The organism is Pseudomonas sp. ARP3 (assembly GCF_001029595.1).
Classification (GTDB): Bacteria; Pseudomonadota; Gammaproteobacteria; order Pseudomonadales; family Pseudomonadaceae; genus Aquipseudomonas; species Aquipseudomonas rhodesiae.
This window is the reverse complement of sequence record NZ_LEKF01000004.1, coordinates 169,003-282,270: the sequence shown is the minus strand read 5'-3', so window position 1 is coordinate 282,270 and position 113,268 is coordinate 169,003. Positions and strand designations below refer to the sequence as shown.

Sequence of the window (113,268 nt, the reverse complement as noted above, 5' to 3'; positions counted from 1 at the left end):
GCAAATGTTCTCTGCCCAGTCGGTGATGAATCTGTTGATGAGCATCGCCAAGGCATTCCTGATTGGCCTGGTGGTGTACGTGGTGGTCTGGCCCTCGCTGGGGGCTCTGATCAACCTGGCAACCAGCGATCTGCCCAGTTACGTGTTGGGGCTAATCGCCCTGTTTCGCCAGTTGCTGCATGCCTGTCTCGGGTTGTTATTGGTGCTGGCCCTGATTGACCTCGCCTTGCAGAAGTACTTCTTCGCCAAGCGTATGCGCATGACCCAGGTCGAGGTCGTCAAAGAGTACAAGGACATGGAGGGCGACCCTCATGTAAAAGGCCAGCGTCGCGCGTTGGCGCAGCAACTGGCCCAGGAGGAACCCAAGGTCAAGCTGCCCAAGCTCGAGGAGGCCGATATGCTGGTGGTCAACCCGACGCACTTTGCAGTGGCCCTGTATTACCGCCCAGGTAAGACGCCGCTGCCGCTGCTGATCAGCAAAGGTACGGACGCCGACGCCCGTCAATTGATCGCGCGAGCGAAGGCCGCCGAAGTGCCGGTGATCCAGTGCGTTTGGTTGGCCCGTACGCTCTACGAGAAAAAACTAGGTGCCAGCATTCCCCGCGAAACCTTGCAGGCCGTGGCGTTGATCTACCGGACCTTGCGTGAGCTGGATGACGAAGCCAAGCGCGAAACCCTGGAATTGCCGGAGCTTGAGCGGCGTTGATCAGCGGCTGGAGGTTGTGTTCAGGGCGCTGAGGTTGGCCAGCGACAACATCCGGCTGAGAATTTTGTCCAGTGTGTTACGCGCCGTAGGCAGCGCGTGCCAGATCACCAGTGCGTTCTGGGCGTCGAGGTAGGCAAAGCAGCCATCGTACAAGGACGCGTACTCAAAGCGTCGCTCCAGAACCCGTTGCAGTTGCCCGGGTTGCAACGATTCACGCGCAATGAGCAAGGCCATCCCTGGCTGCATGCCGGCTTGCAGTGCGCACACTTTAATTCCGGCGGCGAGTTGCAGGTGAGCGGCAGCGCCGCTCACCAGCTTGTCCAGAAATACCTGGCGTTGTACGTCGGGCATTTCCGTTGCGCTCATCGTTCCAGAGAGACCGTTTGGTAGTCTTTTCGCTCCCCGGCGGGGCCCGGTTCGACACGCATCTGCGGTGGCCACCAGATCACCATCTTGTCCTTGGTCGATTGCGGGCGAGAGCACGAGTCGCCTTTGCAAGTGGGGGTGCAGCCGGCGACGAGCAGCGCGGTACCGATCAGGGTGACGCAGAGTAGGCGGTGTTTCATGGTTTAGCCTTTTGAGCGGGAGTGATCAAGGAAGGGCGCGGCACGCTGAGGTGTTCATCCTTCACCACAGAGCGCATGGCGATAAACACCTCGGCTTCTTCACCGGGCTTGAGCCAGGCGCGCGGCCACACGCTGACGGCCAAGGTCTGGGCGTTGCTGCATTCTTTTTCGTCGATACGCACATTGCGATTGAATTGGTTGCGCAGCACAACGACTGCAACGTTGTACTCGGGGCCTGCGTACCACTGGCTGCGCTCGGTATTCAACGCCAGCAAGTCGCGGGTGCTGCACAGCGTATCCAAGGCCAGCGGCATCGGTGCGGCCTTGAAGGGCTTAGGCACTTCACCGCTGACCAAATGCGCCAGGGTGCTGATGATATCGCTGCGCTTGATCACCGGCGGGTGAGGGGCATTGCGCCGGGCCAATGGCGCAAGGGCCTTCTGCAATTCAACCTGGTCGGCCTGGGGCAAGTAGCGTGACGGGTCGGACTGATCGCCGATGACCCTTGGGGTCAGAATGAACAAGCGCTCTCGTCGGTTGTTCTGCCGTTCGGTCGAGGAGAACAGCGCCTTGCCCAACAGCGGAATATCGCCCAGCAGCGGCACCTTGTTGTGTTTGTCGGTGTTTTCGGTGACGTGGAAGCCACCGACCACTAGCGAACGTTTCTCCGCCATCACCGCCTGGGTACTGACCTTGCCTCGGCGTACATCAAGGTTGCCTGGGGTAGGGTTGGACTCGTCGAAGTTACCGTCTTCGATATCCACCGCCAGATGGATCTGATGGCCGCCACGGCTGGTGATCACACGAGGCACCACCTGGAAACTGGTTCCCACAGTGACGGGCAAGATGGTTGCATTCTCTCTGCCCGGCGTCAGGTATTGGGTGCGGTTGAAGTCGATCACCGCCGGTTGGTTTTCCAGTGTGAGCACCGAGGGATTGGAGACCATGGTCGCCAGGCCCTTGGCCTCCAGGGCACGAATGTCCGCGTAGAAGCGATCGCGGTGTTCGATCGACAACTGTGACGACGTGCCCGGTGCCAGATTGGCCCCGCCGCGGAAACGGCTGTTCTGGAACCCCCAGTTCACCCCAAACTCCCGCAATTGCGTGCGCTCGATATCGAGGATGATCGCGTCGATTTCCACCAGCTTGCGCGCCACATCGAGTTGGGTGATCAGTTCGCGGTACATGGCCTGGCGTTCTGGCAAGTCATAGATCAGCACCGCGTTATTGCGCACATCGGCTTCGACCCGAATCCGACTGTTTGAGACCGGGGCGCGCGGTGTGAGCGCAGGGCCGATGTCCAATGACGCCGGGTTAGCGTTAGTACCGAGCATTTGGCCCAACAATGGGTTGCCCAGACGGGGAGTGTTGGGGGTGAGCGGCGCGGGTTGTGAGTGGGGACGTTGGCTCAGCCCTGCAAGCGTTGAGCTGGAGCGGGGCTCCAACAGGCCGCGCAAAATACTGGCCACCCCGGGGATGGCCAGCTTTTCACCGCGATAGTCTACTTGGCGGTCCGCCGCATTCGCGAACTTGAGCGGATAACTCAGCACGCTCTGCTTTTCATCCGGTGAGCGTCGCTGGCTGCTGAAGTGCTTGATCTGCTCGATGTAGCGACGAGGCCCCGAAACAAGCACGACACCATCTTCGGGCAACTCACCCCAGCCGAAACGGCTGTCGAGCAGGCCGATGTCGGTGAGGGCCTGCTTGAGATCGGCGATGGTTTCGGAAGAGACTTCCAGGCGCGCTGATTCCTGCTGATCCAGCGTGCTGACATAGAGCGTGTTGTTGTACAGGTACCACTGGAAACGGTGTTCTACACCGAGACGATCGAGCATCGACTGCGGGGTGTTAGCGCGGATCTTGCCGTTGACGTTACCTTCCAGCAGGCCTTCGACTTGAAGTTGTGTGCCGAAGGTTTGGGCGAAGTCTTCGAGTACGTCTCGTAGGGGTTTGTGCTCGGCTTCATAGGCGTAGGCGGTGTTTCGCCATTCTGGAGGGATGGCGGCTAACGTGTTACTCGCGGGAATCAGCAGAAAGGAAAGCACCAACATGCTACGCCGCCAATGCGCTCGTTTAGATGAATCGTCGGGCGAATCAAGGCGCAAGCTACTGCGCTTGGAAGGGGGGTTATACATAGACTTTTCTCAGTTTAGAAAGGCAGTGATCGAAGCGAAGTGGGTTTGAAGTTCTGGGAGGGGCGAACAAGGCGCTTGATTGCTGCGCGCCATGTATCGCGTTGGTTGAGCAGCTGTTCTAGGCACTTGAGCACGCGGGTTTCTCCTTGCCCGTCCCGCAGACTTTGAACCAGCCATAACGCACCTGTGTCAGCTTTCTGAGCAAGTGCGCCCTGAAAGTGATTCAGACTGGCAGCGCCCAGTCGCATCCAGAGTTGGTGCGTTGCGTTATCTGAGTGTGTTGAAGTCAGTTGAACCTTGAGCAACAACGTGTCCCCCTGATGTTTCAAGGTTATTTCGCTATCGGCTTCATAGAAGATAATCTGTTCTTTGCGACTAAGTAGCCACTCGCTGATAAATTCACGCATTTATTGAAAGCTCTCAAAAGTGCTTTTGAGCAACATATGCTTGACTCGGGTATGCTCCAGGAATGCCATTTGAGCGGTGGTGGTTCTTACTGCGAGTTCGTAGAACAACGTGGAGTCCGAGGGGTCTTCCCCGGCAGCGAGAGAGTTCGCTTCGTAAAGTCGATGAGCGGTATTGCTTTTTTTTAAAAGATCATGCGACAGGTCTTTGAAAAAGTTCATATGTGTTCTCTTATTTGTGCATTGTTATATGAATTCGGTGAGGCGCGTCATGCAGAACACCAAGAGGTGTACGGTTAAATTTGCATGCGTAGTTCTTTGCCGGGGTTGAAAAAAGTATCGAGCATCGACCGCCAACTAATACGAAAGTCTCCCTCTTCTGTATGCAGAACAATAGTCTGGGTAGGGATAGTTTCATCGGGTTGAAGCTTCCAAAATGTGGCCTTGTATTTGGCAAGGCACTGTTTCATCTCCTCATATTCATCAGGGTGGCAGAGCAGTGTTGCGTCGACCTCCTGGACCTGGCTTGCAAGCAACTGTTTAATCAGGGCCGAGAGACGTTGAGGGGGAACGGCTTCGTCAAGCAGGCAACGAATCGCCTGGTTCGTCAGCGATGTCGCGTAGCGTTCTAGGCTTTCGCACATCATTTGACGCTCGTGTGCCCACTGCTTGAATTGGGCATCTGCGCGCTGCCAGACCTCCAGAGAGGCCTTCTCCAGTAGCACTTCGCACTTTTTCTCTGCTTGGCGTATCAGCTCATTGGCCTGCGCATCAGCTCGGCTCAAGAGTTGATCTGCCTGCTCCCAATTTAAAAGCTCGTCGCGGGGGATCAGAATACGCGACGCTCTAGGCGCGCCCTTAGGTAACTCAATTGTGCATCTGCATAACATCGTCGGTTTCCTCGCCGCCAGGTTCGGGATGCATCTGATTGGTTGTACGTGCCATAGCGCGCCAAGCTACGGCTTGCCATAGCATATTCAGTCGGCTGCCTGCGTTCTCAATCAGGACATTGATCCTTTCAACTTCACGCACGCGCTCGCGGGGGAATCGCAGGCGAAGGCGCTTCCAGATAGGGGGATCTACCCAGTTATGGAGTAGTTGCAACGGATCTGCGTCCGGCGTCAGCATGGCGGGAGGAAACGCCTTGGATAAACGCAGGCACCATAGATGATGACTGTCGCTCAAGAGCGTTGCGGCCTGAGGACTAAACGTGTTGTGAACTAGTGCCATCGCCAAGTTAAGTTGGTCCGCTGTGGCCAAGGCCAGGCGAAGCACGGAGGGATGAGGTGCAGGAGGCAAACAGGGTGCAACCCCCGCAAGGCTGGCCGGCACCGACTTTCCACAGTGATAGAGCCGTGTAAGCACGTGATACTTATCATCTCGCCAGTCTTCGTGAGCGCATGTCCACGGGAATGCCCACCACTGGGCCCACGCCAGCTCATCACGCATCGCATGATCAGGTCTATGCATCATGTGCGGGGCCAAGCGTGCCGCTAGCTGCGGGTGATTTTGAGTTAAGGCGTTGACGCCGATTGTGCAGGAATAGCCCGGCGCTCACGCATGACACCAGGCTGAGCAAAGAAACGATAACGGCAACTCGCCAAAATCCGAGATCGTCGCTGGGGACGAGAAATGGCCCGAAGTAGACCAGGCGTTGCTGTTCCTGATAAGTGGCGGCTGGTACGAATATAACCGTGAGCTTCTGCGGGTTATCCACTGCAGTGGTCATGCCTGGAATACTACTCGCCACCATCCTGCGTACGCGTGCGCGGATGTTATCGGGATCCAAACGAGGGTCGTGCTTGATGAATACTGAGGCGGACGCGGGTTGGACCGGCTCTCCTGGTGCGATGCGCTCTGGCAGTACTACATGAACGCGGGCAACGATGACGCCGTCGATGTTAGACAACGTCGCCTCAAGTTCCTGGGACAAGGCATAAATGTAGCGTGCCCGCTCTTCCAGTGGGGTGGAAATAACCCCTTCCTTACGGAAGGTATCGCCTAGGGTCGTCCGTGCAACACGGGGCAGGCCTGCGGCTTCTAACGTGCGTACGGCACGCCCTATGTCGGTTGCATTAACTGCGACGACAACACCATCTTTGGCTGGGACTTTTTGTGCGCGAATGTGTTTGTCAGCTAATTCTGCTATGACTTCGTTGGCCTCTTGCTCAGAGAGTTGGCGATGAAGTTCTACACGTTCGCTGCATCCGCTTAACGTGAATGTAATCACCAGAAGTAACGCGACAGACAGAAATTTAGTCATGTTCACTATTGCAGATTAGAAATTTTGTCGATGCATTGGGTAGCTTTGCCCAAGCTTTTTATGAGCAATTGCGAGGTAAGCGTCGCATTGGACAAATCCCGTGGATACTCCCTGAATTTTTCAACGTCCATAGTTTTACTTGATGATTTCAACGTGCGCCCAAGGCGACGGTTTAAGTCCTGAAGTTGGCTTGAAGTGGTAGCGAGCAGCGAAGGTGTGCCGTCTTTAGCCACCCTTGCGGTGTTCGATGCCGTTGGATCTAGCAACGACGAAAAAAAAGCAACATCTGTCGCGGGCGCTACAGTGGCTTGCTTAATTCTGGCGGTGTCCCTGCCGGTAATAAACGTTGCCGCACCAAAATCGTCTATCTGCATATAAGGCCTTTAGTGATGTTTGTCGCATGTTCACGACCTAGGGACATAAGAACCTCCCCTCCAACTGAAGAGCCGGGGGGAGGTCGCCTATTTATGAGCGGATTTCTTTAGCCGCGGCATACAGACCTGAGATCATCTTCGCTTTCAAGCTTTCCTTGAAAGTCGCCTCGGCGACCGCTGCTGCACGATCACTCGCCGAGCCAGCACTTCCACCACCTCCGATGTCCCCGGCATCTTTGTTCAGACTTTGTGACAAGTTGTTGTAAAGACTTGCTGACGAGCTGTATCCAGAACCAATTGCACTACTCATGATGAGTCTCCGGTTTCATTGACATAAAAATTGATATGGTTGCCGGCTGTCGAAGGGTACTTTGGCGCCTCTTTAAATTACTTAAGGAGGGTTCGAGCCTGGCTATGACTAGGTGGCTAGCCCGACTAAAACGTTCCAATTTGTTTAACGGCTGAATATTTCAAAGTGTGTGTCTGGGCTCTGAAAGTATTAACAAGTCAATAGGTGTTAGCGTGAAGGCCTGATGAGCGTTAAATTGGGGTTGGAATTGCCGAAAGTTTTTGAAAAGATCTGAGTGGATAGGGGCGAAAACGACGTTATGCGAGCGCTATCTCCAGTTGCTTAATTCTGTAGTACAACGTGCGCTTTGCAACCCCCAGCTCCAGTGCGACGGTATCTACACAGTGCTCATGGCGACTCAACGACTCCTCAATCAGTGCTTTTTCAATTTGCTGCAGACGTGCCTTCAGGTTCGTCTGGGTAACCGCCAAGTTGCTCATGGGAATGGAAAGCGGTGTGAGTCCCAGCACGAAGCGTTTTGCCGTCGAACGCAGCTCGCGAACATTGCCCAGCCACTGGTGGTGCAGCAATTGTTGCAGCAATCCATCAGAGGGCAGCGGGGCCGAGCAATTAAAATAGCTGGCTTCCTGCCGGATCATCTCCAAGAACAACGGGATGATGCGCTCGCGCCTGTCCCGCAACGGCGTAAGCTGGATATGGACAACATTCAGGCGAAAATACAGGTCACGACGGAACGTGCCGTGCTCGACCATTTGGTGCAGCGAGTGCTGTGCAGAGGCTATGACACGCATGTCCACCGGGATAAAGCGGGTCGATCCCAAGCGCTCGACGCCTCGCGACTCCAGCACTCGTAGCAGCTTGGCTTGAAGATTCAATGGCATGCTGTCGATCTCATCGAGGTAGAGCGTGCCTAGGTGGGCAGCCTCGACGAAACCTGCCCTGGATTGTATCGCCCCGGTATAGGCCCCGCTGTTTACACCAAACAATTGGCTTTCCGCGAGGCTTTCCGGAATGGCCGCACAGTTCACGGCGACAAAGTTGCCTCGCCGGCCCGATAGAAGATGAATTCGTTGTGCTAGCGTATCCTTGCCAGTACCGGTTTCCCCCAGCAACAAAATGTCTATGTTGAGAGTGGCTGTGTTGTTTAAAGTATTTTCAATGTCCGGGCCTTCGATGAGTGAAAGGGCCGTTTCATTTTCCATGTTGAAGGTAGCCGACATTGGAAGATATTCCCTTCTCGCTATGGCTTCATTATTAAAAAGATATTATGCCTGCGGTCACCAGTAGAGCGTAGATTAAAGAAGTTGTCATTAGTCTTTGAGCCTCTGAAGAGGAAAGTGGTGTAGGAAAGTGACTTTCTATTGGACGATAAGTTACGCGATGCTTAATGAGAGAGAGGTGTGAGCGTGATAAATAGGAAATATCTGAGAATATGTAATTTTTGCAGGTGGGGTTTTCCAATTAAAAGGTCGCCCACAAAAAAGCCGATGCAATGCATCGGCCTTTTGTTTATGAATGAATTACAAGTGACGTTTATACGTTAAAGCGGAAGTGCATCACATCACCGTCCTTAACGATGTACTCCTTGCCTTCCAACCGCCATTTACCAGCCTCCTTGGCACCGGCTTCACCCTTGTACTGGATGAAGTCGTTGTAAGCGATCACTTCAGCGCGGATAAAGCCTTTTTCGAAGTCGGTGTGGATCACACCGGCAGCCTGTGGTGCTGTGGCACCGACCTTGACGGTCCAGGCGCGGACTTCTTCAACACCGGCGGTGAAGTAGGTCTGCAGGTTGAGCATTTCGTAACCGGCACGGATTACACGGTTCAGGCCAGGCTCTTCCAGGCCCAGGGCCTCAAGGAACATGTCTTTTTCTTCGCCGTCTTCAAGTTCGGCGATTTCCGCTTCGATCTTGTTGCAGACCGGAACAACCATGGCGCCTTCTTCGTCGGCAATGGCCTTGACCACGTCGAGCAGCGGGTTGTTCTCGAAGCCGTCTTCAGCCACGTTGGCGATGTACATCACAGGCTTGGTGGTCAGCAGGTGGAAGCCTTTGATCACGGCTTTCTCGTCGGCACCCATGTTCTTCATCAGGCTGCGCGCAGGTTTGCCTTCGGTAAAGTGGGCGATCAACTGCTCCAGCAGACCTTTCTGGACCACGGCATCCTTGTCGCCGCCCTTGGCGTTACGCGCAACTTTCTGCAGTTGTTTTTCGCAGCTGTCGAGGTCGGCGAAGATCAGTTCCAGGTCGATGATCTCGATGTCGCGTTTCGGGTCGACGCTGTTGGAGACGTGAATCACGTTCTCGTCTTCAAAGCAGCGGACCACGTGGGCGATGGCGTCGGTCTCACGGATGTTGGCCAGGAACTTGTTACCCAGGCCCTCGCCTTTCGACGCGCCGGCCACCAGGCCCGCGATATCGACGAATTCCATGGTGGTCGGCAGGATGCGCTTGGGATTGACGATGGCCGCCAATGCGTCCAGGCGCGGATCGGGCATAGGCACGATGCCACTGTTGGGTTCGATGGTGCAGAAGGGGAAGTTCTCCGCCGCAATACCGGACTTGGTCAGGGCGTTGAACAGGGTGGATTTGCCGACGTTGGGCAGGCCGACGATGCCGCAATTGAATCCCATGGTGTTTCCCCTCGGTAAGAGTCAGGCCTTCTGGCTGTGCAGGTTTTTCATCGCACGGTTCCATTCACCGGCGAGGATATCCGGCAGCACGCCGAGGGCAAAATCGATGCTGGCATCGAGTTTTTCCTGTTCGGCGCGTGGCGCACGACCCAGGACGAAATTTGAAACCATACTGGCAACGCCCGGATGGCCGATGCCGAGCCGCAGGCGGTAAAAGGTATTCTGATTGCCCAACTGCGCGATGATGTCGCGCAGGCCATTGTGACCACCATGCCCGCCGCCCTGTTTGAGCTTGGCGACGCCGGGTGGCAGGTCCAGCTCGTCATGGGCCACCAGGATTTCTTCGGGTTTGATCCGGAAGAAGCCCGCAAGCGCCGCGACAGCCTGGCCGCTGCGGTTCATGTAAGTGGTGGGAATCAGCAGACGAACATCCTGACCTTGATGCGAAAAGCGTCCGGTCAGGCCGAAATATTTGCGATCGGCCACCAGGTTTACACCTTGGGCGTGGGCGATGCGCTCAACAAAAAGGGCCCCCGCGTTATGCCGGGTCTGTTCGTATTCAGCGCCTGGATTTCCCAGGCCAACGATCAGTTTAATGGCAGTCACGACAGGGGCCCTTCCTTTGGAGTTGTGGATAACATCGCCGCGACCTGCATGCGGCGAAAGTGGACGACAAAGATCATTTACTCAAGAGTAAACGCCGCGTTATCGCCCGCTTTCTCGCTACGTTTCGGTCCGCGATGTTTCCTCAAGCTCCGGCAAGACAGAGTGAATTACTCTGCAGCGCCTTCTTCAGCTTCTGGAGCAACGCGTGGAGCGTGTACGTTGGCAACTGCTTTGTCATCACCGTGAGCCAGTGCAACGAACTCAACGCCTTTTGGTGCCTTGATGTCGGACAGGTGAACGATGGCGCCGATTTCCAGAGCCGACAGATCGACTTCGATGAACTCAGGCAGGTCTTTCGGCAGGCAGGTCACTTCGATTTCGTTCAGGACGTGAGAGATCTCGCCGCCTTTCTTGACCGGAGCTTCTTCACCAACAAAGTGCACAGGCACGATAGCGGTCAGTTTCTGGCCAGCAACAACGCGAACGAAGTCGGCGTGCATGATGAACTGCTTGGAAGGGTGACGCTGCATTGCTTTAACGATGACGTTCTGCTTGGTGCCGTCGACGTTCAGCTCGATAACGTGGCTGTAGGCAGCTTCGTTTTCGAACAGCTTGGCGATTTCTTTGGCCAGGATGGTCACGGATTCAGCAGGCTTGCTACCGCCGTATACAACAGCAGGAATGTTGGCGGCGTGACGCAGGCGGCGGCTCGCACCTTTCCCCAGGTCAGTACGCGCTTGAGCGTTCAGAGTAAATTCAGTCATTTTGTATCTCCAAAATAGCCATCATCGAGCGGCGTTTGCGACCAGCGCCAGACTCGATATGGGCAAAAAAGCCCCGCCCCAACACAATGCTGGGGCGGGGCGCTTTTCGTCAGTGCTTTGTTACGAAGGGGGAACCCTTAACGGAACATCGCGCTGATCGATTCTTCGTTGCTGATACGGCGAACCGCCTCGGCAACGACCGGTGCGATATCCAATTGACGGATACGCGCACAGGCTTGAGCGGCGGCGGACAACGGGATGGTGTTGGTCACCACCAGTTCGTCCAGCACAGAATTCTCGATGTTCTCGATCGCTCGGCCCGACAGCACAGGGTGTGTGCAGTAGGCGAAGACTTTAGCCGCACCGTGCTCTTTCAAGGCTTTCGCCGCGTGGCACAGGGTGCCGGCGGTGTCGACCATGTCATCAACCAGAATACAGGTACGCCCTTCGACATCACCAATGATATGCATCACTTCAGAGTGATTGGCTTTTTCACGGCGTTTGTCGATGATCCCAAGGTCCACGCCCAGGGATTTGGCAACAGCTCGTGCACGCACGACGCCACCAATGTCCGGGGACACGATCATCAGGTTTTCAAAGCGCTGGTCTTCGATGTCATCCACCAGAACGGGGGAGCCGTAGATGTTATCTACCGGAATATCGAAGAACCCCTGGATTTGGTCAGCGTGCAGGTCAACCGTGAGAACACGGTCGATGCCTACCACGGTCAGCATGTCAGCCACGACTTTCGCGCTGATAGCCACACGTGCGGAACGCGGACGGCGATCCTGACGGGCATAACCAAAGTAAGGGATTACAGCTGTGATTCGAGTCGCTGAGGAGCGGCGGAAGGCATCAGCCATCACGACGAGTTCCATCAGGTTATCGTTGGTCGGAGCGCAGGTCGGCTGAATAATGAAGACATCTTTACCGCGGACGTTTTCATTGATCTCGGCTGTAATTTCGCCGTCGGAGAATTTACCGACAGAGATGTCACCGAGAGGGATATGCAGCTGACGTACGACACGTCGAGCCAGATCGGGGTTAGCGTTCCCCGTAAAGACCATCATCTTGGACACGCGCAGTACCTAGAGGCTGAGGGTAACCTGGATGAGTATAGGAAAATGGCAGGGGCGGCTGGATTCGAACCAACGCATGGCAGGATCAAAACCTGCTGCCTTACCGCTTGGCGACGCCCCTGTATCTGTTGCAACGAGTACCCAGTACTCGATTCCTTTTAGAGCAGACTTTGCAGCTTGCGATGCAACATCGAAACGTTGCTTCCCTTTGCTACAAACCCTGTAAGGGTCTCTGTAAGAAGGGCCGAGACTTTATCAGCTTCAGCTTTGTTTGGGAAGCCCCCAAACACACAACTTCCAGTTCCGGTTAATTTTGCTTCGGTAAATTTACCTAACAAATTCAAAGCGTTACGTACCTCTGGATAACGCCTTGCTACAACCGGTAAGCAGTCATTTCGACTGTTTCCCTTGGGAACGGGGCGCACTTTAATGGGAGGAGAGTTACGTGTCAACAGCGGATCTGAAAAAATTTCTGCTGTACTTACAGATACTTGCGGGACAAGCACGACGTACCATGGCTCTTCAGGCTCTACAGGCGTCAGTTTTTCCCCTACGCCTTCGGCAAAAGCCGCGTGCCCGCGTACGAAAACCGGGACGTCGGCCCCCAGCGTCAGACCCAGCGCAGCCAGGCGATCATGGTCCCAGCCGAGCTGCCACAAGTGGTTCAGGCCCAGCAGGGTAGTCGCGGCATTCGAGCTGCCACCGCCTATCCCTCCGCCCATGGGCAAAATTTTATCGATCCAGATGTCGATGCCCAGTGAGCTGCCGGATTGCTCTTGGAGTTTTTTCGCGGCCCGCACAATCAGATTGTTGTCGTGGGGCACGCCTTCGAATTCGGTATGCAACTGGATCACGCCGTCGTCGCGTACGGCGAAGGTCAGTTCGTCGCCGTAATCGAGAAATTGAAACAGCGTCTGCAGCTCGTGGTAGCCGTCTTCACGGCGTCCGAGAATATGCAGCATCAAATTGAGTTTGGCCGGAGAGGGCAGGGTCAGTTTTTCTGCGGTCACGTTATTGCCCCAATTTGCGCGGTTGCCAGTCCTTGATCACCAGCGTGACGTCCAGGTCCTTGCCGTGCAATTTGATGCGTTCGGGCAGCCAATAGCCGTTCTGTTGTACGTAACTGAGGTACTCAACCTGCCAGCCATCCTGTTCAAGGGTGGCCAGACGACTGTCGCCGTTAAGGCTCAGGCGACTCTTGCTGTCCGGTGCGGGCAAACCGCGCACCCACCAGACCAGATGAGACACCGGCAGTTTCCAGCCAATCTGTTCTTCCAGCAGAGCTTCCGGGGAGGTCGCTTCGTAGCGCCCCTGGTTGGCCACTTCGAGGCTCACCTGGCCCGGACGCCCGGTCAGCCGCGCCGCGCCTCGGCCCAGTGGGCCCGAGAGGCGAATATCGTAGTAGTCCTGGCGTTGCAGCCAGAACAGCGTGCCGCTGCCGGAATCTTTCGGCGCGCGTACGCCGACTTTGCCTTCGATCTGCCAGCCATCGATGCTGGCCAGTTGGCTCTTGTGCTGCTTCCATTGCGCCGGTTTGCCCTGGCCTTCAACGGATTCGCGGGCGCCAAAGCCCGCGCAACCGGCGAGCAAGGCGATAAGACTGAACACTATAACGTGGCGCAAAAACATAAATTTAAAGGGTCTCGGATCCGGTCAGGCGCTTGATGGTGCTGCGCAGGATGGGGCTTTCGGGTTGTTCCTTGAGGAACTTTTCCCAGATTTGACGGGCTTCGCGCTGTTTGCCATTGGCCCACAACACTTCGCCCAAATGGGCCGCGACTTCCTGATCGGGAAAGCGCTCCAACGCCTGGCGCAGCAAGCGTTCGGCTTCATCCAGGTTACCCAGGCGGTAATTCACCCAACCGAGGCTGTCGAGGACGGCCGGGTCTTCCGGATTGAGTTTGTGCGCTTGTTCGATCAGCGCCTTGGCCTCGTCGTAGCGGGTGGTGCGATCGGACAAGGTGTAACCCAGGGCGTTGAGGGCCATGGCGTTGTCGGGGTCGCGCTTGATGATCAGGCGCAGGTCTTTTTCCATCTGCGCCAAATCATTGCGTTTTTCCGCCTGCATGGCGCGGGTGTACAGCAGGTTCAAATCGTCGGGGAATTGCAACAAGGCTTGTTGCAGCACTTTCCAGGCGCGATCACCCTGACTATTGGCCGATAAGGTCTCAGCCTGAATCAGGTACAACTGGATGGCATAGTCCGGCTCGGCATCCCGCGCGGCGGCCAGGCGTTTTTCCGCCTCATCGGTGCGGCCGTTGCTCATCAGGATATCGGCCTGGCGCAGTTGGGCCGGCAGGTAATCGTTACCGGAGCCGACCTGAGCGTATTCGAGCAGGGCTGCCTGTGGGTCGTTGCGCTCTTCGGCAATGCGGCCCAGGTTCAGGTGCGCGGAATCCACATGGCTTTCCCGGGCGATCAGCTCTTCCAGGTACCCTTTGGCCTCGTCCCAGGCTTTGGCTTCCAGGCATACCAGGGCCAGGGAGTAGCGCAGTTCATCGTCGTCCGGATATTGCTGGACCAGATTGGCGAACTGCACTTTGGCGTCCTCCATGCGGTCCTGCTCCACCAGCATACGTGCGTAAGTCAGGCGCAGGCGCTTGTCTTCCGGGTATTTCTTGATGCTTTTTTCCAGCAAGGGAATCGCTTCCTTGCCGCGATTGAGATTCTGCAGCAAGCGTGCGCGCAGCAGGATGGGAGCGATTTCCCCCTCATCCGGCGGGTTTTGTTCCAGCAGCTTCAGCGCTGCTTCGGCTTCGTCATCCTGTTGCAGCAGCAAGGCCTTGCCGAAAATCAGCTGGCTGTTTTTAGGGTGCTTCTGTAGCAGTCGGTCGAAACTGTTCATCAGGCCATTGCGGGTGTCCTGGTCGGTGTCGGCGGCCGACAGCGCCAGGAAGTCGAAATGGGTGTCACCCTTGCCCTGCAGGACTTTCTCCATATACACCATGGAGTCGTCATAGCGCCCGGCCCGCGCCAACTGAATGGCCGCCGCCCGTTGTGCTTCCAAGTCGTCCGGGGCGTTTTTCGCCCAGATCAGCGACGTGTCCAGCGCCGCCTGATCGGCCCCCAAGTACTCGGCGATGCGAAACGCGCGCTCGGAGATCCCCGGGTCCTGCGTATTGATGGCCTGGGTCACGTAGTTATCCAGCGCAATATCGAAGCGATTGCGCTGGCCGGCCAGCTCCGCGGTCAGCAGGCTGTACACCGTTTCTTCGCTGAACGATGAGTAAACCTTGGGCTTTTCAGGGGCGGGGGTGCTGTCTTCTGTCGGCGGCGTACCGTCCGGCTGCACGGGGGCCATGGCCTGGCAGCCGCTGAGGAAGACAAAAGCAAGGAGCAACGCGGAAGATCTATTCATATAGGAAGAGGACGACTAACCTGCGGTCGGATCATCATGACACAAGCCTTCGGCCAAACATAACCGAGTCTCAGTGCGTGTCTTTTATAGGCACAAGGTATAGGGACAATAGACGACGGTGGTTGTTCTGAATCTTTCGAAGTAGGACAATCGCCGGCTTCCCGACATCATCAGCGATATTGAATGGCCTTCCTCGCACTCGGTATTAACCACAAGACTGCCTCTGTAGACGTGCGCGAGCGCGTGGCGTTTACGCCTGAGCAGTTGGTTGAAGCCTTGCAGCAGCTCTGCCGGCTCACCGACAGTCGCGAAGCTGCGATCCTTTCGACCTGCAATCGCAGTGAGCTTTATATAGAACAGGAACATCTCTCTGCGGATGTCGTCCTGCGCTGGCTGGCCGATTATCACCATTTGAGCCTCGACGAGCTGCGCGCCAGTGCTTATGTGCATGAAGAGGATGCGGCAGTTCGTCACATGATGCGTGTGGCGGCCGGTCTCGATTCGCTGGTGTTGGGCGAGCCGCAGATCCTGGGCCAGATGAAATCCGCCTACGCCGTGGCGCGCGAAGCCGGCACCGTTGGTCCGTTGCTGGGTCGGCTGTTCCAGGCCACGTTCAATTCCGCCAAGCAGGTGCGCACCGACACGGCGATCGGCGAAAACCCGGTGTCCGTGGCGTTCGCGGCCGTCAGCCTGGCCAAGCAGATTTTCAGTGACCTGCAGCGCAGCCAGGCGCTGCTGATCGGCGCCGGGGAAACCATCACCTTGGTCGCTCGTCACCTGCACGACCTGGGGGTCAAGCGTATCGTGGTGGCCAACCGTACCTTGGAGCGCGCCAGTATCCTGGCCGAACAGTTCGGCGCCCATGCGGTGCTGCTGGCGGATATCCCGGCCGAACTGGTGCGCAGCGATATCGTCATCAGCTCCACCGCCAGTCAGTTGCCGATCCTGGGCAAAGGCGCGGTTGAGAGCGCGCTGAAGCTGCGCAAGCACAAGCCGATTTTCATGGTGGATATCGCCGTTCCTCGGGATATCGAGCCCGAAGTCGGCGAGTTGGACGATGTTTATCTGTACAGCGTCGACGATCTGCACGAAGTGGTCGCCGAAAACCTCAAGACTCGTCAGGGCGCAGCCCAGGCCGCCGAGGAAATGGTCAGCACCGGCGCCGAAGATTTCATGGTGCGCTTGCGTGAACTGGCGGCGGTGGACGTGCTCAAGGCGTATCGTCAGCAGGGCGAACGCCTGCGCGACGAAGAACTGATCAAGGCCCAGCGCTTGCTGGCCAATGGCAGCAGCGCCGAAGAGGTGTTGATGCAGTTGGCGCGTGGCCTGACCAACAAATTGCTGCATGCACCCAGTGTGCAACTTAAGAAATTGACCGCCGAAGGCCGCCTCGATGCGCTGGCCATGGCCCAGGAACTTTTTGCCCTCGGAGAGGGCGCGTCAGACAGCTCTTCGGATAAAAAACCGCAATGAAAGCGTCACTGCTCAATAAACTGGACGTGCTCCAGGACCGTTTCGAAGAACTGACCGCCTTGCTCGGCGATGGCGAGGTCATCGCCGATCAAGCCAAATTCCGTGCCTATTCCAAGGAATACGCCGAAGTTGAGCCCGTGGTCGCCACTTATAAGAACCTGCTGAAAGTGCAGGCCGACCTCGAAGGCGCCCAGGCACTGCTCAAAGACAGCGACCCGGACATGCGTGAAATGGCCGTGGAAGAAGTCCGCGAGGCCAAGGAAAAACTCGCCGAGCTGGAAGGCGACCTGCAACGCATGCTGCTGCCCAAGGACCCCAACGACGGACGCAACGTGTTCCTCGAAATCCGCGCCGGCACCGGTGGCGACGAGGCGGCGATCTTCTCCGGCGACCTGTTCCGTATGTACTCGCGCTACGCTGAGCGTCGCGGCTGGCGTGTGGAGATCCTGTCAGAGAACGAAGGCGAACACGGTGGCTATAAAGAAGTCATCGCCCGTGTCGAAGGCGACAATGTCTACGGCAAGCTGAAGTTCGAGTCTGGCGCGCACCGTGTGCAACGGGTGCCGGCCACCGAGTCCCAGGGCCGCATCCACACCTCGGCCTGCACCGTCGCCGTGCTGCCCGAGCCGGATGAACAGGAAGCCATCGAGATCAACCCGGCCGACTTGCGCATCGATACCTATCGTTCGTCCGGTGCCGGCGGCCAGCACGTCAACAAGACCGACTCGGCGATCCGTATCACCCACTTGCCGTCGGGCATCGTGGTGGAATGTCAGGAAGAGCGCTCCCAGCACAAGAACCGAGCGCGTGCCATGTCCTGGCTGTCGGCCAAGCTCAATGACCAGCAGACCAGCGCCGCCGCCAATGCGATCGCCACTGAGCGCAAGCTGCTGGTGGGCTCGGGCGACCGCTCCGAGCGCATTCGCACGTACAACTTCGCCCAGGGCCGAGTGACCGATCATCGGATCAACCTCACCCTGTATTCCCTGGACGAAATCCTCGCCGGCGGCGTTGAAGCGGTGATCGAGCCGTTGCTCGCCGAATACCAGGCCGATCAACTAGCGGCCATAGGTGAATAAATGACCATCATCGCCAGCCTGTTGCGCGCCGCCGACCTGCCGGATTCGCCCACCGCGCGCCTGGACGCCGAATTGTTACTGGCTGCGGCCCTGGGTAAATCGCGCAGCTATCTGCACACCTGGCCGGAAAAAATCGTCAGTAGCGAAGACGCGCTGACGTTTGCCGGCTACCTGCAACGCCGCCGCGCGGGCGAGCCGGTGGCTTATATTCTCGGCCAGCAAGGCTTTTGGAAACTCGACCTTGAAGTGGCGCCACACACGCTGATCCCGCGTCCCGAGACCGAAATGCTGGTGGAGGCGGCGCTGGAATTATTGCCGGCCACGCCCGCCCGCGTGCTTGACCTGGGCACCGGCAGCGGCGCGATTGCTCTGGCCCTGGCCAGTGAGCGACCGGCCTGGCAAGTGACCGCGGTCGACCGTGTGCTGGAAGCGGTGGCCCTGGCCGAGCGCAATCGCCAGCGTCTGCACTTGAATAACGCCACGGTACTCAACAGCCATTGGTTCAGCGCCCTGCACGGGCACTCCTACGATCTGATCATCAGCAACCCGCCGTATATCGCCGACAACGACCCGCATCTGGTGGCCGGCGACGTGCGTTTCGAGCCCGCCAGCGCCCTGGTGGCGGGCCATGATGGTTTGGATGACCTGCGGCTGATCATCCAGGACGCGCCCGCCCACCTGAATGCGGGTGGCTGGTTGCTGTTGGAGCACGGTTACGATCAAGCCCCTGCGGTACGCGACCTGTTGCAGAGCCAAGGTTTTGAGCAAGTGCACAGCCGCGTCGACCTTGGCGGGCACGAACGTATCACCTTAGGGCGCCGGCCGTGCTGACCGATCAGGAGCTGTTGCGCTATAGCCGACAGATTCTGTTGCAGCATGTCGACATTGACGGGCAATTGCGCCTCAAAAACGGCCGTGCCCTGATAGTCGGCCTTGGCGGTCTGGGCGCGCCGGTAGCGCTGTACCTGGCCGCTGCGGGCGTTGGCCAGTTGCATTTGGCGGATTTCGACACGGTCGACTTGACTAACCTGCAACGCCAGATCATCCATGACACCGACAGCGTCGGGCAGACCAAAGTCGACTCGGCCATGCGTCGCTTGCGCGCGATCAACCCCGACATCCAACTGGTGCCCCATCGCACCGCGCTGGATGCCGATTCGCTGGCCGCTGCCGTGGCTCAAGTGGATGTGGTGCTCGATTGCAGTGACAACTTCTCTACCCGCGAGGCGGTCAATGCCGCCTGTGTCGCCGCCGCGAAGCCGTTGATCAGCGGCGCGGCGATTCGTCTGGAAGGGCAATTGTCAGTGTTTGACCCCCGTCGCGCCGACAGCCCGTGCTACCACTGTTTATATGGGCACGGCAGCGACGCCGAATTGACCTGCAGCGAAGCCGGTGTCGTCGGGCCGCTGGTGGGCTTGGTCGGCAGCCTGCAAGCCCTGGAGGCCCTGAAGCTGTTGGCCGGTTTTGGCGAGCCGTTGGTCGGGCGTTTATTGCTGATCGATGCCTTGACCACGCGTTTCCGCGAGCTGCGGGTCAAGCGCGACCCTGGCTGCAGTGTCTGCGGGACTCGCCATGGGTAAGGATGCGCCGATCGGTGTGTTCGATTCCGGTATCGGTGGCCTGTCGGTGCTGGAGGAAATCCAGCAACTACTGCCCCACGAGTCGCTGCTCTACGTCGCCGATTGCGGGCATATCCCTTATGGCGAGAAAACTCCGGCCTTTATTCGCGAGCGTTCGCGGCGGGTGGCGGCGTTTTTCCGCGAGCAGGGCGCCAAGGCGTTTGTAATTGCCTGCAACACGGCGACGGTGGCCGCCGTCGCCGACCTGCGTATGGACTACCCCGATTGGCCGCTGGTGGGCATGGAGCCCGCCGTCAAACCCGCTGCCGCCGCGACCCGCAGTGGTGTGGTCGGCGTGCTCGCCACCACCGGCACCCTGCAAAGCGCCAAGTTCGCGGCTCTGCTCGACCGTTTTGCCACCGACGTGCGCGTGATTACCCAGCCATGCCCAGGCCTGGTTGAGCTGATTGAAACCGGCGACCTGAGCAGCCCGGCCCTGCGCCAGTTGTTACAGGGTTATGTCGACCCCCTGCTCAGTGCCGGTTGCGACACCATCATCCTCGGTTGTACCCACTATCCCTTCCTTAAACCGATGCTGGCGCAAATGCTGCCGCCGAGCGTCATCCTCATTGATACTGGCGCCGCAGTGGCACGGCAGCTCAAGCGCTTATTGGGCGAGCGCAACCTGTTGGCCGACCGGAAACCTGCTCCCGCGCAGTTCTGGACCAGCGGCGATCTGTCTCACCTAAGAAATATCCTACCGACACTATGGAAACATCCCGGAATCGTGCGAAGCTTCGCCTCGTGAAAATTTCGTGAAATTTCGTGATTAGAAGCTGAACTTCTGACTCTGCGCAGGCTTCTATAGCGAGATTGCTTGTACAAAAACACCATACAAACTTGTTCGGAAGGAACGTTTAATGAAGCGCTTGTTCTGTTTGGCTGCGATTGCGGCCGCCGTTGTAGGACACTCGTTCTCGGCGCAGGCCGCCGGCCTCGAATTCGGTCTGGGGGCCACCAGCGATTCGACGTTGACATACCGCCTGGGGCTGACTTCGGATTGGGATAAGAGTTGGATGCAAAGCGATGTAGGTCGCCTGACCGGTTACTGGAGCGGTGCTTACACGTACTGGGAAGGTGATGACCGCGCAGGCGCCAGCAGTCTGTCGTTCTCACCGGTGTTTGTGTACGAATTTGCCGGGCAATCGGTCAAACCGTACATTGAGGCCGGCATCGGCGTTGCTGTTTTCTCCCGCACCAAGCTGGAAGACAACAACATCGGCCAGGCTTTTCAGTTCGAAGACCGTTTGGGTTTCGGGCTGCGCTTTACCGGTGGGCATGAAGTGGGCATTCGCGCCACCCATTATTCCAACGCCGGTATCAGCAGCAACAACGATGGGGTAGAGAGCTACGCGCTGCACTACACCATGCCGTTGTAATCACCCGCATTGCAAAACGCTGCGGGGGCGGCTTGTGCCCTCCCGCATTGCGATCAGATATACGCCGTCGCAATTCCCTGGCGTTCTTCCAGGCACTCCGGTGCGCCCATCTCGAATTCCCGACAAATCAGCGGGCGCCGCTCGTAAATCGTACACATCATCGTGTCCCGATCCAGCGCCGCACACCAGCCGTCGTCCAGGCGCAGCATCACTTCACCGCCCCAATCGTCTGTGTCGATATAGCGCTCAGGCACGCCCGTATCGGTAATCAGCATGACTTCCAGCTGGCAGCAGCACGCCGCACACGTAGAGCAGGTGACGGCGGGTTCAGCGATTTGGATGTGGGGGATGTTGGTCATAGGCGCGCAGTGTAAGGCATGGGCGAGTCTCGGGTGTGAAAGGTCTGACAGACGTCAGCGCGCCAATCGATGCAGCCCGACAAAAACCACTGCCCACAGCAGCGCCAGCCCGATCAGCGTGGGCGCCACGTCAAAGCCGAATTCCACGCCTGCCAACTGGCTGCCGGCGTAATACGACAGCGGCCCGCCCACTGCGCCTAATACGGCGGCTCGCCACCAGGGGCGTGCGCTCCATGCCAGGCAATGACGCAACGTGGTGGCCAGCAGCGCCCACAGCAGCATCAGCCAAAACGGGATCAACGGCCCCGGTTCGCTGAACTGAAACACACCCAGCGCTCGCAGTAACGTGTCCAGCAGCGTGCCCGCCACAGTCACGCCAATGATCAGCGCGCCATCCTTGGCCCAAGAACTTATCCACAGCAGATGAACGGCCAGCACCGCCACGCCAATCAGCAACCAGGGGCCGTCGCCGCCCAGCACGCAGGCAAACCAGCCGCACTGGAACAGCGCGGCGTTGGCCAGGTTTTTAAGCATTGAAACGGCCGAGCAGCGGAGGGTTGATCGCCGCCGGTTTGGCCAGCAGCAACTGGGCCGTGCCGATGGTGCGCTCCATAAAGCCACCTTCGCAGTAGCACAGGTAGAACTCCCACAGCCGCAGGAAGTACTCGTCGTAGCCCAGTTCTGTCAGGCGGCCATGGGCGCGGCGAAAATTCTCATGCCACAGGCGCAGGGTTTTTGCGTAGTGCAGACCGAAGTCTTCCATGTGCAGCAAGTTCATATCGGTGTCGCGGCTGACGATCTGCAGCATGTTCTGTACCGAGGGCAGGGCGCCGCCGGGGAAGATGTAGCGCTGGATAAAATCCACGCTGCGTTTGGCTTGCTCGAAACGCTGTTCGCGGATGGTGATGGCTTGCAGCAACATCAGGCCGTCGCGCTTGAGCAACTGTGCACATTGCTTGAAGTAGGTGGGCAGAAAGCGATGACCCACAGCCTCGATCATCTCGATGGACACCAGTTTGTCGTACTCGCCCGTGAGATCGCGATAATCCCTTAGCAGCAGGGTGACCTGATCTTGCAGGCCCAACGCCTGTATGCGTTGTTCGGTGTACGCAAATTGTTCTTTGGACAGGGTCGTGGTGGTGACCTTGCAGCCATAGTGCTGCGCGGCATACAGCGCCATGCTGCCCCAGCCGGTGCCGATCTCCAGCAAATGGTCGCTGGGTTTGAGGGCAAGCTTCTGGCAGATACGCTCCAGTTTGTTCAGTTGCGCCTGTTCCAGGGTGTCGTCGGCCGTCAGAAATTGCGCCGCCGAGTACATCATGGTCGGGTCGAGGAATTGTTCGAACAGCTCATTGCCCAGGTCGTAGTGGGCGGCGATGTTTTTTTGCGAGCCCTCGCGCGTATTACGGTTGAGCCAGTGCAGGCTCTGAGTCAGCGGGCGGGCGAGGCGGGCCAAGCCACCTTCCAGCGCGTCGAGTACGTCCAGGTTGCTGACCATCACCCGCACCACGGCGGTCAGGTCCGGGCTGGTCCAGTAGCCATGGATAAACGCTTCGCCGGCGCCGATCGAACCGTTGGCCGCCACCAGGCCCCACACGGCCGGATCGACGATCTGGATTTCCCCCAACAGGTGCGCTTCCCGTGCGCCGAACACTTGGCGTTCACCGTCCTCGATCACCACCAACTGGCCATGGCGCAATTGGCTGAGTTGACGCAGCACACCCTTGCGCAGCAGCGCGGTGGTCATGCCGTTGACGTTCAGGCGGCTGGCCTTGACCGATAAGCTAGGGGATTTCATGGCGATGTTCCTTGGTATACCCGACGGCGGTGCGAGAGGCGCCATCGGCGGCCCGGTGGGAGAAAATCGGTGTGCGTTTGAGCAACAGGCGCAGGGCCTGCCAGTAAATGGCCAGGCAGGTCTTGGCGGTCATCCACGGAAAATGTCCCAGGTAGCGGTGCAGACTGGCGCGGGTCAGCGCCTCTTTGTGCAGGCTCAGGGTGGCGTCGAAGACTTTCAGCTCGCCCTGCCAGTCGGCCATATGCACGCCAAGCCGCTCGGCGGGCGGGCTGAAGCTCATGCGGTATTCCAGGTCCCGCGGCAGGAACGGCGACACATGGAACGCCTTGGCCACGGCGAAATGCTGGTGCTCGTCCGCGCCCAGGGCCTGGGCCGGCAGCACGTAGTGGTAGCGTTCGCGCCAAGGGGTGTTGGTTACTTCACACAGGATCGCGGCCAATTGCCCATCGGCCTCGAAACAGTAGAAGAAACTCACCGGATTAAAAGCCAGGCCCCAACTGCGAGCCTGGGTCAGTAGGCAGATAACGCCCTGGGGTGTGCGCCCCAGCGCCTTGCCGACTTCCTGGCGCACGGCATCGCTCAGGCTCATGCCGTGGCCGGTCAACTCACGCAGGTAATCCTGCTGGCGAAAACCGAAGGGCGCCAGGCGGCTACGCCCGGCCAGAGGAGAGAGCCCGAGCACTTGGTCTTCTTCGCTCAAATCCAGGTACAGCAGGCCGATGCGGTAGCGAAAGGCATGAGCCTTGGGCGCAAACCGGCGGTGGGCAATCCAGCCGCTGTACAGGGCGCTGTTCACAGGGTCTCTCCGAAGGTTTGCGCCACGCGCAGGGCGCTGACCACGCCGTCTTCGTGGAACCCGTTGGCCCAATAGGCACCGCAATAATGGGTATGTCGGGCGCCGTTCAGTTCTTCCCAGCGCTGCTGGGCGGCGACGGCGGCCAGGCTGTATTGCGGGTGGGCATAGGTAAAGCGCGCGAGGATCTTCAGCGGGTTGATCACCGCCGTCTGGTTGAGGCTCACGCAAAAGGTCGTGGCGCTGTCGATGCCTTGCAGGATGTTCATGTCGTAGGTCACGGCGGCCTGGGCCTGACTGTCGCCGGTCAGCCGGTAGTTCCAACTGGCCCAGGCCAGCCTGCGGTCGGGCAGCAGGCGCGTGTCGGTGTGCAGCACTACGTCGTTGTCGGCGTAGGGCAGGGCGCCGAGGATTTCCTGCTCGGCCTGGCTCGGGTCGCCGAGCAACGCCAGGGCCTGATCGCTATGGCAGGCGAACACCACCCGATCGAACGTCTCGCTACCGGCCGCGCTGTGGATAACCACACCGTCCTCGTTGCGTTCGACTTTATGCACAGGGCAGTTCAGGCGGATCCGCTCACGAAAACCGCGCGTCAGCGGTTCGATATAAGCGCTGGAGCCGCCTTCGATCACGCACCATTGCGGGCGATTGTTCACCGACAACAAGCCGTGGTTCTTGAAGAACCGTACAAAGAACTGCAACGGAAACCCCAACATGTCCGCCAGTGACATCGACCAGATCGCTGCCCCCATCGGCACGATGTAGTGACGCACGAAGCGCTCACCGTAACCGCCGGCAGTGAGGTAGTCGCCCAGGGTCATATCGGCGCTGATCCGTTGTTCTTGCAGATCCAGCGGAGCCTGGCGGTTGAAGCGCAGGATGTCGCGCAACATGCCCCAGAAGCCTGGCGAGAGGATATTGCGGCGCTGGGCGAACAGGCTGTTGAGGTTGTTGCCGTTGTACTCGAACCGGGTGCGCTCGTCGCACACCGAAAAACTCATCTCGGTGGGTTTGAACGCCACGCCGATCTGCCCCAGTAACCGAATGAAGTTGGGGTAGGTCCAGTCGTTGAACACGATAAAACCGGTGTCCACCGCGTAGGGTTGGCCCTCCACCGTCACATTGACCGTATGGGTATGCCCGCCGATGCGGTCGCCCGCTTCGAACAGGGTGATATCGTGACGGCGGCTGAGCAGATAGGCGCTGGTCAGCCCGGCGATACCGCTGCCGATAATGGCGATCTTCACAGGTCGTCCTTCTTCGGCGGTGGGCTGCGCAACATGCGTTTGCCGATGATCAATTGCGCGCGGTTGGGCAGTTTCGACAACGGCCACAAGGTGGCGATAAACAGCGCGGGGAAGGCGATCTCCAACGGGCGCTTGCTCAGCTTGGCGAAGATATGCCGCGCGGCTTTGTCGGCGGGCCAGCTCAGAGGCATCGGGAAGTCGTTGCGTTCGGTCAGGGGCGTGTCGACAAAGCCTGGGCTGATCACGGTAACGTCGATGTTCTCCGGCGACAGGCTGATGCGCAGCGATTCGAACAAGTAGCGCAGGCCGGCCTTGGACGCACCGTACGCCTCGGCACGTGGCATTGGCAGGTAAGTCACGGCGCTGGCGACGCCCACCAGGTGCGGCGTGAGCCCGGCGCGCAGCAACGGCAGGGCGGCTTCGATGCAGTAACTGCTGGCCAGCAGGTTGGTGCGCACGACGTGCTCGATGATCGATGAGTCGAACTGGCGGGCGTCCACGTATTCGCACGTGCCGGCGTTGAGGATCACTGTGTCCAGCGCACCCCACACCTGAGCGATGTGCTCGCCGATTTCGCGCACGGTCTGGCTGTTGGTCAGGTCGCCGGCCACCACCAGCACTTGGCCAGGGTAACGCTGCGCCAACGCCTCCAGCGGCTCTTTGGTGCGCGAGCTCAACGCAACCTGGGCGCCGCTGTTGAGCAGCTCCACGGCCAGCGCGGCGCCGATGCCACTGCTGGCGCCAGTCAGCCAATAACGACGAGGCGTCACTGCGTTCATCCCACTCTCCTTTTCAGCCAGCTGATCACCTTGCCCAACACGGGCAGGTGTTCGTACAGCAGTGCCCCGGCATCGAAATAATCCCGATGGCGGTACACCGTTTCACGCCACATCAGGTGTGAGCAGCCTTCCACGCGGATGACCTTGCCACTGGCCAGGCGCGGGTGGCAGAAGCTCATTTTCCAGCGCAGGTAGCCTTCGCCCTCGGCGACCTGATCGAAACCGTGGAAATCGAAGCGTAACTGGCTGACGTTGCCGTACAGCGACTCGAAATAGCGGTGCAGCGCGGTCAAGCCGTGCACTTCGTGAAGCGGATCGGTGAAGGTGATGTCCTTGCTGTACAGACTGTCGAGCAAGTGCAGGTTGTGCTTGTCCAGGGTGGCGAAGGTCTGGGCGAAACGGCGCAGGAAATCACTCATGGGCACCTCCTACCGCTTCGCGCGACGGCAGACTGCGGAACGCCGCCAGGGCGCGCTCGCGGGATTTTTTCAAATCGACAATGGCGCGCGGGTAATCCGCCACGCCAAACAGTCCGCCAACCGCGTCGGGGTTGTGGACTTCCTTTTTATTCAGCCCGGCCAGTTCCGGCAGCCAGTGCTTGATGAACACGCCTTCGCTGTCGAATTTTTCCGATTGGCTCAGCGGGCTGAAAATCCGGAAGTACGGCGCCGAGTCGGTGCCGGTGGAAGAGCTCCACTGCCAGCCGCCATTATTGGCGGCCAAGTCGCCGTCGATCAGATGGCGCATGAAGAACCGTTCGCCTTCGCGCCAATCGATCAACAGATTCTTGGTCAGGAACATCGCCACCACCATGCGCAGGCGGTTATGCATCCAGCCGGTTTCAAGCAACTGGCGCATCGCCGCGTCGATGATCGGCAGACCGGTGCGCGCCTCTTGCCAGGCCGCCAGGTCCTTGGGCGCATCGCGCCAGGCCACGGCTTCGGTTTCGGGGCGGAAGGCGCGGTGACGGGACACCCGAGGGTAGCCCACCAGAATGTGTTTGTAGAACTCACGCCACAGCAGTTCGTTGATCCAGGTGATCGCCCCGATATCGCCGCTTTCGAACTCGCCCTGATTGGTTTGCAGCGCCGCGTGCAAGCATTGGCGCGGCGAGACCACGCCGGCGGCCAGGTAGGCAGACAACTGGCTGGTGCCGGGTTTGGCCGGGAAATCGCGCTCGTCCTTGTAACAGCTGATCTGCGCATCGGCGAAGGTTTCCAGGCGGCGTCGGGCTTCGTCTTCACCGGCAGGCCAGAGGGCGCGTAGGCGTTCGCTCGGCGGTTCGAAGCCATCGACGGTGGCTGGCACGGCGTCGCTTTTGATCGCCAGTTTTGCCTGGGCCTTGGGCGTGCTCACCAGGCGCGGCAGGGCGCTGTGCAGACGGGTGTAGCAGACTTTGCGGAACTGACTGAACACCTGGAAATACGTGCCGCTTTTGGTCAGCACACTGCCGGGTTGGAAAAACAATTGATCCAGGTAGCTGTGGAAGGTCACCCCATCGGCTTCCAGCGCCGTGGCCACCGCCGCATCTCGGCGGCTTTCATGAATGCCGTATTCCTCGTTGACGTGCACCGACGCCACGCCCAACTCGCCGCACAATTGGCGGAGCACGGCGGGTGCCTGGTCCCAGGTGGCGGCGGTGCGGATCAGCAACGGGATGTTGAGTTCGCCCAAGGACCGGCTCAAGTGCCGCAGGTTACGCAGCCAGAAATCCACTTTGCACGGCGCGTCATCGTGGGCCAGCCATTGTTCGGGCGTGATCATGTACACCGCTGCCAGCGGGCCGCGCTGGCTCGCAGCGGCCAGGGCGGTATTGTCGTGAAGGCGCAAGTCGGTGCGCAGCCAGATCAGGTGCATTTAGACGAGTCCACGCTGGAGCATAAGCTGGTGGGCCGACAACGGGTCTTCGGCAAGGGACAGATCCGCAAGGTCATGGCTCAATAACGCCAGCTCGGCCTGATGAATACTCACCGTGGGGCCGACCAGCAGTGTCGGGCAATCAACACCGCCCAGTAGTTTGGCGAAGGCCGGCAGTTGCAAGGCTTTGCTCGAATACAGCAGCACGGCGCGCGGTTTGAGGTGCTCCACCGCCAGGGCCAATTCGCCGGCCGGCAGCGGCCAGTCGAACACTTCCACCGGGCAATCGGCGCTGCTGGCCAGCCAGGCGCTGAGCCACAGATGCGGCTCCAGCGGCAAGTCGGACTGGTTGATCAGCAGCAGCGGCGCACCGTGCAATTGCCGATTGTTGTGGTAAATGCGCGCGCCAAATTTGCTACGCAGCCACGACAGGAAAAACACCCGCTCCATTTGCGCGCCGAACTGGCCCTGCCAGCGTTGCTCCAGTTCCTGGATCAGCGGTAGCAGCAGTTGCTCGCACAAGGTGCGGGGCGGGTACAGCGCCATGGCCTGGTTAAAGGCATCGTCGACCCGGCGCTCGGCCAAGTCGCTGATGGCCTGCACCAGTGTTTGGCGCAGACTCTGCCATTCGTTGGCAACGCTGTCGGGGGTGATCTGGGCGGAGTCGATCAGGTTTTTCACCTGGCTGACCGGCACGCCGCGGTTAAGCCAGGTCAGGATGGTGTGGATACGTTGCACATGCTCGGCACTGAAGAGCCGATGCCCCTTGGGCGTGCGCTGCGGCACGATCAAACCGTAACGGCGTTCCCAGGCGCGCAGGGTTACGGCGTTGACGCCGGTCTGGCGCGCCACTTCACGGATCGGCAGCCAGCCGTCTTCGAGGGCTTGGGCGATGTCTTCGCCGGGTTCGTCTTGGAGGACGGCGTTCATGACGCTTTTCATGGGTTAGATCGCATTTCGCAGGCTGAGATTTTCCGGGTGCGGCTGCAAGTACGCCTGCTGCGCAATGTAGCGGTCCGGGTGTTGACGAAAGTGGTGCTTGAGCAACGTCAGTGGCACCACCAGCGGCACGATGCCGTGGCGGTATTGGCCGATGACGGTCTGCATTTCCTGTTTGTCGTCGGCGCTGATCACCTGTTTCAGGTAGCCGCTGATGTGCTGCAGCACATTGCTGTGGGTGCCGCGGGTGGCGCATTTTTTCAGGCCGGTCATCAGCTCAGTGAAGTAAACGCTGGCCAGCTCATCCAGATCGGTACTTTTATCCATCGTGCCCAACAGGTGACCGAGGCTTTTGTAGTGCTGCGGGCTGTGAGCCATCAACAAGTACTTGTACCGAGAATGAAAGGCCAGCAAGCGATGACGGCTCAAACCTTCGGCCAGCAGTGCTTGCCAGCTGGCATAGACGAATACGCGGGTGAGGAAGTTTTCCCGCAGGACCGGGTCGTTCAAGCGACCGTCTTCTTCCACCGGCAAGTTGGGGTGGCGCGCGCAAAACGCCTGGGCATAGATGCCGCGACCGCCGCCATCCACCGGTGTGCCGTTCTCGCGATACACCTTGACCCGCTCCAGGCCACAGGACGGGGACTTCTGCATAAAGATGTAACCGCACAGGTCGGTATGCTCGCGCGCCATCTGCCGGCCGTAATCGTCCAGCGGCTGGGTCACGTTGAGGGCACGGTTCACCGTGCCGACGGCTTGCGGCTGGGCAGGGTCGCCCACCAGACGGATCGGTTCACGGGGGATGCCCAGGCCGATGGCGACTTCCGGGCACAGCGGCACAAAGTCGAAATAATCGGCGAGGGTCTGGCAACAGAGCAGGGATTGTTTATGTCCGCCATTGAAGCGCACGTTCTCGCCCAGCAGGCAGGCGCTGATGGCGATCTTCGGTTTGGTGATGCTGGACATGAGCAAACCTCTGCAAAATTCCTATACAAACAAGAGTGCCTGTACAACTAAATCTCATCATAGGTTTGATGCTGTACAAGTCAAATCATTTGTATAAGTTTTTACGCTGAGATTATTGCCAGCCGATTTTCCACGCCCCGGCGTCTTGCAGGGTTTGCCACGGCAGGCGTTCACCCCGGCGCGTCATGACCGCTTGCAGCTCGATTTCCAACACGGTGCCTTCTTCGTCACGAAACAGTTCGGTGACCAGAAAATGCTTTTCCTTGTTTTGGGGGTGTGCTGCTGTCCACTTCGACAGCAGCAATTTGGCCGGGTTGATGCGGTTCATTGCAGATGCTCGATCAGCCGTCGCGCTGCTTCTTGCCCGCTGAGCCAGGCGCCTTCCACACGGCCGGACAAGCACCAGTCACCGCATACGTACAAGCCTAGGTCGGCATCGGCGAGCACGCCGAATTCATGGGCGCTGGACGGTCGCGCGTACAGCCAGCGATGCGCCAAGCTGAACGACGGCGCGGGCATGGCGCTGTGCAGCAGTTCGGCGAACGCGCCGTGCAGGTATTCGGTGACCGCTTCTTTGGACAGGTCCAGATGAGCCTTGCTCCACGCGCTGGTGGCGTGCAGCACCCAGGTGTCGAGGGTGGTGTCGCGCCCGGGCTTGCTGCGGTTGCGCGCCAGCCAGTCGAGGGGGCTGTCCTGTACGAAGCAGCCCTCCATTGGGGTGTCCAGCGGGGTGTCGAAGGCCAGGGCCACGGCCCAGGTAGGGTCCATTTTCACACCGGCGGCGACGCCCGCCAGTTTGGGCGCGGCTGCCAGCAGGGCAGTGGCCTGGGGCGCGGGCGTGGCGATGATGACATGGCTGAACGGCCCGTGATTGCCGCCGTCGGCGTCCTGCAGGTTCCAATGATGTTTGCCTTGGAACACCTCGGTGATGCGGCAGCCGAATTGCACCGGCAAATCATCCAGCAATGCGCGGGTGATCGCACTCATACGCGGTGTACCGACCCAGCGCACCTGCTCATCGGGTGAGGGGGTGAGCTGGCCGGACTTGAATTGATAAAGCTGTGGTTGCCACTGATCGACCACGCCCTGCGTCTGCCAGCGTTGCACCTCGGTGGCGAAGCGCCGGTCGCGGGCGGTGAAGTACTGGGCGCCCATGTCGAGCGCACCGGCATCGCTGCGTTTGCTGGACATGCGTCCGCCGCTGCCGCGGCTTTTATCGAAGAGTTGTACAAGGTGCCCGGCCTCTTTTAACGCTCGGGCGGCGGAAAGTCCGGCGATGCCGGTACCGATAATCGCGATGGGTAGAGTCATGGTGGGCCTCATTTACCGTTGGGTACAGGCTACGCCGAGACCAATAGCTGTACAATATTGTTTTTTGGTATAAGTTTTGGCGTACCTGAACCGTTGACGTGGCCTATGGTTAACCCTACGCCACGCCCGACTTCGAATTGATCCCTGCTTATAAAATAGACCAGTGATCGGCGGCGAACGTTACATGAGGAGCGTCCCATGCATATTTTGCTGACCGGCGGTACCGGCTTGATCGGTCGCCAACTCTGCCAACACTGGCTGGCCCAGGGTCATCGTCTGACCGTGTGGAGCCGTCATCCTGAGGAAGTGGCGTCGCTTTGCGGCCCGCAAGTACTGGGCGTTGCGCGCCTGGAAGAGGTGATCGGCGCGGTAGATGCGGTGGTCAACCTGGCCGGCGCGCCCATCGCCGACCGCCCCTGGACTCACAAGCGCAAGGCGCTGTTGTGGAGCAGCCGCATCAGTCTTACCGAAACCTTGCTGGCCTGGCTCGAAGGCCTTGAGCAGAAACCGGCAGTGCTGGTGTCCGGTTCGGCGGTGGGTTGGTACGGCGACGGCGGCGAGCGCGAATTGACCGAAGCCAGTGGCCCGGTGCAGGACGACTTCCCCAGCCAGCTGTGCATCGCCTGGGAAGAAACCGCCCAGCGCGCCGAAGCTCTGGGCATCCGCGTGGTACTGGTGCGCACTGGTCTGGTACTGGCTGCCGAGGGCGGCTTTTTGTCGCGGTTGCTGCTGCCGTTCAAACTGGGGCTGGGCGGGCCTATCGGCAATGGCCGGCAGTGGATGCCGTGGGTGCATATCCAGGATCAAATTGCCCTGATTGATTTTCTTCTGCACAAGCAAGACGCCAACGGTCCTTATAATGCGTGCGCGCCGCACCCGGTGCGTAACCGCGAGTTCGCCAAGACCCTGGGCCAAGTGTTGCATCGCCCGGCATTCATGCCCATGCCGGCCTTCGCGTTGAAGGTGGGGCTGGGCGAGTTGTCGGGGTTGTTGTTGGGCGGCCAGAAGGCCGTACCGGAGCGTTTACTGGCGGCCGGTTTCACTTTCCAGTTCACTGAGTTGCGTGCGGCTCTGGACGACTTGTCCACCCGCCTCTAGAGATAGGATGTTGCATGACGGATCACGCGTTGTTACTGGTCAACCTGGGTTCACCGGCGTCCACTTCGGTGGCCGATGTGCGCAGCTACCTCAATCAGTTTTTGATGGACCCTTATGTGATCGACTTGCCATGGCCGGTGCGACGCCTGCTGGTATCGCTGATCCTGATCAAGCGCCCAGAGCAGTCGGCCCATGCCTACGCATCGATCTGGTGGGACGAGGGCTCGCCGTTGGTGGTGCTCAGCCGTCGCCTGCAAGCGCAAATGACCGCGCAGTGGACCCAAGGCCCGGTGGAGTTGGCGATGCGTTACGGCGAGCCCTCCCTGGAAACCACCCTGACGCGCCTGGCCGCCCAGGGCATCCGCAAAGTCACGCTGGCGCCGTTGTACCCGCAGTTTGCCGACAGCACCGTGACCACGGTGATCGAAGAGGCCCAGCGCGTGGTGCGTGATAAGAAACTGGCTGTGCAGTTTTCGATCCTGCAGCCGTTCTACGATCAGCCGGAGTACATCGACGCATTGGCGGCGAGCGCGCGCCGCTATGTGGAACAGGATTACGATCACCTGCTGCTGAGTTTCCACGGCTTGCCCGAGCGCCACCTGACCAAGCTCGACCCCACCGGCCAGCATTGCTTCAAGGATGCCGACTGCTGCAAGAATGCCTCGCCTGAGGTGCTCGCCACCTGCTATCGCGCACAGTGCTTCAGTGTCGCCCGTGATTTCGCTGCGCGGCTGGGCTTGCCCGACGGTAAGTGGTCGGTGGCGTTCCAGTCGCGACTGGGTCGCGCGAAATGGATCGAACCCTACACCGAGGCCCGCCTGGAGGCGCTGGCCCAGCAAGGTGTGAAAAAACTGCTGGTGATGTGCCCGGCGTTCGTCGCCGATTGCATTGAGACCCTGGAGGAAATCGGCGACCGCGGCCGCGAGCAATTCCGCGAAGCCGGGGGCGAGGACCTGATATTGGTGCCGTGCCTGAACGATGACCCGCAGTGGGCGGCGGCGCTCAATACCCTGTGCGAGCGCGCGCCGCAGCAACTGTAGGCGCGTTACAGATTGAGGGTCAGGCTGACCGTGAGGTTGCGCGGTTCGCCGGGGTTGACCCAGTAATTGCTGTAGGAGCGCTCGTAGTACTTTTCATCGAACAGGTTGTTGAGGTTCAGGCCCACCGTCACGTTTTGCGTTGCCTTGTAATGGGCCAGCAAATCGACGGTGTGGTAGGCGGGCAGTTCAAAGCTACCGCCGGCCTCACCCGAGCGATCCCCCACATAGGTGAACGCTGCGCCCATATCCGAGCCGCGCAAGGCGCCGTCCTGGAATTCATACACACCTAATAGACTGCCGCTGCGCTTGGCCACGCCGAGAATGCGGCTGCCCGTGGGAATTGTTTTGTCACCCTTGGTCACTTCGGCGTCGATATAGGCCAAGGCGCCGATCACGCGCACCGCGTCGGTCACTTGCCCGCTCAGCTGCAGGTCGAAACCCTGGCTGCGAGCCTTGCCCATGGCGCGGTTGGTATTGGTGGCCGGGTCCAGGGCCAGCACGTTTTCCTTTTCGATATGGAACGCGGCCAGGGTGGCGCTGAGGCGGTCGTCGTACAGTTCGCTCTTGATCCCCACTTCATAACCCACGCCTTCTTCAGGCTTGAAGGTTTTACCCGTGGCGTCCAGGCCGCTATTGGGCTTGAACGAGGTTGAAGCGTTGGCGAACACGCCGACCTCGGGCGTGAGCTGATAAAGCAGCCCGGCGCGCTGGGTGAGGGCGTCGTGGGTTTGTCGACTGGTTGGGGCGTTACGAGTGAAGTCGTCGAGGGTTTGTTCGAAGTGCTCGAAGCGCGCGCCAATCATGCCGCGCAAGCGCTCGGTGAAGATGATCTGGTCCTGCAGGTTCAACGCGTGGCTTTTAGTCTGCTCGAAGAAGTCAGTGCCGGAGCGAGCGCCATTGGGTTTGGGTTGGCCGTAGACCGGATTGTAGAGGTCTATGGGGTAGCTGCCCGCGATCGCAGTCACGCGTTCGCTCTTGCGGTAGTCCTCGTATTCGGTGCCCACCAGCAATTCGTGCTGCCAACTGCCGATGTCGAACAGGCCACGCAGTTCCAGCTGGGTAATGCTGTCATGCCAGCCCATGGAGCGTTCGCGGTAACGGCGATTGAGGGTATGACCGTCGGCATTCAGCGCCCGGTTTTCCGAAGCATCGCCCCATAGGCTGCCTTGTTTGTAGTGGCTGGCCAGGCGCAGTTTCCAGGCGTCGTTGAGGTGATGTTCGAGGGTCGCTTGCAGGCGGTTGTTGTGGTTGTCGATATCGCCGTCGTTGGGCTCGCCGAGGAACGTGCGGCGCGATACGCCGGGAGCGTCGATGGTGCCGCGGTCGAAGGTAGAGCTGTGGCGCACGAATTCACTTTCCACCAGCAGGGTGGTATCCGGGTCCAATTGCCAGCTGAACGACGGCGCGACAAACACCCGCTTGCTGCCGACGTGATCGCGGAAACTGTGGTTGTCTTCCACCGCCAGGTTGACCCTCGACAGCACGTTGCCTTCGCTGTCTAGTGGGGTGTTGACGTCCAGTGCGGTGCGATAACGATCCCAACTGCCTGCGCTGGCTTGCAGGGTGGTGAAGGCCTCGGGTTGAGGTTTTTTGGTGACGATATTCACCGTGCCGCCGGGATCGCCGCGCCCGTAGAGGCTGGCGGCAGGGCCCTTGAGCACCTCGATGCGTTCGATATTGGCGGTGTCCGGCGTGCTCGGGTAGCCACGGTTGGCGCTGAAGCCATCCTGGTAGAACTCCGAAGTGGTGAAACCGCGCACGCTGTATTCGTACAGGGTCAGGCCGCCGAAGTTGTTTTGCTTGGACACCCCTCCGGCGAATTCCAGCGCGCGTTCCACGTTGGTACTGCCCAGGTCTTTGAGCACCGTGGCGGGAATCACGCTGATGGACTGTGGGATGTCACGCAGAGCCGTGTCGGTTTTGGTCGCGCTGGCGGATCGGGTGGCGCGGTAGCCCGTGACCGGGCCGGTGGCGGATTCATAAGCGTCGGTCGTGACGCTGATAGCTTCCAGTTCCAGGCGGTTGTCTTCGGCGAAGGCAGGGTCCAGCAGCAATCCCAGGGCCAGACCGGCCATGGGAGCGATTTTTCGAGACGGCATGAGAGAGCGTTCCAATGATTTAATTGAAACAATATAACATGCCTAATGAGAATGAATCGCTATGAGATGTCAGCTGGCAAGCGCCCGCGAACGGGCACCTGGGTGCGGCCGGTTATTCCTCTTCTTTTACCGGGGCTGGCGGTGGGCGCAGGCCGATCTCGGCTGACAACTTGATCTCTTTGCCATTGCGCATGACCTGAATTGCGACTTTATCCGTCGGTTTGATTCGCGCCACTTGGTTCATCGACTTGCGTCCGTCGCCGGCCGGTTCGCCGTTGATGCTCAGAATCACGTCACCCAATTGCAGGCCGGCCTTCTGCGCCGGGCCATCGCGGAAGATCCCCGCCACCACGATGCCTGGGCGCCCAGTCAGGCCGAACGATTCGGCCAGCTCTTTGGTCAACGGTTGCACTTCGATGCCCAGCCAGCCGCGAATTACCTGGCCGTGCTCGATGATCGACTTCATCACTTCCATCGCCAGCTTCACCGGGATCGCAAATCCGATGCCTTGCGAACCACCGGACTTGGAGAAAATCGCCGTGTTAATGCCGGTCAGGTTGCCATTGGCATCCACCAGGGCGCCGCCTGAGTTGCCCGGGTTGATCGCGGCATCGGTCTGGATAAAGTCTTCGTAGCTGTTAAGACCCAGTTGGTTACGCCCGGTGGCACTGATGATGCCCATGGTCACCGTCTGGCCAACCCCGAACGGGTTGCCGATGGCCAGTGCGACATCACCCACGCGCAAGCCATCGGAACGGCCGAGGGTGATCGACGGCAGGTTCTTCAAGTCGATCTTCAGCACCGCCAGGTCCGTTTCCGGGTCACTGCCCACCACTCGGGCCAGGGTTTCGCGGCCGTCACGCAGGGCCACCACAATCTGATCGGCGCCACTGGTCACATGGTTGTTGGTGAGGATGTAGCCCTCAGGGCTCATGATCACCCCGGAACCCAGGCTGGACTCCATGCGCCGCTGCTTGGGCCCGTTGTCACCGAAATAGCGGCGGAATTGCGGGTCTTCAAACAGCGGATGCGCCGGTTTGTTGATGACTTTGGTGGTGTACAGGTTGACCACCGCCGGGGCGGCGATCACCACTGCGTCGGCGTAGGTCACCGGGCCTTGCACCACCGTGGTGGTCTGTGGGGCCTGTTGCAGGTTCACATCAAGGCTGGGTAAGCCCACCCACTGAGGGAAACGCTGAATGATCAGCATCGCGATCAGCACGCCGGCCAGCAATGGCCATCCAAAAAAACGCAGCGCCTTGAGCATCAAGTAAGTCCTGACAGGTTGCAGGGGGCGGGGGAGCGCCCATAATGTCGCGCATTATACGAGGCTGAGCGCGCCTCTGAACGGGATATTTAGGAGACTTTCATGGCCGTCCCCCTTACCACCCTCGTCGAGGAAGCCGACCGCTACCTCGGCAGTGCAAAAATTGCCGATTACTGCCCCAATGGCCTACAGGTCGAGGGTCGTCCGCAGGTGATGCGCATCGTCAGCGGCGTGACCGCCAGCCAGGCGCTGCTGGACGCCGCCGTCGAAGCCCAGGCCGACCTGGTGCTGGTGCACCACGGTTACTTCTGGAAAGGCGAAAACCCGTGCATCACCGGCATGAAGCAGCGTCGTCTGAAAACCCTGCTCAAGCACGACATTAGCCTGCTGGCCTACCACCTGCCGCTGGACCTGCACCCCGACGTCGGCAATAACGTGCAGCTGGCGCGCCAGTTGGATATCACCGTCGAAGGCCCGCTGGACCCGGACAACCTCAAGGTCGTCGGCCTGGTGGGCTCCCTCGCCGAGCCGCTATCCCCCCGCGATTTCGCTCGCCGCGTGCAGGACGTGATGGGCCGCGAGCCTTTGCTGATCGAAGGCAGCGAGATGATCCGGCGCGTCGGCTGGTGCACCGGCGGCGGCCAGGGCTATATCGACCAGGCGATTGCCGCGGGTGTCGACCTGTTCCTCAGCGGCGAAGCCTCCGAGCAGACCTTTCACAGCGCCCGCGAAAACGACATCAGTTTCATCGCCGCCGGCCATCACGCCACCGAGCGCTACGGTGTGCAGGCGCTGGGCGATTACCTGGCGCGGCGCTTTGCCCTGGAACATCTATTCATCGATTGCCCCAACCCGATCTGAACCACAACGCTGACCAGGATGGGGGAGGGGATGCCTGCTTTCACACAAACCTGACGGCATATTGATATATCGTTTCGGTCTAGCTGGCGCCCTAAATAGAAGAAGTTGCTGTGCTAGCATGCCTCGCTCGAACACGGCCCGCTGGCCGTCCATAAGATCGTTTTTCCGTGAGTAACCATGGTCGACAAACTGACGCATCTGAAACAGCTGGAGGCGGAAAGCATCCACATCATCCGCGAGGTCGCCGCCGAGTTCGACAACCCGGTGATGCTCTACTCGATCGGTAAAGACTCTGCCGTGATGCTGCACCTGGCACGCAAGGCGTTTTTTCCGGGCAAGCTGCCCTTCCCGGTGATGCACGTCGACACCCGCTGGAAATTCCAGGAGATGTACAAGTTCCGCGACAAGATGGTCGAAGAACTGGGCCTGGACCTGATCACCCACGTCAACCCGGACGGTGTGGCGCAGGGCATCAACCCATTCACCCACGGCAGCGCCAAGCACACCGACATCATGAAGACCGAGGGCCTCAAGCAGGCTCTGGACAAGCATGGTTTCGACGCAGCATTCGGCGGCGCCCGTCGCGATGAAGAGAAATCCCGCGCCAAAGAGCGTGTGTACTCGTTCCGCGACAGCAAACACCGCTGGGACCCGAAGAACCAGCGTCCGGAGCTGTGGAACGTCTACAACGGCAACGTCAACAAGGGCGAGTCGATCCGCGTGTTCCCGCTGTCCAACTGGACCGAGCTGGACATCTGGCAGTACATCTACCTGGAAGGTATCCCGATCGTGCCGTTGTACTTCGCTGCTGAACGTGAAGTGATCGAGAAGAACGGCACGTTGATCATGATCGACGACGACCGCATCCTCGAACATTTGTCCGACGAAGACAAAGCCCGCATCGTCAAAAAGAAAGTACGTTTCCGTACCCTTGGCTGCTACCCGTTGACGGGCGCGGTGGAGTCCGAAGCCGAGACGCTGACGGACATCATTCAGGAAATGCTCCTGACGCGAACTTCCGAGCGCCAGGGCCGGGTCATCGACCATGATGGCGCCGGCTCTATGGAAGATAAAAAACGTCAGGGTTATTTCTAAGGGGTTGTCATGTCGCACGCATCTGATTTGATCAGCGAGGACATCCTCGCCTACCTGGGCCAGCACGAGCGCAAGGAAATGTTGCGCTTCCTGACCTGTGGCAACGTCGACGACGGCAAGAGCACCCTGATCGGGCGCCTGCTGCACGACTCCAAGATGATCTACGAAGATCACCTGGAAGCCATTACCCGCGATTCGAAGAAGTCCGGCACCACCGGTGACGACATCGACCTGGCCTTGCTGGTCGACGGCTTGCAGGCCGAGCGTGAGCAGGGCATCACCATTGATGTGGCCTACCGCTACTTCTCCACCGCCAAGCGCAAATTCATCATCGCCGACACACCCGGCCATGAGCAGTACACCCGCAACATGGCCACCGGTGCGTCCACCTGTGACCTGGCGATCATCCTGATCGACGCACGCTACGGTGTGCAGACCCAGACCCGTCGCCACAGCTATATCGCCTCGTTGCTGGGCATCAAGCACATCGTGATTGCCGTCAACAAGATGGACATCAACGGCTTCGACCAAAGCGTGTTCGAGGCGATCAAGGCCGATTACCTGAAGTTCGCCGAAGGCATCGCGTTCAAGCCGAGCACCATGGCGTTCGTGCCGATGTCGGCGCTCAAGGGCGACAACGTGGTCAACAAGAGCGAGCGTTCGCCTTGGTACACCGGCCAGTCGTTGATGGAGATCCTCGAAACCGTCGAGATCGCCAACGACCGCAACTACACCGACCTGCGTTTCCCGGTGCAGTACGTCAACCGTCCGAACCTGAACTTCCGTGGGTTTGCCGGCACCCTGGCCAGCGGCATCGTGCACAAGGGCGACGAAGTCGTGGTGCTGCCGTCGGGCAAGAGCAGTCGCGTCAAATCCATCGTCACGTTTGAAGGTGAGCTGGAACACGCCGGCCCAGGCCAGGCTGTGACCCTGACCATGGAAGACGAAATCGATATCTCCCGTGGCGACCTGCTGGTGCATGCCGATAACGTGCCGCAAGTGGCCGACGCGTTCGACGCCATGCTGGTGTGGATGGCCGAAGAGCCGATGCTGCCGGGTAAAAAATACGACATCAAGCGCGCCACCAGCTATGTGCCCGGTTCCATCACCAGCATCGTGCACCGCGTGGACGTGAACACCCTGGCCGAAGGCCCGGCGAGTTCGTTGCAGTTGAATGAGATCGGCCGGGTCAAGGTCAGCCTCGACGCCGCCATCGCGCTGGACGGTTACGACAGCAACCGCACCACCGGCGCCTTTATCGTCATCGATCGCCTGACCAATGGCACCGTGGCGGCCGGCATGATCATCGCGCCGCCGGTCAGCCATGGCAGTGCGTCGCACCACGGCAAGTTGGCCCATGTGGCAACCGAAGAGCGCGCCATACGCTTCGGCCAGCAACCGGCTACCGTGTTGTTCAGCGGTTTGTCGGGCGCCGGTAAGAGCACCCTGGCCTATGCGGTCGAGCGCAAGCTGTTCGATATGGGCCGCGCGGTGTTCGTGCTGGATGGCCAAAACCTGCGTCACGACCTCAACAAAGGGCTGCCGCAGGATCGCGCCGGGCGTACTGAAAACTGGCGGCGCGCGGCTCACGTTGCGCGTCAGTTCAACGAAGCCGGCCTGCTGACCCTTGCCGCGTTCGTCGCACCGGATGCCGAAGGTCGCGAACAAGCCAAGGCGCTGATCGGCAGCGATCGCCTGTTGACGGTCTACGTGCAAGCATCGCCGCTGGTGTGCGCCGAGCGTGACCCGCAAGGTCTGTACGCCGCCGGTGGGGATAACATCCCGGGCGAATCCTTCCCGTACGACGTGCCGTTGAACGCCGATCTGGTAATCGACACCCAGGCCCTATCGCTGGAAGAGAGCGTCAAGCAAGTGCTGGAGCTGTTGCGCCAGCGCGGCGCGATCTAAACTTCGCGCAATCAAATGTGGGAGGGGGCTTGCCCCCGATAGCGATGCACCAGTGACAGATGTACTGACTGACGCACTGCTATCGAGGGCAAGCCCTCTCCCACCTTTTGATTATCGTTTGCCTGGGAAGTCTTTATGTAGCTTGTCCAGTAACGCATCCTTCTCTTCCCACAGCTGATTGATCCACCCCTGGAACGCCAGCCGATACTCTCCATCCTGCTCATAATTCCTGCCGATAAACTCGACCGGGATCTGCACCTCGTCAAACTGCACCACCACGTCATTCACCTTCCCGCATAGCAAGTCCCAGTACCCAGGGCGCCCGGCGGGGTAGTGGATGGTTACGTTCACCAGTGACTTCAATTGCTCGCCCATGGCATCCAGTACAAATGCGATACCGCCGGCCTTGGGTTTGAGCAGGTAGCGAAACGGCGAGTTCTGCTGTGCGTGTTTGGCTGGCGTAAACCGCGTGCCCTCGGCGAAGTTGAAGATGCCCACCGGGTTGTCGCGAAATTTCTCACAGGTCTTGCGAGTGGTTTCCAGATCCTTGCCTTTCTTCTCCGGGTGTTTTTCCAAGTAGGCCTTGGTGTAACGCTTCATGAATGGAAAGCCCAGGGCCCACCACGCCAGTCCAATCACCGGCACCCAGATCAGTTCCTGTTTGAGGAAGAACTTCAGTGGGCGAATCCGACGATTGAGCACGTATTGCAGCACCATGATGTCGACCCAGCTCTGGTGGTTGCTGGTCACCAGATAGGAATGCTGATAATCCAGGCCTTCAAGGCCCTTCACATGCCAGCGCGTGCGCTGAACCAGGTTCATCCAGCCCTTGTTGTTGGTCACCCAGGCCTCATGGGTATGGTTCATCAGCCACTCGCTGAACCCCTTGGCGAAGGGCAGGGCCTTGAACAGCGCCACGACAAACAGGAACGAACACAACAGGATAGTGTTCAGCGCCAGCAACAGCGAGGCGATCACCCCGCGTACGGCGGCAGGTAGAAAATCCAGCATTTAGATATCCATAGGTCGATTGGCGGCTTGGATCGCGGTCAGCGCGATGGTGTACACGATGTCGTCGACCTGGGCGCCGCGCGGCAGGTCGTTGACCGGTTTGCGCAGGCCCTGAAGCATTGGCCCCAGGCTGACGCAGTCGGCGCTGCGCTGCACCGCTTTGTGGGTGGTGTTGCCGGTGTTCAGGTCCGGGAATACAAACACCGTAGCCTTGCCAGCGACCGGGCTGTTGGGCGCCAGTTGGCGGGCCACGGTTTCGTTGGCGGCGGCGTCGTATTGCAGCGGGCCGTCGATCAGCAGTGAACTCTGTTGCTCGTGGGCGAGCAGCGTGGCTTCGCGGACTTTCTCGACTTCTTCGCCGCTGGCCGAATCGCCGCTGGAGTAACTGATCATCGCCACCCGTGGCGTGATGCCGAACGCCTGCGCCGAGTCGGCGCTCTGCAGGGCGATTTCCGCCAGTTCGGCGGCGCTCGGGTGCGGGTTCATCACACAGTCGCCGTACACCAACACCTGCTCGGGAAACAGCATGAAGAACACCGACGACACCAGCGTGCAACCTGGTGCGGTTTTAATCAGTTGCAAGGCCGGGCGGATGGTATTGGCGGTGGAGTGGATGACGCCGGACACCAGCCCGTCGACTTCATCCAGGGCCAGCATCATGGTGGCGATCACCACGGTGTCTTCCAATTGCTGCTCGGCCATTGGCGCATTGAGGCTCTTGCTCTTGCGCAGCGCCACCATGGGTTCGACATACCGCTCGCGGATCAGGTCCGGGTCGAGAATCTCCAGCCCTTCGGGCAGCTCGATGCCTTGGGCGCGGGCCACGGCTTCGACGTCCGCCGGTTTGGCCAACAGCACGCAGCGCGCAATGCCTCGGGCCTGGCAGATAGCGGCGGCCTGTACGGTCAGCGGCTCGCTGCCTTCGGGCAAAACGATGCGCTTGTTGGCGGCCTGGGCGCGCTGGATCAATTGGTAGCGGAACACCGCCGGCGACAGGCGCATCTCCCGCGGCGTGCCGCAGCGTTGGTGCAGCCAACGCGCATCGAGATGGCTGGCGACGAAATCGGTAATGATCTCGGCGCGCTCGCGGTCATCGATGGGGATTTCCTTGTTCAGGTTGTTGAGCAGGTTGGCGGTTTCGTAGGAGCCGGTACTCACCGACAGCACCGGCAGCCCGGCCTGGAAGGCGCCGCGGCACAGGTCCATGATGCGCGGGTCGGGCAGGGTGTCGCTGGTCAGCAGCAACCCGGCCAGGGGTACGCCATTGATGGCGGCCAGGCTGACGGCCAGGATAATGTCGTCGCGGTCGCCGGGGGTCACCACCAACACGCCGGGCTTGAGCAGTTCCACGGTGTTACGCATGGTGCGGGCGCAGATGATGATGCGAGTCATGCGCCGGGTTTCGTAATCGCCGGCGTTGAGGATCTGCGCACCCATCAGGTCGGCGACGTCGCGGGTACGTGGCGCGTTAAGTTCTGGCTGATAGGGAATGCAGCCCAGCAGACGGAAATCACCGCTGCGCAACAGCGGCGAATGCTCTTTCAGGCGCGCCGAGAAGGCCTCCATGCTTTCCTCGGTGCGTACTTTGTTGAGGATCACCCCCAGCACTTTCGGGTCTTTCGGCCCGCCGAACAGTTGCGCCTGCAACTCCACGCGGCCGGACAGCTCGGTGAGCACTTCGTTTTCCGGGGCGGACACCAGGATCACTTCCGCGTCGAGGCTCTTGGCCAAGTGCAGGTTGACCCGTGCGGCATAGCTGGCGCTGCGGGTCGGCACCATGCCTTCGACGATGAGCACGTCTTTGCCCACGGCAGCCTGCTGGTACAAAGTGATGATTTCTTCCAGCAGCTCATCGAGCTGGCCGTCGCCGAGCATCCGCTCTACGTGGGCCAGGCCCAACGGCTGTGGCGGCTTGAGGCCGTGGGTACGCGCGACCAGTTCGGTGGAGCGTTCGGGGCCGGTGTCGCCGGGGTGGGGTTGGGCAATTGGCTTGAAGAAGCCGACTTTCAGCCCGGCTCGTTCGAGGGTGCGCACCAGCCCGAGGCTGATGGAGGTCAGACCCACACCAAAATCGGTGGGCGCGATAAAAAAAGTCTGCATGCGAATTCTCTGGAGGTGCATGGCTTCGGTGGCGCTCTATGACTGAGGGCCTGCCGGGAATCAGGTGCCAAGGTTATCGCTATTCGTGGGCTTGCGCACACCAGCCGCAGGCAAAGCGCTGGCCTATTTTTTCACTGCGTTGCTGCGGGTCCAGTACCCAGGCGCGGGATTGCCAAGGCGGCTGGTGGCGCAGGTGCTGGGTGTGGCCGCAGGACAGCTCGGCCACCCAGTGCGCGCTGTCGTCCTGATGGAACGCGACGATGTAGGATGCCGTTGATCGGCCCCGTCCGTCCGGGTTCTGTTCGCTTTCGGGCAAATCCTTGTTTAGACTTGTCCGTTCTTCATTCTTATGCAAAAGGTCTCGCCCCATGACGATCGCCGCTAACAAGGCTGTCTCCATCGACTATACCCTCACCAACGACGCTGGTGAGGTCATCGACAGCTCAGCCGGCGGCGCGCCGCTGGTCTACCTGCATGGCGCAGGCAACATCATTCCTGGCCTGGAAAAGGCCCTGGAAGGCAAAGTAGTTGGTGATGAGCTGACCGTTGCCGTGGAACCTGAAGATGCCTACGGCGAATATTCCGCCGAACTGGTCAGCACCCTGAGCCGCAGCATGTTCGAAGGTGTTGATGAGTTGGAAGTGGGCATGCAGTTCCACGCTTCGGCGCCGGACGGCCAAATGCAGATCGTCACTATCCGTGACCTGGACGGCGACGACGTTACCGTCGACGGCAACCATCCCCTGGCTGGCCAGCGCCTGAACTTTCAAGTGAAGATCGTTGCCATCCGCGACGCTTCCCAGGAAGAAGTGGCCCACGGCCACGTCCACGGTGAAGGCGGTCATCACCATTGATCGTGGTTTGATCAATAGGTAGCAAAACGCCCCGACTGGTTCGGGGCGTTTTTTTGCCTGCATTTTTTGGTTGACCGGTTTCCAGTGGTGAGCGGGCTTTTTGTGGTGAGCGGGCTTGCCCCGCGCCGGGGCGCGAAGCGGCCCTAAAACCTGAGATTGGGTTCTGTCTGGAGGAACGCGTTGAATGTATTGGGGCTGCTGCGCAGCCCAGCGCGGGGCAAGCCCGCTCACCACAAAAAAGCCGCACATCCCGCAGGGGGGGATTTTCAGGCCCCAACAAAAATGCCCCGGACCTTTCGGTACGGGGCATTTCTTAACTGTTACGCAACCTGGGTTGCGTTGCAGTCGTTACCACTTAGGCTGCTGCAGCAACGCTCAGAGCCTTGATGTGGCCATTCAGGCGGCTCTTATGACGAGCGGCCTTGTTCTTGTGGATGATGCCTTTATCGGCCATACGGTCGATAACTGGCACAGCCAGAACGTAAGCAGCTTGAGCTTTTTCAGCGTCTTTGGTGTCGATGGCTTTAACTACATTCTTGATGTAGGTACGAACCATGGAACGCAGGCTGGCGTTGTGGCTGCGACGCTTCTCAGCCTGTTTTGCACGTTTTTTGGCGGAAGGTGTGTTGGCCACCGTCGAGCTCCTCGAAAGACTTTTTAGGAAATAGCAAACAAAATAGGCCGCGAATCATGCCGATGACTTGATGGGTTGTCAAGGGCGGCTGATGCGAACTGCTGAGCGGTCGATCTGAAGAGGCGGGTGATTTATTTCCGGCGCTTGACCTGTAAACTCGCGAGCTTTGGCTCTGTGCTGTTGCAGGCGCGCAGTATCGCATAAGTAGGCGCACAGTTCGCCTGCTCTTTATCTATAGGCGCAAACTCTTTCGATGAATCTGCTCAAATCGCTGGCCGCCGTCAGCTCTATCACGATGATTTCCCGGGTTCTGGGGTTTGTGCGTGACACCCTGCTAGCGCGCATCTTTGGCGCCAGTATGGCCACGGATGCCTTCTTTATCGCCTTCAAATTGCCCAACCTGCTGCGGCGTATCTTCGCCGAGGGCGCCTTTTCACAGGCGTTCGTGCCGATTCTGGCGGAGTACAAGACCCAGCAGGGCGAAGAAGCGACGCGTACTTTTATCGCCTATGTTTCCGGGCTGCTCACCCTGGTACTGATGCTGGTGACTGCCCTGGGCATGCTGGCCGCTCCCTGGGTGATCTGGGCCACGGCGCCCGGCTTTGCCAATACCCCGGAAAAATTTGCGCTGACCACCGACCTGTTGCGCGTGACCTTTCCTTATATATTGCTGATCTCCCTGTCGTCCCTGGCCGGGGCGATCCTCAATACCTGGAACCGTTTCTCGGTGCCGGCCTTCGTGCCGACCCTGCTGAACGTGAGCATGATCATCTTTGCGCTGTTCCTCACGCCGTACTTCGATCCGCCGGTGATGGCGCTGGGCTGGGCGGTGCTGGCCGGCGGCCTGGCGCAATTGCTTTACCAACTGCCGCATTTGAAGAAGATCGGCATGCTGGTACTGCCGCGCCTGAACCTCAAGGACACCGGTGTTTGGCGTGTCATGCGCAATATGTTGCCGGCGATCCTTGGTGTATCGGTCAGTCAGATCTCGCTGATCATCAATACTGCGTTCGCCTCCCTGCTGGTGTCCGGCTCGGTGTCGTGGATGTACTACGCCGACCGCCTGATGGAATTGCCTTCCGGGGTGCTGGGGGTGGCGCTCGGCACGATCTTGCTGCCGACCCTGGCGCGCACCTACGCCAGTAAGGATCGCCAGGAGTATTCGCGCATTCTCGATTGGGGCTTGCGCCTGTGCTTTGTGCTGGTGCTGCCCTGTTCACTGGCGCTGGGGATTCTGGCCGAGCCGTTGACGGTCTCGTTGTTCCAATATGGTCAGTTCGACGCCCATGACGCCCAGATGACCCAACACGCGCTGATCGCCTACTCCGTCGGCCTGCTCGGCATCATCGTGATCAAAGTGCTGGCGCCGGGCTTCTATGCTCAGCAGAACATCCGCACGCCGGTGAAAATCGCAATCTTCACCCTGATCGTCACGCAACTGCTCAACTTGCTGTTTATCGGCCCGCTGGCCCATGCCGGCTTGGCCTTGGCAATCAGTGCCGGCGCCTGCATCAATGCCGGCCTGCTGTTCTATCAACTGCGCAAGCAGCAGATGTTTCAGCCGCAGCCGGGCTGGGGGATATTCGCGATCAAATTGCTGGTGGCGGTAGGGGCGATGTCCGCCGTGCTGCTTGGCTTGATGCACATAATGCCCGCCTGGGATCAGGGCCATATGCTGGAGCGCTTTATGCGACTGGGTGTACTGGTGATCGCTGGTGTGGTGGTGTACTTCGGAATGTTGCTGCTGCAAGGTTTCCGGCTGCGGGATTTCAATCGCAAGTCACTGAATTAGAGAGTTTGCCGCGATAAAACCGGTGTTTTATCGATTCGACCCATTTGGCCTGCGCTGTTGCCTGTCGTCCGGGGCAGTGTGTGGTTATAATCGACCACTTTATGAGCAAGAAGCGCGTTATGCAGCTGGTTCGAGGTCTCCACAACCTGCGCCCCCAGCATCGGGGCTGCGTCGCCACTATTGGCAACTTTGACGGTGTTCACCGTGGCCACCAGGCTATCCTGGCCAGGCTGCGCGAGCGTGCGGTCGAGTTGGGCGTGCCCAGCTGCGTGGTGATTTTTGAGCCCCAGCCGCGGGAGTTTTTCTCCCCTGAGACCGCGCCAGCTCGCCTGGCACGCCTGCGCGATAAACTGCAATTGCTGGCCGAAGAAGGTGTGGACCGCGTCCTCTGCCTGGCCTTCAACCAGCGTTTGCAAAGCCTCAGTGCCGCCGAGTTCGTCGACCGCATCCTGGTCGATGGCCTGGGTGTACAGCACCTGGAGGTCGGTGACGACTTCCGTTTCGGCTGCGATCGCGTCGGCGATTTCGAGTTTCTGCAACAGGCCGGCGTCAGCCAGGGGTTTACCGTCGAAGCTGCGCAAACCGTCGAACTGGATGGCCTGCGCGTGAGCAGTACCCAGGTGCGTAATGCCTTGGCCGCTGCCGACTTCGCGTTGGCCGAGCGTTTGCTCGGTCGCCCGTTCCGCATCGCCGGGCGGGTACTGCACGGCCAGAAGCTGGCGCGCCAATTGGGCACGCCGACTGCCAACGTGCAACTTAAGCGCCGCCGTGTGCCGCTGACCGGGGTTTATCTGGTCAGCGTCGACATCGACGGTCAATCGTGGTCCGGAGTCGCCAACATAGGCGTCAGGCCCACGGTTGCAGGTGATGGCAAGGCCCACCTGGAAGTTCATCTTTTGGATTTTGCCGGTGATCTGTATGACCGGCGTTTGACGGTGGTTTTCCACCAGAAGCTGCGTGAAGAGCAGCGTTTCGCCTCGCTTGAGGCGTTGAAAACGGCGATCAATGCGGATGTCGCCGCCGCCCGTGCACTAGCCGCACCTAGCGCCCATCGCTAACCGAAGAGCCTTAAATGACCGACTATAAAGCCACGCTAAACCTTCCGGACACCGCCTTCCCAATGAAGGCCGGCCTGCCACAGCGCGAACCGCAGATCCTGCAGCGCTGGGACAGTATTGGCCTGTACGGAAAGTTGCGCGAAATTGGCAAGGATCGTCCGAAATTCGTCCTGCACGACGGCCCTCCTTATGCCAATGGCACGATTCATATCGGTCATGCGCTGAACAAGATCCTCAAGGACATGATCATCCGTTCGAAAACCCTTTCGGGTTTCGACGCACCTTATGTTCCAGGTTGGGACTGCCACGGCCTGCCGATCGAACACAAAGTCGAAGTGACCCACGGCAAGAACCTGGGTGCCGACAAGACGCGCGAATTGTGCCGTGCGTACGCTACCGAGCAGATCGAAGGGCAGAAGTCCGAGTTTATCCGCCTGGGCGTGTTGGGCGACTGGGCCAACCCGTACAAAACCATGAACTTCAAGAACGAGGCCGGTGAAATCCGCGCCTTGGCCGAAATCGTCAAGGGCGGTTTCGTGTTCAAGGGCCTCAAGCCCGTGAACTGGTGCTTCGACTGCGGCTCGGCCTTGGCGGAAGCGGAAGTCGAGTACGAGGACAAGAAGTCCTCGACCATCGACGTAGCCTTCCCGATCGCCGACGAGGCCAAGCTGGCCGATGCGTTCGGCCTGGCCAGCCTGGCCAAGCCGGCGGCCATTGTGATCTGGACCACCACCCCGTGGACGATCCCCGCCAACCAGGCGTTGAACGTGCACCCGGAATTCACCTACGCCCTGGTGGACGTCGGTGATCGCCTGCTGGTACTGGCCGAGGAAATGGTCGAGGCCTGCCTGGCGCGCTACGAGTTGCAAGGTTCGGTGATCGCCACCACCACAGGTTCGGCGCTGGAATTGATCAACTTCCGTCATCCGTTCTATGACCGTCTGTCGCCGGTGTACCTGGCCGATTACGTCGAGCTGGGCTCGGGTACGGGCGTGGTTCACTGCTCGCCCGCCTACGGCGTCGACGACTTTGTGATCTGCAAGAAGTACGGCCTGGTCAACGATGACATCATCAATCCAGTGCAAAGCAACGGCGTCTATGTACCGTCGCTGGAGTTCTTCGGTGGCCAATTCATCTTTAAAGCTGACAAGGCCATCATCGACAAGCTGCGCGAAGTTGGCGCGCTTATGCAGACCGCGACTATCCAGCACAGCTACATGCACTGCTGGCGCCACAAGACCCCGCTGATCTACCGCGCCACCGCGCAGTGGTTTATCGGCATGGACAAACAACCGGTTGCCGGCGACACCCTGCGCAATCGTGCTCTCAAGGCCATCGAAGACACCGGCTTTATCCCGGCCTGGGGCCAGGCGCGCCTGCACTCGATGATCGCCAACCGTCCGGACTGGTGCATCTCCCGTCAGCGCAACTGGGGCGTGCCGATCCCGTTCTTCCTCAACAAGGAAAGCGGCGAGCTGCACCCGCGTACCGTCGAACTGATGGAAGAAGTGGCCCGGCGCGTTGAACAGGAAGGCATCGAAGCCTGGTTCAAACTGGACGCCGCCGAGCTGCTGGGCGACGAAGCGCCGCTGTACGACAAGATCAGCGACACACTCGATGTCTGGTTCGACTCGGGCACCACGCACTGGCACGTATTGCGCGGCTCGCATCCGATGGGCCACCAGAGCGGCCCGCGCGCCGACCTGTACCTGGAAGGCTCAGACCAACACCGTGGCTGGTTCCACTCGTCGCTGCTCACCGGTTGCGCCATCGACGACCACGCGCCTTACCGCGAACTGCTGACCCATGGTTTCACCGTCGACGAAAACGGCCGCAAGATGTCCAAGTCCCTGGGCAACGTGATCGCGCCGCAGAAAGTCAACGACACCCTGGGTGCCGACATCATGCGTCTGTGGGTGGCTTCTACCGACTATTCCGGCGAAATGGCCGTGTCGGAGCAGATCCTGCAGCGCAGCGCCGATGCCTACCGCCGTATCCGTAATACCGCACGCTTCCTGCTGTCGAACCTGAGCGGTTTCAACCCGGCCACCGACATCCTGCCGGCCGAAGACATGCTCGCCCTGGACCGTTGGGCCGTGGACCGTACCCTGTTGCTGCAACGCGAGTTGCAGGAACACTACGGCGAATACCGTTTCTGGAACGTCTACTCGAAGATCCACAACTTCTGTGTGCAGGAGTTGGGCGGTTTCTATCTCGACATCATCAAGGACCGCCAGTACACCACCGGCGCCAACAGCAAGGCGCGCCGTTCGGCGCAGACCGCGCTGTACCACATCTCCGAGGCGCTGGTGCGCTGGATCGCACCGATCCTGGCCTTCACCGCCGACGAACTGTGGGAGTACCTGCCAGGCGAGCGTAACGAGTCCGTAATGCTCAACACCTGGTACGAAGGCCTGACCGAATTGCCGGCCGACTTCGAGCTGGGCCGCGAGTATTGGGAAGGTGTGATGGCCGTCAAGGCTGCGGTGAACAAGGAGTTGGAGGTTCAGCGCGCGGCCAAGGCAGTTGGTGGCAACCTGCAAGCCGAAGTTACCCTGTTTGCCGAGGAAGGTCTGACCGCCGACCTGGCCAAACTGAGCAACGAGCTGCGCTTCGTGTTGATCACATCCACCGCGACCCTGGCGCCTTTCGCCCAGGCACCGGCGGATGCCGTGGCGACCGAAGTGCCGGGCCTGAAGCTCAAAGTGGTTAAGTCGGCGTTCGCCAAGTGCGCCCGTTGCTGGCACTGCCGTGAAGATGTCGGTGTGAACCCTCAGCATCCTGAAATCTGCGGTCGCTGCGTCGACAACATCAGCGGTGCCGGTGAGGTTCGCCACTATGCCTAACGCCGGCCGTTTCGGACGTCTGGGCTGGCTTGTCTTGAGTTTGCTGGTCCTGATCATCGACCAGGTCAGCAAGGCTCACTTCGAAAGCTCCCTGGAAATGTTCCAGCAGATCGTGGTGATCCCGGACTACTTCAGCTGGACACTGGCTTACAACACCGGTGCGGCGTTCAGCTTCCTTGCCGACAGTGGCGGTTGGCAGCGTTGGCTGTTTGCCCTGATCGCGGTAGTGGTCAGCGCGGTGCTGGTGGTCTGGCTCAAGCGCCTGGGTCGCGATGACACCTGGCTGGCTGTGGCCTTGGCCCTGGTGTTGGGCGGCGCGTTGGGTAACCTGTACGACCGCATTGCCCTGGGCCATGTGATCGACTTCATCCTGGTGCACTGGCAGAACCGTCATTACTTCCCAGCATTCAACTTTGCCGACAGCGCGATCACCGTCGGTGCAATCATGTTGGCGCTGGATATGTTTAAAAGTAAGAAAACCGGAGAGACCGTCAATGACTGATCAGGTATTGGCTGAGCAACGCATCGGCCAGAACACGGAAGTCACTTTGCATTTCGCACTGCGCCTGGAAAACGGCGACACGGTCGACAGCACGTTCGATAAGGCCCCGGCCACCTTCAAAGTCGGCGACGGCAACCTGCTGCCGGGTTTCGAGGCCGCCTTGTTCGGTTTCAAGGCTGGCGACAAGCGCACCCTGCAGATCCAGCCGGAAAATGCGTTTGGCCAGCCCAATCCGCAGAATGTGCAGATCATCCCGCGTTCGCAGTTCCAGGACATGGAGCTGTCTGAAGGCCTGCTGGTGATTTTCAACGATGCGGCCAATACAGAACTGCCAGGGGTGGTCAAGGCGTTCGATGACGCGCAAGTGACCATCGACTTCAATCACCCGTTGGCCGGTAAAACCTTGACGTTTGATGTGGAAATCATCGACGTTAAAGCTCTTTGATCAACGCCCCGATCTAGAATGTGTGAGGGAGCAATCTCCCTCCCACCTCTGACCTCAATTGTCAGTTCAGCAGCATCAACTCTGACCCAAACGCCAGGCACGAGGCACAGCATGCAAATCAAACTCGCCAACCCCCGTGGCTTCTGTGCCGGTGTGGATCGGGCGATCGAAATCGTCAACCGCGCTCTCGAAGTCTTCGGGCCACCGATCTACGTGCGCCATGAAGTGGTGCATAACAAGTTCGTAGTCGAAGACCTGCGCGCGCGCGGTGCCATCTTTGTCGAGGAACTCGACCAAGTGCCGGACGACGTTATCGTTATTTTCAGTGCTCACGGGGTTTCCCAGGCCGTGCGTAGCGAAGCGGCAGGTCGTGGACTGAAAGTCTTCGATGCAACGTGCCCATTGGTCACCAAAGTCCATATTGAGGTTGCGCGCTATAGCCGCGACGGCCGCGAGTGCATCCTGATCGGTCATGCCGGCCACCCGGAAGTCGAAGGCACCATGGGCCAGTACGACGCCAGCAACGGCGGCGCCATCTACCTGGTTGAGGACGAAAAAGACGTCGCCAATCTGCAAGTGCGCAACCCGGAACGCTTGGCATTCGTGACCCAGACCACTTTATCCATGGACGACACCAGTCGTGTCATCGATGCCTTGCGCACGCGCTTTCCAGCGATCGGCGGGCCGCGTAAGGATGACATCTGCTACGCCACGCAAAATCGCCAGGATGCGGTCAAGCAACTGGCCGATGAATGCGACGTGGTCTTGGTGGTCGGCAGCCCGAACAGCTCCAACTCCAATCGTCTGCGCGAGTTGGCCGAGCGCATGGCGACGCCCGCGTACCTGATCGATGGTGCCGAAGACATGCAGCGCAGTTGGTTCGATGGCGTCGAGCGTATCGGTATCACCGCAGGCGCCTCGGCGCCGGAAGTGCTGGTGCGCGGCGTCATCCAGCAGTTGCACGAATGGGGCGCGACCGGCGCCGATGAGTTGGCTGGGCGCGAGGAGAACATCACTTTTTCCATGCCCAAGGAGCTGCGGGTACGTTCGCTGCTCTGAGTGCCAGGGTGCCGGAATAACTCCGGCACAACGCCTGCTCGACGCTGTCGCTGCGCAGGCTGATACGGCCGCTGGGGGCCAGCACCACTTGGTGTAGGCTCTGTGTCTGGTCCGTGCCACATACATGTAATGTCCCTGCGCGGAACCCTCCGCCGGAAAATACCGGCTCGCCCATCCCGCTGAACCGTACCTGGCTCTTCACCGGCCCGTTACCGACGATGGCTACCCGTCCGGAGTCCTGTCGCTCCAGCAGCACCGGATTGTCCTCATCCAGAGGGCCACGCCCGCTGACATCCACAATCACGCGCCAGCCGTGACTCCAATCATTGTTCAACGCATGAACGACCACCGCCCGGTTTCGCGCGATGGCCTCGGTGCGTGCGAAACGCAGCCCACTCGCCAGGGATTGCGCGGCGCTTTGTTGCTGTTGTGACTCCAGCAACGTCTTGAGTCCGGGCGCTGTGAGATGGGCCAGGATGCCGCTGACGATCAGCCCCAGCAGCAGTTCGATCAGGGTGAAACCTCGTTGTTGCATAGGTTGTCCCTCCGTGGACGCGGTAGATATTTCAGGTGCAGCCAAAGGTATAGCGGCTGGATCTTGGCCTCGGATGATGGCCTTTATGTCCAAAGTATTTCCCTTTGTTCCGGGGACAGCGCGGGCAAAAAACCGACGCTAGTCTTGGGTCGCACAGCAGCTTTTGTCTGCTCTTTTCGGCCCTCGACACGGATGACGACGGTGATGCTTGCTCGCCCGAACATTTTTTTTGCACCTGCTTTATCTCGACGACAAACCGGCACGACCCTTATCGAAGTGTTGGTGGCGGTACTGATTCTCGCCGTGGGCTTGCTGGGCGCGGCGGTGATCCAACTCAACGCGCTTAAGTCCACGGACAGTTCGAGGATGAGCAGTCAGGCCAGCTTTATCGCTTACGACATGCTTGACCGAATCCGCGCCAATGCCGGCGCCGATTACGCATGGAGCCGCTCCGAGCGCGCTCCGGCCAGCACCGCGGGTGCCAGCGTGCGCGACCTGGACCTGCATGATTTTGAGGCCAATATTCTGAGCTTCGCCGGGGAGAGCGCCAAAGGCTCGGTGGCGATCAGTGCCAATGAGGTCACCGTGAGTATCAGTTGGGATGACAGCCGCGGTGCCGGCGCGGTTGGTGCGCGCGAAACGGTCACCCTGACCACTCGCATCGACAGCGATCTGGAGGGTGCACAATGAACCGAAGGTCGCGAGGTTTTACCCTGGTGGAGTTGCTGGTGGCCCTGACCTTGGGGCTGATGCTGGTGCTCGGGGTCAGTCAGGTGGCGATCAGTTCCCGAACGACCCACGCGAGCCAGCAGGCCGCCATGCTGTTGCAGGACGACGCGCGGTTCGCGCTTGGCAAGATGATCCAGGATATTCGTCAAGCCGGCATGTTCGGCTGCCTGGCTACCGCTCATATCGAACAGGCACCGCCGGCATTCGAACGGCCGATCAGTTGGAGCGCCGGCACTGATTCGAAGTCACTGACATTAGTTACCGCCAGCATCGGCGAAGGGAGTGGCAGGCCCGATTGGACAGTATTGTCTGACTGCACAGGTGCCGCCCAGGCCTACACCGGCCTCTCGCCTGCGCCCGGCCCTGGGCAGATTCGATTTGCGATTCGCCAACTCACTTACACCTTCGAGAACGGCCAGTTGAAGATCAGCACGCCGGCCGCACCGGCAAAAGCGGTACTGGTGGATAACGTTCAGGCGTTCGATATCAGTTTCGGCGTTGCCGCCAATGCCTTATCGGCACAGGTGGTGCGCTACGACGCAAGCCCTGCCGACGTGGCGTTGATTCGCAGCGTGCGCGTCCTCATGACGCTGCAAGACCCCTCCGGCCGGGTCAAGGCGCAAACCTACAGCGTCGTGGCGGCGCTACGAAACCGTCTGGGGTAGGGCTGTTATGCAGGGCGTATGGATGACTTATCGGCGGCAGTCAGGCATGGCGCTGCTATTGAGTCTGGTGTTTTTGCTGCTGTTATCGCTGATTGGCCTGTCCTCGATGCAAGGGGTGGTGGCCCAGCAAAAGATGGCCGCCAGTTTTTGGCATCGCAATCAGTCGCTGCAAAGTGCCGAGAGCGGTTTGAGACTCGGAGAGTGGAGCGTGCGGCGTAGTGGTGGGACGTTGCCGCAGTGCCAGTCAATCACCACCTGTGCGCCACCGGATGAGGCGTTTTCGGTGATCGCCGCAGGCACCCACCCGGTTTCAGCGGTGTCCTGGGTTGCCCTCAAAGGTGGGCTTTACGGCGTTCAGTTTCTAGGCATGGGGCGCGGGATCGCGCACTTGCCGCCGAATACAACGGCCGCGCTGTATCGAGTGACGGCAGTCGGCTGGAGCGGTCAGGCGCGCACGGTGCTGGAGAGCGTATATGCCCGGGTAGACGGGGAGGGAGGCCCGCGATTTCGGCGAGTGTCATGGCGACAACTTCTATAGGAGCAATGAGATGGGCATGGACACCCGAGGTTTTACCCTGTTGGAATTACTGATCGGCGTGGTGATCATCGCTCTTCTGGCTGGGATCGTTTACCCCGGTTATACGGCGCAGGTGAAAAAGGCCTACCGCGTACAAATCGTCGGCGTATTGACTGAGCAGGCGCAGCACCTGGAGCGGTTCTATGCGAAGAACGGTACTTTTATTGACGCAAGCGGCGTCAGTGCCGGCGATGATCGCTATAGAATCTCCGTCGCATTGAACCCTCAGGATTTCCGTTTGCTGGCTACGCCTGTGGCTGGCTCGATCATGGACGGCGACGCCTGTGGCGAGTTCAGCCTGACCAGTACCGGCGCACGCAGCAATCCAGGCGCGGCGCCGGAGATGTCACGCCAGGCGTGCTGGGGGCAATGATGCGAATGCTGGATCACTGGGCGTCGGTGGCGCTTGTTCCTTTTTATCGATTGGATCGAATGATGGCTAAGCAAGAGCAAGTGGTGATTGTCGGTGGCGGAGTCATCGGCTTGTTGACGGCGTTCAACCTGGCGACCCAAGGGCAGGCGGTAGTGCTGCTGGAGCGCGCCGGGGTTGGGCAGGAGTCGTCCTGGGCTGGCGGGGGTATCGTTTCGCCGCTGTATCCGTGGCGCTATAGTCCAGCGGTCACCGCGTTGGCGCATTGGTCCCAAGATTTTTACCCGCAATTGGCCGAGCACCTGTTTGTCACCACCGGTGTCGACCCGCAGGTGCATACCACTGGTTTGTACTGGTTGGATCTGGACGATGAGCCCGAAGCGCTGGCCTGGGCTGTCCGCGAGGGACGCCCCTTGAGCAAAGTGGATATATCAGTCGCCCATGATGCTGTTCCGGTGTTGGGGGGTGGGTACTCGCAAGCGATCTTTATGGCCAACGTGGCCAATGTGCGTAACCCGCGCCTGGTCAAATCCCTCAAGGCTGCGCTGTTGGCATTGCCTGGTGTGACGATTCGCGAGCAGTGTGTGGTGACGGGGTTTGCGGTAGAGAACGGCCGTGTGGTGGGGGTGAATACGGCTGAAGGACCGATCCTGGGTAATCAGGTGGTGCTGGCGGCAGGGGCGTGGAGCGGTGATCTGCTCGGTACGCTCGGCTTATCGCTGCCGGTGGAACCGGTCAAAGGTCAGATGATTCTCTACAAGTGTGATTCGAACTTTCTGTCGAGCATGGTCCTCGCCAAGGGCCGTTATGCGATTCCGCGACGGGACGGGCATATTCTGATCGGCAGCACTCTGGAACACGAAGGCTTCGATAAAACGCCCACCGAGACCGCATTGGAAAGCCTGAAGGCTTCTGCTGTCGAGCTGATTCCTGCCCTGGCCCATGCTGAAGTGGTGGGGCACTGGGCCGGTTTGCGGCCGGGGTCGCCGGAAGGTATTCCCTATATAGGCCCGGTGCCTGGGTTCAAAGGTTTATGGCTCAACTGCGGGCATTACCGCAACGGTCTGGTCTTGGCGCCAGCGTCCTGTCAGCTGTTCGCCGACCTGCTGCTAGGCAATAAGCCGATTATTGACCCGGCGCCTTATGCGCCAGAAGGTCGAATCAACGCTGGATAGACTTTGGCCCCTGCTCCAAATGCGCCTGGGTGCAATACCACTCCTGGCGCAGCCGCAAGGCGCGATCCTGCGGCAGGTGCACGCCGCAGTGAGCGCAGCGCACCATCAGCGCGGCATCGGGCTCGTTGGCGCGCTGCTGCTTGGTGGCCGGGCTTTTGAACTTGCGCCAGAACCATACCGCGGCGGCAATAACGGCTATCCAGAACAAAAGACGTAGCATGATGGGCAGTTTCTCGACAAGGAATGGGCCAGTTTAGCCAAGGACGTGGCAGGCGCACAGAGCAATAATGCTGCCCATGAAAAAGGGAGCCTGTGGAGGCTCCCTTTTAGGTGTTACATGGACTGATCAGTCGAATATGCCAAAAGTCATGTAGCTGAACCACGAGCGGTCCTGATTATTGCCCAGGGCTTGCGGTTCTTCCTCTTCGATCACGTCGCCGTTTTCGTCGTGCGGCTTGAGGTCGGAAGGAATAGCGTCCTTGGCGTCCTGGAATTGCTTGATCACGTCCTGGTTGGCGCGGGTTTCGCCCGGCGGCAGCGGTGGACGGGATTCGATCAGGCCCAAGGTGTACTTGCTCAGCCAGGAGCGGTTGTCCGCTTCGGCAACCTGAGGCACGAACTGGCCGTCTTTTAGGCTTGGATGATCGGGATAGTTGAGTTTGAGGGTTTCCAGGCTAGTAGTAGCCAGTTCGTCCAAGTGCAGGCGCTGATAAGCCTCGGTCATTACGGCCAGGCCATCACCCACGGATGGGGTTTCCTGGAAGTTCTCCACCACGTAGCGGCCACGGTTGGCGGCGGCGACGTAGGCCTGACGGGTCAGGTAGTAGTGCGCGACGTGGATCTCGTAGGAAGCCAGCAGGTTGCGCAGGTAGATCATGCGCTGCTTGGCGTCCGGCGCGTAGCGGCTGTTGGGATAGCGGCTGGTGAGCTGGGCGAACTCGTTATAGGAGTCGCGGGCCGCACCCGGGTCGCGCTTGGTCATGTCCAGCGGCAGGAAGCGCGCCAGCAGGCCAACGTCCTGGTCGAACGAGGTCAGGCCCTTCATATAGTAGGCGTAGTCCACGTTCGGGTGCTGCGGGTGCAGGCGGATGAAACGCTCGGCGGCGGACTTGGCGGCTTCCGGCTCGGCGTTCTTGTAGTTGGCGTAGATCAGCTCGAGTTGGGCCTGGTCAGCGTAGCGACCAAACGGATAGCGTGACTCCAGTGCCTTCAGCTTGGCTGTGGCGCTGGTGTAGCTATTATTGTCCAAGTCTTTCTGAGCCTGTTGGTACAGCTCGACTTCGCTCAGGTTTTCGTCGACGACTTCCTTTGTTGACGAGCAAGCAGCAGTCATGGCGAGGATGGCGATCAGCAGCAGGTGTTTCACTTGCATGGCGGCTTGCGTCCCTATGACGGCCGCTGTCTTGGGCGGGGCCGTCCTGTTATGATGAGCGCCCCGTTGAAAGCCTCGGGGCAAAAGACGCCGTATTTAACCACAAGCGCGCAGCCGAAACCAAAGGCTGTGCCACGCCTAGTCTGAGCATGTCCGATAAAATTGAACTTCGCGCAGAGGTGCCGTCCGAATTGGGCGGCCAACGCCTCGATCAAGTCGCCGCACAATTATTCGCTGAGCACTCGCGCTCGCGCCTTTCCGCCTGGATCAAAGACGGCCGCCTGACTGTGGATGGAGCGGTTATCCGCCCGCGAGACATAGTCCATGGCGGTGCGATTCTTGAGCTGACTGCCGAGCAGGAAGCCCAGGGAGAGTGGGTCGCCCAGGACATCGAGCTGGATATCGTCTATGAAGACGACGACATCCTGGTCATCAACAAACCTGCAGGCCTGGTGGTGCACCCGGCTGCCGGGCACGCTGATGGCACTTTGCTCAACGCCCTGTTGCACCACGTACCGGACATCATCAATGTGCCGCGTTGCGGCATCGTGCACCGACTGGACAAGGACACCACCGGTCTGATGGTGGTCGCCAAGACCATTCAGGCCCAGACCCAACTGGTCACCCAGTTGCAAAGCCGCAGCGTCAGCCGGATCTACGAGTGCATCGTGATCGGCGTGGTGGTGGCCGGTGGCAAGATCAACGCCCCTATCGGTCGCCACGGCCAGCAGCGCCAGCGTATGGCGGTGATGGAAGGCGGCAAGCAGGCCGTGAGCCACTATCGAGTTCTGGAGCGTTTCCGGTCCCACACCCATGTGCGGGTCAAGCTGGAAACCGGTCGTACCCACCAGATCCGCGTGCACATGGCCCATATCAACTTCCCGTTGGTCGGCGATCCGGCCTACGGCGGTCGCTTCCGCATTCCGCCGGCCGCCAGTGCGACCATGGTGGAATCGCTGAAATCCTTTCCGCGTCAGGCCCTGCACGCGCGCTTCCTTGAGTTGGATCATCCGACGAGCGGTAAGCGCATGAGCTGGGAATCGCCGCTGCCGGACGACCTGGTGTGGTTGCTGTCGTTGCTCAAACAGGACCGCGAGGCGTTTATCGGATGAATGACTGGCTGATTCCTGACTGGCCCGCGCCGGCTCAGGTCAAGGCCTGCGTCACCACCCGTGCGGGCGGCGTCAGTCTGGCGCCGTTCGACAGCCTCAACCTGGGCGATCATGTCGAGGACAGCCTTGAGGCAGTCCTGGAAAATCGCCATCGACTTTCCCAAACCTTCGATATCCAGCCAACCTGGCTACGGCAGGTCCATGGCGTGAACGTCGTCAAGGCCGACCCCGGTCGCACCCTCGAAGCCGATGGCTGCTGGACCGACACGCCGGGTATCGCCTGCACATCCATGACTGCCGATTGTCTGCCGGCGCTGTTCTGCAACCGCGCCGGCACCCGCGTGGCAGCCGCCCACGCCGGTTGGCGGGGGTTGGCGGCCGGCGTACTGGAGGCGACGGTCGATAGCCTGGCCGCCGAGCCTGACGACGTATTGGTCTGGCTGGGCCCGGCGATTGGCCCCCAAGCCTTTGAAGTCGGTCCGGAAGTGCGTGAAGTGTTCATGCAGCAACTGCCGGCGACTGCCCAGGCGTTCGTGCCGAGCCGTAATCCTGGCAAGTTCATGGCCGACATCTATCAACTCGCGCGCCTGCGCCTCGCTGCGCGCGGCATCACGGCGGTCTATGGTGGTGGTTTGTGCACCGTGACCGATCCGCGTTTCTTTTCTTATCGTCGCAGTCCTCGCACCGGACGATTCGCCTCCCTTATCTGGCTTGAGCGCTAGACTCTTCTGATCTGCGTCAACTGTTTGTTGCTTGAATCTCCCAGAATCGACCACATCTATAAGGGTATCTGGCAGGTTTCTTCATTCAGGATGTGTTTATAGATCCGGCCTGCTCAAAAGGAAGGTGACTAATGCGTATTGATCGTTTAACCAGCAAATTGCAGTTGGCCTTATCGGACTCTCAATCCTTGGCGGTGGGCCTCGACCACCCGGCCATTGAGCCTGCGCACTTGATGCAGGCGCTCCTGGAGCAGCAAGGTGGTTCCATCAAACCCTTGTTGATGCAGGTGGGCTTTGACGTCAACAGCCTGCGCAAGGAGTTGAGCAAAGAGCTCGACCAACTGCCGAAAATCCAAAACCCCACTGGCGACGTAAATATGTCCCAGGATCTGGCGCGCTTGTTGAACCAGGCCGATCGTCTGGCTCAACAAAAAGGTGACCAGTTCATCTCCAGCGAACTGGTGCTGCTCGCCGCCATGGACGAGAACAGCAAACTGGGCAAGTTGTTGCTGGGGCAGGGCGTCAGTAAGAAAGCCCTGGAAAATGCCATCAACAACCTGCGCGGTGGCGATGCGGTGAACGACCCTAATCATGAGGAGTCGCGCCAAGCCCTGGACAAATACACCGTCGACCTGACCAAGCGCGCCGAAGACGGCAAGCTCGACCCAGTGATCGGTCGTGACGATGAAATTCGTCGCACCATCCAGGTGCTGCAGCGTCGCACCAAAAACAACCCGGTGCTGATCGGTGAGCCTGGCGTAGGTAAAACCGCGATCGCCGAGGGGCTGGCCCAGCGCATCATTAATGGTGAAGTGCCGGATGGCCTCAAAGGCAAGCGTCTGTTGTCTCTGGACATGGGGGCGCTGATCGCCGGTGCCAAGTTCCGTGGTGAGTTCGAAGAACGCCTCAAAGCTCTGCTGAACGAGCTGTCCAAGCAGGAAGGACAGATCATTCTGTTTATCGACGAACTGCACACCATGGTCGGCGCCGGTAAAGGCGAAGGCTCCATGGATGCGGGCAACATGCTCAAGCCGGCGCTGGCTCGCGGTGAGCTGCATTGCGTGGGCGCCACGACGCTTAACGAATACCGTCAGTACATCGAAAAGGACGCGGCGCTTGAGCGGCGCTTCCAAAAAGTGCTGGTGGAAGAACCGAGCGAAGAGGACACCATCGCAATCCTGCGTGGCCTCAAAGAGCGTTATGAGGTTCACCACAAGGTGGCGATTACTGATGGGGCGATCATTGCGGCGGCCAAATTGAGCCATCGCTATATCACCGACCGCCAGTTACCCGACAAGGCGATTGACCTGATCGACGAAGCGGCGAGCCGTATCCGTATGGAAATCGACTCCAAGCCGGAAGTACTCGATCGTTTGGATCGGCGCTTGATCCAACTGAAGGTGGAATCCCAGGCCCTCAAGAAAGAAGAGGACGACGCGGCGAAGAAACGCTTGGAAAAACTCCAAGAGGAAATTCAGCGCCTGGAGCGTGAGTACTCCGACCTCGAAGAAATCTGGACCTCGGAGAAAGCCGAAGTGCAGGGTTCTGCTCAGATCCAGCAAAAAATCGAGCAGTCTCGTCAGGAGCTGGAGGCCGCACGTCGTAAAGGTGACCTGAACCGTATGGCCGAGTTGCAGTACGGGGTGATTCCCGATCTGGAGCGCAGTCTGCAGATGGTCGACCAGCATGGCCATAGCGAGAACCAGTTGCTACGCAGCAAGGTGACCGAGGAAGAAATTGCCGAGGTTGTCTCCAAGTGGACCGGCATTCCTGTATCGAAGATGCTGGAAGGCGAACGCGACAAGCTGATGAAAATGGAAAGTCTGTTGCATCAGCGCGTTATTGGTCAGGAAGAGGCCGTCGTGGCGGTATCCAACGCGGTGCGGCGTTCCCGTGCAGGGTTGTCCGACCCGAACCGTCCAAGTGGATCGTTCATGTTCCTCGGCCCGACCGGTGTGGGTAAGACCGAACTGTGCAAGGCCCTGGCTGAGTTCCTCTTCGATACTGAAGAGGCCATGGTGCGGATCGATATGTCCGAATTCATGGAGAAACACTCGGTCGCTCGCTTGATCGGTGCGCCACCAGGCTATGTGGGCTACGAGGAGGGCGGCTACCTGACCGAAGCTGTGCGGCGCAAACCTTACTCGGTCATCCTGCTGGATGAAGTCGAGAAGGCCCACCCGGATGTGTTCAACATCCTGCTGCAAGTGCTGGAGGATGGCCGTCTGACCGACAGTCACGGGCGTACGGTGGACTTCCGCAACACGGTCATCGTGATGACCTCCAACCTTGGCTCGACGCAGATCCAAGAGTTGGTAGGGGATCGTGAGGCCCAGCGCGCAGCGGTGATGGACGCGTTGACTTCGCACTTCCGCCCGGAATTTATCAACCGGGTCGATGAAGTGGTGATCTTCGAGCCATTGGCGCGGGATCAGATCGCCGGCATCACCGAGATCCAGTTGGGCCGCCTGCGTGGTCGTCTGGCCGAACGCGAGCTGTCGCTGGAACTGAGCAGCGAAGCGTTGGACAAGCTGATCGCGGTAGGTTACGACCCGGTGTATGGCGCACGACCTCTGAAACGTGCGATCCAGCGCTGGATCGAAAACCCGCTGGCGCAGTTGATCCTCTCGGGCAGTTTTATGCCGGGAACCAGCGTCACAGCCAGCGTGGAAAACGACGAAATCGTCTTCCACTGAGGCCTGACCGCCGGTTGATAAGAGAAGGCCCCGCATTGCGGGGCCTTTTTTTTCGCTAGGGCGTTGAACTGTAAGGCAAAGGCTTGTAAAGTGCGCCCCGCAGCAACGTCAACCCACGGGTTTCTTCTCCCCAAGAAGAAATCAGAAACAAGCGCAAATCATTGTCTTAAAAGCAATTTAAAGGGTTGACAGGGGTTTTTAAGATTGTAGAATAGCGCGCCTCAGAGACACGAACGTAGCGATACGTAAACGTCGAAGAGGAAGTAAAAAGCAGTAAGTTGTACGTTTGAAATGCTAAGTTCCGTGATAGCTCAGTCGGTAGAGCAAATGACTGTTAATCATTGGGTCCCAGGTTCGAGTCCTGGTCACGGAGCCAATTTCAAATCGGGGTATAGCGCAGTCCGGTAGCGCGCCTGCTTTGGGAGCAGGATGTCGGGAGTTCGAATCCCCCTACCCCGACCATATTTGGGTCGTTAGCTCAGTTGGTAGAGCAGTTGGCTTTTAACCAATTGGTCGTAGGTTCGAATCCCACACGACCCACCATTTTTGAAACCAGTTAACGCTGGGATCAGATCTTAAGATCAGAGGCCAAAAGCACTGATCGAATAAGGCGACTGAAAGGTCGCCTTTTTATTACCGGGGTATAGCGCAGTCCGGTAGCGCGCCTGCTTTGGGAGCAGGATGTCGGGAGTTCGAATCCCCCTACCCCGACCATATTAAAAATCCTCGTATCGAAAGATACGGGGATTTTTTTTGTGCGCGCAAAAACTCAAAAGTTTGGCTGGTCACATGTGAAGAGGGGGCTTGCTCTCATATCGAGCAAGCCCCCTCTGGCCTTACTGTCAGTGCAACTTGAGCCTCGGCTCCGTCCCACGTCCGATCCTGCTGCCCAACATCAGCATTGCCGTGCGGAACACGCCGTACAGCGCCATCTGGTGCATACGGTAGAGCGATACATAGAACATCCGCGCCAGCCAACCCTCCAGCATCACACTGCCAGTCAGGTTACCCATCAGGTTACCCACCGCCGAGAATCGCGACAGCGAGATCAGCGAGCCGTAGTCGGTGTACTTGTACGTCGGCAATTGTTTGCCTTCGATCCGAAGCTTGAGGGATTTGGCCAACAGCGACGCTTGCTGATGCGCGGCCTGGGCCCGTGGCGGGACGTTACGGTCAGTGCCCGGCTGCGGGCAGGCCGCGCAATCGCCAAAAGCGAAAATGTTTTCGTCGCGGGTGGTTTGCAGCGTCGGCAGCACTTGGAGTTGATTGATGCGATTGGTTTCCAGGCCGTCGATGTCCTTGAGGAAGCCCGGCGCGCGAATCCCGGCAGCCCACACCTTCAGGCTGGCCGGAATCACCTGGCCGCTGCTGGTGATCAGCGCATCAGCCGTTACTTCGCTGACCGCCGAATTCGTGAGCACCGTCACTCCCAGTTTTTCCAGGGTTTTATGTACCGGGCCGCCAATGCGCTCCGGCAGGGCGGGCAGTACTCGTGGACCGGCTTCGATCAACGTGATGTGCATGTTCTCTGGCTTGATCCGGTCCAGGCCATAGGCCGCCAGTTCATGGGCGGCGTTATGCAGTTCTGCGGCCAGCTCAACACCGGTCGCACCGGCGCCGACGATGGCGACGCTGATTTTTTCCACTACATCGGTCTGCCCGGCATGAGCGCGCAGGTAGTGGTTGAGCAATTGTTGGTGAAAGCGCTCGGCCTGTTTGCGGGTATCGAGGAACAGGCAGTGTTGCGCCGCGCCTTCGGTGCCGAAATCGTTGGTGGTGCTGCCGACGGCGATCACCAGGCTGTCATAGCCCAATACGCGCGCAGGGACCAATTCGCGGCCTTCTTCGTCGAGGGTGGCGGCCAGTTGGATTTTCTGCTGCTCACGGTCGAGCCCGCTCATGCGCCCCAGCTGGAACTCGAAGTGGTTCCATTTCGCCTGGGCGACATAATTGAGTTCATCTTCCGAAGAGTTCAGAGAACCGGCAGCCACTTCATGCAGCAGGGGTTTCCAGATATGGGTCAGGTTGGTATCGACCAACGTGATGTTGGCGGTACCGCGCTTGCCCAGAGTCTTACCCAGGCGGGTAGCCAACTCCAGGCCGCCGGCGCCGCCGCCGACGATAATAATACGATGGGTCATGGGGATATCTCGCAAGGCTAAAAGAAATCGGTGCGGTTACCCCCGCGAGCGCCAGGCAGCTCATAGCGTCAGGTAACTCAAAAGACGGCTCAGCAGCCCGAGCCCGATCACTGCGACCAGCACCACACAGAGGAGCAGCCAGGGCCTGAAAGGCTTGCGCTCGACTCTGTGCTGGGAGAGTTGCAGGTATTCTTCGACACGTTGTTGGTCTTCGGGTTTCAGGCGGCTGGTCATAAAGGCCTCGTCAGGTAGACGTTGCAAAGGGGCGCCACGTTACAGGGCGGGGATCAGAGGCTGATGCCCACGTCGAACACTATGCTGCGGCCCAGATTGTTGCGCAAGAAATCCGGCGCATCGGGGTGCGCGAACAGCACTCGGGCAAAGGTCGGCCCCACCAGCGACAGCGAGCGCCAGCCTTGGCGCAGGTATTCGGTCGGCGGAGGGAAGTGACTGTTAAGGTCGAGCACTTCGCGCTTGAGACTGGCGAAGGCGACGATATCCAATTCGCCCAAATCCATCCCGCGCTCTTTGTAGTTATGCGCCTTTTTGCGCAGCGTCGGCGCCAGGCGCAGCAGGAACTCATGGGCGGGGATGCGCCGTGGCTTGGCTTCGCGGCGCACCAGTTGGCTCAGGGAAAACGCGCTGCGTCGACGCAGTAACTCATCGCGCCATTCGTCGTTCAGGCGCCGCCCCTCGTCCAGTACGAAAAACACTTCGAAGCTTGCATCGCGAAACAGCACGTCCGGCGGCTCTTGGCCGGCGGCGTGGAACTCTTCGGCGCGATAGGGCACATTCAGGCCTTGCAACAGGCGCTGGCACACCCAACGCTCACGCTCCCATTTGCGGGCATTGGACAGGAAAGCATTGGCTTGTTCGGCCGCTACGGTGAGCAGGCGCAAGTAATCTGAGTCATCCATGCTTGCAGCTTAGCGTTCAAATGATGACCACAGGAAGTCCCGATGCGAAAGGTCGGTGTAGACTGGCGGCTCTATCGATCAAGCGAGCATGAGGAGTGCGCAGTGAAGTTATTCGTAGTGCTGTTCCTGGGTCTTTTGCCGTTATGGGCCCAGGCCGTCGAAGTCGGCGAGCGCCTCGCGCCCTGGACACTGCTGGATCAGTTCGATCAGGCCTATACCCTGGATGACCAGGCGCAAATCTTGTTGGTGGCCCGCAGCATGGACGCCGCCAAAATCGTCGACGGCGCGCTGCAAGGTCAGCCCAAGGGCTATCTGGAGGCCCGTCACGGGGTATTTGTCGCCGACATTCAGCGCATGCCGCGATTGGTCGCCAGACTGTTCGCGGTACCTGCCATGCAGTCGTACAGCTACCGGGTCATGCTGGACCGGGATGCGCGCATCGCGCCGCGCTACCCGGGAGCTGTGGACAAAGTGCTGTGGCTGCAATTGGAGAGCGGCAAGTTGATTGCGCAGCATGAATACGGCTCCGCGGCTGAACTGCGCCAGGCCCTGGAGCAGGTGAAACCGTGATCAGCGCCGGCGTGCTGACAGCGCCCACCCTCGGCATCGGCTGGCTGCTGTATGCGCCGGTGCTGGCGTGGGCGGTGCTGCGTTCGCCGTGGGTTGAGTTGTTTGCCGACCGACGGCGCCAGCATTTGCTGTTCGGCACCGTGTTTGCGCTGTTTATGCTGTGGTTGGTCCGGCGCGATTTCGATACCGGCGTTTCCTATCACTTCATTGGCATGACAGCCGTAACCCTGCTGCTGGACTGGCCGCTGGCGATTGTCGGTGGTTTTGTCGCACAACTGGGTCTGATGATGCTGGGCCGTCAAGACCTGGCCGCCATCGGCATCAATGGTCTTTTGTTGATTGTGCTGCCGGTACTGATCACGGAAGGCGTCGCACTGCGGGTAGAGCGCGCGCAGCCGCGCAATCCGTTTGTGTATATCTTCTGTTCAGGGTTTCTGGCAGCAGCGCTGGCGGCATTGGCGTGCCTACTACTGGGGCTGGGACTGTTGTGGTTCGACGGTCTTTTCGCCATGCCGGAATGGTTGGAAGACTTCATCGGTTACCTGTGGCTGATCATCTTCCCCGAAGCCTTTATCAATGGCACGGTGATCAGCGCTCTGGTGGTGTTTTGTCCGGAATGGCTGGAAACCTTCAATCGCACACGCTACCTCTCGGCGCCCTGGAAGGACGACGATTCGCTGCGTTGATCCAAATCAAACACCCTGTGTCACGGCAGGCCCATGCTCTGGGAAATTTTCCAGGAGTGCGGATCATGAGTGTGTATGAGTGGGCACGGCAGGAACTTCGCAGAAGCCAGGACGCGGCACAGGAGATCGGTTTCGATCCGGGCCTGACCCTGCGCGCCATGCTGAGCGCCGTCGTGCAGCAAAGCAAGGGCGTGCGCAGTTTCGAAGACCTGGCCGACGAGCTGCAGTACCTGGCAGAAAACCTCGACGACCAGCAGGAATACGCCTTTATGCGCCCTTAGTGGCGGGGTGGGAGGTCTTCGGAGAACAGTTCGTCTTCGGCATCCGGGGCCACGGGGATCTTGTGTTCTTCGGCGGCCCAGGCCCCCAGGTCGATCAATTTGCAACGGTCCGAGCAGAATGGCCGGTTGGGGTTGGTCGCTTTCCATTCCACGGGTGCGCCGCAGGTTGGGCAGTCGACGGTCAAGGGTTGGCTCATGATCGGCCTCCACGCAAAGTAAGGTAAAAGTGGTGCAGTCGCTCGACTTCGCTGTGCAGCCAGGCGAGGTCTCTGTCATTGACCAGTACGTCGTCGGCATGGTTCAGGCGGTCTTCGCGGCTGGATTGGGCCTTGAGAATGGCCTGCACCTGCTGCTCGCTGATGCCGTCGCGCTGCAGGGTACGCTCAATCTGCAGCGATTGCGGCACGTCGATCACCAGAATGCGTTGGGTCATGCTGTACTGACCAGACTCGATCAGCAGCGGTGACACCAGAATCGCGTAAGGCGAGCGCGCCCGTGCCAGGTGGCTGCGAATTTCTTCGGCAATCAAAGGATGCAACAGCGCTTCAAGCCAGCGGCGTTCCTCGGGCACTTCAAAGATCAGTTTGCGCAGTGCGCTACGGTCCAATTGGCCGTCGGGCAACAGCACGCGATCGCCAAAGTGTTCGGCGATGCGCGCCAGCGCGGGACGGCCTGGCTCGACCACCCAGCGTGCGGCGTGGTCGGCGTCCACCGCATCGATTCCGAGATCGATAAAGTGTTGGGCTGCCGCGCTTTTGCCACTGCCGATGCCGCCGGTCAGGCCGAGTATCCACGGGGTTGGAACAGAAGAAGTGCTCATTGGAAACCGACAGACTGCAAATAGAAGTCGGTTATTTGACCACCCCAGAGCAATGCAATCCAGCCGGCAATCGCCAGATAGGGCCCAAATGGCATTGGCGTGGACACCTGGGCCTTGCGCACGCGCATCAGTATCAACCCGGCAAATACCCCAACCAGTGACGCCATCAAGAGGGTCATCGGCACGATCTGCCAACCGCCCCAGGCCCCGAGCAGGGCCAGGAGTTTGAAGTCGCCGTAGCCCATGCCGTCCTTGCCAGTGACCAACTTGAACAGCCAGAACACCGACCATAGGCTCATGTATCCGGCCACCGCTCCCCATACGGCGTCGGGCAACGGCACCAGCAGTGCAAAGCTGTTGACGATCAGACCCAGCCACATAAGCGGCAGTACCAGCACATCCGGCAGTAACTGGTGGTCGGCGTCGATCAGGCTCATCGCCAGCAAGCCCCAAGTCAGCAGCAATACTGCCCCGGCTTGCCAACCAACGCCGAAGTGCCAGGCCACGATCGCCGACAACAATCCGCAGGCAAGTTCGGTGAATGGGTAGCGCAGGCTGATCCTTGCCTTGCAGTGAGCGCAGCGGCCCTTGAGGACCAGATAGCTGAGCAGCGGAATATTTTCCCAGGGGCGGATCCCATGATCGCACTGAGGGCAGCAGGAATTTGGGCGCATCAGGTTGTAGGTCGGCCCGACGGGTTCGGCCGGTAAGCCAAGTACTTCATGGGCCTGGGCACGCCACTCCCGTGCAAGCATCTTCGGCAGGCGCCACACCAGCACATTGAGGAAACTGCCCACGATCAGCCCCAGCACCGAAGCCAGGGCGACAAAGGCCCATGGGGATTCATTCAGCAGTAGGATCAAAATGCGCTCCCCAGTTGGAAGATGGGTAAGTACATGGCAATGACCAACGACCCGACGATGCCTCCCAGCACGACCATGATCAGCGGCTCCATCAGGCTGGTGAGGTGATCGACCTGGTTATCCACTTCGGTTTCGTAGTGGCTGGCGACTTTTTCCAGCATGAAGTCCAGCGTGCCGGATTCTTCGCCGATTGCCGTCATCTGAATCGCCATCCCTGGAAACAGACCACTGGTGGCCATGGCGTGATTCAACGGCATACCTGTGGATACATCGCGACGCATATGCTCGATTGCCTGTTTGTAGGGGGCGGAGCCCGCGGCGCCTGCCACTGAATCCAGGGCCTGCACCAGCGGCACCCCGGCCGCGAAGGTGGTAGAAAGCGTACGGGCGTAGCGGGCCACGGCTGATTTTTGCAGCAGTTTGCCTGCCAGCGGTGCTTTCAACAAACCGGCGTCCAGCCAATGGCGAAAGATTGGCGATTTTCGACAGGCCTGACGCAGGCCAATAACCCCCACACCAAGCCCCAGCGCGACGATCCACCAGGCATGTTGCATGAACTCCGACAGAGCGATAACTGCGAGGGTGAAGCCCGGCAGCTTACCGTTCACTCCAGCGAACAGGCTCTGGAACTGCGGCACCACATGCACCAGCAGCACGCCAGTGACAAGCCCGGCCACGATCACGACCGCGATGGGGTAGGTCATGGCTTTTTTGATCCTGGCTTTGAGTTGTTCGCTCTTTTCGCGATGAACCGCTAGGCGCTCCAGCAGCGTCTCAAGCGCGCCGGCCTGTTCGCCGGCCGCTACCAAATGGCAGTACAGCTCATCGAAATAACGCGGTTGACTGCGTAACGCTTCAGTCAGGGTGGTGCCGGCGGCGACCTGTTGTCTCAGGCTTTGCAGCAGTTCACCCACAGGCGGCTTCTCGACACCTTCGCTGATCAGATCGAAGGCTTGCAGCAGGGGAATGCCGGCCTTCAGCAACGTGGCCAACTGGCGGGTGAACAAGGTTATGTCGGCGGCTTTGATCGGCGCGGCAAGGCCTGGCAGCCGTGGAATTGACTTGCGCACACGGCCGGGGCGGATGCCTTGTTGGCGCAGTTGCGCCTTGACCACGGCAGGGCTGCGTCCGGTGCTTTGGCCGGACACCTTGCGGCCTTTGCGGTTGATGCCTTCCCAGGTGTAGAGCGTTACAGCGTTGTTCATGTCACGGTTCCGCGCGCAGGTCGTTGAAGTTTTTCAAAGCTTAGTCACGGGCTGAAGGCGGGCAGGCTGTGGTGGTGGATAAAATGTCAGAATGTGCGTCATGCAGGCGATTGACCACCGGCGGATGAGTACACTGGCGCCGCTGCACAACGCGGGGCGCAGGAAGCGCCTTGTCATGAGTTCTATTCTGGAGAGTGAGAGTGATGCGTCAGAAAGGTTTTACCTTGATCGAGTTGTTGATAGTCGTGGCAATCATCGGCATTTTGGCCACCATTGGCCTGCCCATGTACACCACCCATCAAGCCAAGGCCAAGTTCACCGCCGGCCTGGCTGAAATCAGCGCATTGAAGGCCGGGTACGAAGACACCCTCAATCAGGGCACCGTACCTACCCTGGCATTGATCGGCGGCACCAGCCCTACCGCCAATTGCAAAATCGAGGTGACAGGGGACGTTAAAACGGGCGCGGGCGATATCCGTTGCGAGATCCTCGATGCACCGGCGCCCGTACTGGGCAAGAGCATTGTGCTGACACGCAACGCCACCAGCGGCTGGACCTGCACCACCACGGCCGAGGCCAAATACGCCGGCAAGGGCTGCGGAGCCGGCGGCGCTTAGCGGTGCCTGTACCCACAAGGACGTTGAGGTAACCGATGGTGTTATCCGTACAGCAGCGCGGCAGTATTTTCCTGGTGGTGACGGTGTGCCTGTTGGTGGTGGGGATTTGTGCACCGTTCAGTGGGCACGATCTACAGCGGGTCATGCAGATTGCCATCGGGTTTTGTGCGGTGCTGTACGGAAGCTCGATTACCCCGACCGAGCCCTGGGTGGATCGCCAGACGGCATGGGGGCTGGCGCTCATCGTGGGATTGGGCCTGGCGTCTTCGCTGCTGGCCCATCAGCCGCTTTGGGCGCTGACCGAGATGGCGCTGTTCGTCAGCTGCGCGGCAATCGCGTTAGCTTTTGCATCGCTGCGCCGTCACGGCGGCGAGCCTTTGGATCGTGTGCTGCTGCTGATCGTGGTGTTGCTGTGCCTGATCAAAACCCTCCAGTACCTGTACGCCGGCGTGCTTGCGTTCGCCAGCGGCGGGCACACGATGAACCCTGATCTGCTGTTATCCAGCTTTTCCAACAAGCGCTTTTATGGCCAGTTCCAGACATTCACGCTGCCGCTGTTGGCATTGCCTTTGCTGTTACCCACAGTCTCTCGCTCATTGCGGGGGATGGCATTTGCGTTGCTATGCGCCTGGTGGTTGATCGCGATCAGCGGCGGTACACGCGGCACCTGGCTCGGCATGGCAGTGGCGGGCATGGTCGTGGCACTGATCGGGCCATGGGGGCGGCGTTGGTTGGGTTGGCAATTGGCGGGGATGCTGAGCGGCTTGTGGATCTACTGGCTGGTGTTTACGGTGCTGGCGACCTACCTGGGAATCGACACCTCCAATGACGCCAGCGAGCGCCTCACCACTTCGCTGTCGGGGCGCGGCCCGATCTGGTGGCAGGGTTGGCACATGCTGACTGAGCGGCCGTGGTTAGGCTTCGGACCGATGCACTTTGCCGATATTGCCAACAAAGTTGCCGCCCATCCGCATCAGGCTGTTTTGCAGTGGGCCAGCGAATGGGGCGTGCCGTCGACATTGTGCGTGGCGTTTTTGGCGGCGCGCAGTGGCTGGGCCACGATTGTCGTGCTGCGTGAGCGCGCGCAGTTCAGCGAGCGTGCGGATCTACTGCGCTTATGTCTGTTCGCTGCGTTGGTCGGTGCGCTGACGCAGTCCATGGTCGACGGTGTGCTGGTGATGCCCACGTCCCAGGTTTGGCTTGCGCTGGTAGTGGGCTGGCTGATGGCGCTGCACCCTTGGCGCACACCTGTAACGGCGTCATGGCCGTTGGCCTGGCGCGCATGGAAGCTGTTGAGCGCGTTGGCCATTGCATTGCTGGTATCTGTCGCGCTGCGCGATGTGCCCCATATCAAGCAGGCCCAGCGACAGTACCTCGACACCCTGGGCAGCTACTTGCAACCGCGTTTCTGGGCGCAGGGTGTTATCGCCCGCTGAAGGCCGCGAGTTGCCGGACGCCGGATGCGGTGCTAGCTTTAGTCCACCGCCCGTGTAGCTCAGCCGGTAGAGCAGCGCACTCGTAACGCGAAGGTCGCAGGTTCGATTCCTGTCTCGGGCACAAAGGCAACACTGTTTCAAAGGCAATGTTTTCAGCTGATCCCAGAATGGTTCTGAAGGCCAGACGAGCCGGCATTCGTGCCTGTTCTTTTGTATCTGCGCAACCTGATGTCCCAGATGCATCCCCATTCCTCGATCTAAGAGAACACCATGACCACGACTGAAATGACCCAGGAAGCCCGGCACGAAGCAGCTCTTGAGCACTACCTCAAGGAATCGCCGCAGCTTAAAGAAGAGATCAAGGACCTGAGCGCCGATGATCAGCGCGACCAGATTCAGTGGGCATTCGAGGACGAGGCCGAAAGCCAGGGCCTCCAACCTTGGGAACTGACCCTCAAGTACACCTCGACACCGGAAGAGTTCGAAGCGCAACGGCTGGTCCTGCATAAGGAAGCGGCCGAGGTGCTGGGTGTGGATTGGGATGAGTATTGCGAGATGAATAACCTGGTGGTTTAGAACAGAGCGGCAAGCTGCAAGGGGCCACTCGGCTTCCTTGCAGCGTCACGCTGACCGCTTGCCGCTTTTCAGAGGCTGAGCCTCATCGACAGGTCCACCGCCTTCACGTCCTTGGTCATCGCGCCGATGGAGATGTAGTCCACCCCGGTCTCGGCAATGGGCAGCAGGGTGGTTTCATTGATGCCGCCGCTGGCTTCCAGCTTCGCCTTGCCGCCGTTCAGGCGCACGGCTTCGCGCATGTCGTCGAGGCTCAACTCATCGAGCATGATGATGTCGGCGCCCGCCGCTAATGCTTCGCGCAGTTCCTCCAAGCTCTCTACTTCGATTTCCACGGGCTTGCCGGGAGCGATCTTGTGCGCCGCCGTGATGGCCTGTGCAATGCCGCCGCAGGCAGCGATGTGGTTTTCCTTGATCAGAAACGCGTCGTACAGACCGATGCGATGGTTGTGACAGCCGCCGCACGTCACCGCGTACTTCTGTGCCAGGCGCAGGCCCGGCAGAGTTTTGCGGGTGTCCAGCAATTTGACTTGAGTGCCGGCAACGAAGTCCGCCAGGTACTTCGCGCGTGTGGCGACGCCGGACAGCATCTGCAAAAAATTCAGCGCACTGCGCTCGCCGCTGAGCAGCGAGCGCGCCGGGCCTTCGAGGTGAAAAAGCGCTTGATTGGGGCTGACGCGTTCGCCATCGGCCACCTGCCAGTGCACGGCGACCCGAGGGTCCAACTGCCGGAACACCGCGTCCACCCACGCCGTGCCGGCGATGACGGCGTCATCGCGGGTAATGATGGTGGCCTTGGCCAGTCGTTCGGCCGGGATCAATTGCGCGGTAATGTCGCCGCTGCCGATGTCCTCCAGCAGTGCGCGGCGCACATTGGCTTCGATTTCGGCGGTGAGGTCGGCAAGACGGAGATTCGGCATAACAGGCTCCACAAACAAAGTGCGTCGATTATAGGGGCTGTGTGACTGGGAACCCAGCCACCCGCTCATTTGTGCGCAAATCACAGAGGGCGCTGGCGCTTGCCCCCCGGTTTGCAAGATAATCTCGCGCCTTGCAATTGGCGTCATAGCTTTGACGTCTGCTGGCGTGCAGTTATCCACAGGGTCGATACGGCCTGTCGATGATTGTCGCCCAACTCAATACCGCCGTTTCAGGAGGCCAGGATGCACAACGACGGAAAGGTGGTGCCGATTAATAAAGCGCATGCCACGCCATCGCCGCTGGCCCGCCTGCCGGTTGTGTTGCTGCAAGTCCGCGACAAGGCGGCGCAGCAGCTGCAGCAAGGCTTGCAGGAACTCTTCGATAACGCCGACGACACGCTGTTTGAAATGGCCGACAAGGCCCGCAGCACCGTCGATCACCATATTTTCTTTGAAGCCATGCGCGACCTGCGCCTCAAGCGCAAGAACTTCGAGCGTGTATTCATGGAGCGCCTGTTTGCCGCTTTTGCCGGCTTGGGCGACACCGGGCGCAGGGAGCTGCAGTTGGTGCCAGTGGTTTCCTACGATGCGGCACCCGGTTCGTCCCATGACGCACTGGAAAAAACCGTGGCGCTCGAAGCCATGCTGGGCCGCGTCCGGCATCGCGATGGACTGGCACTGTCGCAGCTCACTGCGCGGCTGAGTGCGGTACTGGGCAATGCCCTGGATGAGCGTGAGAACCCCCTGGGCCCGGCGCTGCTGTGCGAATTTTTCTTGCAGGCGGGGCGCAGCCTGGGCGTGGAGATTCGCGTCAAACTGATCATGCTCAAGCTATTCGAGAAGTATGTCCTCAGCGATGCCGATCAACTCTACGCCGAAGCCAATCAATTGTTGGTCGCCACGGGGGTGTTGCCGGAGCTCAAGACCGTGCCTTCGCGCCGCGCCGGTGGGCGGGCCGCCCGTGAACGCTCGCGCGAAGACGCATCGCCGAGCACCGATCAACCCCTCGACGAAAACGGCCAGCAAGCTTTTGCGGCGCTGCAAGCCTTGCTCAAACCCGTGCGCGGCAGCGTGGCGCCGACCCTCGAAGCCAGCGCCGAACCCCAGCCTATCGCCACGCGGGACCTGCTGCGCCTGTTGTCCCATTTGCAGCAGTACGTGCCGACGCCGGACGCCGAGGACGATTTCGACCTGTGCAACCAGCTGGAGCAATTGCTCACCCGCGTCAGTGTCAAGAGCGGCAAGTCACGGGTGGTGGAGGAGGCCGATGAAGACGTCATCAATCTGATCGCCCTGCTGTTCGAATTTATCCTCAACGACCCTACCGTCCCGGACGCTTTCAAAGCGCTGATCGCGCGCCTGCAAATCCCAATGCTCAAAGTGGCGGTGCTGGACAAGAGTCTTTTCAGCCATGCCGGCCACCCGGCGCGGCGCCTGCTGAACGAAATCGCTGCGATGGCCTTGGGCTGCAACCTGTGCGATGACTACCCGCGTGACCCTTTGTACCTGCGCATCGAGCAGGTGGTGCAGCGTTTGCTCAATGAGTTTGTCGAAGATCCGGCGATTTTTGCCCAATTGCTCGCTGAGTTCAGCGCGTTCGCCGCTGATGAGTGTCGCCGCAGCGAGTTGCTCGAACAGCACACCCGCGATGCCGAAGAAGGCCGGGTGCGCACCGAGGCGGCCCGTCAGCGGGTGGCCGAGGTGCTCAACAGGCGGCTGCTGGGCAAAGTGTTGCCCCTCGCCGTGGTGCAGTTTCTGCAACAGGCCTGGAGCCAGGTGCTGTTGTTGGTCAGCCTCAAGCACGGTGAAGAGTCGGTGCAATGGCAATCGGCTCTGCGCACCATGGACGAACTGATCTGGAGCGTCGGCCTGCAGGAAGACACCGAGGCCGGGCGGCGCTTGCTCGAGCATTTGCCCGGCTTGCTCAAGGCGCTGCGCGACGGTTTGACCAGCGCGGCGTTCGACCCTCTCAGCACCCGAGAATTTTTCGTCCGCCTCCAGGCTATGCATGTGCAGCCGGCGGACGGTGTCGACGAGCTGATCGAAGTACGCGAGCCTTTGGTATTCAGCGAGCTGCCGCCGGACCCCGCGCTCGACCTGGCGCCCAACGATCCCGACCTGCTCAAGGTTCATCAATTGCGGGTCGGCGCTTGGGTCATGTTCCAGCAGGATGGCGCCTTTACCCAGCGCTGCAAGCTCGCGGCGATCATGGCCCCGGCCAACACGTATGTGTTCGTCAGCCGCACGGGGCTCAAGGTGCTGGAAAAAAGCGTCGGCCAGCTGGCGCTGGCGTTTAAGCAGGGCGTCTTGCAGGTTCTGGACGACAGCCCGCTGTTCGAGCGTGCATTGGCTGCCGTAGTGAGTAAGCTGCGGCAACTCAATCACGGCAAGTGATCGCAACCTCGGGGTCGAACGCGGCATACTGGTCACCTGTTGCCCCATTCAAGGAACCTGTATGCAGTTGGACCCCGCCAGCGGTTGGTGCCAGGGCATTCGTCATTGCCCTTCGCCCAACTTCAATCAGCGCCCCGCAGGCGAAATCTCACTGCTGGTGGTGCACAACATCAGCTTGCCACCGGCGCAGTTCGCCACTGGCAAAGTGCAGGCGTTTTTCCAGAATCGCCTGGATGTCACGGAACATCCTTACTTTGAAGGGATTGCCGACCTACGGGTATCTGCGCATTTTCTGATTGAGCGCGACGGGACGGTGACGCAGTTTGTGTCCTGCCTCGACCGGGCCTGGCATGCCGGTGTTTCGCAGTTCGAGGGGCGGGAAACCTGCAACGATTTTTCCCTGGGCATTGAACTGGAAGGCACGGACGAGCTGCCGTTCACCGATGCCCAGTACCGTGCACTGATCGACCTGACCCGCCAATTGCAGGCGGCTTACCCTGATATCACCCCGCAACGCATTTGTGGCCACAGCGATATCGCGCCGGGACGCAAGACCGACCCCGGCCCCGCTTTTGATTGGAAGCGCTTTCGCAGCGCCCTGCAGGATGGAGGACACACCTGATGAGTTTCCTGGTACTGGTGTTGGCGGTCTGGATCGAGAAGTTTTCGGCCCTGCGTCATCGGTTGCAGCGCGATGGCGGCTGGCTGCGCGAGCTGGCCAAACTGGAATCGAGCCCACGTATGGCGCAGCGGCCTTGGTTGATTCTGACCTTGTTGGTGTTACTGCCGGTGGCATTGCTGGCGCTGTTGCTGCTGGTACTGGAACCGGTGGCCTATGGCTTACTGGCGCTGCCGGTGCACCTGCTGGTGGTGATCTACAGCCTGGGCCGTGGCGATCTGCTGGCTGATCTGGGCCCGTTCCGCGATGCCTGGCGACGCGGCGACTTGCAGGCCGCCGAGCACGTCGCCGAGCGCGACCTCAAGCTGGGCGCCGACAGCGGCGAGCAACTGCTCGATCGGGTACAGGGCCACCTGTTATGGCAGGCCTACCAGAGCTTTTTTGCGGTGATTTTCTGGTATTTCCTGCTGGGCCCGGTCGCTGCCCTGGCTTATCGCCTGTTGGCGTTGGCCAGCGAACACAGCCAGAACCCGCTGGTCGCCGAGCGCGCCGGGCAAATGCGCCACGCCTTCGACTGGTTGCCGGTACGCCTACTGGCCGCCAGTTTTGCCTTGGTGGGCAACTTTGTCGCGGTCAGCCGGGTCATGCTGCACGAGCTACTGAGCTGGGACATCAGCGCGGCCCAACTGGTGGATAAAGTCGGTCTGGCCGCCGCCGAGATACCGGCGCCGGCAGTGGGGGCCGACGGTATCAACAGCCTTGACCGCCTATGGGAACTGCTGCTGCGCGCGGCTGTGCTGTGGTATGCCGGGTTCGCCATCTGGACGGTGTTGCCGTAAAGCGCAGACCGCGTTACGTGGGAGCCCCTTCGGCTCCCACTGGCTGTTAACCTTAAGTTACAAAACTCCCTTTCAAATTGAGCTATACAGACAGAGCGCCAAATAGTGGCTTTCTGCCGCCGCCCTGCGCCCTCAATAAAAATAAAACAAAAAGGGAGTTCACCTGTGAAGAGCTTGCTCTATCCCGCCGTCGCGCTGATGAACCGCCTGAGCTTCGGCCTGAAGTTCAGCCTGATCAGTGTGTTGTTCCTGTTGCCGATGCTGGTCACCAACTATTTCCTGGTGCGCGATTCGTGGCGCGAATTCCAGGGCACCCGCGTCGAACTGCAAAGCCTCGACGTGCTCGGCAGCAGCCTGGCCCTGCGCCGTGACCTGGAAACCCTGAATAATCAGGTACAAATCAACGCCACTCTGGGCCAGTCGGGTAAGGCGGGCGACCTGGAAGGCAAGATCAGCGCCTTGGAGCAGAGCGTACTGAGCCGCTTGCAGGGCTTTACCGCGATGGCCACCGACCCCGAGCAAATCGCGGTGTTCGAGGCCAAGCGCGACGAATTGATCGGCGCGTTCAAGGCCCAGCAACAGGAAACTTCGCTGCTGAGTAAAAGCGCATTGATCGGCAAGCTGCTGAACAAGGCGCAGATGCTCGGCCAGATCGTCGCCAGTCAATCGGGCTTGAGCCGCGACCCCCAAAGCGATCTGCGCCAGCTGACTGAGTTGATCACCAGCGTCACGCCGCAGGTGACCCAAACACTGGGAGAGGGGCGGGCTATGGGCGCCTATTCGCTGGGGCAGGGGTTTCTCAATTCATCTTCCAGCACGCGCTTTGACGAACTGCTGCAGCAACTGGAAAAACTCCACGGCGAATATGGCTTGAAACTGCAGGATGCGCTGGGCTCCAGCAGTGCCGCGCACACGGCGCTCGACGGTCTGGCCAAGGCCAGTAACGCCAGCCTCAAGCAAGGCAGTGAGCTGTTCGAAGAGCAGGTGGTTATGGCCGAGACCCTCGATGCGCCCTGGCAGACGTTCTACGATGCGGTCAGCCAGTTGATGGCCCAGACCTATCAACTCGATGAGGCCACCCTGGGGTTTCTTGAGCAACAGTTGCAGCATCGCCTGACGCAGAACCGCCTGCACATGGTGGTGCTTGTGTCGGCGCTGACCGCCGTGTTTTTGCTGATCTTCTACCTCTACGCCGGTTTCTATGCCTCCACGCGCACCACATTGCGACATCTGGGCACGATGATGGACAAAGTGGCGGCCGGTGATATGACCGTCTCCTTCGTGGCGCGCAGCCGCGATGAACTGGGTGACCTGGGTCAGGTGTTCAACGGCACCGTGGCGAAAATCCACGATCTGATCGAGCGCGTCGGGCACACCGTCAACCAGGTCGAGCAGCAGGCCGGTCAGGTGGAAACGGTCTCGGCGCAGAGTAACCAGGCCGTCTGCGGCCAGCGTACACAGATCGAACAGGTGGCGACGGCCATGAACCAGATGTCGTCCACCGCCCAGGAGGTGGCCCGCAACGCCGCTGCAGCCGTGAGCAGCGCCCACAGCGTCAACCAGGAGACCGTCAGCGGTCGCGGCCTGGTGCAATCCCAACAGGGCAGCATCGCGCGGTTGGCGTCGGAGATCGACCAGTCGGTACGGGTGATCAACCAATTGGCCACCGACAGCCAGGCCATCAGCACGGTGTTAGAAGTGATCAAAAGCATCGCTGAGCAAACCAACCTGCTGGCGCTCAATGCCGCGATCGAGGCGGCGCGGGCCGGTGAGCAGGGGCGCGGTTTTGCGGTAGTAGCGGATGAGGTACGTACCCTCGCGCGGCGCACGCAGCAGTCCACCGAAGAGATCGAGCAGATGATCAGTCGCTTGCACAGCGGTGTGGACGCGGCGGTCAAGGCCATGGGCAGCAGCCATGAAATGGCCAATGGCACGGTCGGGCAGTCGGAACAGGTCCAGCAGGCGTTGGAGAATATCCTCGGTGCCGTCGGCATGATCGTGGATCAGAACCAACAGATTGCGGCAGCCGTGGAACAGCAGACCGCCGTGGCCCACGATATCGACCAGAACATCGTCGAAATCAATCGCGCCGGCGAGCATGCCGCCGACGGTGCGCAGCAGACCGCTGCGGCCAGTCAACGCTTGTCATTGCAGGTGGTGGAGTTGAAACAGCTGATCGGCGCCTTCCGCGTGTAAGGCGTAGGCGTAGGACTAAAGCGTTAACGGGTGTGGTGTGCGTCTGAATTTTCCGGGGTGTCTTTTCTGGCCGCGTAGATGAGTGAGAATTTATTTCATTCAAACCGGGAGCCGGGGAGGCACCACGATGACCGCTGCACTCGGCATCAAAGGGCAATGCGCCCATTGCGATATCACCTTTGAACTCAAGCCTTGGCAATTGAATGCCATCGCCATCGAAGAGCCCTTCGACTGCCCGTATTGCCACCGGGAGCTTGAACTCAAATGCCCTCGCCAACTGCGCCATTTCAAGTCCCTGGAATATTGGGCGTTGGTGCGTCCAAGCATGGTGACGTTCACTTGCGTGGTGCTGATCGTGGCGCTGGTGGCAGAGTGGGTGGGGCTGATCAGTGTGATTGGGCAGTTCAATATTTCGCTGGTGGTGTTGCTGGTGCATTTCATGGTGTTGCGCTATGCCCGTCATCGCCAGCGCATCACCCTCAACCTGCACGCCGTCGAACCGACGCTACCAATTGAACAACTCACGCGCATTGCGTGTGCTCGCCTCGGCCAACGATAGCGGGTCGATACCCATATGCTCGGCCAGGGCCTGGCAAATGTCCGGCAAGTGCTCGGGGCTGTTGCGCTGGCCGGGGTACATGGCGGGCGGCATGTCGGGCGAATCGGTTTCCAGCACCACCGCGTCCAGCGGCAGCTGTGCCAGCACCTTGTGCATGCGCAACGCCTGGGGCCAGGTGGCGGCGCCGCCCAGGCCGAGCTTGAAGCCCAGCTTGATGTATTCGCGGGCTTCTTCGCGGCTGCCGGCAAACGCGTGAATGATGCCGCCGCGTGGCACGCGGATGCGCTTGAGCGTGGCAATCACCGCCGCATGGCTGCGACGTACGTGCAGCAGGGCAGGCAACTGAAAATCCGCCGCCAGTTGCAGTTGCGCTTCAAACAGCTGTTGCTGACGTGCGCGGTCCAGGTGTTCGAGGAAGTAATCCAGACCGATCTCGCCCACCGCGCAGAGTTGCCGATGGCCTTGCAGGCGGGTCAGCCAGTCACCTAATGCCCTCAGATCGGCGGGGCGGTGATCGTCCAGATACACCGGATGCAGGCCGAACGCAGCGAACAGGCCTTCATCCGTCTGCACCAAATCCCACAACCGCTGCCAATTCTGCTGATACACCCCCAGCACCACCATGCGCTGCACGCCCAGCTCGCGGCTGTGGGCGAGGACTTCCCGGCGGTCGCTGTCGAATTCCGGGAAATCAAGGTGCGTGTGGGTGTCGATCAGCGTCACGTTCACGCCTCGTGAATACGCTGCTTGAAGGTGCGGCCGATGGCGTGTACGCCCGGTTGGTACTGCTCTTCTTCGATGGCGGCCAGGGCCAGGCGCAGCGCGGTGTCGGCGATCAACTGATGCTGCTGGGCCATGGCGTTGACCGGCAGCGGCAGGAAGTCCAGCAGTTGGGTGTCGCCAAACGTGCCCAGGCGCAGGGGCCGTGATTTGAGCGGGTAGTCGTGCAGTGCGTCGAACACCCCTTGGAGCAGCACGTAGGACGTCGTCACCAGCGCGTCAGGCAAATGGCCCAGCCGCTGCAGCAATTGCTCCATCAGCTGTCGGCCACAATCGCGGCTGAAGGCTTCGCCGTGTTCGATGAGCATCTCGCCGGTAAAGCCTTTCAACGCTTGCTGAAAACCGGCGGCGCGTTCCTGGCTGATACTCAGCTCGGGCCGCGCGCCGATCAGCACAATCTGTTTAGGCAATGGTTGCAGCAGGCTGCTGGTCAGTTGCTGGCAGGCCTGGCGGTCGTCGCTGACCACCGAACAGAACTGCGCCGGCTCCATCACCCGGTCGATGGCGATTACCGGCAGGCCTTTGGCTTGCAGCTCGCGGTAGCTGTCGTCGCTGGTGGGCAGGCAACTGGCCACGAACAGCGCATCGCACCGCCGGGCGCGGAACAGTTGCAGCAATTGGCGTTCGCTGTCGGCATCGTCGTCGGAGCTGGCGATCAACAATTGATAGCCGCGCGCGCGCGCCTTGCTCCAGCAATTTGGCGATACGCGCGTAACTGGGGTTTTCCAGGTCGGGCAGAATAAAGCCCAACGTGCGCGTGTGCCGGCTGCGCAGCCCGGCGGCCTGGGGATTGGGGGTAAAGCCGTGGGCCTCCACCACCGCACGCACTCGTTCGACGGTGGCGTGGCTGATGCGTTGCTGGGCGGCTTTGCCGTTGATGACATAACTGGCGGTGGTAACGGACACACCGGCCAGACGTGCGATATCACTGAGTTTCAAACCGGGATTTCCTTGTTTTTTGGAGCTTGCCCCGACATTTTGTCCAATCGTAACCGATTACGGCACACGACCAATGTCCCAGCTCAATCGCCGAGTGGTCCTTCAAGGATGCACAATTAACGCGTAATCTGCCTTAAATTCTAGATTAAACGTTTCAGCCAGCGTATTTTTACGACGTTCGCGACCGAGCGGCTCCTGCCAACTGACCGCTCAGTCAGTAGTTTTCAAACACCCCTACACTGTTTTATTCAAAACAATACCTAGTGCGCCCAGCGCACTAACTAGGAGAACGGCATGCTTGAGCTCACTGTAGAGCAGATATCCATGGGCCAGGTGGCTGTGGATAAATCTGCTGCCTTGCACCTGCTCGCTGACACACTGGTGGCCGACGGTCTGGTCGCCGAGGGCTATCTGAGTGGCTTGCAAGCCCGTGAAGCCCAGGGCTCGACGTTTCTCGGCCAAGGTATTGCGATCCCCCACGGCACGCCAGAAACCCGCGACCAGGTGTTTGCCACCGGCGTGCGTCTGCTGCAGTTCCCCGAAGGGGTGGACTGGGGCGACGGCCAGATCGTGTATTTGGCCATTGGCATTGCCGCTCAATCCGACGAACACCTTCGCCTGCTGCAATTGCTGACCCGCGCCCTCGGCGAGACCGACCTGGGTGAGGCGCTGCGTCGCGCCGCCTCCGCAGAAGCTCTGCTGAAATTGCTGCAGGGTGCACCGCAGGAGCTGGCGCTGGATGCACAGATGATCAGCCTGGGCGTGTCCGCCGACGATTTTGAAGAGCTGGTATGGCGTGGCGCCCGCCTGCTGCGCCAGGCCGATTGCGTCAGCAACGGCTTCGCCGCCGTATTGCAACAGGTCGATGCGCTGCCCCTGGGCGACGGCCTGTGGTGGCTGCACAGCGAGCAGACCGTCAAACGCCCGGGCCTGGCGTTCGTCACCCCGGACAAACCCATGCGTTACCTGGGCCAACCGCTCACGGGCCTGTTTTGCCTGGCCAGCCTGGGCGAAGCGCACCAGGCCTTGCTTGAGCGTTTGTGCGCGTTGCTGATCGAAGGCCGTGGCCAGGAACTGGGCCGCGCCACCAGCAGCCGCGCAGTGCTTGAAGTATTGGGCGGCGAACTGCCGCCGGACTGGCCGAGCGCGCGCATCACCCTGGCCAACGCCCATGGCCTGCACGCGCGGCCGGCGAAGATCCTGGCGCAGTTAGCCAAGAGTTTTGACGGCGATATCCGTGTGCGCATCATCGATGGTCCGGCCACCGCGGTGTCGGTCAAAAGCTTGAGCAAGCTGCTCAGCCTCGGCGCCCGCCGTGGCCAGGTGCTGGAGTTCGTTGCCGAACCCGGCATTGCCGGTGATGCGCTGCCGGCACTGCTGGCCGCGGTGGAGGAGGGGCTCGGTGAAGAGGTCGAGCCGCTGCCGACCGTCAGCGCGCCCCCCGAAACCCTGGACCTCGAACCGCTGCTCAGCGCACCGGCCTCCGGTAGCCAGATCCAGGCTATCGCTGCGGCGCCGGGGATTGCCATTGGCCCCGCTCATGTCCAGACCCAGCAGGTGTTCGACTACCCACTGCGCGGCGAGTCACCGGTGATCGAGCGTCAGCGTCTGCATGCCGCCCTGACCGACGTGCGCCGCGATATTCAGGGGCTGATCGAGCGCAGCCCATCCAAAGCGATCCGCGAGATTTTCATCACCCACCAGGAAATGCTCGACGACCCGGAACTGACCGACGACGTCGACACTCGCCTTAAGCAAGGCGAAAGCGCCGAAGCCGCGTGGATGAGCGTGATCGAAGCCGCCGCCAAACAGCAGGAGTCGTTGCAGGACGCCTTGCTCGCCGAGCGTGCCGCCGACCTGCGGGATATCGGCCGTCGCGTGCTGGCGCAACTGTGCGGCGTCGAAACCGCCCAAGAGCCGAATGAGCCGTACATCCTGGTGATGGACGAGGTCGGCCCGTCCGATGTGGCGCGCCTGGACCCGGCGCGCGTCGCCGGTATCCTCACCGCTCGCGGTGGCGCCACGGCCCACAGCGCCATCGTCGCGCGTGCCCTCGGTATCCCCGCGCTGGTCGGTGCTGGCGCCGCCGTCTTGCTGGTCGCCGCCGGCACGCCGCTGTTGCTCGATGGCCAGCGCGGCCGCCTGCATGTGGACCCCGATGCCGCTACCCTGCAACGGGCTACCGTCGAGCGCGACACCCGTGAACAACGCCTGCAAGCGGCCTCCGCCCAGCGCCATGAAACAGCTCTGACACGCGACGGGCATGCTGTGGAAGTGTTTGCCAATATCGGCGAAAGCGCCGGTGTCGCCGCAGCGGTGGAGCAGGGCGCCGAAGGCATCGGTTTGTTGCGCACCGAACTGATTTTTATGGCTCACCCACAAGCGCCGGATGAAGCCACCCAAGAAGCCGAGTACCGCCGCGTTCTCGACGGCCTCGGCGGGCGCCCGTTGGTGGTGCGCACCCTCGACGTGGGCGGCGACAAACCGTTGCCTTACTGGCCGATTGCCGAGGAAGAAAACCCTTTCCTGGGCGTGCGTGGCATTCGCCTGACCTTGCAACGCCCGCAGATCATGGAAGCGCAGCTGCGCGCGCTGTTGCGTTCGGCGGATAACCGCCCGCTGCGCATTATGTTTCCCATGGTCGGCAGCGTCGATGAGTGGCGCGCCGCCCGTGACATGACCGAGCGCCTGCGCCTGGAAATCCCGGTGGCCGACCTGCAACTGGGGATCATGATCGAAGTACCGTCGGCCGCCTTGCTGGCGCCGGTGCTGGCCAAGGAAGTGGACTTCTTCAGTGTCGGCACCAACGACCTGACCCAATACACCCTGGCCATCGACCGTGGCCACCCAACCTTATCTGCCCAGGCCGATGGCTTGCACCCGGCGGTGTTGCAGTTGATCGATATCACCGTGCGCGCCGCCCATGCCCACGGCAAATGGGTCGGCGTGTGCGGCGAACTGGCGGCGGACCCGCTGGCAGTGCCGGTGCTGGTGGGCTTGGGAGTGGACGAACTGAGCGTGTCGGCGCGCAGCATTCCCGAAGTGAAGGCGCGTGTGCGCGAATTCAGTCTGAGCCAGGCCCGGAGCCTGGCACAACAAGCGCTGGCGGTGGGTTCCCCCGCCGATGTGCGAGCCCTCGTGGAGGCGGTGTAAATGGCAAGGATTCTGACCCTGACGCTGAACCCGGCGTTGGATCTCACGGTGCGCTTGGCCCGCCTGGAACCGGGTGAAGTCAACCGCAGCGAAACCCTGCTGACCCATGCCGCCGGCAAGGGCGTGAATGTGGCGCAGGTGCTGGCCGATCTGGGGCATCAATTGACCGTGGGCGGTTTTCTCGGTGCGGACAACCCGCAAGCCTTTGACGCGCTGATCGCTCGTCGCGGTTTTGCCGACGCGTTTATCCGCGTGCCGGGGGAAACCCGCAGCAATATCAAAATCGCCGAGCAGGACGGTCGTGTCACCGATATCAACGCGCCGGGCCCGCAGGTGAGCGAGCAGGCGCAACAGGCCTTGCTCAACCAGCTCACTCTGATCGCCCCCGGTCACGATGCGGTGGTGGTCGCCGGCAGCTTACCGCGCGGCGTCAGTGCGCAGTGGCTGCACGATGTGTTGGTGCAGTTGAAAGGCCTCGGTTTGAAGGTTGCCCTGGACACCAGTGGCGAGGCGCTGCGTGCCGGTCTGCGAGCCGGCCCGTGGTTGGTCAAGCCGAACACCGAAGAACTGGCCGATGCCCTCGATTGCCCCACCGACTCCCTCGAACAGCAGCGCCAAGCCGCGCAGCGCCTGCACGCCCAGGGGGTGGAACATGTGGTGGTATCCCATGGCGCCGACGGTGTGAACTGGTTCAGCCCGACGCTGGCGCTGCATGCCACGCCGCCCAAGGTCAGCGTGGCCAGCACCGTGGGTGCCGGGGATTCGTTGCTGGCCGGCATGTTGCACGGTCTGCTCAGTGGCGAGGGCCCCGAACAGACCCTGCGCCGTGCCACGGCGATTGCCGCGATGGCGGTGACGCAGATCGGTTTCGGCATCAGCGATGACGCGCAGTTGGCGCATCTGCAAAGCGGCGTCGATGTACGCCCGCTCACAGAACAATAAGAGGGTTAGTCATGAAGTTAGCCATTGTTACTGCCTGCCCCAACGGCATGGTCACCAGTGTGCTGTGCGCCCGCTTGCTGGACGCCGCCGCGCAGCGCCAAGGCTGGAGCACCAGTGTCGAAGTGGTGGATGTGCAGCACCCCGAGCGCGCGCTATCCGACGCGACCCTGGCCGCCGCCGAGTGGGTGTTGCTGGTCAGCAGCACGCCGGTGGATATGCAGCGCTTCATCGGCAAGCGCGTGTTCCAAAGTACGCCGGCCCAGGCGTTGGCGGATGTGGAAGCGGTGTTGCGTCGCGGTGCTGAAGAGGCTCAGGTGTATGTCGCCAGCGAGGCGCCGGTCGCGGCAAAGAATGCCCCACGCATCGTCGCCGTCACCGCGTGCCCGACCGGCGTGGCCCATACCTTTATGGCTGCCGAAGCCTTGCAGCAGACGGCCAAGCGCCTGGGTTACGACTTGCAGGTCGAGACCCAAGGTTCGGTGGGCGCACGTACGCCGCTGAGCGCCGAAGCTATCGCTAATGCCGATGTGGTGCTGTTGGCGGCTGATATCGAAGTGGCTACCGAACGCTTCGCCGGCAAGAAGATTTACCGTTGCGGCACCGGCATTGCTCTCAAGCAATCCGAAGCGACCCTGAACAAAGCCCTGGCCGAAGGCGCTGTGGAAAGCGCCGCCGGTGCGCCGGTAGCCAAGTCGGAAAAGACCGGCGTCTACAAGCACTTGCTCACCGGTGTGTCGTTCATGTTGCCGATGGTGGTGGCGGGCGGCTTGCTGATCGCTCTGTCGTTTGCGTTCGGCATTCATGCGTTCGAACAGGAAGGCACCTTGGCGGCGGCGTTGAAAACCGTCGGCAACAGCGCGTTTACCTTGATGGTGCCGCTGCTGGCCGGTTATATCGCCTATTCGATCGCCGACCGTCCGGGGATCGCGCCGGGCATGATTGGCGGCCTGCTGGCCGGCACCTTGGGCGCGGGTTTTATCGGCGGCATTTTTGCCGGTTTCCTGGCCGGTTACTGCGTCAAAGGCGTCACGCGCGTGGTGCGTCTGCCGCAAAGCATGGAAGCTCTCAAACCGATCCTGATCATCCCGTTGCTGGCGAGCCTATTCACCGGCCTGGCGATGATCTACCTGGTGGGCCCGCCGGTGGCGCGCATGCTCAGCGGCTTGACTGAATTCCTCAGCACCATGGGCACCACCAACGCGGTGCTGCTGGGCATTCTGCTGGGCGGCATGATGTGCGTGGACCTGGGCGGGCCGATCAACAAAGCGGCGTATGCGTTTTCCGTCGGCTTGCTGGCCGCCCACAGCGGCGCGCCGATGGCCGCGACCATGGCCGCCGGCATGGTGCCGCCCATCGGCATGGGCATCGCCACGTTCCTGGCGCGGCGCAAATTCGCCCAGACCGAACGCGAAGCCGGCAAAGCCGCGATGATCCTCGGGATGTGCTTTATCTCTGAAGGCGCGATCCCCTTCGCCGCCAAAGACCCGCTACGTGTAATCCCGGCAAGCATCGCCGGCGGTGCGTTGACCGGCGCGCTGTCGATGTACTTCGGCTGCGTACTGGCCGCGCCCCACGGTGGTTTGTTCGTGCTGGTGATTCCGAATGCCATCAATCATGCGTTGCTGTATCTGCTGGCGATCGTTGCGGGCAGCCTGCTGACCGGGGTGGTGTATGCGCTGATCAAACGGGCGGAAGTGGTGGAGCTGAGCGTCGCGCCGGCCAACGCCTGACACGGTCTGGCAGGGCCCGAAATTGTGGGGAGGCAAGCCTCTCCCACAGAGTGTCACACCCGCTTCATCCCCGCGTGGTTAAGTGCCTCTTTTGAGACTCAAGAGGGCACCTGCATGAGCCACTTCGATCTGGGCCGTCGCCGCGTGATGCAAGCCGTCGGCGCCGGTCTGTTATTGCCGGGCCTGGCGCCGGCGGTGATCGCGTCGGTCAAGGACCGGCCGCAACTTACCGATGGGGTGCAGTCCGGCGATCTACTGGGCGACCGCGCGATGATCTGGAGCCGCAGCGACCGGCCCGCGCGGATGGTGGTGGAATGGGACACCCGCAGCGTGTTCAGCAGCCCGCGCCGTTTTGTTTCGCCGCTGGCCGACAACCGCACGGACTTCACCGCCCGCGTTGAACTGACCGGGTTGCCTGCCGACCAGGCGGTTTTCTATCGCGTGCATTTCGAAGACGCCCAGAGCGGCGTGGCCAGCGAGCCCTGGTTCGGCCACCTGCGCAGCGTGCCGCAACAGCGCCGCGACATTCGCTTTGTATGGAGCGGCGACACCGTCGGCCAAGGCTTCGGCATCAACCCGGACATCGGTGGCATGCGCATCTACGAAGCCATGCGCTTGCGTCTGCCGGACTTCTTTATCCACAGCGGCGACACCATCTACGCCGACGGCCCGGTGCCGGCGCAACTGGCCACTGAAGGCGGGCGTATCTGGCGCAATATCACCACCGAGGCCAAGAGCAAAGTCGCCGAGACCCTGGACGAATACCGTGGCAACTACCGCTACAACCTCATGGATGAAAACGTGCGCCGCTTCAACGCCGAAGTACCGCAGATCTGGCAGTGGGACGACCACGAAGTGATCAACAACTGGTCGCCGAGCAAGCAATTGGACGAGCGCTACCAGACCCGCGACATCAACACGCTGGTGGGCCGCGCGCGCCAGGCCTGGCTGGAATATTCGCCGATGCGCCGCCAAAGCGCCGACGGCGGCGGGCGCATCTATCGCAAGCTCAGTTATGGCCCGCTGCTGGATGTATTTGTGCTCGATATGCGCAGCTACCGTGGTCCTAACGATGACAACCTGGGGGCGGCCAAGCCGTTTCTGGGGCGTGAACAATTGGACTGGCTCAAGAGCGAACTCAAGGGCTCCAAGGCGCAATGGAAAGTCATCGCCGCCGACATGCCCATCGGCCTGGGCGTGCCCGACGGTGAAGTCAGCCCCGGCGTGCCGCGTTGGGAGGCCATCGCCAACGGCGAGCCTGGCCCGGCCCAAGGCCGCGAGCTGGAAATCGCCGAACTGCTGGCGTTCCTGCGTGCGCAGCAGGTACGCAACCATGTGTGGCTGACGGCAGACGTGCACTACTGCGCGGCGCATCACTACCACCCGGATCGCGCGGCGTTCCAGGATTTCGAGCCGTTCTGGGAGTTTGTCGCCGGGCCGTTGAACGCTGGCAGCTTCGGGCCCAATCCGCTGGATAAAACCTTTGGGCCTGAAGTGGTGTTCGAAAAAGCGCCACCGGCACAGAACACTTCGCCGTTTGCCGGGTTTCAGTTTTTTGGCGAGGTGAATATTGATGGCCAGACGGGAGAGTTGACGGTGATCCTGCGCGACTTGGATGGAGTCTCAGTATTCGAACAGAAGTTGCAACCCACCTGACTTGAAATGCAGTCCCACTGTGGGAGGAGGCTTGCCCCCGATGGCGGTGTGACAGTTAATTATCAGACGACTGATCCACCGCTATCGGGGGCAAGCCCCCTCCCACAGTGGATCGCGCGGCGTTCCAGGATTTCGAGCCGTTCCGGGAGTTTGTTGCCGGACCTGAAGTGGTGTTCGAAAAAGCGCCACCGGCACAGAACACTGACTTGAAATGCAATCCCAATGTGGGAGGGGGCTTGCCCCCGATGACGGTGTGACAGTTATTTATCAGACGACTGACCCACCGCTATCGGGGGCAAGCCCCCTCCCACAGTGGATCGCGCGGCGGCAGCTTTGGGCCCAATCTGCTGGCTAAAACCTTTGGGCCTGAAGTGGTGTTCGAAAAAGCGCCACCGGCACAGAACACTGACTTGAAATGCAATCCCAATGTGGGAGGGGGCTTGCCCCCGATGACGGTGTGACAGTTAATTATCAGACGACTGATCCACCGCTATCGGGGGCAAGCCCCCTCCCACAGTGGATCGCGCGGCGGCAGCTTTGGGCCTAATCCGCTGGATACAACTTTTGGGCCTGAAGTAGTGTTCGAAAAAGCGCCACCGGCATAGAACACTGACTTGCAATGCAATCCCAATGTGGGAGGGGGCTTGCCCCCTCCCACAGTGGATCGCGCGGCGGCAGCTTTGGGCCCAATCTGCTGGATAAGACCTTTGGGCCTGAAGTGGTGTTCGAAAAAGCGCCACCGGCACAGAACACTGACTTGAAATGCAATCCCAATGTGGGAGGGGGCTTGCCCCCGATGACGGTGTGACAGTCATTTTTCAGACGACTGATCCACCGCCATCGGGGGCAAGCCCCCTTCCACAGTGAGTGACCTCAGTACACGTCGCGGCGATAGCGGCCTTGTTCGATCAAGCGCTCCACCGCCTCGCGGCCGAGGATATCCAGCAGCGCCTGGTCCACCCCGGCAGCCATGCCCTGTAAGCTCCCGCACACATAGATCGCCGCGCCATCGGCCAGCCATCTACGTAGCACGTCGGCCGATTCGCGCAGGCGATCCTGCACGTAGATCTTCTCCGCCTGATCGCGGGAGAACGCCAGGTCCAACAGCGCTAGATCGCCGCTGGCGAGCCAGCCTTGCAGCTCGTCCTGGCACAGGTAGTCGTGGGCGATATTGCGTTCGCCGAACAGCAACCAGTTACGTTGCTGGCCTTCGGCAATGCGCGCTTTCAGCAAGCTGCGCAAGCCGGCCAGGCCGGTGCCGTTGCCCAGCAGGATCAGCGGCACCGGCGCGTCCGGCAGGTGGAAGCCGCTGTTGCGCCGCAGACGCAGGCTGATCGCGCCGCCGAGAGCCGCGTGTTCGGTGAGCCAACCCGAGCCCAGGCCCAGGCGGCCGTCGGCGTGGCGTTCCTGGCGCACGATCAGTTGCAGCACGCCGTCGCTGGCAATCGAGGCGATGGAGTATTCGCGCATGCTCAGCGGCACCAGAGCATCCACCAGCGCTTGGGCGTGCAGGCCGACCAGATGCGCGCGGTTGTCCGGCAATTGGCGAGTGGTCAGGGCCTGATCGAGCGTCTGTGCCAGCCCTTCGATGAGTACGCCGTCGCTGCCTTGCAGGCCCAGGCCCGCCAGAAAGTGCTCGACTGCCGACGCGGGATTACGCGGCAGGATTTCCACCAGGTCGCCAGCGTCCCAGTGCTGCGGCGACGTCGATGTGAGGCCCAGCAGGTACACGCCTTCGCCTGCGCTGCCGGGGTTGAGCAGGGTGCGCTGGCTCAGTGTCCAGTGCTCGTACTGGGCGCTGGGCCAGGCGGCGGCGGGGGCGTGGCCGGTCAGTTCGCCCAATTGTTGCTGCCAGTGCAGTAGGGCTTGGGTATCGCCGCTGTCCACTTCCACCGGCGCGAACAGCGCCGTGCCGCCCTGGTTGGTCAGCCAGAAATGCAGGCGTCGGGCGAAGCCGCAAAAGTGCTGGTACTGACGATCCCCTAGGGCAAGCACCGCGTAGTTCAAATCGTTGAGCGACAGAGCCTGGCCAAGCACGCCGCGCTCGAAACCACGGGCGCTGTCGGGGGCTTCGCCGTCGCCGAAGGTGCTGACCACGAACAGCGCGTTGTGCGCTTGGCGCAGGTCGTCCGCATTGACGCTGCCCAGTGCCTGCACCTTCACCGGCAGGCCAGCCGCCTGCAATTGCCCGGCGGTCTGCCAGGCCAGTTGCTCGGCGAAACCGCTCTGGCTGGCAAAGCCGATCAGCCACGCCGGTGCGTCGCTGAGGTTGGCGCTGAGGCGCTGGCGGGCGTCGCGCACTTGGCGTTTTTTGCGACGGCGATCCAGGTACAGCAACCAGCCGGTGATAAAGAACAACGGCATCAACAGCGAACTGACGGTCAACACGATCCGCCCGATCAAGCCAAAGTAGCTGCCGGTGTGCAGGGCATAAATGCTGGTCAGTAACTGAGCCTTGAGGCTCTTGTCGGCGTAGCGATCGTGGGATTTGACCTCGCCGGAGGCCGGGTCCAGGTTGATCTGGTTGAGCGCGCGGTCATGGGGCGAGTCGCTCAGCAGGTAATACACGGTGGCCGGTTGCCCGGCAGCGCCTGGCATGCGGATGTTGTAGGCGCTCAGGTCCGGGCCGGCGTTGCTGTAGAGGCTGCTCCAGATCGCGTCGTAGTTGGCCACCGGTGCAGGGCCTGTCGGCGCTGGGCCGCGCGTGCGTACCCGTTCGTTCTGCGGGGCATCGGACAGCAGTTGGGTCAGCCCTCGGCTGTACCAATCGTAGGACCAGGACAACCCGGTGAGTGCCGCCAGCAGGTAAAACAGCAGGCACCAGGTGCCGAACACCGAATGCAGGTCCCAGTTGAAGCTGCGGCCCTTTTTGCGCCAGTCCAGGGTCAGCCAGGCGCGCCAACTCGCCACTTGGCGCGGCCAGCGCAGGTACAGGCCGGAGAGGCAGAAAAACACCAGGATCAGGGTGCAGGCGCCGGTGATCTGCCGGCCGGTTTCGCCTATGGCGAGGAAGCGGTGCAGTTGCAGGACAAAACCGAACACATCCTGGCCCACGGCGTCGCCCAGGTACTCGCCGGTGTACGGATCGAAGTAGCGCATCTGGCCACGTCGCTCACCCGGTGGCGGGGTAAAGGCCACGCGCGCGGCATTGCCGCTGTCACGTTCCACCCACAGCATCGCCACGGTTTTGCCTTCGGCGGCTTCGAGCTTGCGCACCAGTTCGGCCGGTGGCAGCACCCCGGCTTCGCGTTTTTCCACATGCAGGACGCTGGGGTTGAGGGCCCGCAGTATTTCATCTTGGAACGACACCGCCGCACCGGTGATCCCCATCAAGGCCAGCACCAGCCCGGCAGTAATGCCGAAAAACCAGTGCAACTGAAACAGGGTTTTCTTCAACACGTCGGACCGCCTCGCTCATCGGGATATAAATGCCACGGCGCGCATTATGCCGTGGGTTGTCGAGAAACTTTGTTGTTTAACACGCAAAAGCCCCACGCATTCGATGCGTGGGGCTTATGGGCCAGCGTTTAGAAGTGGAAGCTGGTGGTCAGCAGCGCCGTGCGACCGGCCGCCTGGTTGGCGAAGTGGGTCGAGAAGGCTTTGTCGTAGTAGACCTTATCGGTCAGGTTCTGCACGTTCAGTTGCAGGTCGACGTTCTTGGTCAGCTTGTAGCTGGCCATGGCGTCGTAGCGGGTGTAGGACGGCACATACACGGTGTTGCCCACGTCGCCGTAAACCTGGTCGACATAGAACGCGCCGCCGCCAATGGTGAACTTGGGTGTAAGGGCATAGGTGGTCCACAGACTGAAGGTGTTCTTCGGCGTGTTGGGCATCTGGTTGCCTTCGTTGGAACCGGCGCTGATCACCCCGTTGCGACCGTTACGGCCAGCCTTGACCAGTTCGCTGTCCAGGTAGCTGTAGCCGGCGAACACTTGCCATTGCTCTGTGATTTTGCCGCTGGCGGACAATTCCAGACCATCGACCCGAGACTCGCCGGCGTTCTGGTAGGTGAGGGCATCCACCAGAATGCGCGTGTTTTTCTTCTCGGTGCGGAACACGGCGGCGGTCAGCGAGAGGCGGTCGTGGAACAGGTCCCACTTGGTGCCCAGCTCATAGTTGACGGTTTCTTCCGGTTGCAGATCGCTGGTGGCGGCGCCGGCGGACAGTGGGTTGCCGTCCGAACCTTCGCCGACCAGGCCGCCTGGCGGGGTGGCTGAGGTGGCATAGGAGGCATAGATGCTGCCGTTTTCCAGAGGCTTCCAGACCAGGCCGGCCTGCCAGTTGAAGAACTGGCTGTCGTCCTTAATTTTGCTGCGTGCCTTGACCGTCGCACTAGGCACCGCATTGGTGTTGGCTTCGGTGTCGAAAGTGTCGTAGCGCAGGCCGACGTTAAGCAGCCATTTCGGGTCCAGTTCGATGGTGTCGAACACGTACGCGGCGCGGCTGGTGGCTTTGGTGTTGGTGCCGTTGTAGTTGCGGGCGACGGAACCGGTCCAGGCATCGTCCGGGTTCGGGTTGCTCAGCGACGTGCATTGGCCGCCCAGGCCGCCTTTGGCCGGCGTGCACACCGGATTCGCGTTCGGGCTCACGGTGTAGCTGCTGACGCGGGTTTCTTCACCGGTGAATTCCAGGCCGGTGGAGTAGGTGTTTTTGAAGCCCAGGGCCTGGAAGCTGCCGAACAGGTCGGTCTGGTTGGTGGTCGTGGTGGTGGTGGATACACGCGAATTGGCCCGGCGCCACACGGTGCCGAACTTGTTCACGTTGAGTTTGCTGTCGTCGGGCTGGGTCAGTACGTAGTCCTGGCCAGTACTGCCGTGGCGCAGGGTGTTTTTCAGGGTCATGTTGTCGTTCAGATCGTGCTCGATGGAGAACGTACTGATGTCGGCGCGGGTCTTGCGGAAATCGCGGCCTTTGAGGCCGTAGAAGTTATCGCTGTCGCCGCCGTCGTTGGGTTTGTCGTGGACGTGGGCGGTGGCGGTGGCCGAACCGTAGCCGTAGGGAATCCCCGAGTCTGGCAGGTCGTCGCTTTCCAGATGGTAGTAGCTGAGGTTGACGCGGGTGGGGGTGCCCAGGCCGAAGGTCAGCGAAGGCGCAACGCCCCAGCGGTCGTAGTTCACGGCATCGCGCCCGGCCACGTTCTGCTCGTGGCTCATCAAGTTCAGGCGGAATGCGGCGCTGTCGTCGAGGAACTGGCGGTTCACGTCGAGCACGTAGCGGCGGGTCTGGTCGGAACCGTAGGTGAAGCCGCCGTTGGTGAAGTCCCGTGCCTGTGGGGTCTTGCTCACCAGGTTGAGGCTGCCACCGGCCGAGCCGCGTCCGCCGAAGGAGGAGTTCGGGCCTTTGCTGACTTCGATGGATTCGATGTCGAAAATCTCACGGCTCTGGCCGCCGGTGTCGCGCACGCCGTCCAGGTAGGTGTCGCCTTGGGCATCGAAACCGCGGATAAACGGACGGTCACCCTGAGGGTTACCTCCTTCACCGGCACCGAAGGTGATACCCGGTACGGTGCGCAGCGCATCCTGCAACGAGGTAGCGGCGGTGTCCTTGAGTACTTGTTGCGGCACCACAGTGACCGAGCGCGGTGTGTCCACCAGCGGTGCGGTGTATTTCTGCGAGGCAGCTTTTTCCACTTGGTAAGAGGTGTCGTCCTGTTCCTGGCCGGTAATGCTGGTGGCGCCCAGAGAGATGCTATTGCGCTCGCCTTTTTGTTCGGTGTCTTCAGCCGCTTGCGCCAAGTGGGCGGCAGAGCTGGCGCTCAGAGCGACGCCTATGGCCGAGGCCAGCATGCGTGGTGAACCGGCAGAGGTTTTTGTTGAAGTGCGCGACATGACGTGTCCTTTCCCCAAGGATGTGAGGCGGCGGAATATAGGGTGAACACGACTTTCTATCAATTGCGATACATTGCTAATTGCACTGAATTTACATTCTTTACACTTTTTGCTTACGGTTTTTACGATCTCATCCGTCCTTGGGTTTTACAGCGTGGATAAGAATCAATACCATTGGCGTCCCTCCGCACCCAGGTACTGCCCCATGCTGCTGCACATTCCCGGCCTGTTCTCCCGCGAGGAGGTGCAGCGCATCCGCCAGGCCTTGGAAAACGCCGATTGGGCCGACGGTAAAATTACCGCCGGGCACCAATCGGCCAAAGCCAAACACAACCTGCAATTGCCCGAAGGCCACCCCTTGGCCAAGGAAATCGGCACGGCGATGCTCGAACGCCTGTGGCAAAACCCGCTGTTCATGTCGGCGGCGTTACCGCACAAAGTGTTTCCGCCGCTGCTTAACTGCTACACCGCCGGCGGCAGTTTCGACTTTCATATCGATAACGCCGTGCGCCAACCCAAGGGCAGCCCTGAGCGGGTGCGCACCGATTTGTCGTCCACATTGTTTTTCAGCGACCCCGAGGACTACGACGGCGGCGAACTGGAGATCCAGGACACTTTCGGTGTGCAGCGGGTCAAGTTGCCGGCCGGCGATATGGTGCTGTACCCCGGGTCCAGCCTGCACAAAGTCAACCCGGTGACCCGGGGCGCGCGTTACGCCTCATTCTTCTGGACCCAGAGCCTGGTGCGCGAAGACAGCCAGCGCACATTGCTGTTCGAGATGGACGGCGCGATCCAGCAGTTGACCCGGGATGTGCCCGATCACCCGGCGTTGATCCAGCTCACCGGCACTTATCACAACCTGCTACGTCGCTGGGTTGAGGTTTGATATGAGCTTTTTGTTGCGTCGCCAAGAGGTGCTCACGGTCGAGCAATTGCAGAGCATGCTTGATGACTCCCCGGTGCGCGCCGCCCAGGCGATCCTGGTCGCGGCGAAGGAAGGGGTGGTGGATGCCCAGGCGTTGCTGGGGCAGATTCTGCTGGACGGGCGCGGTATCGAACGCGATCAAGCGCTGGCGCTGCGGTGGTTTCGCATTGCGGCACAAGGCGGGCAGTTGATGGCGCGCAATATGCTCGGGCGTTGCCTGGAACACGGCTGGGGCTGCGCCGTCGACGAAGCGGCGGCCGCGCGGGAATATCGCCTGGCGGCCGAGGCGGGGTTGGACTGGGGGTTGTACAACTACGCCAACCTGCTGGCCACCGGGCGTGGTGTTGCACAGGATCAAGCCCAGGCATTGGCGTGCTATCGCCAAGCGGCCGAGCGGGGTCATGCCAAGTCGATGAACTTGCTCGGGCGGTATCTGGAGGAAGGACAATTCTGCCCACGGGATCTGGAAGCCGCGCAGCAGTGGTATCGCCGTTCAGCCGAGGGCGGGGATTTTCGCGGGCAATTCAGTCATGCGGCGGTGCTGGCGGATAATGGCCAGATCGAAGCGGCGTTGGCATGGCTGCGCAAAGCGCTGGCGGGCGGGAATCTGAAGTTTCTGCGGGTGGCCCACACGGCGCTGGCGGCTACGGATGACCCGAGGATCCGGGCGATGGCGCAAGCTTATCAACAACGAGCCCGACAGTTGGAAAACCTATAGGAGCGAACCGCTCGCTCCTATAGGAAGCACGGCTTAGACGTAGTAGGACTTCAATGGCGGAAACCCATTGAACTCAACGGCGCTGTAGCTGGTGGTGTACGCACCGGTGGACAACCAGTACAAACGATCACCGATCGCCAGGTTCAGCGGCAGGCCATACTTGTAGTTTTCGTACATGATGTCGGCGCTGTCGCAGGTCGGTCCAGCGATAACCACTTCTTCCATCTCACCTTTCTTCTCGGTCCAGATCGGAAACTTGATGGACTCGTCCATGGTTTCGATCAGGCCGGAGAATTTGCCCACATCCGTGTACACCCAACGCTCGACGGCGGTGCGGGATTTACGCGCCACCAACACCACTTCGCTGACCAGAATGCCAGCGTTGGCGATCAACGAACGGCCGGGCTCCAGAATGATTTCCGGCAGATCGTCGCCGAAGTCTTCCTTGAGGAAGCGGATGATTTCCTCGGCATAGGTTTCCAGGCTGTTGGTGCGGGTGATGTAGTTGGCCGGGAAGCCGCCGCCCATGTTGATCAGCTTGAGGTGGATGCCGTCTTCTTCTTTCAAACGCTCGAAGATCACTTTGACCTTGGCGATAGCCGCGTCCCACACGCTGATATCGCGCTGTTGCGAGCCGACGTGGAACGAGATGCCGTACGGCACCAGGCCCAGGTCACGGGCTAGGATCAGCAGGTCCATGGCCATGTCGGTCTGGCAGCCGAATTTACGCGACAGCGGCCAGTCGGCTGTGGTGGAACCTTCGGTGAGAATGCGCACATACACTTTCGAGCCCGGCGCGGCCTTGGCGATATTGCGCAGGTCGGCTTCGGAGTCGGTGGAGAACAGACGCACGCCCTTCTCGTAGAAGTAGCGGATGTCCTTGGATTTCTTGATGGTGTTGCCGTAGCTGATGCGGTCGGCGCTGACGCCACGGTCCATGACCTTGTCCAGCTCGTAGATCGAGGCGATGTCGAAGCTCGAACCTTTGTCTTTCAACAGGTCGATGATCTCGACGGCCGGGTTGGCCTTGACCGCGTAATAAACCTTGGCGAATTCGAAACCGGCGCGCAGGTCATCGTAGGCCTGGCTGATCATCGCGGTGTCGATCACCACGAATGGGGTTTCTTGCTTGTCGGCGAACGCCTTCATTTTGTCAAAAGTGGCGCGCGCGAAATAATCTTCGACGTTGATCGACATGCTGGGAACTCCTAAGGGCAAACTGTATTGATCAATGGGTACAACTGAACGTCCTCCGTATCCCCACTTTGGTTCGCCTACTTCCCAAGGCATGTCGCCGAAAGCAAAAAGGCCATGGGATAAGCTGCCCTTGGCCTTGCTGTCTCGTCGTCAGTACTTGAGCCGGATGGATCGTTTCCAGCATGGACGTTCGGCGCGAACTTTAGGGCGTGAGGGGCCATAGATCAACTAAAAATGTCGCGTTTCTGCACGCGTTCGTCGCGCTGCGTTGTGCAGCTACTTATGTAACCGACCGGTGTGACGGAATGATGTTCCCCGCATGGGGGTAATTGAAGGTATTTCCCTGACAGATCACGGACCCAATATGGGAGGGAGCAAGCCCCCTCCCGCACAAGATCAGGCCAGGGCGGTCTCGGCAGGGGAGACGATGCTGGTCTTGCCCCCACGGGACTTACCGGAGCTCAGGTACTCGGCAATCGACTCTTGCGTTACTTCCCCCAGGAACACCCGCTCGGCATCCATCACTGGCAACCACGAGCGATTGAACTCGTACATGCGCGACAACAGGATGCGCAAGTGCTCGTCATACGCCGCCGTGGCATTGAACTCACGCAGGTACTGGCCGCAAGTGCCGGTCTGACGGTGCAGGTCGCGACGGCGCACATAGCCCAGCGCCTTGTTCTCGGCGCAGGTCACCACCACGTAGCGACGGTCGTGCTCGTCCATCAGTTCCAGCGCATCGGCCACCGGGGTTTCCGGGCTCACCGACGGGGCGTTGTCCGCCGCGTCTTCGGCCTTGACCAGCAGCAGGCGCTTGAGGGTGCTGTCCTGGCCCACAAAGTTGCTGACGAATTCGTCTGCCGGGTGTGCCAGCAATGTGTCCGGGTGGTCGATCTGCAACAGTTTGCCGGCGCGGAAAATCGCGATCTTGTCGCCCAGCTTGATGGCTTCGTCGATGTCGTGGCTGACCATAATCACCGTCTTGTTCAGCGCCCGCTGCATCTCGAAAAACTCGTTCTGGATCATCTCCCGGTTGATCGGGTCGACCGCGCCGAACGGCTCGTCCATCAGCAGCAACGGCGCATCCGCCGCCAAGGCGCGGATCACGCCAATCCGCTGTTGTTGGCCACCGGACAATTCACGCGGATAGCGATGTAGGTACTGCTTGGGCTCCAGCTTGATCATGCTCATCAACTCGCGGGCGCGGTCGTGGCATTTCTGTTTGTCCCAGCCGAGCAGTTTCGGCACGACCACGATGTTCTCTTCGATGGTCATATTGGGAAACAGGCCGATCTGCTGGATCACATAGCCGATGTTACGGCGCAGGGTCACTTCGTCGAGGTCGGTGGTGTCTTCGCCGTTGATCAGGATCTTGCCCGAGGTGGGTTTGATCAGGCGGTTGATCATCTTCAGCGTGGTGCTTTTGCCGCAGCCCGATGGCCCGAGGAATACACAGATCTCGCCTTCATTGACGGTCAGGCTGACATCGTTGACGGCGGTGACGGTTTTGCCGTTGCTTTGGAACGTCTTGGACAGGTTTTGAAGTTCGATCATTTGAGCAATCCTTTTGGAGTCAGCGAGCGTTGCAGCCATTGCAGAAGCAGGTCGGCGAAGATGGCCAGCAGGCTGACCAGCACGGCACCGACGATCAGCATCGACATATCGCTGCGGCTGATGGAGGCCAGAATCAGTACACCCAAGCCACCGGCGCCGATGGTGGCGGCGATGGTCATCACACCGATGTTCATCACCACGGCAGTGCGCACGCCAGCGAGGATCACTGGCACCGCGATGGGCAACTCGACCATGCGCAAGCGCTGGCCGAAGGTCATACCGATGCCTTTGGCGGCTTCGCGAATGCCCGGCTCCACGCCGGTGAGGGCCAGGTAGGTGTTACGCATGATCGGCAGCAGGGAGTAGAGGAACACGGCGGTAATGGCCGGCATCGGCCCCAGGCCCTGACCGAATTTGGAGTAGAACGGCAACAGCAGGCCGAACAGGGCGATGGAAGGCACCGTCAGCAACACGGTGGCGCTGGCTTGCAGCGGGCCGGCCAGCGTCGGGAAGCGCGTCATCAGGATGCCCAGGGGCACACCGATAAAGATCGCCAGGATCACCGCGATACCGACCAGGGTGATGTGCTGCCAGGTCAGGTGCAGGACTTGGGCCCAATCAAGATGGGAAAAGGCGTTCAGGAATTCCATGTCTTCTCCTCGTTAGTTGATCGGATGCTGGCGCAGAAAATCAGCGGCCACGACGGACGGGCTTTCGTGATCGACATCGACTCGCGCGTTGAGTTGGCGCATGGTTTCGTCGTCGAACAGCGCGGCCAGCGGCTTGAGGTCGGCGGCCAGTTGCGGGTGCGCGTCCAGGTAGGCCTGGCGCACTACCGGCGCGGCGGTGTAGTCCGGGAAGTAATGCTTGTCGTCCGCCAGCAGTTTTAATTTGAAGGCGTTCAAGCGACCGTCGGTGGTGTAGACCAGGCCGGCGAACACTTGGCTATTGCGCAGCGCGGTGTAGACCAGGCCAGCGTCCATTTGCCGGGTGTTTGCGCGGGTCAGGTTCATCTCATACAGCTTGACCATGCCGGCAAGACCGTCGGAGCGATTGGCGAACTCGGTGTCCAGCGCGACCAGGCGATGTTCCCGGGTGTTTTCCGCCATCGCCTTGGTGAGGTCGCTGATGCTGTTGATCTCGGGATGTTCCTGCGCGACCTTCTGTGGCAACGCCAGGGCATAGGTGTTGCTGAAGCGCGACGGCGCCAGCCAGATCAGGCCCTTTTTCGCGTCGAGTTCTTTGACCCGAGCGTAGGACTGTTCGCTGTCGAGTTTCTCGTCGATGTGGTTGTAGGCCACCAGCGACACACCGGTGTATTCCCATAACAGGTCCAGTTGCCCGCTTTCCTGGGCACTGCGCGCCAGGTTGCTGCCAAGGCCGCCGGTCACTTGAGGGGCATAGCCCTTGGTGCGCAAGTATTGGGAGGTGATCTCGGCGAGCAGGGTCTGTTCGGTGAACACCCGGGCGCCGATGCGGATTACCGGTTTTTCTGCGGCTTGTGCAAACCCTGCGCACAGCAGGACGCAGCTCAATATCAGTGTCAGCTTTTTCATGTGAATTCCTTTGCCAAGCCTTAAGACGGACGCAACCCGCGTTCCAGCCAGAGGCGGCTGGCCATGGTCACCAGACCGTCCAGCAACAAGGCCAGCAGTGCCGTGCATGCGGCGCCGAGCAACAGTTGCGGCTGATTGTTCAGGGCGATGCCGGGGAAGATCAGACTGCCCAGGCTGTTGGCGCCGATCAGAAACGCCAGGGGCGCGGTGCCCACATTGATCGCCAGCGCCACGCGCACGCCGCCGATGATGATCGGCACGGCATTGGGCAACTCCACGCGAAACAGCACCTGGCGCGGGGTCATGCCGATGCCGGTGGCGGCTTCTTTGAGCGAGCCTTGAACGTTTTTCAGGCCTTCGTAGGTGTTGCGCACGATAGGGAGGAGGGAGGCGAGGAACAGCGCGAAGATGGCCGGGCCGCTACCGATGCCGAGGACGCCGAGGGCAATGGCCAGTACGGCCAGGGGAGGGACGGTATTACCGATGTTGAAAATCTGCATGAAGCGTTCTGCGCGCCCGACCATGTGCGGTCGACTGAGCAGGATACCGGCGGGGATGCCCACAACGAGGGCCGCCAGCATGGAGACTAGAACGAGAACTAAGTGAGCTTGCAGGTAAAACAACAAATCGTCGCGGTACAACTCGATCGTGTTGATGCCGATCCAGTGGATCAGCAGGGCCAGGAGCGCGACGACAACCGCGCCCCCTATCAGCCCTTTGCCATAGCGAATAGCCACAGGCGGACTCCTTTTTTCTTCTGTCGACGAACACATTCCTGCGTGGCATGCCATGGCTGGCTGTCAGCGAAAAGTGAACGCGAAATGCAGCTCGCCAATGCCGTCAAAAGCGGCATGAGTTCGAGCCATAAGCGCAGCCTCGTCAGGCTAACTTGCTGATTTTTCAGCCCCTGTTACGAGTGCGATAGCAGGGGAGTGGACGTCTCTACCTTTTAAAAGGTTCCACACTTGGCACCATTTAGCCACCCCTGATCGGGTGAACGGTGGTCCGTCACCTTGGGTTTGCGCTATACTCGCCGCCCTTTTTTGACTCACCTGCCAGGCGATTTCCCATGACCCACCAGGCCGCCGAAGTCGCGAAACGCCGCACTTTCGCCATTATTTCCCACCCCGATGCCGGTAAAACCACCATCACCGAGAAGCTCTTGCTGATGGGCAAGGCAATCGCAGTGGCCGGCACGGTGAAATCCCGCAAATCCGACCGCCATGCCACCTCCGACTGGATGGAAATGGAAAAACAACGGGGTATCTCCATTACCACGTCGGTCATGCAGTTCCCGTATCGCGATCACATGGTCAACCTGCTCGACACCCCGGGCCACGAAGACTTCTCCGAAGACACTTACCGCACCCTGACCGCGGTGGACTCGGCGTTGATGGTGCTGGACGGCGGTAAGGGCGTCGAGCCGCGCACCATCGCGCTGATGGACGTGTGCCGTCTGCGCGATACGCCCATCGTCAGCTTTATCAACAAACTCGACCGCGATATCCGCGACCCGATCGAGCTGCTCGACGAAATCGAAGCCGTATTGAAGATCAAGGCCGCGCCGATCACCTGGCCGATTGGTTGCTACCGCGACTTCAAAGGCGTGTACCACCTGGCCGACGATTACATCATCGTCTACACCGCCGGCCACGGGCATGAACGCACCGAAACCAAGATCATCGAAAAACTCGACTCCGACGAAGCCCGCGCCCACCTGGGTGACGAGTACGACCGCTTCGTCGATCAGTTGGAGCTGGTGCAGGGCGCCTGCCATGAATTCAACCAACAGGAATTCCTCGACGGCCAGCTGACCCCAGTGTTCTTCGGGACCGCCCTGGGCAACTTCGGCGTCGACCATGTGCTCGACGCCGTGGTGGACTGGGCCCCGCGCCCGCTGCCACGGGTGGCCAACGAACGTACCGTGGAACCGGTGGAAGAGAAATTCACCGGCTTCGTGTTCAAGATCCAGGCAAACATGGACCCCAAGCACCGCGACCGTATCGCGTTCATGCGCATCTGCTCCGGCAAATACGAAAAAGGCATGAAGATGCGCCACGTGCGCACCGGCAAGGACGTGCGCATCGGCGACGCCCTGACGTTCTTCTCCTCCGAGCGTGAACAGCTCGAAGAAGCCTACGCCGGCGACATCATCGGTTTGCATAACCACGGCACCATCCAGATCGGCGACACCTTCACCGAAGGCGAAGCGCTGGGCTTTACCGGTATCCCGCACTTCGCCCCGGAACTGTTCCGCCGCGTGCGCCTGCGCGATCCGCTCAAATCCAAGCAATTGCGCCAAGGCTTGCAGCAACTGGCGGAAGAGGGCGCCACCCAGGTGTTCTTCCCCGAGCGCAGCAACGACATCATCCTCGGCGCCGTGGGTGTGCTGCAGTTCGATGTGGTCGCCAGCCGCTTGAAAGAGGAATACAAGGTCGAATGCTCCTACGAGCCGATCACCGTGTACTCCGCACGCTGGATCGAATGCGCCGATAAGAAAAAGCTGGAAGAGTTCTCCAACAAAGCCGTGGAAAACCTCGCGCTCGACGGCGGCGGGCACCTGACCTACCTGGCCCCGACCCGCGTCAACCTGGCGCTGATGGAAGAGCGCTGGCCGGACGTGAAATTCCGCGCGACCCGCGAGCACCACTAAACAACATGTGGGAGGGGGCTTGCCCCCGATAGCAGTGTGTCAGCCCTGAATGTACTGGCTGACACACAGCTATCGGGGGCAAGCCCCCTCCCACTTTTTTTACCGCGTTGTGTCTAACTGGAACTTGGATAGGCGGAAATTGGCTGTTGGCGGGCCAAATTGTGGCGAATTTGCCAGCACATCTTGGCCCAGATGTGGGAGGGGGCTTGCCCCCGATAGCAGTGTGTCAGCCCTGAATGTACTGGCTGACGCACTGCCATCGGGGGCAAGCCCCCTCCCACTTTTTTTACCGCGTTGTGTCTGCCCCGGAACTTGGATAGGCGGAAATTGGCGGTTAGCGGGCCAAGTTGTGGCGAATTTGCCAGCACATCTTGGCCCAGATGTGGGAGAGGGCTTGCCCCCGATAGCAGTGTGTCAGCCCTGAATGTGCTAGCTGACACACAGCCATCGGGGGCAAGCCCCCTCCCACATTTTTTTCCACCAGGCGTTAGATTGGCGAGAACCCGGCATCCGGTCTAGCGTTTAACCACCGACTGCAAAGGAGACCACCGTGCGAAAGGCTCAACGCGCCATATCCCTGCTGTTGCTGGCCTGCCTGTGGCTGACGACCCTCCCGGCACTGGCTGACGCAGGCACGCCTCAGTGGAAAGACACCGGCCCGGTCACCAAGAAAAAGCAGAAAGAGGTCAATTCCGGCAGCTGGCAACCCCAGGCCCAACCGGCTCCCAAAGAGGACGCAGAAAACCCCTACAACGAAGGGGAAGACAGCGAAACCTATGACGATGGCGACCAATAGCCGCAAAAAGAAAGCCCCTCCCGCCAGGCTGATGCGCAACCTGATGGGAAGGGCTGTGAAACTCTGCTACTGATCGGTCCGGCGCGCTCAGGCGACGAATTGTTCCGCGTAGTGGCAAGCCACCTGACGGTTATCCAACGCTCGCAATTGCGGCTCCTCGGTGCTGCAACGCTCGGTGGCGTACGGGCAGCGCTTGTGGAACGCGCAACCCGGCGGCGGGTTCAAGGGGTTGGGCAACTCGCCGACGATTTTGATCTTCGGTTTGTTCGGATCCGGATGAATGGTCGGCGTGGCCGACAGCAGCGCCTGGGTGTAGGGGTGCAGCGGGCGCGCGTAAATGTCTTCCTTCGGGCCGACTTCCACCGGGCGACCGAGGTACATCACCATCACATCGTCGGCAACGTGTTGCACCACCGCCAGGTTGTGGGAAATGAACACGTAGGCCGTGTTGAATTCCTGCTGCAGATCCATGAACAGATTGAGCACCTGGGCCTGGATCGACACGTCGAGCGCCGAGGTCGGTTCATCCGCCACCAGCACTTTGGGTTGCAGCATCATCGCCCGAGCCAGTGCAATCCGCTGGCGCTGGCCGCCGGAGAACATGTGCGGGTAGCGCTGATAATGCTCGGGGCGCAGGCCCACTTGCTTCATCATTGCCTGCACTTTCTCGCGGCGTTCGGCGGCGGACAGGTTGGTGTTGATCAGCAGCGGTTCGCCCAATTGGTCGCCGACTTTCTGCCGTGGGTTCAACGAGGCATAAGGGCTTTGGAACACCATCTGCACGTCTTTGCGCAATTGCTTGCGCTGGGCCTTGTCGGCACCGGCGACTTCCTGGCCGGCGATTTTCAGCGAGCCCGAAGACGGTTCTTCAATCAGCGTGAGTGCGCGGGCGAGGGTGGACTTGCCGCAACCCGACTCGCCGACCACGGCGAGGGTCTTGCCGGCTTCCAGCTCGAACGACACACCATTGAGGGCCCGCACGGTGGCGTGGCCCTTGAACAGGCCACGGGACACTTCGTAGTGACGGGTCAGGTCGCGGGCGGTAAGAACGACGGCCATTACGCCACCTCCTGGTTCAAGGGGTAGAAGCAGCGCGCGAGGCTGTTGGTTTTGGGATCGAGGCCCGGGCGCTGGGCACGGCAGGATTCCTGCACATACGGGCAGCGCGGCGACAGCAGGCAACCCTGCGGGCGGTCGTAGCGGCCGGGCACGATGCCAGGCAACGTGGCCAGGCGGGTGGCGCCCAGGCTGTGCTCGGGGATCGCCTTGAGCAGCGCTTCGCTATAAGGGTGCGCGGGAATATCAAACAGTTGCGGCACCTGGCCAACTTCCACGGCTTGGCCGGCATACATCACGCATACGCGCTGGGCGGTTTCGGCCACCACGGCGAGGTCGTGGGTGATCAGCACCAGGCCCATGTTCTGCTCTTTTTGCAGGGCCAGCAGCAGGTCCATGATCTGCGCCTGGATGGTCACGTCCAACGCGGTGGTCGGTTCGTCGGCGATCAGCAGTTTCGGCTCGCCGGCAATTGCCATGGCGATGGCTACGCGCTGGCTCATACCGCCGGACAGTTGGTGCGGATAGGCGTCCATACGGCTGGCGGCGCCTGGGATCTCAACTTTTTCCAACAATTCGATCGCGCGTTTGCGTGCCTGTTTGCCGGACATTTTCAGGTGCAGGCGCAGCACTTCTTCAATCTGGAAACCCACGGTGTAGCTGGGGTTCAGCGCGGTCATCGGGTCCTGGAACACCATCGCCAGGTCTTTGCCGACGATCTGGCGACGTTGACGGCTGCTCAGCTTGAGCATGTCCTTGCCGTCGAAGGTCAGCGCATCGGCGGTGACGATGCCGGGATGCTCGATCAGGCCCATCAGCGCCATCATGGTCACGGATTTCCCCGAACCCGACTCGCCCACGATGGCCAGTACTTCGCCCTTGTCCACGGACAGGTCGAGGCCGTCGACCACCGGCACGGCGGTTGCGTCGCCGAAGCGTACGTTGAGATTCTTGATTTCTAACAGTGACATGGGAATCTCCTCAGGCGGCGTTCTTGAGTTTCGGGTCCAGCGCATCGCGCAGGCCGTCACCCATCAAGTTGATTGCCAGCACGCTGAGCAAAATGGTCAAACCAGGCAGGCTCACCACCCACCAGGCGCGTTCGATGTAGTCACGGGCCGAAGCCAGCATGGTGCCCCACTCCGGGGTCGGCGGTTGTACGCCAAGGCCGAGGAAGCCCAGCGCCGCGGCATCGAGGATCGCCGAGGAGAAACTCAAGGTGGCCTGCACGATCAGCGGCGCCATGCAGTTGGGCAGCACAGTGATGAACATCAGGCGCGGCAGACCGGCACCGGCCAGGCGCGCGGCAGTCACGTAGTCACGGTTCAACTCGCCCATCACCGCAGCACGGGTCAGACGCACGTAGGACGGCAGCGACACGATGGCGATAGCGATCACGGTGTTGATCAGGCCAGGGCCGAGGATGGCAACGATGGCCACGGCCAGCAGCAGCGACGGCAGGGCCAGCATGATGTCCATCAGACGCATGATGGTCGGGCCCAGCAGACGCGGGAAGAACCCGGCGAACAGACCCAGCAGGATGCCCGGGATCAGCGACATCACCACCGACGACAAACCGATCAGCAGCGACAGGCGCGAACCCTGGATCAGACGCGAGAGCAGGTCACGGCCCAGTTCGTCGGTGCCCAACAGAAACTGCATCTGCCCACCCTCCAGCCACGCCGGCGGGGTGAGCAGGAAGTCGCGGTATTGCTCGCTGGGGTTATGGGGCGCGACCCACGGGGCGAAGATCGCGCAGAACACGATCAGCAACATAAACAGCAGGCCGGCAACCGCGCCTTTGTTCTTGGAAAAGGCTTGCCAGAATTCTTTGTACGGGGACGGGTACAGCAGGCTTTGATCGACTGCTGACACTGGAGTAGGTGTGGTCATGGTCATGATCTCAGCGCTGGTGACGGATGCGTGGGTTGGCGAAGCCGTAGAGGATATCCACCACGAAGTTCACCAGGATCACCAGGCAGGCGATCAGCAGGATGCCGTTCTGCACCACCGGGTAGTCCCGCGCGCCAATGGCTTCGATCAGCCATTTGCCGATGCCGGGCCAGGAGAAGATGGTTTCGGTCAGCACAGCGCCGGCCAGCAGGGTGCCGACTTGCAGGCCCACTACGGTCAATACCGGGATCAGCGCGTTGCGCAGGCCGTGTACGAACACCACGCGTGTCGGCGACAGGCCCTTGGCCTTGGCGGTGCGGATGTAGTCTTCGCGCAGCACTTCGAGCATCGACGAACGGGTCATCCGCGCGATCACCGCCAGCGGAATGGTGCCGAGCACGATGGCCGGCAGGATCAGGTGGTGCAGGGCGTCGAAGAACGCGTCCGGCTCGTCAGCCAGCAGCGTGTCGATCAGCATGAAGCCGGTGCGCGGCTCGATGTCGTAGAGCAGGTCGATGCGCCCGGAAACCGGGGTCCAGCCCAGGCTCACCGAGAAGAACATGATCAGGATCAGGCCCCACCAGAAGATCGGCATCGAATAGCCCGCCAGGGAGATGCCCATCACCCCGTGGTCGAACAGGGATCCTCGCTTGAGTGCCGCGATTACCCCGGCCAACAGGCCCAGGACGCCGGCGAACAACAGGGCGGCCATGGACAGTTCCAGGGTCGCGGGGAAGAGGGCGGTGAACTCGGTCCACACGCTGGTACGGGTGCGCAGGGACTCACCAAGATCGCCCTGGGCGAGCTTGCCGACATAGTCCAGGTATTGCGCATACAGCGGCTTGTTAAGGCCAAGGCGTTCCATTGCCTGTGCGTGCATCTCGGGGTCGACGCGGCGTTCGCCCATCATGACTTCTACGGGGTCGCCGGGAATCATGCGTATCAACGCAAACGTCAGCAACGTGATGCCGAAGAACGTGGGGATCAATAACCCCAGTCGGCGGGCAATAAAACTAAACATCTTGTGGTGTACCTCAATCAGCCGGTTAGGCAGGTTCGGCACCGCCCATGTCGACGGTGCCGAGCGTTTTTCTTATTTACTTCACCTGGGTGGTGGCGAAGTTATTAGTCGTCAGAGGGCTTTGGGTAAAGCCTTCGACGTTCTTGCGCATGGCGGTAAACATTTTCGGGTAGGCCATGGGAATCCACGGTTGGTCTTTCTCGAAAACATCCAGGGCTTGTTCATAGAGTGCAGCGCGCTCAGCGGGTTCAGCGTCAGCGCGGGCCTTGTCGATCAAAGCCTGAAACTCTTTGTTACACCAGCGGGCGTAGTTTTCGCCGTTTTTCGCAGCATCGCAACTCAGGTTCGGCGTGAGGAAGTTATCCGGGTCGCCGTTATCGCCGGCCCAGCCCGCGGACACCATGTCATGCTCGCCAGCTTTGGCACGCTTGAGCATCTCGCCCCATTCCATGACTTTGATGTTCACTTTCAGGCCGATCTGCGCCAGGTCTGCCTGCATGCGCTGGGCGCCGAGCATCGGGTTGGGGTTCGTCGGGCCGCCGCCGTTACGGGTGAACAGGGTGAACTCGGTGCCTTCCGGTACGCCAGCTTCCTTGAGCAGGGCGCGGGCCTTGTCCAGGTCGCGCTCAGGGTTCTTCAACTTATTGTTGAAGCCCAGCAGGGTTGGTGGATACGGGCCGGTGGCGTCGATGGCGTTGCCTTTGCCATAGAGGGATTCGTTGTAGCCTTTCTTGTCGAACGCGATATTGATCGCGTGGCGCACCCGCGCGTCGCTCATGTACTTGTGGGTGGTGTTCAGGGCGGTGTACGCGGTGGTCATCGCCGCCAATTCCGCCACTTTCAGGTTTGGGTCGGCCTTCACGCTCGGCACGTCGTCGGGCTTGGGATACAGCGCGATCTGACATTCGTTGGCCTTGAGCTTTTGCAGGCGCACGTTGTTGTCGGTGGTGATCGCCAGGATCAGCGGATCGGCCGGCGGCTTGCCACGGAAGTACTCCGGGTTGGCCTTGAAGCGCACCTGGGCGTCCTTGGCGTAGCGGGTGAAGATGAACGGGCCGGTGCCGATCGGCTTGCTGTTCAGCTCATCGGTCTTGCCGGACTTGAGCAACTGGTCGGCGTATTCGGCGGAGTGAATCGAGGAGAACGCCATGGCCAGGTCGGCCAGGAATGGTGCTTCAGGACGGGTCAGGGTAAAGACGACGGTGTGATCGTCGGTTTTCTCTACGCTCTTGAGCAGTTCTTTGAAGCCCATGCTCTCGAAGTACGGGTAGCCCACGGTGGACTTGTTATGCCACGGGTGATTCGGGTCCAGCTGGCGCTTGAAGCTCCAGAGCACGTCGTCGGCATTCAGGTTGCGCGTGGGTTTGAAGTAATCGGTGGTGTGGAACTTGATGTCTTCACGCAGGTGAAAGGTGTAGGTCAGGCCATCGGCGCTGATTTCCGGCAGGTCCTTGGCCAGCGCGGGAACCACTTCGGTAGTACCGGGCTTGAAATCCACCAGACGGTTGAACACGGTTTCGGCCGCGGCGTCCGCGGTGACGGCGGTGGTGTACAGGACCGGGTCAAAACCCTCCGGGCTGGCTTCGGTGCAGACCACCAGGGGTTTGGCCGATACGCCGATAGCTGCGCTCAATAGCGCGGCGGCAACGGCAGCTTGTAGCGGGAGCATTTTCATTCAGAGCCCTCTGCAATCGATGGGACCAGACAAGCGTAGACGGCAGGCTCTTCCTGAGCCTGCCGTCTGCCTGGTGCTAATTAAAGAATGTTGAATGGGATGGTGGTGACCAGACGGAACTCTTTGATGCTGCCGTCCGCCTGGAACTCGCTGCCACGGTGCTCCACATAAGTCGCGCGCACGGTCGTGGCTTTGAGTGGGCCGCTTTGCAGGGCGTAAGAGGCGCCTACACCGTATTCCTGATGCTTCTCGCCGTCTTGGGACTGGATGCCGTCGTAGGCGAACTTGGCCCGGCCGTTGTTACCGGTGTAGTGAGTACCGTCGATACCCCAGCCGCGAGCCGAGTAGGCGTTGAATTTCAAGCCTGGTACACCGTACTCCGCCATGTTGATGGCGTAGGCGACCTGGAAAGACTTCTCGTTCGGGCCGTTGAAGTCCGAGGTCAGGGAGTTGGCCAGGTAGATGCCGTTGGTTTCGTGCAGGTAGTCGAAGTACTCGTTACCGTTCACTTGCTGGTAAGCGAAGGTCAGGCTGTGTGCCTGGTGAGTCAGGCCCAAGGACAGGGAGAAGGTATCGTTGTCGATTTCCCCCATCTCTTTTTTGCCTTCGTCGACAGTCTTGTAGTAGTTGAAGCCGGTGGTCAGCCCCAGTTGCTGAGCGTCGCCCAATTCGTGGGTAGCGCCGAAGTAGTACTGGTTCCAGAAGTCTTTTACGTTGGCGGCGAAGAAGCTGGTTTTCAGGCTTTTCAGCGGCTGGTAGTTCACGCCCAGGGTCGATACTTTGTCGGTTTCCTGGGTGCCGTTGCCGTATTCGCTACGGAATTTCGACAGGCTTTGTTCGGTACGTGGCGAAACGCGATCGAAGATACCGCCCTGGAACGACAGGTTGCTGAACTCTTCGCTATTGAAGCTCACACCTTCGAAGCTCGATGGCAAAGCACGGTTGCCGATGGTGTCGACGATGCCGCTGCTGAAGTTCTGGCGACCTGCGGTCAAAGTGGTGTTGGACACGCGGAACTGCACGTTGGCCAGGCCCAGTTTGCTCCACTGATCTACGGCGTTGCCGTCGGAGTCGGCCAGGGTACGGTTGGAGCCGCCCTTGATGTCACGCTTGCTGCGATCCAAGACCAGCGCGTTGTAAACCGCTACTTCTGTCTTGACACCGACAGTGCCCTGGGTGAACCCCGAGCTTGCGTTAAGGATAGTGCCCTGCACCCAGTTGGTACGGTTGCGGTCGGTGCGAGTTTCGCCGTGTTTCTCGTAGGAGAAGGTGCCGCCACGGTATTTGCTTTCATGGGAGTACCAGTTACGCGTGGTGCCGCCCAGGCTGAAATCTTCGATAAAACCCTTGCTTCGCTTTGCGCGCTGGTGCCGGCCAATGTCGTCGGAACGAAGTCCTGGCTGGCCGGTTCTGCGTAGGCGGTGGCCGTGATGCTGCTGATGGCCATAGCCAGAAGCACTTTGCTGCTCAGTTTCATGGGTGGAGCTCCTTTGGTTCTCTTTTTTATGCCGGTCTTTTTAGGTGAACCGGCTATTGGTGTGTAACTCGTTCAAGCTGTTGCAAACGTTTGCCGTAGGAAAAATCCCAATAAAAGGCTGCACGTTTGCAGCAGGGCAGCTTTCGCCCTGCGCAATCCGGTTATTTTCTTATGGGGTAATACTGACGCCCGAGAACACGTTGCGGCCGAAGGGGCTGACTTTGAACCCTTCGACTTTGACGCTTAACGGCTGGTTGACCGTCGAGTGGGCGACGGGCGTGATCGGCACCTGCTGCTTGAGCAGTTGCTGCGCCTGTTTGTATAGAACAGTCCTTTGTTCACGGTCGGTTACGACCTTGGCTTGCTTGGTCAGCTTGTCGTACGCCGGGTCACACCACATCGAGTAGTTGTTCCCACCGATGGCGTCGCAGCTGTAGAGGGTGCCCAGCCAGTTGTCCGGGTCACCGTTGTCGCCGGTCCAGCCAATCAGGCTGACATCGTGCTCACCGTTCTTGGTGCGCTTGATGTATTCGCCCCACTCGTAGCTGACGATCTTGACCTTGAGGCCGATCTTGGCCCAGTCGCTTTGCAGCATCTCGGCCATCAGCTTGGCGTTGGGGTTGTACGGCCGTTGCACCGGCATCGCCCACAGGGTGATCTCGGTGCCTTCCTTCACGCCGGCGGCCTTGAGCAGTTCCTTGGCTTTTTCCGGGTTGTAGGCGGCGTCTTTGATGGTGTCGTCGTAGGACCATTGGGTCGGCGGCATTGCGTTGACCGCCAGTTGCCCGGCGCCCTGGTACACGGCATTGAGGATGCTTTGCTTGTTCACCGCCATGTCCAGCGCCTGGCGCACTTCAAGTTGGTCGAAGGGCTTGTGACGCACGTTGTAGGCGATGTAACCGAGGTTGAAACCCGGTTTGGTCAGCAATTGAAGGTTCGGGTCGGCCTTGAGCGCATCGACGTCCGCCGGACGCGGGTGCAGGGTTACTTGGCATTCGCCGGCCTTGAGTTTTTGCACGCGCACCGAGGCATCGGTGTTGATGGCGAAAATCAACTGGTCGAGCTTCACGCGGCTCGGGTCCCAGTATTGTTTGTTGGCCACGTAACGGATCTGCGAGTCTTTCTGGTAACGCTGGAATACGAACGGCCCGGTGCCGATCGGCTTCTGGTTGATGTCGCTGGGCTTGCCTTCTTTGAGCAATTGCTCGGCGTATTCGGCCGACAGAATCGAGGCGAAGCTCATGGCGATGTTTTGCACGAACGCAGCGTCCACCGTGTTCAGGGTCATCACTACGGTATACGGGTCGGTTTTCTCGACCTTGGCGATGTTCTTGTTCAGGCTCATCCCGTTGAAGTACGGAAACTCGGTGGGGTAGGCCTTGCGGAACGGATGATCCGGGTCAAGCATGCGGTTGAAGGTGAACAGCACGTCGTCGGCATTGAAGTCCCGCGTCGGCTTGAACTCCTTGTTGCTGTGAAATTTCACCCCTTCACGCAGATGGAAGGTGTAGGTCAGGCCATCTTCTGAAATATCCCACTTGGTCGCCAACCCAGGTACTACGTTGGTGGCGCCTTTCTCGAACTCGACCAAGCGGTTGTACAGCGGCTCGGCCGCGTCGTTGTCGGTGGCGGTGGTGTACTGCGCTGTATCGAACCCTGCGGG

Annotated in this window: 107 protein-coding genes, 6 tRNA genes and 3 pseudogenes (2 of these 116 cut by a window edge); 52 read left to right on the top strand and 64 right to left on the bottom strand. The window is 60.4% G+C overall.

Going from position 1 to position 113,268, the window contains the following annotated elements; all coding sequences use genetic code 11:
• Positions 1-706, top strand: the 3' portion of a protein-coding gene (gene sctU, locus ABX75_RS07430; protein ID WP_047881691.1) for a type III secretion system export apparatus subunit SctU. It extends 392 nt beyond the left edge of the window; only the last 706 of its 1,098 coding nucleotides appear in the window; the start codon falls outside the window, past its left edge; its stop codon occupies positions 704-706.
• On the opposite strand, the gene ABX75_RS07425 is transcribed toward sctU, so the two are convergent.
• The 19 genes from ABX75_RS07425 to ABX75_RS07350 form a co-directional block, all read right to left on the bottom strand.
• Entirely contained in the window at positions 707-1,057 is a 351-nt protein-coding gene (locus tag ABX75_RS07425) for a hypothetical protein (RefSeq protein WP_047881690.1), read from the bottom strand.
• A gap of 11 nt (positions 1,058-1,068) precedes the next feature.
• A complete protein-coding gene (gene hrpT / locus ABX75_RS07420) occupies positions 1,069-1,272 on the bottom strand; it encodes an HrpT family type III secretion system protein (protein WP_034095772.1) in 204 nt (67 codons plus the stop codon).
• A complete protein-coding gene (sctC, locus tag ABX75_RS07415; protein WP_047881689.1) occupies positions 1,269-3,407 on the bottom strand; it encodes a type III secretion system outer membrane ring subunit SctC in 2,139 nt (712 codons plus the stop codon). Before sctC ends, hrpT begins: the two co-directional genes overlap by 4 nt.
• A gap of 14 nt (positions 3,408-3,421) precedes the next feature.
• Positions 3,422-3,814, bottom strand: a complete 393-nt coding sequence (locus ABX75_RS07410; RefSeq protein WP_034095774.1) for a hypothetical protein — start codon at positions 3,812-3,814, stop codon at positions 3,422-3,424.
• Positions 3,815-4,033 carry a hypothetical protein gene (locus tag ABX75_RS07405; RefSeq protein WP_034095775.1) on the bottom strand — a complete coding sequence of 73 codons (219 nt, stop codon included), beginning with the start codon at positions 4,031-4,033 and terminating at the stop codon, positions 3,815-3,817.
• Between the two features lie 74 nt (positions 4,034-4,107).
• Complete coding sequence (sctL, locus tag ABX75_RS07400) at positions 4,108-4,701, bottom strand: type III secretion system stator protein SctL (RefSeq protein ID WP_047881688.1); 594 nt, start codon at positions 4,699-4,701, stop codon at positions 4,108-4,110.
• Positions 4,679-4,996 carry a type III secretion protein gene (locus tag ABX75_RS29620; RefSeq protein WP_236238622.1) on the bottom strand — a complete coding sequence of 106 codons (318 nt, stop codon included), beginning with the start codon at positions 4,994-4,996 and terminating at the stop codon, positions 4,679-4,681. Before ABX75_RS29620 ends, sctL begins: the two co-directional genes overlap by 23 nt.
• A gap of 277 nt (positions 4,997-5,273) precedes the next feature.
• The gene (gene sctJ / locus ABX75_RS07395; protein ID WP_047881687.1) at positions 5,274-6,074 is read right to left on the bottom strand and encodes a type III secretion system inner membrane ring lipoprotein SctJ; all 801 of its coding nucleotides are present in this window, start codon (positions 6,072-6,074) and stop codon (positions 5,274-5,276) included.
• Positions 6,075-6,079: 5 nt separating this feature from the next.
• Entirely contained in the window at positions 6,080-6,448 is a 369-nt protein-coding gene (locus tag ABX75_RS28300; protein ID WP_082136133.1) for an EscI/YscI/HrpB family type III secretion system inner rod protein, read from the bottom strand.
• A gap of 91 nt (positions 6,449-6,539) precedes the next feature.
• On the bottom strand, positions 6,540-6,758 hold the full coding sequence (locus ABX75_RS28990) for a hypothetical protein (protein ID WP_143506543.1): 219 nt from the start codon (positions 6,756-6,758) through the stop codon (positions 6,540-6,542).
• A 296-nt stretch (positions 6,759-7,054) separates the two neighbouring features.
• The gene (locus tag ABX75_RS07390) at positions 7,055-7,978 is read right to left on the bottom strand and encodes a sigma-54-dependent Fis family transcriptional regulator (protein WP_034095778.1); all 924 of its coding nucleotides are present in this window, start codon (positions 7,976-7,978) and stop codon (positions 7,055-7,057) included.
• Between the two features lie 313 nt (positions 7,979-8,291).
• A complete protein-coding gene (ychF, locus tag ABX75_RS07385) occupies positions 8,292-9,392 on the bottom strand; it encodes a redox-regulated ATPase YchF (RefSeq protein ID WP_034095779.1) in 1,101 nt (366 codons plus the stop codon).
• A 21-nt stretch (positions 9,393-9,413) separates the two neighbouring features.
• Positions 9,414-9,998, bottom strand: a complete 585-nt coding sequence (gene pth, locus ABX75_RS07380) for an aminoacyl-tRNA hydrolase (RefSeq protein ID WP_034095780.1) — start codon at positions 9,996-9,998, stop codon at positions 9,414-9,416.
• A 167-nt stretch (positions 9,999-10,165) separates the two neighbouring features.
• The gene (locus ABX75_RS07375; protein ID WP_034095781.1) at positions 10,166-10,762 is read right to left on the bottom strand and encodes a 50S ribosomal protein L25/general stress protein Ctc; all 597 of its coding nucleotides are present in this window, start codon (positions 10,760-10,762) and stop codon (positions 10,166-10,168) included.
• Positions 10,763-10,899: 137 nt separating this feature from the next.
• Positions 10,900-11,841 (bottom strand): ribose-phosphate pyrophosphokinase, encoded by a 942-nt coding sequence (locus ABX75_RS07370; protein ID WP_003171603.1) that lies wholly within the window; start codon positions 11,839-11,841, stop codon positions 10,900-10,902.
• Positions 11,842-11,887: 46 nt separating this feature from the next.
• A tRNA-Gln gene (locus tag ABX75_RS07365) sits at positions 11,888-11,962 on the bottom strand.
• A gap of 37 nt (positions 11,963-11,999) precedes the next feature.
• Complete coding sequence (ispE, locus tag ABX75_RS07360) at positions 12,000-12,803, bottom strand: 4-(cytidine 5'-diphospho)-2-C-methyl-D-erythritol kinase (RefSeq protein ID WP_219730105.1); 804 nt, start codon at positions 12,801-12,803, stop codon at positions 12,000-12,002.
• Positions 12,804-12,852: 49 nt separating this feature from the next.
• Positions 12,853-13,470 carry a lipoprotein insertase outer membrane protein LolB gene (gene lolB, locus ABX75_RS07355; RefSeq protein ID WP_047881685.1) on the bottom strand — a complete coding sequence of 206 codons (618 nt, stop codon included), beginning with the start codon at positions 13,468-13,470 and terminating at the stop codon, positions 12,853-12,855.
• 4 nt (positions 13,471-13,474) lie between these two features.
• A complete protein-coding gene (locus tag ABX75_RS07350; protein WP_034095784.1) occupies positions 13,475-15,199 on the bottom strand; it encodes a tetratricopeptide repeat protein in 1,725 nt (574 codons plus the stop codon).
• A 183-nt stretch (positions 15,200-15,382) separates the two neighbouring features.
• Here ABX75_RS07350 and hemA point away from each other — a divergent pair, with 183 nt between their 5' ends.
• From hemA to ABX75_RS07320, 6 genes are all read left to right on the top strand, one after another.
• Complete coding sequence (gene hemA, locus ABX75_RS07345) at positions 15,383-16,672, top strand: glutamyl-tRNA reductase (RefSeq protein ID WP_034095785.1); 1,290 nt, start codon at positions 15,383-15,385, stop codon at positions 16,670-16,672.
• Positions 16,669-17,751: a peptide chain release factor 1 gene (gene prfA, locus ABX75_RS07340; protein ID WP_034136799.1), complete on the top strand. Its 1,083-nt coding sequence runs from the start codon at positions 16,669-16,671 to the stop codon at positions 17,749-17,751. The genes hemA and prfA overlap by 4 nt, the downstream gene beginning before the upstream one ends.
• Complete coding sequence (gene prmC / locus ABX75_RS07335; RefSeq protein WP_034095787.1) at positions 17,752-18,582, top strand: peptide chain release factor N(5)-glutamine methyltransferase; 831 nt, start codon at positions 17,752-17,754, stop codon at positions 18,580-18,582.
• A complete protein-coding gene (locus ABX75_RS07330) occupies positions 18,576-19,331 on the top strand; it encodes a molybdopterin-synthase adenylyltransferase MoeB (RefSeq protein ID WP_034095788.1) in 756 nt (251 codons plus the stop codon). Before prmC ends, ABX75_RS07330 begins: the two co-directional genes overlap by 7 nt.
• A complete protein-coding gene (murI, locus tag ABX75_RS07325) occupies positions 19,324-20,118 on the top strand; it encodes a glutamate racemase (protein ID WP_047881684.1) in 795 nt (264 codons plus the stop codon). Before ABX75_RS07330 ends, murI begins: the two co-directional genes overlap by 8 nt.
• A gap of 112 nt (positions 20,119-20,230) precedes the next feature.
• A complete protein-coding gene (locus tag ABX75_RS07320; RefSeq protein ID WP_034111690.1) occupies positions 20,231-20,749 on the top strand; it encodes an acyloxyacyl hydrolase in 519 nt (172 codons plus the stop codon).
• A 53-nt stretch (positions 20,750-20,802) separates the two neighbouring features.
• On the opposite strand, the gene ABX75_RS07315 is transcribed toward ABX75_RS07320, so the two are convergent.
• The 12 genes from ABX75_RS07315 to ABX75_RS07260 all read right to left on the bottom strand — a co-directional run bounded on the left by ABX75_RS07315 (position 20,803) and on the right by ABX75_RS07260 (position 30,798).
• The gene (locus ABX75_RS07315; RefSeq protein WP_034111692.1) at positions 20,803-21,108 is read right to left on the bottom strand and encodes a YkgJ family cysteine cluster protein; all 306 of its coding nucleotides are present in this window, start codon (positions 21,106-21,108) and stop codon (positions 20,803-20,805) included.
• 54 nt (positions 21,109-21,162) lie between these two features.
• Positions 21,163-21,642: a DUF2878 domain-containing protein gene (locus tag ABX75_RS07310; protein ID WP_034095791.1), complete on the bottom strand. Its 480-nt coding sequence runs from the start codon at positions 21,640-21,642 to the stop codon at positions 21,163-21,165.
• A complete protein-coding gene (locus tag ABX75_RS07305; protein ID WP_034136804.1) occupies positions 21,635-22,906 on the bottom strand; it encodes a cyclopropane-fatty-acyl-phospholipid synthase family protein in 1,272 nt (423 codons plus the stop codon). The genes ABX75_RS07310 and ABX75_RS07305 overlap by 8 nt, the downstream gene beginning before the upstream one ends.
• Positions 22,893-23,702 (bottom strand): DUF1365 domain-containing protein, encoded by an 810-nt coding sequence (locus ABX75_RS07300; protein WP_047881683.1) that lies wholly within the window; start codon positions 23,700-23,702, stop codon positions 22,893-22,895. Before ABX75_RS07300 ends, ABX75_RS07305 begins: the two co-directional genes overlap by 14 nt.
• Entirely contained in the window at positions 23,699-24,946 is a 1,248-nt protein-coding gene (locus ABX75_RS07295) for an NAD(P)/FAD-dependent oxidoreductase (protein WP_047881682.1), read from the bottom strand. Before ABX75_RS07295 ends, ABX75_RS07300 begins: the two co-directional genes overlap by 4 nt.
• Positions 24,943-25,725 (bottom strand): SDR family oxidoreductase, encoded by a 783-nt coding sequence (locus ABX75_RS07290; RefSeq protein ID WP_034095795.1) that lies wholly within the window; start codon positions 25,723-25,725, stop codon positions 24,943-24,945. Before ABX75_RS07290 ends, ABX75_RS07295 begins: the two co-directional genes overlap by 4 nt.
• On the bottom strand, positions 25,722-26,144 hold the full coding sequence (locus ABX75_RS07285; RefSeq protein ID WP_034095796.1) for a nuclear transport factor 2 family protein: 423 nt from the start codon (positions 26,142-26,144) through the stop codon (positions 25,722-25,724). The genes ABX75_RS07290 and ABX75_RS07285 overlap by 4 nt, the downstream gene beginning before the upstream one ends.
• Positions 26,137-27,582: a deoxyribodipyrimidine photo-lyase gene (phrB, locus tag ABX75_RS07280; protein WP_047881681.1), complete on the bottom strand. Its 1,446-nt coding sequence runs from the start codon at positions 27,580-27,582 to the stop codon at positions 26,137-26,139. The genes ABX75_RS07285 and phrB overlap by 8 nt, the downstream gene beginning before the upstream one ends.
• The gene (locus ABX75_RS07275; RefSeq protein ID WP_034111698.1) at positions 27,583-28,512 is read right to left on the bottom strand and encodes a MerR family transcriptional regulator; all 930 of its coding nucleotides are present in this window, start codon (positions 28,510-28,512) and stop codon (positions 27,583-27,585) included.
• Positions 28,513-28,527: 15 nt separating this feature from the next.
• Positions 28,528-29,487: a DUF523 and DUF1722 domain-containing protein gene (locus ABX75_RS07270; RefSeq protein WP_047881680.1), complete on the bottom strand. Its 960-nt coding sequence runs from the start codon at positions 29,485-29,487 to the stop codon at positions 28,528-28,530.
• 112 nt (positions 29,488-29,599) lie between these two features.
• Positions 29,600-29,815, bottom strand: a complete 216-nt coding sequence (locus ABX75_RS07265; protein WP_047881679.1) for a TIGR02450 family Trp-rich protein — start codon at positions 29,813-29,815, stop codon at positions 29,600-29,602.
• Entirely contained in the window at positions 29,812-30,798 is a 987-nt protein-coding gene (locus ABX75_RS07260) for an NAD(P)/FAD-dependent oxidoreductase (protein ID WP_034095801.1), read from the bottom strand. Before ABX75_RS07260 ends, ABX75_RS07265 begins: the two co-directional genes overlap by 4 nt.
• 198 nt (positions 30,799-30,996) lie before the next feature.
• Between ABX75_RS07260 and ABX75_RS07255 the strand changes: the two genes are divergently transcribed.
• Together ABX75_RS07255 and hemH are read left to right on the top strand one after the other, a co-directional pair.
• Positions 30,997-31,896 carry a TIGR01777 family oxidoreductase gene (locus tag ABX75_RS07255; RefSeq protein ID WP_040267210.1) on the top strand — a complete coding sequence of 300 codons (900 nt, stop codon included), beginning with the start codon at positions 30,997-30,999 and terminating at the stop codon, positions 31,894-31,896.
• A gap of 14 nt (positions 31,897-31,910) precedes the next feature.
• The gene (gene hemH, locus ABX75_RS07250) at positions 31,911-32,936 is read left to right on the top strand and encodes a ferrochelatase (protein ID WP_034095803.1); all 1,026 of its coding nucleotides are present in this window, start codon (positions 31,911-31,913) and stop codon (positions 32,934-32,936) included.
• A 5-nt stretch (positions 32,937-32,941) separates the two neighbouring features.
• Here the strand turns inward: hemH and ABX75_RS07245 are convergent, their stop codons facing one another.
• Together ABX75_RS07245 and algW are read right to left on the bottom strand one after the other, a co-directional pair.
• Positions 32,942-35,035, bottom strand: coding sequence for a TonB-dependent siderophore receptor (locus ABX75_RS07245; protein ID WP_047881678.1), 2,094 nt, complete (start codon positions 35,033-35,035; stop codon positions 32,942-32,944).
• Between the two features lie 112 nt (positions 35,036-35,147).
• Positions 35,148-36,302, bottom strand: coding sequence for a Do family serine endopeptidase AlgW (gene algW, locus ABX75_RS07240; protein WP_034095805.1), 1,155 nt, complete (start codon positions 36,300-36,302; stop codon positions 35,148-35,150).
• Positions 36,303-36,404: 102 nt separating this feature from the next.
• Between algW and ABX75_RS07235 the strand changes: the two genes are divergently transcribed.
• The 3 genes from ABX75_RS07235 (at position 36,405) to cysN (ending at position 40,166) form a co-directional block, all read left to right on the top strand.
• The gene (locus tag ABX75_RS07235) at positions 36,405-37,163 is read left to right on the top strand and encodes a Nif3-like dinuclear metal center hexameric protein (protein WP_034095806.1); all 759 of its coding nucleotides are present in this window, start codon (positions 36,405-36,407) and stop codon (positions 37,161-37,163) included.
• A gap of 177 nt (positions 37,164-37,340) precedes the next feature.
• Positions 37,341-38,258, top strand: coding sequence for a sulfate adenylyltransferase subunit CysD (cysD, locus tag ABX75_RS07230; protein ID WP_005784641.1), 918 nt, complete (start codon positions 37,341-37,343; stop codon positions 38,256-38,258).
• A gap of 9 nt (positions 38,259-38,267) precedes the next feature.
• On the top strand, positions 38,268-40,166 hold the full coding sequence (gene cysN, locus ABX75_RS07225; protein WP_034095807.1) for a sulfate adenylyltransferase subunit CysN: 1,899 nt from the start codon (positions 38,268-38,270) through the stop codon (positions 40,164-40,166).
• Between the two features lie 111 nt (positions 40,167-40,277).
• Here the strand turns inward: cysN and ABX75_RS07220 are convergent, their stop codons facing one another.
• The 3 genes from ABX75_RS07220 to ABX75_RS07210 form a co-directional block, all read right to left on the bottom strand.
• Complete coding sequence (locus ABX75_RS07220) at positions 40,278-41,177, bottom strand: acyltransferase (RefSeq protein ID WP_047881677.1); 900 nt, start codon at positions 41,175-41,177, stop codon at positions 40,278-40,280.
• Entirely contained in the window at positions 41,178-43,277 is a 2,100-nt protein-coding gene (pta, locus tag ABX75_RS07215) for a phosphate acetyltransferase (RefSeq protein WP_047881676.1), read from the bottom strand.
• A 79-nt stretch (positions 43,278-43,356) separates the two neighbouring features.
• Entirely contained in the window at positions 43,357-43,647 is a 291-nt protein-coding gene (locus tag ABX75_RS07210) for a DUF3565 domain-containing protein (RefSeq protein ID WP_099313219.1), read from the bottom strand.
• On the opposite strand from ABX75_RS07210, the gene ABX75_RS07205 reads away from it, so the two are divergent.
• A complete protein-coding gene (locus ABX75_RS07205; protein WP_040267216.1) occupies positions 43,646-44,131 on the top strand; it encodes a peptidylprolyl isomerase in 486 nt (161 codons plus the stop codon). The genes ABX75_RS07210 and ABX75_RS07205 overlap by 2 nt on opposite strands.
• 355 nt (positions 44,132-44,486) lie before the next feature.
• Here ABX75_RS07205 and rpsT read toward each other — a convergent pair whose 3' ends face one another.
• Entirely contained in the window at positions 44,487-44,765 is a 279-nt protein-coding gene (gene rpsT, locus ABX75_RS07200; RefSeq protein ID WP_016976313.1) for a 30S ribosomal protein S20, read from the bottom strand.
• Between the two features lie 253 nt (positions 44,766-45,018).
• Here rpsT and murJ point away from each other — a divergent pair, with 253 nt between their 5' ends.
• The 6 genes from murJ (at position 45,019) to ispH (ending at position 52,467) form a co-directional block, all read left to right on the top strand.
• Positions 45,019-46,557: a murein biosynthesis integral membrane protein MurJ gene (murJ, locus tag ABX75_RS07195; protein ID WP_034111708.1), complete on the top strand. Its 1,539-nt coding sequence runs from the start codon at positions 45,019-45,021 to the stop codon at positions 46,555-46,557.
• A gap of 119 nt (positions 46,558-46,676) precedes the next feature.
• The gene (ribF, locus tag ABX75_RS07190; protein WP_034095812.1) at positions 46,677-47,615 is read left to right on the top strand and encodes a bifunctional riboflavin kinase/FAD synthetase; all 939 of its coding nucleotides are present in this window, start codon (positions 46,677-46,679) and stop codon (positions 47,613-47,615) included.
• A gap of 14 nt (positions 47,616-47,629) precedes the next feature.
• Entirely contained in the window at positions 47,630-50,461 is a 2,832-nt protein-coding gene (gene ileS, locus ABX75_RS07185) for an isoleucine--tRNA ligase (protein ID WP_047881675.1), read from the top strand.
• Entirely contained in the window at positions 50,454-50,963 is a 510-nt protein-coding gene (gene lspA, locus ABX75_RS07180; protein WP_034095814.1) for a signal peptidase II, read from the top strand. The genes ileS and lspA overlap by 8 nt, the downstream gene beginning before the upstream one ends.
• A 7-nt stretch (positions 50,964-50,970) precedes the next feature.
• The gene (gene fkpB, locus ABX75_RS07175) at positions 50,971-51,408 is read left to right on the top strand and encodes an FKBP-type peptidyl-prolyl cis-trans isomerase (RefSeq protein WP_169868004.1); all 438 of its coding nucleotides are present in this window, start codon (positions 50,971-50,973) and stop codon (positions 51,406-51,408) included.
• A 111-nt stretch (positions 51,409-51,519) separates the two neighbouring features.
• Positions 51,520-52,467, top strand: a complete 948-nt coding sequence (ispH, locus tag ABX75_RS07170; protein WP_034095816.1) for a 4-hydroxy-3-methylbut-2-enyl diphosphate reductase — start codon at positions 51,520-51,522, stop codon at positions 52,465-52,467.
• Here ispH and ABX75_RS07165 read toward each other — a convergent pair.
• A complete protein-coding gene (locus ABX75_RS07165) occupies positions 52,421-53,002 on the bottom strand; it encodes a GspH/FimT family protein (RefSeq protein ID WP_047881674.1) in 582 nt (193 codons plus the stop codon). The two genes, ispH and ABX75_RS07165, sit on opposite strands and share 47 nt — an antisense overlap.
• A 204-nt stretch (positions 53,003-53,206) precedes the next feature.
• On the opposite strand from ABX75_RS07165, the gene pilV reads away from it, so the two are divergent.
• The 5 genes from pilV (at position 53,207) to thiO (ending at position 56,518) form a co-directional block, all read left to right on the top strand.
• Positions 53,207-53,692, top strand: a complete 486-nt coding sequence (gene pilV / locus ABX75_RS07160; protein WP_047881673.1) for a type IV pilus modification protein PilV — start codon at positions 53,207-53,209, stop codon at positions 53,690-53,692.
• Complete coding sequence (locus ABX75_RS07155; RefSeq protein WP_047881672.1) at positions 53,689-54,396, top strand: PilW family protein; 708 nt, start codon at positions 53,689-53,691, stop codon at positions 54,394-54,396. Before pilV ends, ABX75_RS07155 begins: the two co-directional genes overlap by 4 nt.
• 46 nt (positions 54,397-54,442) lie before the next feature.
• On the top strand, positions 54,443-54,934 hold the full coding sequence (locus ABX75_RS07150; protein WP_047881671.1) for a PilX N-terminal domain-containing pilus assembly protein: 492 nt from the start codon (positions 54,443-54,445) through the stop codon (positions 54,932-54,934).
• 10 nt (positions 54,935-54,944) lie between these two features.
• The gene (locus ABX75_RS07145) at positions 54,945-55,346 is read left to right on the top strand and encodes a type IV pilin protein (protein WP_034095820.1); all 402 of its coding nucleotides are present in this window, start codon (positions 54,945-54,947) and stop codon (positions 55,344-55,346) included.
• A gap of 62 nt (positions 55,347-55,408) precedes the next feature.
• Positions 55,409-56,518, top strand: coding sequence for a glycine oxidase ThiO (gene thiO / locus ABX75_RS07140; protein ID WP_034095821.1), 1,110 nt, complete (start codon positions 55,409-55,411; stop codon positions 56,516-56,518).
• On the opposite strand, the gene ABX75_RS07135 is transcribed toward thiO, so the two are convergent.
• Together ABX75_RS07135 and ABX75_RS07130 are read right to left on the bottom strand one after the other, a co-directional pair.
• The gene (locus ABX75_RS07135; protein ID WP_034095822.1) at positions 56,505-56,738 is read right to left on the bottom strand and encodes a PP0621 family protein; all 234 of its coding nucleotides are present in this window, start codon (positions 56,736-56,738) and stop codon (positions 56,505-56,507) included. The genes thiO and ABX75_RS07135 overlap by 14 nt on opposite strands.
• A gap of 126 nt (positions 56,739-56,864) precedes the next feature.
• Positions 56,865-57,890, bottom strand: a complete 1,026-nt coding sequence (locus ABX75_RS07130) for an outer membrane protein assembly factor BamD (RefSeq protein ID WP_034095823.1) — start codon at positions 57,888-57,890, stop codon at positions 56,865-56,867.
• Positions 57,891-58,039: 149 nt separating this feature from the next.
• Here ABX75_RS07130 and rluD point away from each other — a divergent pair, with 149 nt between their 5' ends.
• From rluD to ABX75_RS07095, 7 genes are all read left to right on the top strand, one after another.
• Positions 58,040-59,002, top strand: coding sequence for a 23S rRNA pseudouridine(1911/1915/1917) synthase RluD (gene rluD / locus ABX75_RS07125; RefSeq protein WP_024073341.1), 963 nt, complete (start codon positions 58,040-58,042; stop codon positions 59,000-59,002).
• Positions 58,999-59,724, top strand: a complete 726-nt coding sequence (gene pgeF, locus ABX75_RS07120) for a peptidoglycan editing factor PgeF (RefSeq protein WP_047881670.1) — start codon at positions 58,999-59,001, stop codon at positions 59,722-59,724. Before rluD ends, pgeF begins: the two co-directional genes overlap by 4 nt.
• A gap of 131 nt (positions 59,725-59,855) precedes the next feature.
• Positions 59,856-62,420: an ATP-dependent chaperone ClpB gene (gene clpB, locus ABX75_RS07115; RefSeq protein WP_034095825.1), complete on the top strand. Its 2,565-nt coding sequence runs from the start codon at positions 59,856-59,858 to the stop codon at positions 62,418-62,420.
• A gap of 300 nt (positions 62,421-62,720) precedes the next feature.
• Positions 62,721-62,796: transfer RNA gene (locus tag ABX75_RS07110), tRNA-Asn, on the top strand.
• A gap of 9 nt (positions 62,797-62,805) precedes the next feature.
• Positions 62,806-62,882 (top strand) — tRNA-Pro (locus ABX75_RS07105).
• Positions 62,883-62,887: 5 nt separating this feature from the next.
• Positions 62,888-62,963 (top strand) — tRNA-Lys (locus tag ABX75_RS07100).
• A 94-nt stretch (positions 62,964-63,057) separates the two neighbouring features.
• Positions 63,058-63,134 (top strand) — tRNA-Pro (locus tag ABX75_RS07095).
• Between the two features lie 128 nt (positions 63,135-63,262).
• On the opposite strand, the gene ABX75_RS07090 is transcribed toward ABX75_RS07095, so the two are convergent.
• The 3 genes from ABX75_RS07090 to ABX75_RS07080 are packed head-to-tail and all read right to left on the bottom strand — an operon-like array spanning position 63,263 to position 65,478.
• Positions 63,263-64,561, bottom strand: a complete 1,299-nt coding sequence (locus ABX75_RS07090; RefSeq protein WP_034095826.1) for an NAD(P)/FAD-dependent oxidoreductase — start codon at positions 64,559-64,561, stop codon at positions 63,263-63,265.
• 60 nt (positions 64,562-64,621) lie between these two features.
• Positions 64,622-64,795: a DUF3094 family protein gene (locus tag ABX75_RS07085; RefSeq protein ID WP_034095827.1), complete on the bottom strand. Its 174-nt coding sequence runs from the start codon at positions 64,793-64,795 to the stop codon at positions 64,622-64,624.
• Between the two features lie 53 nt (positions 64,796-64,848).
• Positions 64,849-65,478, bottom strand: a complete 630-nt coding sequence (locus ABX75_RS07080) for a DUF1780 domain-containing protein (protein ID WP_017845475.1) — start codon at positions 65,476-65,478, stop codon at positions 64,849-64,851.
• 102 nt (positions 65,479-65,580) lie between these two features.
• Between ABX75_RS07080 and ABX75_RS07075 the strand changes: the two genes are divergently transcribed.
• From ABX75_RS07075 to ABX75_RS07065, 3 genes are all read left to right on the top strand, one after another.
• Positions 65,581-66,048: a hypothetical protein gene (locus tag ABX75_RS07075; RefSeq protein ID WP_034095829.1), complete on the top strand. Its 468-nt coding sequence runs from the start codon at positions 65,581-65,583 to the stop codon at positions 66,046-66,048.
• A complete protein-coding gene (locus ABX75_RS07070) occupies positions 66,045-66,734 on the top strand; it encodes an energy-coupling factor ABC transporter permease (protein ID WP_034095830.1) in 690 nt (229 codons plus the stop codon). Before ABX75_RS07075 ends, ABX75_RS07070 begins: the two co-directional genes overlap by 4 nt.
• A 65-nt stretch (positions 66,735-66,799) precedes the next feature.
• Positions 66,800-67,015, top strand: a complete 216-nt coding sequence (locus tag ABX75_RS07065; RefSeq protein ID WP_003171680.1) for a hypothetical protein — start codon at positions 66,800-66,802, stop codon at positions 67,013-67,015.
• On the opposite strand, the gene yacG is transcribed toward ABX75_RS07065, so the two are convergent.
• From yacG to ABX75_RS07045, 4 genes are read right to left on the bottom strand one after another with little or no spacing between them, the layout of a single operon-like run.
• A complete protein-coding gene (gene yacG / locus ABX75_RS07060) occupies positions 67,012-67,212 on the bottom strand; it encodes a DNA gyrase inhibitor YacG (protein WP_034095831.1) in 201 nt (66 codons plus the stop codon). The two genes, ABX75_RS07065 and yacG, sit on opposite strands and share 4 nt — an antisense overlap.
• Positions 67,209-67,835, bottom strand: a complete 627-nt coding sequence (coaE, locus tag ABX75_RS07055; RefSeq protein WP_034111714.1) for a dephospho-CoA kinase — start codon at positions 67,833-67,835, stop codon at positions 67,209-67,211. The genes yacG and coaE overlap by 4 nt, the downstream gene beginning before the upstream one ends.
• The gene (locus ABX75_RS07050; protein ID WP_034095833.1) at positions 67,832-68,698 is read right to left on the bottom strand and encodes an A24 family peptidase; all 867 of its coding nucleotides are present in this window, start codon (positions 68,696-68,698) and stop codon (positions 67,832-67,834) included. The genes coaE and ABX75_RS07050 overlap by 4 nt, the downstream gene beginning before the upstream one ends.
• A complete protein-coding gene (locus ABX75_RS07045; protein ID WP_034095834.1) occupies positions 68,695-69,903 on the bottom strand; it encodes a type II secretion system F family protein in 1,209 nt (402 codons plus the stop codon). Before ABX75_RS07045 ends, ABX75_RS07050 begins: the two co-directional genes overlap by 4 nt.
• 203 nt (positions 69,904-70,106) lie before the next feature.
• On the opposite strand from ABX75_RS07045, the gene ABX75_RS07040 reads away from it, so the two are divergent.
• The 4 genes from ABX75_RS07040 to ABX75_RS07025 all read left to right on the top strand — a co-directional run bounded on the left by ABX75_RS07040 (position 70,107) and on the right by ABX75_RS07025 (position 72,532).
• Positions 70,107-70,520 (top strand): pilin, encoded by a 414-nt coding sequence (locus tag ABX75_RS07040; protein WP_034111719.1) that lies wholly within the window; start codon positions 70,107-70,109, stop codon positions 70,518-70,520.
• A gap of 35 nt (positions 70,521-70,555) precedes the next feature.
• Positions 70,556-71,956, top strand: coding sequence for an O-antigen ligase (locus ABX75_RS07035; RefSeq protein WP_047881669.1), 1,401 nt, complete (start codon positions 70,556-70,558; stop codon positions 71,954-71,956).
• Between the two features lie 48 nt (positions 71,957-72,004).
• Positions 72,005-72,077, top strand: a tRNA-Thr gene (locus ABX75_RS07030).
• Between the two features lie 149 nt (positions 72,078-72,226).
• Complete coding sequence (locus tag ABX75_RS07025; RefSeq protein ID WP_034095837.1) at positions 72,227-72,532, top strand: DUF6388 family protein; 306 nt, start codon at positions 72,227-72,229, stop codon at positions 72,530-72,532.
• A gap of 68 nt (positions 72,533-72,600) precedes the next feature.
• Here ABX75_RS07025 and nadC read toward each other — a convergent pair whose 3' ends face one another.
• Positions 72,601-73,449 (bottom strand): carboxylating nicotinate-nucleotide diphosphorylase, encoded by an 849-nt coding sequence (gene nadC, locus ABX75_RS07020; RefSeq protein ID WP_034095838.1) that lies wholly within the window; start codon positions 73,447-73,449, stop codon positions 72,601-72,603.
• A 243-nt stretch (positions 73,450-73,692) separates the two neighbouring features.
• On the opposite strand from nadC, the gene ABX75_RS07015 reads away from it, so the two are divergent.
• The 6 genes and pseudogenes from ABX75_RS07015 (at position 73,693) to ABX75_RS06995 (ending at position 80,056) form a co-directional block, all read left to right on the top strand.
• Positions 73,693-75,843, top strand: a complete 2,151-nt coding sequence (locus tag ABX75_RS07015) for a DUF1631 domain-containing protein (protein WP_047881668.1) — start codon at positions 73,693-73,695, stop codon at positions 75,841-75,843.
• Between the two features lie 61 nt (positions 75,844-75,904).
• Entirely contained in the window at positions 75,905-76,465 is a 561-nt protein-coding gene (gene ampD / locus ABX75_RS07010) for a 1,6-anhydro-N-acetylmuramyl-L-alanine amidase AmpD (protein ID WP_034111723.1), read from the top strand.
• On the top strand, positions 76,465-77,301 hold the full coding sequence (gene ampE / locus ABX75_RS07005) for a regulatory signaling modulator protein AmpE (protein WP_034095841.1): 837 nt from the start codon (positions 76,465-76,467) through the stop codon (positions 77,299-77,301). The genes ampD and ampE overlap by 1 nt, the downstream gene beginning before the upstream one ends.
• A 198-nt stretch (positions 77,302-77,499) precedes the next feature.
• Positions 77,500-78,591: pseudogene (locus ABX75_RS29925) on the top strand (methyl-accepting chemotaxis protein); the annotation flags it as partial.
• Positions 78,568-79,497 (top strand): methyl-accepting chemotaxis protein, encoded by a 930-nt coding sequence (locus ABX75_RS29920; RefSeq protein ID WP_371263983.1) that lies wholly within the window; start codon positions 78,568-78,570, stop codon positions 79,495-79,497. The pseudogene ABX75_RS29925 and the gene ABX75_RS29920, both read left to right, overlap by 24 nt.
• A gap of 127 nt (positions 79,498-79,624) precedes the next feature.
• A complete protein-coding gene (locus ABX75_RS06995) occupies positions 79,625-80,056 on the top strand; it encodes a hypothetical protein (protein ID WP_034095843.1) in 432 nt (143 codons plus the stop codon).
• Here ABX75_RS06995 and ABX75_RS06990 read toward each other — a convergent pair.
• Positions 80,003-80,779, bottom strand: a complete 777-nt coding sequence (locus ABX75_RS06990) for a TatD family hydrolase (protein ID WP_047881666.1) — start codon at positions 80,777-80,779, stop codon at positions 80,003-80,005. The two genes, ABX75_RS06995 and ABX75_RS06990, sit on opposite strands and share 54 nt — an antisense overlap.
• 2 nt (positions 80,780-80,781) lie before the next feature.
• Positions 80,782-81,775, bottom strand: a pseudogene (cra, locus tag ABX75_RS06985) (catabolite repressor/activator).
• Positions 81,776-82,069: 294 nt separating this feature from the next.
• Between cra and ptsP the strand changes: the two are divergent.
• The 4 genes from ptsP (at position 82,070) to ABX75_RS06965 (ending at position 89,256) form a co-directional block, all read left to right on the top strand.
• A complete protein-coding gene (gene ptsP, locus ABX75_RS06980) occupies positions 82,070-84,928 on the top strand; it encodes a phosphoenolpyruvate--protein phosphotransferase (RefSeq protein WP_047881665.1) in 2,859 nt (952 codons plus the stop codon).
• Positions 84,929-85,870 carry a 1-phosphofructokinase gene (gene pfkB / locus ABX75_RS06975; protein ID WP_047881664.1) on the top strand — a complete coding sequence of 314 codons (942 nt, stop codon included), beginning with the start codon at positions 84,929-84,931 and terminating at the stop codon, positions 85,868-85,870.
• An 11-nt stretch (positions 85,871-85,881) separates the two neighbouring features.
• Positions 85,882-87,600, top strand: coding sequence for a PTS fructose-like transporter subunit IIB (locus tag ABX75_RS06970; RefSeq protein ID WP_034095848.1), 1,719 nt, complete (start codon positions 85,882-85,884; stop codon positions 87,598-87,600).
• 114 nt (positions 87,601-87,714) lie between these two features.
• Positions 87,715-89,256: an alkaline phosphatase gene (locus ABX75_RS06965; RefSeq protein WP_034095849.1), complete on the top strand. Its 1,542-nt coding sequence runs from the start codon at positions 87,715-87,717 to the stop codon at positions 89,254-89,256.
• Positions 89,257-90,129: 873 nt separating this feature from the next.
• Here ABX75_RS06965 and ABX75_RS06960 read toward each other — a convergent pair.
• Both ABX75_RS06960 and ABX75_RS06955 read right to left on the bottom strand, forming a co-directional pair.
• Complete coding sequence (locus ABX75_RS06960; protein WP_047881663.1) at positions 90,130-92,655, bottom strand: sulfite reductase flavoprotein subunit alpha; 2,526 nt, start codon at positions 92,653-92,655, stop codon at positions 90,130-90,132.
• Positions 92,656-92,783: 128 nt separating this feature from the next.
• Positions 92,784-95,084 (bottom strand): TonB-dependent siderophore receptor, encoded by a 2,301-nt coding sequence (locus ABX75_RS06955; protein ID WP_034095851.1) that lies wholly within the window; start codon positions 95,082-95,084, stop codon positions 92,784-92,786.
• A gap of 205 nt (positions 95,085-95,289) precedes the next feature.
• On the opposite strand from ABX75_RS06955, the gene ABX75_RS06950 reads away from it, so the two are divergent.
• Together ABX75_RS06950 and ABX75_RS06945 are read left to right on the top strand one after the other, a co-directional pair.
• Positions 95,290-95,970, top strand: coding sequence for a Fe2+-dependent dioxygenase (locus tag ABX75_RS06950; RefSeq protein ID WP_034095852.1), 681 nt, complete (start codon positions 95,290-95,292; stop codon positions 95,968-95,970).
• Position 95,971: 1 nt separating this feature from the next.
• Positions 95,972-96,727 carry a tetratricopeptide repeat protein gene (locus ABX75_RS06945; RefSeq protein WP_034095853.1) on the top strand — a complete coding sequence of 252 codons (756 nt, stop codon included), beginning with the start codon at positions 95,972-95,974 and terminating at the stop codon, positions 96,725-96,727.
• Between the two features lie 33 nt (positions 96,728-96,760).
• On the opposite strand, the gene ABX75_RS06940 is transcribed toward ABX75_RS06945, so the two are convergent.
• The 5 genes from ABX75_RS06940 to ABX75_RS06920 form a co-directional block, all read right to left on the bottom strand.
• Positions 96,761-97,924, bottom strand: a complete 1,164-nt coding sequence (locus ABX75_RS06940; RefSeq protein ID WP_034095854.1) for a type III PLP-dependent enzyme — start codon at positions 97,922-97,924, stop codon at positions 96,761-96,763.
• Between the two features lie 396 nt (positions 97,925-98,320).
• On the bottom strand, positions 98,321-99,478 hold the full coding sequence (locus ABX75_RS06935; RefSeq protein ID WP_003171711.1) for a betaine/proline/choline family ABC transporter ATP-binding protein: 1,158 nt from the start codon (positions 99,476-99,478) through the stop codon (positions 98,321-98,323).
• The gene (locus tag ABX75_RS06930; RefSeq protein ID WP_005784720.1) at positions 99,475-100,128 is read right to left on the bottom strand and encodes an ABC transporter permease; all 654 of its coding nucleotides are present in this window, start codon (positions 100,126-100,128) and stop codon (positions 99,475-99,477) included. Before ABX75_RS06930 ends, ABX75_RS06935 begins: the two co-directional genes overlap by 4 nt.
• A gap of 12 nt (positions 100,129-100,140) precedes the next feature.
• The gene (locus tag ABX75_RS06925; RefSeq protein ID WP_034095855.1) at positions 100,141-101,034 is read right to left on the bottom strand and encodes a glycine betaine ABC transporter substrate-binding protein; all 894 of its coding nucleotides are present in this window, start codon (positions 101,032-101,034) and stop codon (positions 100,141-100,143) included.
• A gap of 20 nt (positions 101,035-101,054) precedes the next feature.
• Positions 101,055-101,807, bottom strand: coding sequence for an ABC transporter permease (locus tag ABX75_RS06920; protein WP_232925194.1), 753 nt, complete (start codon positions 101,805-101,807; stop codon positions 101,055-101,057).
• Between the two features lie 296 nt (positions 101,808-102,103).
• On the opposite strand from ABX75_RS06920, the gene ABX75_RS06915 reads away from it, so the two are divergent.
• Complete coding sequence (locus ABX75_RS06915) at positions 102,104-103,687, top strand: peptide chain release factor 3 (protein ID WP_034111736.1); 1,584 nt, start codon at positions 102,104-102,106, stop codon at positions 103,685-103,687.
• Between the two features lie 550 nt (positions 103,688-104,237).
• Positions 104,238-104,483: a hypothetical protein gene (locus ABX75_RS06910; protein WP_034095858.1), complete on the top strand. Its 246-nt coding sequence runs from the start codon at positions 104,238-104,240 to the stop codon at positions 104,481-104,483.
• 87 nt (positions 104,484-104,570) lie between these two features.
• Here ABX75_RS06910 and ABX75_RS06905 read toward each other — a convergent pair whose 3' ends face one another.
• The 7 genes and pseudogenes from ABX75_RS06905 to ABX75_RS06875 form a co-directional block, all read right to left on the bottom strand.
• Positions 104,571-105,542: a peptide ABC transporter ATP-binding protein gene (locus tag ABX75_RS06905; protein WP_034095859.1), complete on the bottom strand. Its 972-nt coding sequence runs from the start codon at positions 105,540-105,542 to the stop codon at positions 104,571-104,573.
• On the bottom strand, positions 105,542-106,510 hold the full coding sequence (locus ABX75_RS06900; RefSeq protein ID WP_034095860.1) for an ABC transporter ATP-binding protein: 969 nt from the start codon (positions 106,508-106,510) through the stop codon (positions 105,542-105,544). Before ABX75_RS06900 ends, ABX75_RS06905 begins: the two co-directional genes overlap by 1 nt.
• Before the next feature lie 10 nt (positions 106,511-106,520).
• A complete protein-coding gene (locus ABX75_RS06895) occupies positions 106,521-107,432 on the bottom strand; it encodes an ABC transporter permease subunit (protein WP_010213191.1) in 912 nt (303 codons plus the stop codon).
• Between the two features lie 10 nt (positions 107,433-107,442).
• On the bottom strand, positions 107,443-108,453 hold the full coding sequence (locus ABX75_RS06890; RefSeq protein WP_034095861.1) for an ABC transporter permease subunit: 1,011 nt from the start codon (positions 108,451-108,453) through the stop codon (positions 107,443-107,445).
• Between the two features lie 76 nt (positions 108,454-108,529).
• Entirely contained in the window at positions 108,530-110,128 is a 1,599-nt protein-coding gene (locus ABX75_RS06885; protein ID WP_034136955.1) for an ABC transporter substrate-binding protein, read from the bottom strand.
• Between the two features lie 80 nt (positions 110,129-110,208).
• Positions 110,209-111,605, bottom strand: a pseudogene (locus ABX75_RS06880) (OprD family outer membrane porin).
• A 169-nt stretch (positions 111,606-111,774) separates the two neighbouring features.
• Positions 111,775-113,268, bottom strand: the 3' portion of a protein-coding gene (locus ABX75_RS06875) for an ABC transporter substrate-binding protein (protein ID WP_371263982.1). Its footprint extends 51 nt past the window's final position; only the last 1,494 of its 1,545 coding nucleotides appear in the window; its start codon lies beyond the right edge, outside the window — the gene reads right to left on this strand; its stop codon occupies positions 111,775-111,777.

Bases quoted from the DNA above. Each gene is read 5' to 3' on its own strand.
- ABX75_RS07425 (WP_047881690.1), bottom strand. From the start codon at position 1,057: ATGCCCGACGTACAACGCCAGGTATTTCTGGACAAGCTGGTGAGCGGC.
- hrpT (WP_034095772.1), bottom strand. From the start codon at position 1,272: ATGAAACACCGCCTACTCTGCGTCACCCTGATCGGTACCGCGCTGCTC.
- sctC (WP_047881689.1), bottom strand. From the start codon at position 3,407: ATGTATAACCCCCCTTCCAAGCGCAGTAGCTTGCGCCTTGATTCGCCC.
- ABX75_RS07410 (WP_034095774.1), bottom strand. From the start codon at position 3,814: ATGCGTGAATTTATCAGCGAGTGGCTACTTAGTCGCAAAGAACAGATT.
- ABX75_RS07405 (WP_034095775.1), bottom strand. From the start codon at position 4,033: ATGAACTTTTTCAAAGACCTGTCGCATGATCTTTTAAAAAAAAGCAAT.
- sctL (WP_047881688.1), bottom strand. From the start codon at position 4,701: ATGTTATGCAGATGCACAATTGAGTTACCTAAGGGCGCGCCTAGAGCG.
- sctJ (WP_047881687.1), bottom strand. From the start codon at position 6,074: ATGACTAAATTTCTGTCTGTCGCGTTACTTCTGGTGATTACATTCACG.
- ABX75_RS28300 (WP_082136133.1), bottom strand. From the start codon at position 6,448: ATGCAGATAGACGATTTTGGTGCGGCAACGTTTATTACCGGCAGGGAC.
- ABX75_RS28990 (WP_143506543.1), bottom strand. From the start codon at position 6,758: ATGAGTAGTGCAATTGGTTCTGGATACAGCTCGTCAGCAAGTCTTTAC.
- ABX75_RS07390 (WP_034095778.1), bottom strand. From the start codon at position 7,978: ATGTCGGCTACCTTCAACATGGAAAATGAAACGGCCCTTTCACTCATC.
- ychF (WP_034095779.1), bottom strand. From the start codon at position 9,392: ATGGGATTCAATTGCGGCATCGTCGGCCTGCCCAACGTCGGCAAATCC.
- ABX75_RS07375 (WP_034095781.1), bottom strand. From the start codon at position 10,762: ATGACTGAATTTACTCTGAACGCTCAAGCGCGTACTGACCTGGGGAAA.
- ispE (WP_219730105.1), bottom strand. From the start codon at position 12,803: ATGCTGCATATTCTCGGACGCCGTGAAGACGGCTACCACGAGCTGCAG.
- lolB (WP_047881685.1), bottom strand. From the start codon at position 13,470: ATGTTTTTGCGCCACGTTATAGTGTTCAGTCTTATCGCCTTGCTCGCC.
- ABX75_RS07350 (WP_034095784.1), bottom strand. From the start codon at position 15,199: ATGAATAGATCTTCCGCGTTGCTCCTTGCTTTTGTCTTCCTCAGCGGC.
- hemA (WP_034095785.1), top strand. From the start codon at position 15,383: ATGGCCTTCCTCGCACTCGGTATTAACCACAAGACTGCCTCTGTAGAC.
- prfA (WP_034136799.1), top strand. From the start codon at position 16,669: ATGAAAGCGTCACTGCTCAATAAACTGGACGTGCTCCAGGACCGTTTC.
- prmC (WP_034095787.1), top strand. From the start codon at position 17,752: ATGACCATCATCGCCAGCCTGTTGCGCGCCGCCGACCTGCCGGATTCG.
- murI (WP_047881684.1), top strand. From the start codon at position 19,324: ATGGGTAAGGATGCGCCGATCGGTGTGTTCGATTCCGGTATCGGTGGC.
- ABX75_RS07320 (WP_034111690.1), top strand. From the start codon at position 20,231: ATGAAGCGCTTGTTCTGTTTGGCTGCGATTGCGGCCGCCGTTGTAGGA.
- ABX75_RS07315 (WP_034111692.1), bottom strand. From the start codon at position 21,108: ATGACCAACATCCCCCACATCCAAATCGCTGAACCCGCCGTCACCTGC.
- ABX75_RS07310 (WP_034095791.1), bottom strand. From the start codon at position 21,642: ATGCTTAAAAACCTGGCCAACGCCGCGCTGTTCCAGTGCGGCTGGTTT.
- ABX75_RS07305 (WP_034136804.1), bottom strand. From the start codon at position 22,906: ATGAAATCCCCTAGCTTATCGGTCAAGGCCAGCCGCCTGAACGTCAAC.
- ABX75_RS07290 (WP_034095795.1), bottom strand. From the start codon at position 25,725: ATGAACGCAGTGACGCCTCGTCGTTATTGGCTGACTGGCGCCAGCAGT.
- ABX75_RS07285 (WP_034095796.1), bottom strand. From the start codon at position 26,144: ATGAGTGATTTCCTGCGCCGTTTCGCCCAGACCTTCGCCACCCTGGAC.
- phrB (WP_047881681.1), bottom strand. From the start codon at position 27,582: ATGCACCTGATCTGGCTGCGCACCGACTTGCGCCTTCACGACAATACC.
- ABX75_RS07275 (WP_034111698.1), bottom strand. From the start codon at position 28,512: ATGAACGCCGTCCTCCAAGACGAACCCGGCGAAGACATCGCCCAAGCC.
- ABX75_RS07270 (WP_047881680.1), bottom strand. From the start codon at position 29,487: ATGTCCAGCATCACCAAACCGAAGATCGCCATCAGCGCCTGCCTGCTG.
- ABX75_RS07265 (WP_047881679.1), bottom strand. From the start codon at position 29,815: ATGAACCGCATCAACCCGGCCAAATTGCTGCTGTCGAAGTGGACAGCA.
- ABX75_RS07260 (WP_034095801.1), bottom strand. From the start codon at position 30,798: ATGACTCTACCCATCGCGATTATCGGTACCGGCATCGCCGGACTTTCC.
- ABX75_RS07255 (WP_040267210.1), top strand. From the start codon at position 30,997: ATGCATATTTTGCTGACCGGCGGTACCGGCTTGATCGGTCGCCAACTC.
- hemH (WP_034095803.1), top strand. From the start codon at position 31,911: ATGACGGATCACGCGTTGTTACTGGTCAACCTGGGTTCACCGGCGTCC.
- ABX75_RS07245 (WP_047881678.1), bottom strand. From the start codon at position 35,035: ATGCCGTCTCGAAAAATCGCTCCCATGGCCGGTCTGGCCCTGGGATTG.
- algW (WP_034095805.1), bottom strand. From the start codon at position 36,302: ATGCTCAAGGCGCTGCGTTTTTTTGGATGGCCATTGCTGGCCGGCGTG.
- ABX75_RS07235 (WP_034095806.1), top strand. From the start codon at position 36,405: ATGGCCGTCCCCCTTACCACCCTCGTCGAGGAAGCCGACCGCTACCTC.
- cysD (WP_005784641.1), top strand. From the start codon at position 37,341: ATGGTCGACAAACTGACGCATCTGAAACAGCTGGAGGCGGAAAGCATC.
- cysN (WP_034095807.1), top strand. From the start codon at position 38,268: ATGTCGCACGCATCTGATTTGATCAGCGAGGACATCCTCGCCTACCTG.
- ABX75_RS07220 (WP_047881677.1), bottom strand. From the start codon at position 41,177: ATGCTGGATTTTCTACCTGCCGCCGTACGCGGGGTGATCGCCTCGCTG.
- pta (WP_047881676.1), bottom strand. From the start codon at position 43,277: ATGCAGACTTTTTTTATCGCGCCCACCGATTTTGGTGTGGGTCTGACC.
- ABX75_RS07205 (WP_040267216.1), top strand. From the start codon at position 43,646: ATGACGATCGCCGCTAACAAGGCTGTCTCCATCGACTATACCCTCACC.
- ABX75_RS07210 (WP_099313219.1), bottom strand. From the start codon at position 43,647: ATGGGGCGAGACCTTTTGCATAAGAATGAAGAACGGACAAGTCTAAAC.
- murJ (WP_034111708.1), top strand. From the start codon at position 45,019: ATGAATCTGCTCAAATCGCTGGCCGCCGTCAGCTCTATCACGATGATT.
- ribF (WP_034095812.1), top strand. From the start codon at position 46,677: ATGCAGCTGGTTCGAGGTCTCCACAACCTGCGCCCCCAGCATCGGGGC.
- ileS (WP_047881675.1), top strand. From the start codon at position 47,630: ATGACCGACTATAAAGCCACGCTAAACCTTCCGGACACCGCCTTCCCA.
- lspA (WP_034095814.1), top strand. From the start codon at position 50,454: ATGCCTAACGCCGGCCGTTTCGGACGTCTGGGCTGGCTTGTCTTGAGT.
- ispH (WP_034095816.1), top strand. From the start codon at position 51,520: ATGCAAATCAAACTCGCCAACCCCCGTGGCTTCTGTGCCGGTGTGGAT.
- ABX75_RS07165 (WP_047881674.1), bottom strand. From the start codon at position 53,002: ATGCAACAACGAGGTTTCACCCTGATCGAACTGCTGCTGGGGCTGATC.
- pilV (WP_047881673.1), top strand. From the start codon at position 53,207: ATGCTTGCTCGCCCGAACATTTTTTTTGCACCTGCTTTATCTCGACGA.
- ABX75_RS07155 (WP_047881672.1), top strand. From the start codon at position 53,689: ATGAACCGAAGGTCGCGAGGTTTTACCCTGGTGGAGTTGCTGGTGGCC.
- ABX75_RS07150 (WP_047881671.1), top strand. From the start codon at position 54,443: ATGGCGCTGCTATTGAGTCTGGTGTTTTTGCTGCTGTTATCGCTGATT.
- ABX75_RS07145 (WP_034095820.1), top strand. From the start codon at position 54,945: ATGGGCATGGACACCCGAGGTTTTACCCTGTTGGAATTACTGATCGGC.
- thiO (WP_034095821.1), top strand. From the start codon at position 55,409: ATGGCTAAGCAAGAGCAAGTGGTGATTGTCGGTGGCGGAGTCATCGGC.
- ABX75_RS07135 (WP_034095822.1), bottom strand. From the start codon at position 56,738: ATGCTACGTCTTTTGTTCTGGATAGCCGTTATTGCCGCCGCGGTATGG.
- ABX75_RS07130 (WP_034095823.1), bottom strand. From the start codon at position 57,890: ATGCAAGTGAAACACCTGCTGCTGATCGCCATCCTCGCCATGACTGCT.
- rluD (WP_024073341.1), top strand. From the start codon at position 58,040: ATGTCCGATAAAATTGAACTTCGCGCAGAGGTGCCGTCCGAATTGGGC.
- pgeF (WP_047881670.1), top strand. From the start codon at position 58,999: ATGAATGACTGGCTGATTCCTGACTGGCCCGCGCCGGCTCAGGTCAAG.
- clpB (WP_034095825.1), top strand. From the start codon at position 59,856: ATGCGTATTGATCGTTTAACCAGCAAATTGCAGTTGGCCTTATCGGAC.
- ABX75_RS07090 (WP_034095826.1), bottom strand. From the start codon at position 64,561: ATGACCCATCGTATTATTATCGTCGGCGGCGGCGCCGGCGGCCTGGAG.
- ABX75_RS07085 (WP_034095827.1), bottom strand. From the start codon at position 64,795: ATGACCAGCCGCCTGAAACCCGAAGACCAACAACGTGTCGAAGAATAC.
- ABX75_RS07080 (WP_017845475.1), bottom strand. From the start codon at position 65,478: ATGGATGACTCAGATTACTTGCGCCTGCTCACCGTAGCGGCCGAACAA.
- ABX75_RS07065 (WP_003171680.1), top strand. From the start codon at position 66,800: ATGAGTGTGTATGAGTGGGCACGGCAGGAACTTCGCAGAAGCCAGGAC.
- yacG (WP_034095831.1), bottom strand. From the start codon at position 67,212: ATGAGCCAACCCTTGACCGTCGACTGCCCAACCTGCGGCGCACCCGTG.
- coaE (WP_034111714.1), bottom strand. From the start codon at position 67,835: ATGAGCACTTCTTCTGTTCCAACCCCGTGGATACTCGGCCTGACCGGC.
- ABX75_RS07045 (WP_034095834.1), bottom strand. From the start codon at position 69,903: ATGAACAACGCTGTAACGCTCTACACCTGGGAAGGCATCAACCGCAAA.
- ABX75_RS07040 (WP_034111719.1), top strand. From the start codon at position 70,107: ATGCGTCAGAAAGGTTTTACCTTGATCGAGTTGTTGATAGTCGTGGCA.
- ABX75_RS07035 (WP_047881669.1), top strand. From the start codon at position 70,556: ATGGTGTTATCCGTACAGCAGCGCGGCAGTATTTTCCTGGTGGTGACG.
- ABX75_RS07025 (WP_034095837.1), top strand. From the start codon at position 72,227: ATGACCACGACTGAAATGACCCAGGAAGCCCGGCACGAAGCAGCTCTT.
- nadC (WP_034095838.1), bottom strand. From the start codon at position 73,449: ATGCCGAATCTCCGTCTTGCCGACCTCACCGCCGAAATCGAAGCCAAT.
- ABX75_RS07015 (WP_047881668.1), top strand. From the start codon at position 73,693: ATGCACAACGACGGAAAGGTGGTGCCGATTAATAAAGCGCATGCCACG.
- ampD (WP_034111723.1), top strand. From the start codon at position 75,905: ATGCAGTTGGACCCCGCCAGCGGTTGGTGCCAGGGCATTCGTCATTGC.
- ampE (WP_034095841.1), top strand. From the start codon at position 76,465: ATGAGTTTCCTGGTACTGGTGTTGGCGGTCTGGATCGAGAAGTTTTCG.
- ABX75_RS29920 (WP_371263983.1), top strand. From the start codon at position 78,568: ATGACCGTCTCCTTCGTGGCGCGCAGCCGCGATGAACTGGGTGACCTG.
- ABX75_RS06995 (WP_034095843.1), top strand. From the start codon at position 79,625: ATGACCGCTGCACTCGGCATCAAAGGGCAATGCGCCCATTGCGATATC.
- ptsP (WP_047881665.1), top strand. From the start codon at position 82,070: ATGCTTGAGCTCACTGTAGAGCAGATATCCATGGGCCAGGTGGCTGTG.
- pfkB (WP_047881664.1), top strand. From the start codon at position 84,929: ATGGCAAGGATTCTGACCCTGACGCTGAACCCGGCGTTGGATCTCACG.
- ABX75_RS06970 (WP_034095848.1), top strand. From the start codon at position 85,882: ATGAAGTTAGCCATTGTTACTGCCTGCCCCAACGGCATGGTCACCAGT.
- ABX75_RS06965 (WP_034095849.1), top strand. From the start codon at position 87,715: ATGAGCCACTTCGATCTGGGCCGTCGCCGCGTGATGCAAGCCGTCGGC.
- ABX75_RS06955 (WP_034095851.1), bottom strand. From the start codon at position 95,084: ATGTCGCGCACTTCAACAAAAACCTCTGCCGGTTCACCACGCATGCTG.
- ABX75_RS06950 (WP_034095852.1), top strand. From the start codon at position 95,290: ATGCTGCTGCACATTCCCGGCCTGTTCTCCCGCGAGGAGGTGCAGCGC.
- ABX75_RS06945 (WP_034095853.1), top strand. From the start codon at position 95,972: ATGAGCTTTTTGTTGCGTCGCCAAGAGGTGCTCACGGTCGAGCAATTG.
- ABX75_RS06940 (WP_034095854.1), bottom strand. From the start codon at position 97,924: ATGTCGATCAACGTCGAAGATTATTTCGCGCGCGCCACTTTTGACAAA.
- ABX75_RS06935 (WP_003171711.1), bottom strand. From the start codon at position 99,478: ATGATCGAACTTCAAAACCTGTCCAAGACGTTCCAAAGCAACGGCAAA.
- ABX75_RS06930 (WP_005784720.1), bottom strand. From the start codon at position 100,128: ATGGAATTCCTGAACGCCTTTTCCCATCTTGATTGGGCCCAAGTCCTG.
- ABX75_RS06925 (WP_034095855.1), bottom strand. From the start codon at position 101,034: ATGAAAAAGCTGACACTGATATTGAGCTGCGTCCTGCTGTGCGCAGGG.
- ABX75_RS06920 (WP_232925194.1), bottom strand. From the start codon at position 101,807: ATGTGTTCGTCGACAGAAGAAAAAAGGAGTCCGCCTGTGGCTATTCGC.
- ABX75_RS06915 (WP_034111736.1), top strand. From the start codon at position 102,104: ATGACCCACCAGGCCGCCGAAGTCGCGAAACGCCGCACTTTCGCCATT.
- ABX75_RS06905 (WP_034095859.1), bottom strand. From the start codon at position 105,542: ATGGCCGTCGTTCTTACCGCCCGCGACCTGACCCGTCACTACGAAGTG.
- ABX75_RS06900 (WP_034095860.1), bottom strand. From the start codon at position 106,510: ATGTCACTGTTAGAAATCAAGAATCTCAACGTACGCTTCGGCGACGCA.
- ABX75_RS06895 (WP_010213191.1), bottom strand. From the start codon at position 107,432: ATGACCACACCTACTCCAGTGTCAGCAGTCGATCAAAGCCTGCTGTAC.
- ABX75_RS06890 (WP_034095861.1), bottom strand. From the start codon at position 108,453: ATGTTTAGTTTTATTGCCCGCCGACTGGGGTTATTGATCCCCACGTTC.
- ABX75_RS06885 (WP_034136955.1), bottom strand. From the start codon at position 110,128: ATGAAAATGCTCCCGCTACAAGCTGCCGTTGCCGCCGCGCTATTGAGC.